The sequence below is a fragment of the Priestia sp. YIM B13489 genome (assembly GCF_042787645.1).
In the GTDB taxonomy this organism is placed as follows: domain Bacteria; phylum Bacillota; class Bacilli; order Bacillales; family Bacillaceae_H; genus Priestia; species Priestia megaterium.
The window spans coordinates 114,503-200,000 of record NZ_JBHZOQ010000036.1 but is presented as its reverse complement, the minus strand read 5'-3'; the positions used below and the strand labels follow the sequence as shown (position 1 = coordinate 200,000).

Sequence of the window (85,498 nt, the reverse complement as noted above, 5' to 3'; positions counted from 1 at the left end):
GTAAAAAGTTTTCCACCTGGTTATATCGAATTGCTACAAATCTTTGTATTGATCGAATTCGTAAAAAAAAGCCAGACTATTATTTAGATGCAGAAGTAGCCGGGACCGACGGGTTAAATATGTACTCTCAAATAGCTGCCGATCAGGCCTTACCAGAGGAAGAACTAGAGCAAGTAGAATTGCAAGAATTCATTCAGTCGGAAATATTAAAGCTACCTGAGAAATATCGAACTGTCATTGTCCTAAAATATATAGATGAGCTGTCGTTAAAAGAAATCAGCGATATTTTAGACCTGCCTCTTGGTACGGTAAAGACTAGAATTCACAGAGGACGTGAAGCTTTAAGAAATCGACTTCGCCACTTGTAAGGAGTGAACTAAGAATGAAATGTCCAAAAATGTATGTAAATCTCATTCATGAGCATTTAGATGGAGATATTACAAAAGAAAATGAACTGTTATTAAAAGAGCATTTGCATCAATGCAAAGATTGTCAGCAGCATATGCATCAGTTAAAAAGAACCATTGCATTTGTGCAAAGCACTTCTCATATAGAATTACCTATGAACTTTACAGCAGGTGTTATGGCTGGGTTACCACGTGAGAAGAATCGAATTCGAATGAATAGATGGTTTACAAACCACCCGATTCTTAGTGCAGCTGCTGTATTTGTGCTGTTAATGTCAGGCACCGTGTTTTCAGCTTGGGAAACGGATGAAGACTTTTCTGTTTCAAAGCAGCCGAACTTGGTCATTCACGATAAAACAGTCGTTGTACCAAAAGGTGAGACCGTCAAAGGTGATATTACTGTGAGAAATGGCGATATTAAAATTGAAGGAAAAGTAGATGGAAACGTTACTGTTATACATGGTGATAAGTATCTAGCATCTGCAGGAGAAGTGACAGGCAATATTGAAGAGTTAGACAAGATTTTTGACTGGGTATGGTATAACGTCAAAACTCATGCCAAACAAGCTGTTGACTTTTAATAGTTGAAACATAAAACCGTCCGCTTATCTTGTTAGAGAGGAACAGTGGACGGTTTTATTTATATAAAAAGAAGGCTACATTATATAGGAACAAGGATTTAAAAATAAGATGTAATTTACAGTGTAATTTTGTTTTATGGTATAATAAAACGGTTATGTTATCTTTATTACATATATAGAGGAAGTGAGAAGATGCCTATTGGAGACCTGCCAATCCTCTCATATTTAGGAAAAATTGTTGATGTTCTCCTGGTATGGTTCGTCATATATAAATTAATTATGGTCATAAGAGGTACAAAAGCAGTACAGCTTTTAAAAGGAATCACGGTGATTTTAGTTGTTCGCTTTATAAGTAACTTCCTTGGACTAAATACGCTGCAATGGTTAATGGACCAAGCGTTAACGTATGGGTTTTTAGCTATCATTATTATCTTCCAGCCAGAGCTGCGCCGAGCGCTTGAACAGCTTGGGAGAGGACGTTTGTTTTCACGCAGTAATTTGCCTGAAGAAGATGAACGTACCGTTACGATTGAGGCGATTATAAAAGCAACGCATTATATGGCTAAAAGACGCATAGGTGCATTGATCTCAATCGAAAGAGAGACGGGTATGGGTGATTATATTGAAACAGGTATACCGCTCAACTCTAATATTTCTTCTGAATTATTAATCAACTTATTTATACCAAATACACCACTTCATGATGGAGCGGTTATTTTACAGCGGGATCAAGTAGCCGCTGCAGCATGTTACTTACCTTTATCTGAAAGTCCTTTTATTTCAAAAGAATTAGGTACTCGCCATCGTGCTGCTGTAGGAATAAGTGAAGTAACAGATAGTGTGACTGTCATTGTATCTGAAGAAACTGGAGGCATTTCCGTTACCAAAAATGGTGAATTGTATCGTGAATTGACAATTGATACATTGAGAGAAATGCTAGAAAAAGAATTAGTCACAACTTCTAAAGCAACTTCTTCCACTCGTTGGCAATGGAGGTTGAAGAAGAATGGATAAATTGATGAATCGATCGTGGGTTATGAAAATTATCGCGTTGCTGTTAGCCTTCATGTTATATTTATCTGTTAATTTAGATGATGGTGCCAGTTCATCAAATAAGATTCTGAACCGAAGCAGTTCTGCCAACACTGGAGTAGAAACATTAACAGATGTTCCGGTTCAAGTATCCTATAATGAGAAGAACAGAATTGTAAGAGGTGTTCCGGATACGGTTATTATGACACTGGAAGGTCCTAAAAATATTTTGGCTCAAACAAAGCTACAAAAAGATTATCAAGCTTATATTGACCTTGATAATTTAAGCTTAGGGCAGCATAGAGTCAAGGTTCAGTATCGAAATATCTCTGATAATTTAAACGTAGTGGTTAAGCCTGATATTGTAAACGTAACAATTGAAGAACGCGATTCAAAACAGTTTTCAGTAGAGGCAAGCTATGATAAAAACAAGGTCAAGAATGGATATGAAGCAGGGGAAGCAACCGTTAGTCCAAGAGCCGTCACGGTAACGGGCGCATCAAGTCAATTGGATCAAGTTGCTTATGTGAAAGCTATTATTGATTTAGATAATGCTTCAAAAACAGTGACGAAACAAGCAACTGTTGTCGCACTAGACAAGAATTTAAATAAATTGAACGTAACAGTTCAACCAGAAACGGTCAATGTAACAATCCCAGTGAGAAATATTAGTAAAAAAGTGCCGATCGATGTGGTTCAAGAAGGCACGCCAGGCGACGGTGTCAACATTACGAAGCTAGAGCCTAAAACAGATACAGTAAAAATTATCGGTCCATCTGATTCTTTAGAAAAAATCGATAAAATTGATAATATTCCAGTCGATGTTACCGGTATTACGAAATCTAAAGATATTAAGGTGAACGTCCCTGTTCCAGACGGAATAGATAGTGTAAGTCCTAAACAAATTACCGTTCATGTGGAAGTAGACAAACAAGGTGATGAGAAAGACGCAGAAGAAACGGATGCAAGTGCAGCTGAGACTAAGTCATTTAAGAATTTACCGGTTTCTTTAACTGGTCAATCCTCAAAGTACACATATGAACTGCTTTCTCCTACTTCAGTAGATGCAGATGTAAAAGGACCAAAATCTGATTTAGATAAGTTGACGAAAAGCGGCATTAGCTTGTCAGCGAATGTAGGGAATTTATCTGCCGGGGAGCACACGGTTCCTATTATGATAAATAGTCCCGACTCTGTTACATCAGCTCTATCGATTAAACAGGCAAAAGTTCGTGTAACAGCGAAAAAACAATCAGGGACAAATGATGAGCAAACAGATAAAGAAACAAGTGGAAGTACGAGCGATAAAGAAACAAAGCCAGACACGGGAACTGGATCAGGAACAAATCCTGGGACGGGAAATTCAGGTGATTCAGCTGATAAACCAAGCGAAGAGACTGATACACCTGAAGACAATACAGATACACCAACAGATAGTACAGAAACTGGTGACGACAGTAGTAATAATCAAAGTGATGAAAATTCTACACCCGTAGATGGACAGACAGATAATACAGCAGGAAACTAAATGTTTTGACATGAAGGAGAGAAAATTAATGGGTAAGTATTTTGGAACAGACGGAGTACGAGGAGTTGCCAATAGTGAATTAACTCCTGAGCTTGCTTTTAAAATTGGACGCTTAGGTGGTTACGTTCTAACAAAAGATTCAGAGCGACCAAAAGTATTAATCGGACGCGATACACGCGTTTCTGGTCATATGTTAGAAGGAGCGCTTGTTGCAGGATTGCTTTCAATTGGAGCAGAAGTTATGCGACTAGGTGTTATTTCAACTCCAGGGGTAGCGTACTTAACAAAAGCACTTGGCGCACAAGCAGGAGTCATGATCTCTGCTTCGCACAACCCAGTTCAAGATAACGGAATTAAATTCTTTGGTCCAGATGGATTTAAACTTTCAGATGCCCAAGAGAATGAAATTGAAGCGTTAATGGATAGTGACACAGATCAATTACCAAGACCTGTTGGGGGAGATTTAGGTCAGGTAAATGACTACTTCGAAGGTGGACAAAAATATCTTCAATACTTAAAACAAACGGTTGATGAAGACTTCTCAGGTATTCATGTGGCATTAGACTGTGCGCACGGGGCAACGTCATCTTTAGCAGCACATTTATTTGCAGATTTAGATGCAGATATCTCTACAATGGGTGCATCTCCAAACGGATTAAACATCAATGACGGTGTAGGATCTACACATCCGGAAGCATTAAGTGCCTTCTTAAAAGAAAAAGGAGCGGATGTTGGGTTAGCATTTGATGGAGACGGAGATCGTTTAATCGCAATCGATGAAAAAGGCGAGATTGTAGACGGTGATCAAATCATGTTCATTTGTGCAAAATACTTGTATGAACAAGGGCGTTTAAAGAAAAACACGCTTGTTTCTACCGTTATGAGTAACTTAGGTTTCTATAAAGCACTAGAAGCTAGCGGGATTGAAAGTGCACAAACTGGTGTAGGCGACCGTTATGTAGTGGAAGAAATGAAAGCTAATCAATATAACCTAGGTGGAGAACAGTCAGGTCATATTATTTTCTTAGATTACAACACAACAGGTGACGGTATGCTTTCAGCTATTCAGCTTGTAAATATTATGCAAGCAACGAAAAAGCCTTTATCAGAATTAGCAGCCGAAATGAAGAAATATCCTCAGCTTCTTGTAAATGTAAAAGTAACAGATAAGCATCATGTTACAGATAACGAGAAGGTAAAAGTGGTTATTGAAGAAGTGGAAAAAGAAATGAACGGTAATGGCCGAGTACTTGTACGCCCTTCAGGAACAGAGCCGTTAGTACGTGTGATGGTTGAAGCACAAACACAAGAAGAATGTGAAACTTATGTAACGCGTATCGTAGAAGTAGTAAAAGAAGAAATGGGCTTAGAGTAATTCATTAATTATATGCATAAGCGGTGACGTTTCAAGCCGTTTATGCATATTTTTATATTGTTGAGAAAAATTCTTGGAAATTATCTGATGCTAAAGGCTGTTTTTACAGATAGTAAAGAAGATAATTGACGTTTTCTCACTTCTTATTGTAATATTAAATCTGTTCGTCTCTTAATTTATGTAAAGGAGTGAACAATCTAGTTTAAAAGTGAATACAAAGCGCCTGAACTAAGTAAAGGGACGGAAACGACTTAGTTGACGAGGAGGAGGTTTATCGAAGTATCGGCGGATGCCTCCCGGTTGTTGATTATCACGGCCGAAAACTTGATGTGAAAAACAATGAGGTGACTTATTGGACAAAAGCATTGAGATGATAATCATTGATGATGAAAAGAGACTCTCTTTTCATACATGAAGGAGGATTTTATCTATGTGCGGAATTGTAGGATATATTGGAACAGAAGATTCGAAAGAAATTTTATTACGTGGTCTTGAAAAGTTAGAATATCGTGGCTATGACTCAGCAGGTATTGCAGTTGTTAACAATGAAGGCGTACACGTATTCAAAGAAAAAGGCCGTATTGCAGAATTGCGTCAGGCAGTAGATAACAGTGTTGTAGCACCAGCAGGTATCGGTCATACGCGTTGGGCAACTCATGGTGTACCAAGCCAAGAAAATGCTCATCCGCATCAAAGTACATCTGGACGCTTCACACTTGTGCATAACGGTGTAATTGAAAACTATGCTATTTTGAAACGTGAATATTTACAAGATGTAACGTTCAAAAGCGAAACGGATACAGAAGTAATCGTTCAGTTAATTGAAAAAATCGCAGCAGAAGGCTTAGATGTAGAAGAAGCGTTCCGTAAGACAGTGAGCTTGCTTCACGGTTCTTATGCACTAGCTCTTGTTGATAACGAAGATAAAAATACAATCTACGTAGCTAAAAATAAAAGCCCGCTTCTTGTAGGTGTTGGCAAAGGATTTAACGTTGTAGCGAGCGATGCTATGGCAATGCTTCAAGTAACAGATCAGTACGTAGAATTAATGGATAAAGAAACAGTAATTGTTACAAAAGAAGGCGTAACAATTAAAACGCTTGATGGTGAAGTGGTAGAAAGAGCACCTTATACAGCAGAGCTTGATGCAAGTGATATTGAAAAAGGTACGTACCCTCACTATATGTTAAAAGAAATTGATGAGCAGCCTTTAGTTGTTCGTAAAATCATTCAAGAGTATCAAAATGAGAACAATGAACTGCACATTGATGCAGACATTTTAGGAGCAATGGATGAAGCAGACCGCATCTATATCGTAGCATGTGGAACAAGCTATCATGCAGGCCTAGTAGGTAAACAATTCATTGAAACGTGGGCGAAGGTTCCAGTAGAAGTGCACGTAGCAAGTGAATTCTCTTATAACATGCCGCTTTTATCTGAAAAGCCATTGTTTATCTTTATTTCTCAAAGTGGAGAAACAGCTGACAGCCGTGCAGTATTAGTTCAAATTAAAGAACTAGGTTACAAAGCGTTAACAATCACAAACGTTCCGGGATCAACATTATCTCGTGAATCTGATTATACGTTATTACTTCATGCAGGTCCGGAAATTGCTGTAGCATCAACAAAAGCTTATACAGCTCAATTAGCAGTGCTATCAATTCTAGCGGCTGTAACAGCAAAAACACGCGGCATTGAATTAGAATTTGATTTAGTTCAAGAGTTAGCAATCGTAGCAAACACAATGGAAGTACTTTGCGACGACAAAGAAGAAATGGAAAGCATTGCTCTTCAATTCTTAGCAACAACTCGCAACGCATTCTTTATTGGACGTTCTGTCGATTATTATGTAGGTTTAGAAGGTGCGTTAAAACTAAAAGAAATCTCTTACATCCAAGCAGAAGGGTTTGCTGGAGGAGAGCTTAAGCACGGAACAATCGCTTTAATTGAAAACAATACGCCAATTATTGCATTAGCAACACAAGAGCATGTAAACTTAAGCATCCGTGGTAACGTAAAAGAAGTAGTAGCACGTGGAGCTAATCCTTGTATCATTTCAATGAAAGGATTAGAAACAGAAGAAGATCGCTACGTGATTCCGAAAGTTCACGAAACACTTTCACCACTAGCAGCGGTTATTCCTTTACAATTAATCTCTTACTACGCTGCATTGCACCGCGATTGCGATGTAGATAAACCACGTAACTTAGCAAAATCAGTTACTGTCGAATAATAAGGTTCTAGACACCCTTCTATTATAGAAGGGTGTTTTTGTATATAATTCTCATTGAGCTAAAAAATATATTTGCTTGCTCAATTTATTTTATATAATAGAGTAGGTAAATGAACGAAACTCACTTATAAAAAAGGAAGTGAAAAGTATTAGTGGAGTAGCTCAAAGTATAAAGTACGTGTTGCGAGGCATTTTTTTTGTCTTGTATTTTCCCTTTTATTTTGTATTTCAAATTTTGTGTAAGCTATGGATATATTTTATCGCTAAGCCCCTCATATGGATAGGAACAAGAATTATTCAACCTGTCATTGATTTCATTTGGAGATACATTATACGTTTCTTGTTCGTTTATCCTATTTCTTGGCTATGGAGTGTCCTCATCTATCCTTTTATTTTCTTCGTTTGGAAACGATGTTTTTTGCCTATAACTAGATTTATATGGAAGTACGTTTTATACCCTGTGTTGTATCTAGTTTGTTACCCTTGTTATCTTTTCTGGAAATATGTTGTGCTGCCATTTTATAATGAAATTGTTATCCCTGTGGTTTCATTTTGTCAGCGTATATTTCTCTGTTTCTGGAAAGGAGTTAAGTGGATCGTAATTCATATGATCTACTATCCTTTACGGTGGATTTGGATGAGATGTATATACAAACCGCTTAAAAATGTATATACAAAAATCATTCAGCCGGTTATCAAATGGTTTTCTCATTTATTTAGTTAATGAAATATACCAAAAGATTGCTTGTCTTTTTTAGGTATTAAACTCGAAAGATAAGAGGGAATTGATGTATAATAAAGACGGATATATCATTGCCTATTTATTTTATTAGATTCAATTTTGAAAGAGAGTGAAACAATATGGGCCGTAAGTGGAACAATATTAAAGAAAAGAAAGCGTCAAAAGATGCTAATACAAGTCGTATATATGCCAAGTTTGGCCGTGAGATTTATGTGGCTGCGAAACAAGGCGAGCCAGATCCAGAATCAAACCAAGCGTTAAAAGTTGTATTAGAACGCGCGAAAACATACAATGTGCCAAAAGCAATTATTGACCGTGCGATTGAAAAAGCAAAAGGCGGATCAGAAGAAAATTACGATAATCTTCGTTACGAAGGTTTTGGACCAAATGGCTCAATGGTTATCGTAGATGCTCTTACGAATAACGTAAACAGAACAGCTTCAGACGTGCGTGCTGCTTTTGGTAAAAACGGTGGTAATATGGGAGTAAGCGGATCAGTAGCGTACATGTTTGATCCAACAGCTGTTATTGGGGTAGAAGGTAAGGATGAAGAAGAGACGCTAGAACTGTTAATGGAAGCAGATGTAGACGTGCGTGACATTTTAGAAGAAGAAGATTCTGTAATTGTTTATGCTGATCCGGATCAATTCCATGCGGTACAAAAAGCGTTCAACGATGCTGGTATTACGGAATTTACAGTAGCTGAGCAAACGATGCTTGCTCAAAATGATGTAACTCTTCCTGAAGATGCACAAGCTCAGTTTGAAAAAATGATTGATGCATTAGAGGACCTAGAAGATGTGCAGCAAGTATATCACAACGTTGATTTAGGATAATAGTGAAAGAGGCAGACCTATCAAAGAGGTCTGTCTTTTTTTATAGGCCGTGTGAAAAGCATCTATTGACCCTTTCCCTTCTTTTGGAATATGGTAAGATAATGAATTAAGAATAGAAAATAGTAGAATTTTATAAGAGATAAATGGAGGGAAAGCAGTTGAAAAAATTAATGGTGGGGATGGCGTTAACAGCTACACTTGCAACGGCTGTAACGCCTGGCTTTGGCTCAATCGGAGGAAATCAAGAAAAGGCATATGCAGCGACAGTTACATATAAAGTAACGGCAAGCAAGCTAAATGTGAGAAGCGGAGCGGGAACGACTTACGGGATTATCGGCAGCGTAGTGAAAGATCAAACGCTATCTGTGGTGAGTAAAAGCGGAAGCTGGTACAAAATCAACTATAACGGCCGCACGGGCTATGTAAGCAGCGATTATGTACAAGCATCCGGAACAACAACGGCCCCAACAACGCCGCCAGCAGAAAGCACAGCGTACACAGTAACGGCAAGCACGCTGAATGTAAGAAGCGGAGCGGGCACTAGCTATGCATCCATAGGAAGTGTGACAAAAGGCCAGAAGCTGTCCGTGGTGAGCAAAAGCGGAAGCTGGTACAAAATTAACTATAACGGCCGCACAGGCTATGTAAGCAGTGACTATGTACAGGCTTCAGCTACAGCGTCTCCAAAACTCGTAGTCGATTCTTTTAAAACGTTAGGTAACGCTCAGCAAGTCATCTTAGTTACAGCAGATAACTACGATACGAAGTCTGCTAAAATTCAAACGTTTGAAAAAGTTGATGGGAAATGGAAGCAAGTTTTAACTGCGAACGGTGTACTTGGACAAAAAGGATTCGCTTTATCGAAAAAAGAAGGAGATATGGAATCTCCGACAGGGAAATATACAATTGGCACAGCATTCGGACGCTATGCAAACCCTGGAACTAAGCTTCCATATCGAAAGATTACAGCAAATGATGTGTGGGTAGACGATTCAAAAAGCTCTCTATATAATACGTGGCAGCAAAAGCCGGCTAATGGCCGCTGGACGAGCGCTGAGAACATGGACATCCCCGCTTACGACTATGGGTTCGTCATTAATTATAACGAATCTAGAACGCCAGGAAAGGGAAGTGCAATCTTCTTCCATGTAGGAACAAATTATACCGCAGGATGTACGGCTACTTCTAAAGAACAAGTTGTCTCTATTTTAAAATGGTTAAACCCAGAGAAAAATCCGGTTATTATTCAATCTCCTGTAAGTGAATTAGATAAATATTAAGTTAGAAAGCAGCTGAACTTTGACAGTTCAGCTGCTTTTTTATGTAATTAAAAGCTTTGTCTGTCTGTGGTACGACAAAGTTAGTTTTCCTATTCATTGAATGAAAGCGTTTAATCTCTTACGATTAAAGTATCATCACGTAGAGAAAGGAAGAGAGCAAATGGCTCAATCTAATATAAAAGTAGCTGTACAAAAGTTTGGGAACTTTCTAAGTTCAATGGTTATGCCAAATATCGGAGCATTTATTGCATGGGGACTTATTACTGCTTTATTTATTCCAACAGGCTTTTTTCCAAATGAAAGCCTTGCCAAACTAGTGGATCCAATGGTCAAGTATTTGCTTCCGCTGCTAATCGGCTACACAGGAGGAAAGCTTGTCCACGATCAGCGCGGAGGCGTTGTAGGTGCTATCGCGACCATGGGCGTCATCGTTGGATCTGATATTCCGATGTTTCTAGGCGCTATGATTATGGGACCGCTTGGCGGTTATATCATCAAGAAGTTTGATCAGTTTATTGAAGGTAAAGTCAAAACAGGATTCGAGATGTTAATTAATAATTTCTCAGCAGGTATTCTTGGAGGAATTCTAGCAATTCTAGCCTTTTTAGGAGTTAGTCCAGCCGTGGACGGATTTACAGGCGCGCTTGTAGTGGGTGTAGATTGGATGGTTGCACATGGCCTTCTTCCACTTACAAGTATTCTAATTGAACCAGCTAAAATTTTATTCTTAAACAATGCTATTAATCACGGTATCTTATCTCCGATCGGAGCAGAACAAATTCGAACAAACGGACAGTCAATTCTATTGTTATTAGAAACAAATCCTGGTCCGGGATTAGGAATTTTGTTAGCGTATTGCTTCTTTGGAAAAGGAACAGCAAAACAGTCAGCGCCGGGAGCAGCCATCATTCATTTTATTGGCGGAATTCACGAAATTTACTTCCCTTACGTTTTAATGCGTCCGCTTCTAATCATTGCGGCTATTTTAGGCGGAATGAGCGGCGTATTTACATTTGTTCTTTTAGGCGGAGGCTTACAAGCGGTTGCTTCACCGGGAAGTATTTTGGCTATTTTAGCTGCTACACCAGGTAATGCAGGCAGCTATGTTGCAAATATCTCCGGTGTTCTCGTTGCAGCCATCGTATCGTTTATTGTAGGTTCGTTAATTTTAAAAACGGGCAAGCAAACAGAAGATTTGGATGAAGCAGCTCGCAAAATGCAAGAGATGAAAGGCAAGAAGAGCTCTGTAGCAGGAAGCTTTACAAAACAGCAAGGAGAAGTACCAGCAAGCGTTCAGAAAATTGTTTTTGCCTGTGACGCAGGTATGGGATCGAGTGCGATGGGCGCCTCTCTTCTTCGCAAGAAAGTTAAACAAGCAGATTTAAATATTTCGGTAACGAATACAGCCATCAGTAATATTCCAAGTGATGCTCAAATCGTTATTACACAGGAAGAGCTAACGCCAAGAGCTCAAAACAAAGTTCCAGATGCGTATCATATCTCGGTTGATAATTTTCTATCTAGTCCGGAATATGACAAACTAATTGATCAACTAAAAAATGATCATACTACTTCTAAAGCGGAAGAAGAAAAAAGAGTATCTGCAGAAAATAATACAGATAGTAATGATGGTTTATTAAAAGAAGAAAACGTTTTCGTAAATCAGCACTTTTCTTCTAAGGAAGAAGCAATTCGATTTGCAGGGAGCGTGTTAGTAAAAGGCGGATATGTAGAAGAAAACTACGTTGAAGCGATGATTGAGCGCGACAATATGACTTCTACTTATATGGGAAATGACGTAGCGATTCCGCACGGTACGGAAGAAGCGAAAAAGAACGTTTTAAGGTCGGGTTTTACAGTGATTCAAGTGCCAGAAGGCGTTGATTTTGATGGTGAGAAAGTTCGTTTGATTTTTGGAATTGCCGGAAAAGACGGCACTCATTTAGAAATTTTATCTGGTATCGCGATTACATGTTCTGATATGGACAATATTGAAAAGATGGTTCATGCCAAATCAGCTAAAGAATTAATGGCTATTATTCAAAGTAACTAACGGGATAGAAAGGCATGGAAATGCCTTTTTATCCTTTGTTTATAAATAAGAAAAGAGTTGATGTTCTTGTTTATTACTTCAAGAGAAAAATCAATCATTGAGTTAATTATTAAAACGGCAGGAAAACATACAGCCCTTACACTTGCTACTTTTTTGAATGTAAGTGTAAGAACCGTTCACCGAGATTTGAAGGCAATTGAATCAATACTTGAAAAATTTGATTTGAAGCTGATTCGTACGCAAGATGAAGGACTAATGATTGAAGGTAAAAATGAACAAATTTTTCGCCTTATCCAAGAGCTGATGAAGATTAAAACGACGGATCAGTCTCCACAGGAAAGAAAACTAATTCTTTTAATTCTTCTTCTAGAAGAAGGAGATTCATTTAAATTACAAACGCTGGCTAAAGATTTAGAAGTAAGTATTACTACACTCACTGCTTATTTAGATGAATTAACAGAGTGGTTAACCACATTTGACGTTTTCCTTCAACGAAAGAGAGGGGTGGGAGTAGAGGTTCAAGCTACTGAAGCCAATAAACGAAAAGCATTAGCTAATTATTTTCTTGTTTACTTTAATGAAGAGTTAATTGAGTGCATGTTTTTAGCAGAAAACCAGCAGCATACGGATGAAACGATTTTGCACTATTTTTATCCGGATTATTTGGCAGAAGTAGACAGAATTGTACATCAAGCGATTAATCAGCATCATTCTAAGCTGGCTGACAGCGATTATATAGGGCTCATTGTTCATATTTGCATTATGATACAGCGAACGAAAAAGCAAATGTATCTAGAAGACGACGGCGGCCAAACGGAAGAACTGGCGAGTGAAATGTTTTTAATGAAGGATATTTGCCGCGAAATTGAACGGGTATTTTCTCTTTCTTTTACAGAAAAAGATATTCATTTCTTAGCAGTGCGGCTGCGTGCAGCAAAGTTCCAAACTACTAGAGACGTATATTACGACAGCGTAGTGGTTGGGCAGATTATTAAGAATATGATTGCTCACGTTTCTGTTCAGCTTAACACCGACTTAACCGGTGATTTTTCCCTTTACCAGGGGCTGCTCGCTCATATGGAACCGGCAATTTTTCGTCTTAAGCAAAAAATGGAGCTTTTTAATCCATTAACAGAAGAGATTAAGAAAAAGTACCCGGTTTTATTTATGGCTGTGAGAAACAGTATAGATCAAGAGCTGCCGCATTTAGTTTTTCCAGATGATGAAGTAGCATATCTTGTTTTGCATTTCGGTTCAACGCTAGTGCTAAAAGAAGAAGTTATGGAAATTCAGGCACTAATCGTCTGTCCAACTGGAATTGGCACCTCGAAAATGTTAGCTAGCCGTATTCGTAAAGAGATTCCGGAGATTAATTCAGTTGCCATTAAATCGGTAAAAGAAATCAAAGAAGCCGCGCTTGAAGGGTATGACGTAGTGATTTCAACAGTAAGACTGCCTTTTTTAAATGTCGATTACATTTTAGTCAATCCACTCTTAACCGAAGAGGATATTCAATCCGTCCAGAATTTTTTACAGAAAAACATTCAAAAGTTAACCAAAGATAAGGACTATCGCTCGTTCCAATATAAAAATAAAACTGTTTCTAAAGAAAAACCGTCTTTTGAGGAAACGATGAAGCAAATTAAAGATGTGCATGGAAGTATCGAATCAATTCTTCAAAACCTTAGAATGTATCGATTTTCGGGTGAAGTGAGTCACGATCAAGTGATTTCGCACGTAGTAAAAGCTGCTGAAAAAGAACGTTTAATAACCAATGCCAGCTGCGTTATTCATCAGCTTAAGGAACGAGAAAACAAAGGCGGTTTAGGCATTCCGCAAACGAGTATGGCACTGTTCCATTGCCGTGAACATCACGTGAACGAGCTGATTTTTCAAGTTTCACATTTAGAACAGCCTTGCACAGTTAAAGGCATGGACGGAACAAACATGCAGGCGCGTAACCTTCTATTAATGCTCGCACCTGAAGAGTTAAGTGAAGCACAGCAAGAAATTTTAAGTTTAATTAGTACCAGTTTAATTGAAGACCATGAAGCAATGATGATTTTTTCGTCTTCGAACGAAGAGATAATTCGCAAAAAGCTAGAGGATACGTTTCATGAGTACCTTCGAAATAATTTGATAAAGGAATGATTTTTGTGAAACAAGCAGTTCATTTTGGAGCAGGCAATATCGGTCGAGGATTCATTGGGGCATTGTTTTCTCAAAGCAACTATCATGTCACATTCGTAGATATTGCTGAAAAGATTATTAATCAGTTAAACATAGATGAAGGGTATAACGTAATAACAGCCGCAGAGCATCCCGAGACATTAGCTGTTCAAAACGTATCTGGTTTAAATAATCTGACACAAGAACAAGCGGTCATTAAAGCGATTAAAGAAGCAACGTACATTACGACGGCCATCGGACCGAACGTTCTGCCTCGCATTGCTCCTTTAATTGCTAAAGGTTTGGCTGAACGTGTAAAAGCAAGCGACGAAAATGTATATGTGATTGCATGTGAAAATCAAATCTCTGCGACAGATTTATTAAAAGGCTATATTTTTGACGCGCTGGATGAAGAGACAAAAGCTCATATGATAAATAAGGTCTTTTTCTTCAATTCAGCTGTAGATCGTATCGTGCCTATTCAACATGATCAAGGTTCGCTTGATGTTTTAGTAGAATCCTATTATGAATGGGTAGTAGAGGCACCTGAAGATATTCCTTTTGTAGAAGGAATGACGATTGTGCCTGACCTTGCTCCTTTTATTGAAAGAAAGTTATTTACAGTGAATACGGGACACGCGGTGATTGCATATTTTGGTTATTTAAAAGGAAAAGAAACAATTGATCAAACGTTAAGAGATTCAGATATTTATGAACAAGTACAGCAAACGCTACAAGAAACAGGAAACTATCTAATTAAAAGATATGACTTAGATAAAGAGGAACACAAAGCCTATATTACTAAAATCATTGAACGCTTTAAAAATCCTCATTTAAATGATTCAGTTAAAAGAGTAGGAAGAGCACCAATTCGCAAGCTTGGACCTCAGGATCGTTTGATTCGTCCAGCGCTAGAAGCAAAAAAATCGGGCCTTTCTTATACCTATTTAGCAAAGGCTATTGCCGCTGCGCTTTTATTTGATCCGCAAGAAGATAAAGAGGCTATGAAGCTTCAAGCGAATATTCATGAGTATGGTATTGAGTATGTATTAAAAGAGATTAGTGGGTTAGAGGCAAGTAATGATTTAACAAAAGAAATCATTGCTCAATATAATGCTTTAAAATCGTGAATGAATTTAGTATGTGTAAACAGTCCATTTTAAATGGGCTGTTTTTCTTTTAGCAGAAAGGGAATGTTTGTGTATAGGAGGGTGATAAAATGGTAGCTATTACGCACGTTGGATTAGCTGTACCTGATGTAGAAGAAGCCGTGCAGTGGTATGGAAAAGTTTTAGGTTTTAAGCTGATTGCCGGTCCTTATATGTTTAATGCGGAGGAAGAAAAAGCTGAAAATATGACTCAAGATTTACTGGGGTCTCATATCAAAAAAATGAAAAATGCTCACATGACAGCTGACAACCAGGTAGGCATTGAACTGTTTGAATTTAATAAGCCGCAAATGCCTCTTGTATTAAAAGACAGCGATGAGCAGTATCAAAGTTATTTTCACATGTGTTTAGTAGCCGATGACGTGGAAAAGTTAGCGGATAAAATCGAAAAATCAGGCGGTAAAAAGCGAAGCCAAGTATGGAATACAAGACCAGGAAAACCTTATTACTTGGTTTATTGTGAAGATCCGTTTGGGAATATTATTGAGCTATATTCACACAGTACGGAGCTCATGTATGGGAATAGAGAAGAATAAAAGCTTATCCATATTTCTTGGATAAGCTTTTATTTTTTCATAGCTGTCCGTAGCCGTATACTTTTGCCAGCTCTTCAAAGGTTTTTGATGAATACGTAATAGTTACAGATGTTCCTACTGCCACTTTATTGAATAATTCTTCGAAATCCGTATTATGCATTCGTACGCAGCCGTGGCTTACATATTTGCCGATGCTATCTTCTGAGTTATTCCCATGAATAGCGTATGTGTCGCCGGTTGTTCCGTTTGCATTAAGCCCTAGCCAGCGAGAGCCAAGATGATTATTAGAAGCGCCTCCTGCAATATGCCCTGTATAGTAAGGACGATTTTTAATTTTGTTAACAATCTTGAAAAAGCCTACCGGCGTATCGCTCCATGTTTTTCCCGTAGCTACTGAATACGTCTTTTCTAACTTTCCATTATGAAAATAAGCAAGCTGATTTGTTTTTTTATTAATAATAATTAAATCTCCACTTGCTGCGTTTTCACTTGCATTCGCCGCACTTGCTGTATAAGAAATGCTGATAATAGCTACGAGGCATAAAGCAGCTGCTCGCAGTATAATTTTTCTCACGTTCTAGCCATCTCCTCTATTGTTCATTTACATATTTGGTGAATTACATGCTATTAGTGTATAAAAGGAAAATGGACTGAATATGAATCTTTCCTGAATGAAAACTGAAAGTGCATTTTATTTATAAGCGAATATAAAGTAAAAATCTGGGCAGAAATACAACTAAAGGTCTGGTACATATCTCATGAAAAAGAGAAAAGTGAAAATGCACCTTGTATGTTTAATTTAGGATGTATTATCATGAAAGTTTGAAATGAAGGGCAGGAGGTGGAAGAAACAGATGCTTAAAGAATTTAAAGAGTTTGCTTTGCGTGGAAATGTATTGGATTTAGCTGTCGGTGTTATTATTGGAGCGGCATTTGGAAAAATTGTAACGTCTCTTGTAAATGATATTATTATGCCGCTGATTGGTTTGTTGTTAGCAGGGATAGACTTTAAAGATTTATCCTTCACGGTTGGAGATGCTACGGTATTATATGGATCTTTTATTCAAACAATTGTTGATTTCTTAATTGTCGCATTCTCGATTTTCTTATTTATTCGTTTCTTTAATCGTTTTAAGAGAAAAGAAGAAGAGAAAGTAGAGGAAGAAGTGGCTGTTCTGTCAAAAGAAGAAGAGATCTTAACAGAAATTCGCGATCTGCTAAAAGCAGAAGCGTTGAAAGAACGTTCATAACAGCAATTTTTACATACGTATAAAACGGCTAAGAGGCCCGTCTTTTCATAAGAAAAGCGGGCTTTTTTCGTGTGAAATTTCTCGGGAAATGTTAGTGGTATGATCATGGGGAAATTAGGCGTGAAAGCGCGAGAGATAGGAATGTTAAAATCATATTAAAAGTGTTAAGATATTGTAAATAGGAGGCTTAAGGTTATGTTTAAACATTTGTATCGTTCTTTGCCAATGCTGGCAGCGTATGGGCTGCTTAGCGTTTTTTTATACAGTGTTGTTATGTTTAATGTATCAAATGACACAAAGATATTGTTTGACTGGGCCCAAATCCATACAGCTGGGTTCGTAGTATTAATAGGGGGATGCTCCCTTGTTTTATGGGCGCTCACTTTCTATTTGCTACTTCGGTTTAATCAGATAGAGAGAATACAAGCTTCGCAGTGGTATGCCATTTTTACGGCAATTGTGTTTTCAATTGCAGTAGCAGCTGTTTCTGCCATGGTTTTTGTTGTCTATCATATTGATATACATAACCCAGGCAAAACAATAGAGTGGATGCAGGCGTACCCTCAACGCTATCTCTTTACGGTATTTTTGCTTTCGCTGTTAACACTAGCGATCATTATGCTAGTAGGGGAAGCTTATTTAGGGGCTGGGATTGCCTTTGTTCTGTATTTTATTTTAGCTCTCGTAAACTATTACAAAAAAATCTTTCGAAATGAACCATTGTTCCCAAACGATTTTATTCAGGCCAGTCAGTTAAAAGAAGTTATTCCGATGATTAAAGATTCGATTTCAATTCCTATTGTAATAGGAGTTATTGGATCTATTATCGTACTGATTACTCTTTGGTTTTTCTTGCCGAAAATTAAAATTCGATGGTTTCTTCGAATTATTATGATTCTGCCGCTCATCTTTTTAATGAAATCATTTTTATTCTTTGAACACTCGTTTGCTCAAAAATATTATGATCAATATGCTGCGCTGATGCCTTGGAATCAGCAAAATAATTATTACTATAATGGACCTGTTATTGGCATGATTTCAAATGTTAAAACAGATGTGCTGCAAGAGCCGGATGACTACTCAGAAGAAGCTATGGCAAAAGTGACAAAGCGCATTCAGTCAAAGGAAGAGAAAACACAAGAAAGCAAGACTGAAGTCAAACCAAACGTTGTGTTTGTGATGAACGAAACATTTTGGGACCCAACAAAGCTTAACGTGACGTTCTCTGAAGATCCAATGAAAAATACAAGAGAACTTCAAAAGAAATATCCTTCCGGATGGTCTTTAAGTCCTTCGTTTGGCGGGGAAACAGCTAATGTGGAGTTCGAAGCGCTGACGAGCTACTCTTTGTCTTTCTTTAACCCTGGAGGCCTTCCTTATCAGCATGTATTGAGTAAAAAAGAATATCCGTCTTTTGTTTCTTATTTAGAAAAGCAAGGCTATGCTACAACAGCTATGCATCCAAACAGCGGCATGCTTTATATGAGACAAAATGTATATCCAAACTTGGGATTTGATCAAGTGAAGTTTATTGATGAAATGAAGCATACGCAAAAAGATAACAAAGAGTTTGTTTCCGATGAAGCGGTAGTTGATGAAGTACTCGATACGCTTCGTCAGTCGAAAAAGCCTGCATTTGTGCATGCTGTAACGATTGCAAATCATCTTCCTTATTCGGCGGATAAGTATAATGGTCAGGAAACCATTAAGGTAACCGGTAAAGGGTTATCACCGGAAATGGAAAAGGAAATTGAAATTTATGCTGAAGGAATTAAACGTTCAGATGCTGCTTTAAAACGATTGAACGATGAAATTCAAAAGCTGGACGAGCCGACCATTGTAGTATTTTGGGGAGATCATTTGCCGGCGCTTGGCCAAAACCTTCAAGCTTACAAAGAAACGGGTTTTGGAAACGAGAAAACGCAGCAAACATCTCAAAAATTTTATGAAACGCCGCTCTTATTTTTATCTAATTACGATACGAAAATAGATAAAAATCTCGGTACGATGAGTCCTATTTATATTGCTCCGACGCTTGCTCAATCTCTTGGTTACAAAAGTAATCTGTTCTACGATCAGTTGAATCAAATGAAAACAGAAGTGCCGGCTTTTCGTTCAAATATGTATATAGATTCGAAAGGAAAGCTAGTCGATGATCCGGCGGCGCTATCTAAAAAAGCTGCAAAAGAACTTCAAGATTACCATGAAGTTGAGTTTGATACATTATCCGGGAAACAGTACGAAACGCATAAGTTGTATAAATAAAAATAAAAACTCCTTTTAATATAAAAGGAGTTTTTATTTTTTAAGTGTTTAAGGTTGTACTAAAAAATAATTCATGTATAATATTTTAAGGTTAAAAGTAAACTTTAAGTTAAGTAAAACAAAACTTGAGTTTGGAACAGCATGAACAATCATTCATGCTGTTTGCTAATTTTAAATACAGTTGAGGATCGAGAGTATGGAAATAGGAAAGAAAATTAAAAATTTACGATTAAAAAAAGGTTTAACACAAGAAGAGCTAGGAGAACGTACTGATTTAAGTAAAGGCTATATTTCCCAGCTAGAGCGCGATTTAAGTTCACCGTCTTTAGAAACATTTTTTAGTATTTTGGAAGTGCTAGGGTGCGAACCGAAAGAATTCTTCGAAATTGATACGCATGTTCAAAAGGTTGTATACAGAGAGGAAGACTACACGAGTTATTGCGAAGATGAAAAAGGTTACCATATTCAGTGGCTTGTGCATGAATCAAATGAAAAAGAAATGGAGCCGATTCGTCTTATTCTTCATGAAAAGGGTGCATTTAAGAGATTTGAGCCTTCCCTTTCAGAAACGTTTGGCTACATTTTGCGCGGGTGTGTGAAGGTAAAGCTTGGAGGCAGAATATATGAAGCCAAACAAGGAGAAACCATCTATTTTCAAGCTTCTGAAGAACATCAGATTTTAAATGCTCATGACGGAATAACAGAGTTAATTATCGTGGCGACAGAGTCTTATTTATAGAACAAAAGAGGTGAAGTGAAATGACATCTACGAATACAATTATTCAATTTGAAAATGTGACCAAGCAATATGATAATGATTCAGTTGTATTGGATCATGTAAGCTTTGAAATTGAAAAAGGGAAATTTTATACCCTCTTAGGTCCATCGGGATGTGGAAAGACAACGATTTTACGATTAATTGCAGGCTTTACGGAAGCCTCAAGCGGAACGATTTATTTTAATGGGAAAAGAATTAATGATGTCCCGGCTAACAAACGACAGGTTAATACGGTTTTTCAAGACTACGCGCTTTTCCCCCATTTGAATGTATTTGAAAATGTAGCATTTGGTCTTCGAATCAAGAAGATGAAAAATGCTGATATTGCAATAAAAGTTAAAGAAGCCCTTCGTTTTGTTAACTTAGAAGGATATGAAAACAGAGAAATAAAGGAAATGTCGGGCGGCCAAAGACAGCGTGTAGCAATTGCACGAGCAATTGTAAACCAGCCCGAAGTCATTTTGCTGGACGAGCCGCTTTCAGCTCTTGATCTAAAATTGCGTACAGAAATGCAATACGAGTTAAGAGAATTACAGCGTCGTCTAGGTATTACGTTCATTTTTGTTACGCACGATCAAGAAGAAGCGCTTGCGATGTCCGATGAAATCTTTGTTTTGAATAAAGGAAGAATTCAGCAGAGCGGGGAACCTACAGATATTTATGATGAGCCAATTAATCGTTTTGTTGCCGATTTTATTGGTGAATCAAATATTGTACCAGGTAAAATGATTGCGGACTTTTTAGTGGAGTTTGGCGGCCAGCAATTTGAATGTGTCGATCAAGGATTAAACCAAAATGAGCAGGTTGAAATTGTGATTCGCCCTGAAGATTTAGCCATTACAAGCTCCGATCAAGGAAAGCTGCAGGTTCGTGTAGATTCACAGCTGTTCAGAGGAGTCCATTATGAAATTTTAGGCTATGACCATGCAGGGAATGAGTGGCTCGTTCACTCTACGAAAAAGGCAACGGTTGGCGAAGAAATTGGTTTATATTTTGAACCTGAAGCTATTCATGTTATGCGATTTAATGAAACGGAAGAAGAATTCGATAAGCGACTCGAAGGTTATGAAGAGGATTACGATGCAAACTAAATCAAGAAATATTTACTTAGTCCCGTACGTGTTATGGATTTTGCTTTTTGTAGTTGCTCCCATTGTATTAGTTGTCTATTATTCTTTTTTCAACATCGATAATGAGCTGACGCTTGAAAACTATAAGAAATTTTTTACTCCAGTTTATTTACAGATGACGCTGAGTTCATTTTGGTATGCCTTTTTAATTACGTTATTTTCCTTGGTTTTTTCTTATCCTACAGCTTATTTACTAACGAAGCTTAGGCACAAGCAGCTTTGGCTTCTACTGATTATTTTACCGACGTGGATTAACCTATTATTAAAAGCTTATGCTTTTTTAGGTATATTTGGCACGTATGGTACGGTTAATAAGTTTACTAAATTTCTAGGACTTGGTACTCATCAAATTTTATTTACTGACTTTAGTTTTGTATTTGTATCGGTGTATATTTTTATCCCCTTTATGATTTTGCCGATCTTTAACTCTTTAGAAGAACTTAATCCCTCGCTTATCTACGCTTCGCGAGACTTGGGGGCATCTTCATGGGTGACATTTAAGCGCGTGGTATTTCCGCTAACGCTAGAAGGGGTTAAATCAGGTTGTCAGGCTGTTTTTATTCCAGCACTATCACTCTTTATGATTACGCGTTTAATTGCTGGAAACCGCGTCATTACACTGGGAACAGCGATTGAACAACATTTTTTAGTGACGCAGGATTGGGGCATGGGCGCCACAATAGCCGTCTTTTTAATTATTGCGATGGCCGTTATGATGCTCATAACAGGCACTGGAAAGAGAGGTGTGTAAAATGAAGAGAAAGTGGAAGTTCAGCCACCTTTATTTATTTTTTGTCTTTTTCATTTTATACGCGCCCATTTTTTATTTAATGTATTACTCTTTTAACAGCGGAGGAAACATGCGTGAATTTGAAGGGTTTACGTTAGATTGGTACAAAGAAGTGTTTCAAGACACGCGTTTGCTTATTATTGTCTTGAATACTCTTATTATTGCTCTACTGTCTTCCGGTATTTCAACTATTATTGGCGTGATAGGGGCACTTGCTATCGTATATGTGAAGCGCAGACGTGTTCAAAATACGCTGTTAACATTTAATAATGTGTTAATTGTGAGTCCAGATGTTATTATTGGCGCATCTTTTTTAATTCTATTTACCATTATCGGTGTAAAGCTCGGATTTATATCGGTATTGTTAGCGCATATTGCATTCAGTGTACCGATTGTGGTCATCATGGTTCTGCCTAAGCTGCAGGAAATGAGTCCGACACTGCTCGATGCAGCCCGTGATTTGGGAGCAAGCCGCTTTGAAGTACTTTCGAAAGTGGTATTGCCATTTATTCGTCCTGGTATCTTTGCAGGCTTTTTTATGGCTTTAACTTACTCTTTGGATGACTTTGCGGTTACTTTCTTTGTGACCGGGAACGGTTTTTCCACGCTTTCAGTAGAAATTTACTCGTTAGCAAGAAGAGGGGTCTCTCTGAAAATCAATGCTCTTTCTACTCTTATTTTCATGTTTACCGTGCTGATTGTGATTGGTTATTACTTTATCAGCCAGCGATATAGCAATAAAGTGAAAGGGGTGGCGACTGGAAAATGAAGCAATTAGCAAAGCCGTTTATCTTCATCGTCATCCTTTCTTTCGTTCTTATGTATGTGGTTCATCATTTGAACAATGCCGAAGGATACTCTGGAGGAGATACGCTGACTGTCTATAATTGGGGAGATTATATTGATCCTGATTTAGTGAATCAGTTTGAAAAAGAAACCGGAATTAAAGTCATTTATCAGACCTTTGATTCGAATGAAGCAATGATGACCAAAATTGAACAAGGCGGTACAACATTTGATATTGCTGTGCCTTCTGAGTACGCGATTAGCAAGATGCGGGAAGAAAATTTACTATTGCCAATTGATCATTCGAAGCTGCCTAATTTAAAATACATTAATCCGCGTTTTTTAGACTTATCCTTTGATCCTGGCAATAAGTACTCTATTCCTTATTTTTGGGGAACTGTGGGTATTGTGTATAACTCTGATATGATTCATGGCAAGAAGATAAAAAGTTGGAATGATTTATGGGATCCTAAGCTGAAAAATCAAATTTTACTTGCAGATGGCGCTAGAGAAGTGATGGGAATGGGGCTAAACAGCTTAAATTATTCATTAAATGATACGAATAAAGCCCATCTTCAAGAAGCAAAAAGAAAGCTTGATACATTAACACCAAATGTTAAAGCCATTGTAGGAGACGAGATTAAGATGCTCCTAGCAAATGAAGAAGCGGCAATTGGCGTTGTTTGGTCAGGCGATGCTTCTGAGATCATGAGTGAAAACGATAAGCTGAATTACGTTGTTCCAGAAGAAGGTTCGAATTTATGGTTTGATAACATGGTTATTCCAAAAACGGCTAAAAACGTAGAAGGCGCACATAAATTCATGAACTTTATGCTAGATCCTAAACATGCTGCTCAAAACGCGGAATATGTAGGGTATTCTACCCCTAATAAAAAAGCGTTAGATTATTTGCCGAAAGAAGTAGCGGAAGATGAACGTTTTTATCCAGAGGAAGAACTAACAAAAAAGCTTGAAGTATATAATAACTTAGGCAAACGAATGCTTGCTTATTACAATGAATTATTTTTAGAATTTAAAATGCACCGTAAATAAAAGGAACTTAATTAGGTATTTGTACTTAAGTTCTTTATTGTTTTTGTAAATTCAGTTGCGTGATAGCAAGAGGAAAGATAAAATACAAACGAGTAAAGCTAATAACATTTATTTTGTGTTATTAGCTTTTTTATTTGTAAAACGGGAAAGATAAGAAAAAATTGAATGTTCTATTATTCATCTAGAAGTTATATTTCACATTATGTAGGAGAGAAAAAGTGAAGCAAAAACAAAAGCAGCATATTCAATCCATTTATTTTTTACGATTATTCGCTATGATGATGGTTGTGCTCGTACATGTAACAGCAGCATATGCAACGGTACTGCCATTTGCAAGCGAAGCTTATCAGAAATATCATTTTCTTAACCGAATTGTTCGAATTGAAGCAGGAATCTTTATTGTGATCACAGGTTTGGTTTTCTTTTATAGTTATATTAACAAGTCTTTAACAAAGACTTTATGGAAAACGTATTATGCTCGAAGAGTGACATATATTTTGGTTCCCTATATTATTTGGGCACTTATTTATGAATTTTATTCGTACTATGTAGGAGCAACAGAATTAAATGCAGCTGATATTGTGAAACGTATTTTACGCGGAGAGTCCTACTATCAGCTTCATTTTATCTTTTTAATTGTACAAGTTTATCTCGTGCTGCCGGTTTTTGTATGGCTAGCACAAAAAGTAACCATTTTTAAAAAATACATGTGGCTGTTTGGCATCATCATTCAGCTTGGTTATTTAATGCTTAACAATACGTATCATATCACTTCATTTAATTTATTTTTAAATACAATGGCTACGTTTTTACTCGGCGGTTGGATTGGCATTTATTATCGCGAGCAAGTGGATAAAAAGTACAGTCGTTCGAATATTGTATTGTTTCTAGTGACGCTCGGATCGGGAATAGCTATTTCACTGTTGAATTATCACTTGTACACAATGAAGACAATCCACATTTCAGGCTTTACGTATGAGGCTGTTAATACGCTTTATTTGGTTGCTGGAAGTTATTTCTTCTTCCGAATTGCAGAGATATTAGCTGAAAAGCTTTCTGCAAAGTCCGTGACGGTTGTTAAAAATATTGCCATGTACTCGTTTGGCTTTTACTTGATTCACCCAATGGTTTTAAACTTTGTGGCAAAAGCAGTACCAATACAAGGCAACTACATGTTTCACGTTGAAATCTTGGCACGCTATATTCTAACATTAGCGGGCTGTTACCTCATCATTTGGGGATGTCATCGTCTTTTACCGTTTGCTAGCTTTTTGTTTGGTAAACTGCCAAAAGAAGCGGTGTTCATTTACCGACGTCCTGATCATAAATAGCGTTTAGTTAAAAGTTATGTCTGCTTGCAGACATAACTTTTTTTATAAAGTATAAGAGATGATAACACGTTAGTTTTAAAATATTTTTAAAAGTGACATGCTAAGATAATGCTTACTTAGGTACTCACAAAAGGGGGAATTTGATATGCGTGTACTTGTGGTAGAAGATGATGCTTCCTTATTACACGGTATCGTAGAAGGCTTAAAAGAAGAAGGATATGAAGTTGATTGTGCGTCTGAAGGAGATGAAGGTTTGTTTTTAGCAGAGCAGAATATTTATGATGCTTTGATTTTAGATATTATGCTGCCGGGTATAACAGGACTTGACATACTAAAAAAGCTAAGAAAACAAAAGGTGCTGACGAAAGTTATTTTTCTCACTGCAAAAGATAGTGTAGAAGATCGAGTGAAAGGACTCGATTATGGAGCTGATGATTATTTGGTTAAGCCTTTTGCCATGGCTGAACTTTTTGCGAGGTTAAGGGTGATGCTCAGAGACTTGCAGGCAGAAGAAGGCATGATTTCATATGGTCCCATTTCTATACGAGAAGCCAATCATGAAGTTATGATAAATGGGAGTGCCCTAACGTTAACGATTAAAGAATTTCAGCTTTTGGAATACTTTATTCGAAATAAAGAACAAATCCTTATTCGAGATCAAATTTTTAATCGCGTATGGGGATTTACATCTGACGTAGGAGTGGGTGTAGTAGACGTCTATGTTCACCATTTAAGAAAGAAGCTTCAGCCTTTTAATTGTGACGGTTATGTACGTACAGTGAGAGGCGTAGGCTTTATGTTAAAAGGGGAAGAGCATGTTTAAAAAGACGAGAATCAGGCTTGTGTTATTTAACACAATCGTGCTGATGGTTATTTTGAGCATTTTTAGTTTAGTTTTATATTTTTATATGCAGCATGTTATTTTTTTAAATCCAGACAATCGGTTAAGTGAGATGAGCGAGCAAGTTAAAAAAAGAAACTTACATGAGATTCAGGAAAACAATGAGAGAGAAACAGAAAGGCGGGTTGCGTTTTTACTTTGGAGCAGTGATAAAAAACTAATCAAAATCACACCTAAAAAAGGGTTATATACAAACGATATTGACGACTTTAAGCCTGCGCTCTCAGAAGGGAAAGCCCAAACGTCGCAAGAGGTAAACGGTCATGCTTATCGAGTGATGAATGTGAAAAACGAAGGGTATATAAAAGATCAAGACGTTTCAACGATTCAACTTGTCTTAAACGTAGATCCAGAAACTCAAACCTTAGAGCACCTTGCTTTTCTTCTTATCATTTCAGCGTTTATTGGACTGCTTCTTTCGCTTGTGGCTGGCTTGTTTTTAGCTAATCGAGCGCTTGTACCTATACAAAAGTCGTGGAACAAACAGGTCGAATTTATTGCAGATGCTTCCCATGAGTTAAGAACGCCTCTTTCCGTGATGCAAACGCATCTCGAGCTATTGTTTAGACGGCCAAATCATACGATCGAGCAAGAAAGCGAAAATATTTATCAAAGCTTAAACGAAGTGAAGCGGATGACGAAGCTGGTGGGTAACTTACTAACACTGGCTAGATCTGATTCAAGTGCGCAGCTGCTAAACAAAACGGTCTTTAATATGGGCGAGCTGGTTGATAAAGTAGCTAATCAATTTGAGCCCATATTTGAACTGAAGGAGCTGCACTTCACCAGGGAAATTGAATCGTTAATGTGCGGAGGAGATCAAGAACGACTTCATCAGCTATGTATGATTTTATTAGATAACGCTTTTAAATACACTCCATCTGGAGAAAGCATTCACATCAGTCTAAAGAAACATCATCACTCTATGACGTTAATCGTTAGAGACACAGGCATTGGAATTGAAGCGAAAGACCTTCCATATGTGTTTGATCGCTTTTATCGAAGTGATAAGAGCCGAGCACGTGCCGAAGGAGGGTCAGGTTTAGGTCTCGCGATTGCCAAATGGATTGTACAAGCTCACGACGGAGAAATTAAGGTTTTTAGCCAGAAAAACGTGGGTACGGAATTTTATGTGAAAATTCCGCTATGAAAAAAGCTGCCTATCATCAGGCAGCTTTTTTCATCACTTTTTTAGTGGCGGTCTTCCACGCTTTCCATGCATTAGCAAGTAACAGGCCAATTAATAAATAGGCAAGGCCGCCAAAAACTAAGTAATCTATAGCGCTAATCGCCCCCGCAAGCAGCCCGAATTTTATTTGGTCTTTATACTTGGCAGGAGAAGTTGGCGGATCCGTCACCATGAAGAAGGCTAAAAATAAAGCGGAATTAACAAAAGGAGCTCGTAAAGCATCTGCTACATCGCCTACTCCTATTAATGACATAATCGTGAAAATAGCAAAATACACGCCCAAAAACGCAAATACTTGAGGGAATTTATTTACCTTACTCGTCACAAGGTAACCCGTCACAAACACGGATACAATGAGCCATACGGGTAGTAAAGATAAGCTTCCCCACCAGCTTTGGCCGCTTGAAAAGACAATAAGTGAAAAGAGAAGACCAAAAGCAGCAGGGTTAAAAATAGGCTTCTTTTTTACTTTTACGAAGTGCTTCGATAAAATCGCAACAGCTACAGTGCAAAATGTGACCCAAGCAGGTGTAGAGGTGCTGAGTACTAAGGCAATAATTAATCCAGTAATAATTCCGCCGTCAGGAAGCTGAATTTTCTTTTTATAAGCAAAAGAAAATCCTAAATCTAAGGCAGCCGCCGAGCATACGGCAAGCAGTAGGTGTCCTAATCCTTGAAAGGCAGAAGAGTTGAATTCACCTAATAAAGTTAAAAGCAGAAGCATAGCGATTACATATCTTTTAGGGGTTTTAACTAGCTGCACCCAAAGACTTATTTCTTTTGGTTTGTTTTCATCTACAGTAATATAACCTTTTGGTGTACTGATATATTTAACACCGCTTCTTCGTTCAGAACGTGTGGTCATAATTTATTAATTCCTCCATATCTGATGTAAAAAAAGGAGTGAAACTAGAGTCGAAGAGCACGCCGCGTATGTCGGCATCATTCAATAAATTTACTCCTTTTTCCGCTCCTAAAATAAAAGCTGACGTAGATAATGCATCGGCCAGCATGGCAGAAGGAGCAATAGCTGTGCAACTCAACAGACTGCTTCGAGTGGATGGAGATAAGGGATTAACCAAATGATGCGTTGATGGATGTGTCTTATTTTTTCTAGCATAATTTCCTGATGTGCAGACAGCCGTATCTGTTACACGTAAAGTCAGTAGTGACTGCGTTTGAATCACAGGGTGCTGAATCCCAACTTTCCACAACTCTCCGTGTTGATTGCGTCCTTTAACTAGGACGTCTCCTCCTGCATTAATCATAAAATGCTGATAAGGAAGGGAGCGGGCAGCTAAATCAATCGCCAACCCTTTGGCGACCGCTCCAAGATCTATAATCATCGGTTTTTGTAAACAAACCGTTTTTTTATGTGTATCCAATACGATGTCTTTATAACTTCCAGAATCGACTGCTTCGTTCACTTGTACGGGTTTTCCATATAAGTAATGTTCATTAAAACCGCGGTTTTCTAATTGCTTTCCTACCGTTGGGTCAAAGATTCCATGCGTTTCATTTGCTACTAAGACAGCGAAATGAAGGGCTTCAAATAATAGATGACTAACAGAAACAGGCTGTTTGACATGTCTAATTAGTTTCATAACTTCGCTCTTGGCATCAAATCGACTGCATGTCGTTTCAACGATTTTAAAAATAGTAAATGCCTTTGAGATATGGTGAAGGACATTTGCTTCTTCTGATTGGGGAGCAATTACTTGAATGGAGACGGTTGTTCCCATACATAATACGGAGCGGCTATATGTTTTTATGGACATCATTCGTTTCTCCTTTATGCATTCATTGCTTGCTGAAGTGCGTCGTCCACGGCATTTTGAAAATCTTCTGTACTAAGCGTTGCTCCGCTCACGACGTCGACATCTGAGCTTTGTCTTTGTACGACTTGAGCCGGAAGGCCCTCAATGTAACTTTGAGAATAGTGAGTATCTGCTTCTGTAATTTCAACTGTATCAATTCGGTCGTTTTTAATGGTCACGGATACGTAGACAGTTCCGATACGGTTGCTTCCTTGGCCAGAATACGTTCCATCTTTGTATTTCGTTTTAGGAGCAGAACTTTCGGCACTCGCTGATGAATGGTTCCGATTAGAAGAAGCTATATCTTCTCCCCAGCTGTCATTGACAATCGTTTGATTGTCTGTTTGATCCGTCGTTTTCTTCTGATGATGAGCCGGGGTGACTTGAACAGCTTGTGCATCAGATAGAGTGTTTATATAACCAGTTGCATAAATACTTCCAATGGCTACGCTGCATGCAGCAATCATCGTTTTTCCCATTTTACTCATGTTTGTTGAACCTCCTGATTTATACCAGAACTATAGTTTCGATTATTGATGGTGATCTTTAGCATAAATAAACTTTACAAATAAACTTTTAAAAAAGATTTAAAATCAAAAAAGTTTTTTCGAAAATAAATGATCCAAGCGAAAAGGTCATTTTAAATAATGAAAGGAGAAGCTGGAATTTCTTTCACAAGCCTAGCTATTTTGACATACGTAATAATAGTTAATATTTCTGTTTACTATCTAAACGTGCATGATAAAATAGAAAAGATGAATATGTGTTAGGAGGAACATCAGTGAAAATTAAGCTTGGCCTTTTATACGGAGGAAAATCCGCTGAACATAAAGTATCTTTACAAACAGCTCTAGCAGTTTCAAAAGCAATTAATCACGATAAATATGAAGTGCATCCAATTTACATTACAGAAACAGGAAAGTGGATTCGCGGCACACAGCTGACTGGTCCGCTTGAAACAGTTGCTCAATTAGAAATTCAAGATAACGGAACTGCTATTTCACCAGTTTCATTGAATACGGAAATGTTTGCATTAACAGATTCAAAAACAGATGATCAGCTAGATGTTATTTTCCCACTTCTTCATGGTCCAAATGGAGAAGATGGTACGGTACAAGGATTATTAGAATTATTGAATATTCCTTATGTTGGAAACGGTGTATTAGCTTCAGCAGCTGGTATGGATAAAGTTGTAATGAAGCAGCTGTTTGCACAGGCAGGTCTCCCTCAAGTAGAGTACGTATCATTTATCCGCCGCGAGTGGGAAGCAGATCGAACGGCTGCTTATGAAAAAGTAGAAACACTTGGATACCCTTGCTTTGTTAAACCAGCAAACTTAGGTTCAAGCGTTGGGATTAGCAAATGTGATAACCGTGAAGAGTTAGAAGCGGCATTTGTTGAAGCTTTCTTATTCGATCGGAAAATCATTGTAGAAGCAGCAGCAGTTGGTCGTGAAGTTGAAATTGGTGTGTTAGGTAATGATGAAGCAGCTTGTTCAGTAGTTGGAGAAATCTTACCTAAAAAAGCGTTTTACGATTACAAAGCCAAATATGAAGACGGCGATACAGGCCTTATTATTCCAGCTGAAATTACAGAAGAACAGCATCAAGAAATGTCAGCACTAGCAATCAAAGCATTTAAAGCAATTGATGGATCTGGTCTTGTACGTGCAGATTTCTTCTTAACATCAGAAGGTAAATTCATTATTAATGAAGTGAATACGATGCCTGGTTTTACACCTTTCAGTATGTTCCCGTTATTGTGGAAACACGCAGGTGTTGAATATCCAGATTTAATCGAAAAACTTGTATCACTAGCAATTGAACGTCATACCGAAAAGCAGCAAATTAAACACACAATGTAACTCACACAACACTATTCATCATGAATAGTGTTTCTGTGTTTAGTTTCAATTAATGTTATCCATAGTTAACTTTATATCGAGAGGAGCAAACCAACAATGATTAAACGTACGCTTACACAGCTAGCTACAATGATTCCAGGAAGTGTATTTCATAGCGGAAACGAAACAGCTGTAATTGAGGGAGCCTCAATTGATACGAGAACCATTCAGCAAGGTAATTTATATATCCCAATTAAAGGGGAACGTTTTAACGGGCATGCATTTGTTCATAAAGCAATTGAAAACGGAGCGGTCGCTACACTGTGGAACAAAGATGAAGAAAATCCACCGACAGACATTAGTGTTATTTTAGTCGATGATACGCTAGAAGCTCTTCAGCAATTAGCGAAATCCTATCGTCACGAGTTAGATATTAAAGTAGTGGGCATTACAGGAAGTAACGGAAAAACAACAGCAAAAGACATGGTAAAAGCTGTGCTCGATACAACTTACCGCGTTCTGAAAACAGATGGAAACTTTAATAATCATATTGGTATGCCGCTTACTATTTTGCGTTTAGATGAAACTCATGATATTGCAGTTTTAGAAATGGGCATGAGCAGCCGAGGGGAAATTGAGTTTCTTTCTAATTTAGCGGAGCCTGATGTAGCCATTATTACAAATATCGGAGAATCGCACCTTCAAGACTTAGGAAGCCGTGATGGAATTGCGGAGGCAAAATTAGAAATTACAAGCGGCTTAGCGCCAACAGGTCAGCTTGTCTATAATGGTGATGAGCCACTTTTAACGTCGCGCGTTGTTAATCCAGTATTTGAAACGGTGACATTTGGCAGCTCAGAACAAAACGATTTGTATCCAAGTGCTATTTCAGCTGAAGAGTTAGGCACAACATTCACTGTTTCACGTGAAACAACATATCCATTCTTTATCCCGGTATTAGGTAAACATAATGTTCACAATGCGCTTTCTGCTATTGCGGTAGGTCATTATTTTGGACTAGACAATGAAACAATCGCTAAGGGGTTAAAAGAATTAAAGCTAACCAATATGCGTATGGAGCTCGTGAAACGAACAGATGGCTTGACCTTCATTAATGACGCATATAACGCAAGCCCAACGTCCGTTAAAGCTGCTATCACGTTGATGCATGATTTAGAAGGCTATAAGCAAAAAATTCTTGTTCTCGGGGATATGCTTGAATTAGGCAATCAGGAAAAAGAGTTCCACAAAGAAGTGGGAGAGTTTATTCAAGCAGAAAAAATTGATTATGTTCTAACATACGGCCCCTTATCTGTTGAAATTGAGCAAGGAGCAAAAAATAATTTTGCAGAAGATAAGGTAATGCACTTTGAGGAGAAAGATGAGCTTGTTAAAAAATTAACAGCGATTACAACAAGAGAAGATGTGGTTTTAGTGAAAGCATCTCGAGGGATGAAGCTTGAGGAAGTTATCTCAAAAATGATGCATAAATTACCGTGATATTAAAAAGAGTATAAGTAAGCTCTATTGCAAACGGAAAGCCATAGTGTTATGATGTAGTCTGAGTGTCTTGAGGCGCTTATACTCTAAACGTTGAATTTATTGAAGTAGTCGTTTAGAGCATTTTCCGTTTCCTCGGAGAATGCTTTTTTTTGTAAAATATAGATAGTCTAAATATAAAAGGAGTTTGAAAAACTTGGCATTATTTCAAGATTTAGGATTAAGTCAACAGCTTAATAAAGCTGTGAGTAAAATGGGTTTTGAAGAAGCAACACCAATTCAATCAGAAACTATCCCATTAGCACTAGAAGGTCACGATTTGATCGGACAAGCACAAACAGGAACAGGGAAAACAGCGGCATTTGGTATTCCTCTTATTGAAAAAGTTGATGTAAACGTAGATGCAATTCAAGGGTTAATTATTGCTCCTACTCGTGAACTTGCTGTACAGGTATCTGAAGAACTTTACAAAATTGGTCAAACAAAGCGCGTACGCGTGCTATCAATTTACGGTGGTCAAGATATCAGTCGTCAAATTCGTGCATTGAAAAAGCACCCTCATATCATCGTAGGGACACCAGGGCGTATGCTAGATCATATTAATCGTCGTACACTTCGTCTACAAGATGTTCATACAGTTATTTTAGATGAAGCAGATGAAATGTTAAACATGGGATTCATCGAAGACATTGAAAAAATCTTATCAAACGTACCTGAGAACCACCAAACACTTTTATTCTCAGCAACAATGCCTACTCCAATCCGTCGCATTGCTGAAAAATTCATGAACGAACCAAAAGTGGTAAAAGTACAAGCAAAAGAAGTAACGATGCCAAACATTACGCAGTATTATTTAGAAGTACAAGAAAAGCGTAAATTTGATATCCTTACTCGTCTTTTAGATATGCAATCACCTGAATTAGCTATCATCTTTGGTCGTACAAAGCGCCGTGTTGATGAGTTATCAGAAGCATTAAATATGCGTGGTTATTCTGCACAAGGTATCCATGGTGACTTGACGCAATCGAAACGTCTATCTGTACTACGTCAATTTAAAGAAGGTTCTATTGATGTATTAGTTGCAACGGACGTAGCTGCACGCGGACTTGATATTTCTGGTGTTACTCATGTATACAACTTTGATATCCCTCAAGATCCAGAGAGCTATGTACACCGTATCGGACGTACAGGACGTGCTGGTAAAATGGGTGCTGCTATGACATTTGTAACGCCAAGAGAAACTGGACAGTTACACAATATTGAGCGTACAACAAAACGTAAAATGGAGCGTCTTACTCCTCCAACGCTTGATGAAGCAATGGAAGGTCAACAGCGTATTGCAGCTGACAAATTAACAGAATCTGTGACACAAGGCAACTTATCTTACTACAAACAGTTGGCAGAAGAGTTACTTGAAGAGCACGATTCAGTTTCATTAGTGGCAGCAGCGATCAAATTATTTACAAAAGAACCAAACGAATCACCAATTCAATTAACTGCTGAACCACCGGTAATTGCAAAAGGTGATAAAAACAAACGTGGAAATGGCGGAGGTCGTTCACGTTCTAACTCTAAAAACTACTCACAACAAAATCGTCGTGGAAACTCAAAACGTTTTGGTGACAAGCGTCGCGGTGGAAGCAACGGCAGTGATAATAGAAATCGTAATAGCAGCAGTAATCGTAAAGATTCTCGCAGCAAAGCGTAAAATAAAAACGAGCCTTAACAGGCTCGTTTTTTTTATGTGTTAATTGCTATTTTATTGGTGCACACTATGAGTAAAATAAAATGGGGTGTTCACTGATGTCGACCATTGTTCGGTTAGGTTATGTGGCGATGAGCGTTCATTTGGAAAATAGTTCTCCTTCTCAAACAATGACTTTTGCACAATTTCAGCGTGTGAAAGACCATGAAGCGGCCGTTCGCAAGCTCGAACGTATTGCAATATCCAACTTAGAAAACTGCTTACGTTTATTAAAACATAATGCATGGAGTGAAATTGAGTTTTTTCGATTCAGTTCTAAGTTAATTCCATTAGCTAACCATGAGGCGCTAAAAGAGTGGAACTACATAGCTCCTTTAAAGGATGCTCTTCAGCGTATTTCTGTATTTTTGAAGGAACATCCAATGCGAGTAGATTTTCACCCGGATCATTTTGTTGTTTTAAACTCAACGGATAAAGAGGTTTTTAAGCATTCTATCCAAACTCTTCGCATGCATCAAAAGTTGCTAAAAGGAATGGATATTCCGCTTCAAAATCGCTGTGTTTTACATGTCGGAGGGGCTTATAATGATAAAGAAAAAGCATTGGAGCAGTTTATTCATAATTGGGGGCTTGTACCTCAATCCCTTCAGCAAATGATTATGTTAGAAAACGACGATACAACCTTTCATATAAAGGACGTCTTGTATTTATGTGAAAAACTAAATGTCCCAATCATTTTTGATCTTCATCATCATCAGGCAAACAACGATGAAACTTCATGGCAAGAGCATTGGGACCGTATCACTAGAACGTGGGAACAGGAAACGCTTCCTCTAAAAATGCATATATCTAGTCCTAAAAGTGATAAAGAATTTAGAGCCCATGCAGATTATATCGATGTTCATGGGTTTTACAGCTTTTTAAAAGAAGTAAATGGAACGATACCGCAAATTGATTGCATGATTGAAGCTAAGAAAAAAGATGAAGCGCTCTTTCAGTTAGTAAGAGACTTGAAGTCTTATGAAGATGTGGAATTTATTAACTCATCCACTTTTTATATTAAATCTTAAACCAGGCCTCATATCTGTGGCTTGTTTTTCTGTTTGAACGCGAGAAAAGCGAGAAGAAATCCAGCAATACCTCCAACGAAATGAGCTGTGTTGTTGGTTCCTGGCGTTAGCAGACCTGAAAGTAATCCAATAATTAAGAAGACGATAATGATTTGCTGGTTACTTTGAGAAAGCATATGTTTTTGTTTTATTACAAGGTAGAGGTAAAACCCGAGCAGCCCGAAAATGGCACCGGATGCACCCACATGGCTGTAAAAAGAAGATTGGGTTAGGAATGTAACGATATTTCCAAGAAATCCACACGTAAGGTAGAATAGAAGAAACTTATAAGAAGAAAGAATACGCTCAGCACCTGGCCCTAACAAGAACAATGAAAATGAGTTAAAAAGAAGGTGTGAAAAGCTTAGATGCAAAAAGATAGGTGTGAAAAGTCGCCAGTAGTCTCCTTGAGAAATTAAGCTATTCACACCGATAAGCTGATGTATAAAAGATTCTGCAAGGTTTGAGGGAAGAGCGGCAATTAACCATAGCGCAATGTGAATGCAGATAAGCGTAAAGGTAACAGGGTAAAAACGTTTAAATTCAGCTGCATTTTCTGTGCGTACGAACATATTTGTCACTCCTTTTTATAAAGGCATTTTTATATACTATTCTGTAAGAGAGGATTAAATGAAAATGATTATAGGAACTGGAATTGATATTACAGAGTTAGAGCGGATTGAAAAAATGGTGCAGCGTCAAAGTGCTTTTGTTACTCGGATTTTAACAAAAAATGAAAAAGAACGCTATGAAAAGCTATCAAGCCGACGTAAGGTCGAATTTTTAGCAGGGAGATTTGCTGTGAAGGAAGCATATTCGAAAGCTCTTGGAACAGGAATAGGAAAAGATTTCAGCTTCCAAGATATCGAAATCGTGAATGATGAAAGAGGAAAGCCCCACATTGTTACAAAACAACCACTGGACGCGTCCATACACGTATCTATTTCCCACAGTGCGCACTATGCGATTGCTCAAGTAATTATTGAACGCTTGTCAAGCTAGTCTGCATATTCACTATTTCTTGTTCATATATTCATAGTGTGGATAGGGGAGACAAGATATGTTCTTGCTTCTCCGTTTAGCTGTGAATATACGAAATAAAGGAGTTGGGGAAATGCATAAAAAATGGATTGGCTTATTTGTTTGCGCCTTTTTTCTCTTAGCCTTATCAGCATGCGGTGAAAAAAGTCAGCAGGATGTAACAGATGCATTGGATGCCAAGGTACAAGAAATGGCGGGGTATAAATCAGATGCTAAGATGACATTGAATACAGGGAAAGATGCTCAAGTATACGATGTAGAGATTTGGCATAGTAAGCCTATGTATTATCGAGTGAATTTGAAAAATACAAAGAAAGATCAAAGCCAAATGATTTTGCGTAATGATGAAGGGGTTTTTGTTTTAACGCCCGCCTTAAATAAAAGCTTTCGTTTTCAAAGTGACTGGCCACAAAATAGCAGTCAAGCTTATTTGTATGAATCTCTTGTCCAAGATATTGTGAAGGATGAAAAGGCAAGTTTTAAATCAACAAATAAGCATTATATTTTTGAAACAAAAACCAACTATCAAAATAGCACGATGCTTCCTAAACAAGAAATTACGCTGAACAAAAGTGATTTAGCGCCTGTTTCGGTTAAAATTATGGATACGGATAACAAAGTGTTAATAAAAGTTGATTTCTCTAAGGTGAAATTCGATTCTAAGTTTGATAAAGGGGCTTTTGATACAAAAAGAAACATGACAAGTGCAAAGATTGACGTTCCGACATTAGCTCAGCAGAGATCATTTAGCGTCCTTTATCCTAAGGATGTTCCAAAAGGTACAAAGCTGTCCAAGGAAAAGAAAATTGAGACGGAAAATGGCGAGAGAGTCGTTTTAATGTACAAAGGAGAAAAGCCGTTTACGCTTGTACAAGAAAAAGCACAAGTAGCTAAAACAGCAACATCTACAGTTACTGCCGGAGAGCCATTTGATTTAGGTTTTACTGTGGGAGCTTTAACGGATAAAAGTCTATCTTGGACATATAATGGAGTAGACTTTATGCTGGCTTCTGATCAGCTAACACCAGATGAATTGAGTACAGTTGCTAGATCTGTGCAAAGTCAGATGGGAAAATAAGAGAAGCTTACAAGCCTGCATATATGTAGGCTTGTTCTTGCGTAATTTGAATAAAGATCGAGATGAAGTTTGACTATAGATGTATTATACTAACAGAGGAAAGTACGTTTAGAATGGTTCTGAAAAAAGGAAGTGTCGTAGTAATGGATGCATTTTATAGAGAAACATGGGCAGAAATTGATGTAGAAGCCATTTTTCAAAATGTGAATCATGTAAGAGAACTGATACCGGGGCATAAAACGTTAATGGCCGTAGTGAAGGCGAATGCGTACGGGCATGGAGATAAAGAAGTAGCAGAGATTGCGCTTCAAGCTGGTGCTGATATGCTAGCTGTAGCTTTTTTGGATGAAGCTATTGCTCTTCGGAAAAAAGGAATAAAGGAATCCATTTTAGTATTAGGCGCCGTGCCTACCCTACACATTCAAACTGCATTGGAGTGGGATGTAACGGTCACTGCTTATAGCAAAGCTTGGATTGAAGAAGCGGCTTCCATTCTAGGTGAAAACAGTCAGCTGCATATGCATTTAAAAATAGATACAGGCATGGGTCGCTTGGGAGTTAGAACAAAAGAAGAATTACACGAAACAATGAAGATCATCGCTTCTCATTCGGGATTCGTGCTGGATGGAGTGTTTACACACTTTGCAACAGCAGATGAGCTAAACTCGACTTATTTTGAAGAACAATACACATTCTTTGAAGAAATGGTTCGAATTGTGAAAGAATATAATTTTACACCTCCGATGATTCACTGTGCAAATAGCGCAGCCTTGCTTCGTCGTCCGAAAGATATCTTTAATGGCGTACGCTTAGGTATCTCTATGTATGGCTTGAGTCCTTCTGAGGAATTAAAAGAAGTCTTGCCAATTCCGTTAAAACAAGCTTTTTCGCTGCACAGCCGTATTGTGCATGTTAAAAAAGTCAAAAAAGGGAGTCATATCAGTTACGGAGCTACTTATGAAGCTAAAGAAGATGAATGGATTGCTACTATTCCAGCAGGATACGCAGACGGCTGGATTCGTAAATTAAGCAATTTTGAAGTATTAGTAGATGGAGTTAAAGTGCCAATTGTTGGTAGAATCTGCATGGATCAATTGATGATTAAATTACCTAAAATGTATAAAATGGGTACAAAAGTAACATTTATTGGAAAACAAAAAGGTGCTGAAATTACAATTGATGAAGTAGCGAAGCATCTTGAAACAATTAATTATGAAATCCCTTGCATGGTTGCAGCAAGGGTTCCGAGGGTTTATACAAGAGATTCGCAGCACATTGATGTTAATAATTATATCTTGCGCTGAATATACATCTTCCTGAGTCAACATAAAAAGTCTGCTAACACAAGACAATAAAATAATAACTTCCATGCATAAAAGAGGGTATCAATTGACGATAATAGTGTAGAAATTGACAGAATTAACTTTCCATTAAAGCTAATCAATGTTATGATAAGGAAAGATGAGACTATTGGTGTGTGTATTGATGTTGGAGGTGTATGTTTGTGTCTGAAGCGAGCGCAACTACAGAAATCCTAGTAAGATTACCGAAAAATTTAGTATCGGAGCTCGATCTTATGGTTAAACAAGAAAATGGCAACCGAAGTGATTTTATTCACCAAGCAACAAAATTGTACCTTCGTGAGCGAAAAAAACGCCATATTCGCGAATCAATGAGACGTGGATATATGGAGATGGCAAAGATAAACTTAAATATTGCTTCCGAGGCTTTTCTAGCAGAGTATGAAGCTGATCATACTGTGGATCGTTTAGTAAGCGGGGGGTAATGACTTGGTAGTCAAACGTGGCGACGTTTATTTTGCTGACCTATCTCCTGTTGTTGGCTCAGAACAAGGAGGCGTTCGCCCTGTACTTGTCATTCAAAATGATATAGGCAATCGTTTTAGCCCAACTGTTATTGTAGCTGCGATCACTGCTCAAATTCAAAAGGCAAAGTTACCTACGCATGTTGAAATTGATGCAAAGCGCTATGGATTTGAGCGAGATTCAGTTATTTTACTAGAACAAATTCGTACTATTGATAAACAGAGGCTAACAGACAAGATTACCCATTTAGATGATGAAATGATGGACAGAGTGGATGAAGCCTTGCAAATCAGTGTAGGACTTATCGACTTTTAGAATTATACTTCCATTTATGCTAAGTTGCTCCTTTATGAGCAACTTTTTTAATTTGACTAGGAATAATCAGTAAACGTATATTGTAATAAGAAACGTTTTAAAAATGATAATATATATATAGATATAAATGAGTGTATTGACTCACAAGGAGGACCTCATGAATCAAGATTTATTCAATTATATACAAAATCATAAATCAGAAATTTTTGATCGATGGCTAGTGTTAATGAATGATGTGGAAACAGAGCGCATTAAAAACATTGTATCCGAGCAAGTGTACGTAAATGTAAGCTCTGATTTTGTAAATTTACTTTTGGCAAAAGCATTCCGTGATCAGGAAAATTTTGCAGAGGAACTAGAGGAAGTAGTAGGACGAGTTGTGAGTTTAGGATGGCCTCTTGCTTATTTAACACAGGGTGTACGTAACTTGGGTCACGTAGTGGTCGAAGGGTATGTAAACAGTGAACATGTAAAGGCTGACCAAACTCATTCTGAATTATTCTATCGGTTTGACAAATGGTTAAGCCCTATTTATAACAAAATAGTAGAACAATACTCCAACTCGTGGGAAAATACAGTTATGTTGCAAAAAGTTGCACTTCAAGAATTGTCTGCTCCATTAATACCGGTATTTGATAAAATTACAGTAATGCCGCTTGTAGGAACAATTGACACTGATCGCGCAAAGAAAATTATGGAAAACTTACTGCAAGGTGTCGTAAAGCACCGATCAGAGGTCGTATTAATAGATATTACCGGAGTACCAGTAGTGGATACGATGGTTGCCCATCATATTATTCAAGCTGCTGAAGCCGTACGTTTGGTTGGAGCCAAGTGTTTGTTAGTAGGAATTCGTCCGGAAATTGCTCAGACTATTGTGAACTTAGGTATTAACTTAAACGAAATTATTACGAAAAATTCATTAAAAAAAGGCGTAGAGTTTGCGTTAGAAATGACTGAGCGGAAAATAGTTGATATAGAATCGGAGGAATAAACGTGAGAATACCCATTTTGAAATTGTACGACTATTTATTGGTATCCATTCAATGGGAGCTGGATGATCAAACGGCTATTCAATTCCAAGAAGATTTGCTAAGTAAAATTCATCAAACTGGAGCAAAAGGAGTGGTAATCGATTTAACTTCAATTGATATGATCGATTCATTCATCGCAAAAGTTTTAGGTGACGTGGTTAGCATGTCTAATTTGATGGGGGCTAGAGTAGTATTAACAGGTATCCAGCCTGCAGTAGCTATTACACTTGTTGAGTTAGGGATTGGCCTAAATGATGTTCTTACTGCACTCGATTTAGAAAAAGGTCTTGAGAAACTCCAATCGGAATTGGGGGATTAGTATATGGAATTCCAATCCAGCGTAAAAATCGTAACAGAATGGGACATCGTAGCGGCACGCCAATTAGGTAGAAATGTGTCGAAAGAGCTAGGGTTTGGAACAGTTGACCAAGCTCGTATTACAACCGCCATTTCTGAATTAGCTCGTAATATTTACCTATATGCGGGTAAGGGTCAAATCTATATTGAGAAATTAAATCGTGGAGGAAAAAACGGTCTTCTTGTCGTAGCAACAGATGAAGGGCCAGGTATCCCCGACGTTCGCAAAGTAATGGAAGATGGATACTCAACATCGGGTGGACTAGGAGCTGGGCTTCCTGGGGTAAAACGATTGATGGATGAGTTTGACATCGAAACAAATGTCGGAGAAGGTACTGAGATTAAAGCAGTTAAGTGGCTCCGGTAGGAGGAAATAGATAATGTCTTTTGATAAAGAGATGAGAGATTTATACAAAGATATTTTGGGGAACTATATCCAAACACAAAATGAACAAATTTTGTATCAAGGACAAAAACTAAGTAGAAAATCTTTAGAGAATGAAATATCGCCAGAAGATATTGTGAGCATTCATAAAGAAGTGATTGAAGAAATTTATTCTGATATTCCAGAAAAAGTGCTGCATTCTCTGGACTTTTTACTTGAGGTAATGATTAGCTACGGTCTTGCTCTTCGTGAGCATCAAACATTAAAAAATAAGCAGCGGGAACTTCGTTCTGAAATTGAAGTTGCCGCTAACGTCCAGCAGACGCTGTTGGGGACAAAGGTTCCGGCTAGTTCAACTTTAGAAATTGGTGCGATTAGCGTACCGGCTAAACAGATGAACGGAGATTATTTTCACTTTGTAGAAGAAGAGCACGGCGGGTTAAGTATTGCCATTGCCGATGTGATCGGAAAAGGAATTCCAGCTGCAATGTGTATGTCTATGATCAAGTATGCAATGGACAGCTTACCGGACTCAAGAAAAAATCCAAGTTATGTATTAGAGAACTTGAACAATATTGTAGAGCGAAACGTAGATCCAAGTATGTTTATTACGATGTTCTACGGAAGCTATAATCCCGAGACAAACTTATTTGATTATGCATCTGCAGGGCATGAACCAGGTTTTTATTATGATGCCAAAGCTGATTCATTTGAAGATTTGGAAGCAAAAGGACTCGTGCTAGGAGTCGATCGCCATGTGAAATATCTTCAGTACGAGCAGCAGCTTTCAAAAGGCGATATGATTGTTCTGTTAACAGATGGCGTAACAGAATGCAGAACTGAAGAAGGATTTATTGAAAGATTGGACATCATAAAATTAATTCGAAAATACATGCATTTGTCTCCTCAAGAAATTGTAGAATCTGTATATAAAGAGCTGGAAAAATTACAGCATTTTCAATTGAGGGATGACTTTACATTGATTATTTTGAAGAGTTTAGTTTAAGTATTCTAAATAAGGGTACAGAAAAGATAGCACAAAATTAGAGGGGGTCTACTAATACGATGAATTTAAAAATAGATATACAAAAGGACGGTCAAGCATATCGTATTAAGCTGGCTGGAGAGATTGACGCATATACAGCACCTAAGCTAAAAGAAAAGTTCATGGAAATTACTGAACATACCGAACCAGAAATTATAGTCGATTTAACCGATGTATCATACATGGATAGTACAGGACTAGGTGTATTTATTGCATTGTTAAAAGCCAATAAGAAAAATAACGGCTCTTTGAAATTTGTTGGTGTATCAGAGCGCATCAAGCGCTTATTTGATATTACGGGCCTCACAGACATTTTAAACGTGAATTCACAAGTAGAAGGTGGCGTAAAATGAAACAGCCTTATGACTTTGTTGAGATGAAGATTCCTGCTAAGCCAGACTACGTAGCGATTATTCGACTGACGCTGTCTGGTGTAGCGAACCGGATGGGTTTTTCTTATGATGAAATTGAAGATATGAAAATTGCTGTGAGTGAGGCATGTACAAATGCCGTACAGCATGCTTACAAGAATGAAGAAAATGGTGAAGTGAGAGTAGGTTTTGGTTTATTTGATGACCGTTTAGAAATCATGGTGGTCGATAAAGGTGAAAGCTTTAATTTTGAAGAGCTTAAGGAACATATAGGACCTTATGAAACATCAAAAGAAGTTGAATTTCTTCCTGAAGGTGGACTTGGTTTATATTTAATTGAAACACTAATGGACGAAGTGAAAATGGTCAATTCAAAAGGTGTAACGCTAATGATGACTAAGTATGTGCAAAGAGAGCAGGTGGAGAGTGATGAAAACACAGTCTCAACCTATGAAATTAACTAAAGAACAGGTTCAGGAACGAATTGAGCGCTTTCAAAAAACGCAGGATGAAGAAGCACAAAGTGATCTAGTAGTACATTACAAGAACCTTGTTGAATCTATTGCACGTCGCTATTCAAAAGGCAGAAGCTTACATGAAGATATTGTGCAGGTAGGGATGCTAGGACTGTTAGGAGCTATTAGAAGGTATGATGCTTCATTTGGAAGAAGCTTTGAATCGTTTGCTGTTCCTACAATCATTGGAGAGATTAAGCGATTTTTACGCGATAAAACGTGGAGTGTTCACGTACCGCGCCGCATCAAAGAATTAGGTCCTAAAATTAAAGCAGCTGTCGAAGAGCTAACAACCCGTTTACAGCGATCTCCTCAAGTGAAAGAAATTGCTGATCATATCGGAGTGACAGAGGAAGAAATTTTAGAAACAATGGAGATGGGGCAAAGTTATCAAGCGTTGTCTGTTGATCATTCCATTGAAGCAGACTCTGATGGAAGTACTGTTACAATCCTTGATTTAGTAGGTGAACAAGAGTCGGGTTATGAGAAAACTGATCAGCGCTTAGTGTTAGAAAAGATTCTTCATGTATTAAGCGATAGAGAAAAAGAAGTGATTCGCTATACATTTATTGAAAATCTGAGTCAAAAAGATGCCGGTGAGAAGTTAGGGATTTCTCAAATGCATGTATCTCGACTGCAAAGAAGAGCTCTTGATAAGCTAAGGACTGCAGCTCGCTCAGATTCTAACGATTCGGAGTATATGTCGTGATGACAGTAGACCCTAATACAAAGTTGATTCAAACTCATATATACCAAGAGCCAAAGCAAGGGAACGTATGTTGTGGAGATAGTTACTATGTCAAAGAAACGGATGACTATTTTCTATGTGCAGTGGCAGATGGATTAGGAAGCGGTGAACAAGCTAGAGCCGCTTCTGTAGCTGTTACGGATGTAGCGAAAGCTCATCATCATCTAGATGTGGATGAGATCATTTCTAAGTGTAACAAAGCTACTCGACATACAAGAGGTGCGGCAGTAGCTATTTTGAAAATTGATAAAAAACATAACGAATTTCATTATACAAATGTAGGTAATATCCGCTTTTATCTGTATTCTCCGGAGGGAAAATTAACGTACCCTCTACCAATTCAAGGTTTTTTATCAGGGAAAATTCAAAAGTTCCGCACACAAACCTTCCCATATGACTCCGGTTCTAAATTTTTGATTCATACAGATGGCTTAGAATTAAAAGAGATTAAATCTGTTTTTGCTAACTCGATGAATGTAGATCAATTGTCGACACGGCTACAGGCAGCAATTCGATCTCATAATGACGATATTACGTATATCGCTGGTCATCTTCCAACTGCATAGCCTTTCTTTTTAGCTCACATGTGTTATTGCATGTGAGTTTTGTTACAATAAAGACAAAGTTTCATTTAGCTAGGAGGATAAGCTGTGTCTGTTGCAACGAAATTAGATAATCAAATTGTTCAACGTGTAAGTAAAGAGGTGGAGATTTCACAAAAGCAAGTACAAAACGTAATTGCTTTAGTAGAAGACGGTAATACAGTTCCCTTTATTGCTCGATATAGAAAAGAACAAACTGGTGCTTTGGATGAAGTCCAAATCCGGAATATTTTAGATTCCTGGAACTACTTAATGAATTTAGAGGAGCGTAAAGAGGAAGTTCTTCGATTAATTGAAGAGCAAGGGAAATTAACTGAGGAACTGGCTGCTCAAATTCATCAAGCGAAGAAATTGCAGCAAGTAGAAGATTTATACCGCCCTTTTAAGCAAAAACGACGTACAAAAGCAACTGTAGCAAAAGAAAAAGGTCTTGAACCATTAGCACAGTGGTTACTAAGTTTTCCACGTTCCGACGTGAAGAACGAAGCGAAAACATACATAAATGAAGAAGCGGGAGTTCAATCTTCTGAAGAAGCTATTCAGGGAGCCCTAGACATTGTAGCGGAACAAATTTCTGACGAAGCATCTTACCGTCAATGGATTCGTACGACTACTGTAAAAGATGGCATAATTGTTACTTCAGTCAAAGATCCCGAAAAAGATGAAAAAAATATCTATGAAATGTACTATGAATATACAGAAGCGGTAAAGCGAATCGTTCCTCATCGTATCTTAGCCATGAATAGAGGAGAAAAAGACGGTATTTTAAAAGTGAGTATTGATGCGCCTACAGATCGTATTCTTTCATATTTACATAAACAAGTAATCAAAAAAAGGGATTCTTCAGCTCAAAGTTATATCATCTCAGCTATAGAAGATGCTTATAAACGCTTAATAGAACCATCTATTGAACGCGAAATCCGTAAAGAGCTATCAGAAAAAGCCGAAGAAAGAGCCATTCACATCTTTTCTGAAAACTTACGGAAACTTCTTCTCCAGCCTCCATTGAAAGGGAAAGTGGTATTAGGAGTAGATCCAGCTTTTCGAACAGGCTGCAAATTAGCTGTAGTAGATGAAACAGGCAAGGTATTAAAAATTGATGTTATTTATCCACATCCTCCTGTGAGAAAAGCAGCTGAAGCGCAAAATAAATTAAAGAAAATGTTCGCTGAATACCCTATTGAAGTAGTAGCCATTGGAAACGGAACGGCATCTCGCGAAACGGAGCAATTTGTAGCGGATGTTCTTAAAGAAATTGAAAACCCAGTTTATTATTTGATTGTGAATGAAGCGGGAGCAAGCGTATATTCGGCTTCTGATGTTGCTAGAGAGGAATTTCCTGATTTTCAAGTAGAAGAGCGAAGCGCTGTATCGATTGCCAGAAGGCTGCAAGATCCGCTGGCTGAACTTGTGAAAATCGATCCTAAGTCGGTAGGAGTAGGGCAGTATCAGCATGATGTGTCTCAAAAGCAATTAAATGATTCACTGACTTTTATTGTAGAGACAGTAGTAAATCAGGTAGGAGTAAATGCAAACACGGCTTCTGCTTCGCTTCTACAATACGTTGCTGGTCTAAATAAGACAGTTGCTCAAAACATTGTAAAATATCGGGATGAAAACGGAAAATTCTCTAACCGAAAACAGCTGAAGAAAATTCCGCGTTTAGGTGCTAAAACGTATGAGCAGTGTATTGGGTTTTTACGTATTATAGAAGGTGAAGAACCTTTAGACAGAACGGGTATCCATCCTGAAACATATGGAGACGTTAAAAAGCTTTTAAAGAAAGCTGAAGTGAAAGAGACTGAGCTTGGAACGGAGAAAGTAAAAGAAGCATTAAAACATATTTCTTTACCCGAAATATCAGAAGAACTAAGTATAGGGGAGCTTACTTTAAAAGACATTATAGAAGCGCTCGTAAGACCGGAAAGAGATCCTCGTGATGAACTGCCAAAACCTTTGCTCCGTCAGGATATTTTGAAGCTAGAGGATCTTGCCAAAGGTATTCAGCTTGAAGGTACTGTGCGAAACGTCGTAGACTTCGGAGCGTTCATCGATATAGGAGTTAAGCAAGACGGTCTAGTCCATATTTCTAAATTAACGAATCGGTACGTTAAGCACCCCCTCGATGTCGTTTCAGTAGGAGATTTGGTGAATGTGTGGGTAGAAGACGTAGATATGAAAAAAGGAAGAGTCGCATTGACGATGATTCCGCCCCATCAATAATAAAATTGCCTTTTCAGATTTTCTGAAAAGGCAATTTTATTTTTAAAAAGAAGTGATTAAGAAGCGGAGTTATTTTTTTGATAAAAAAACCAACATTGATTGAGCAATTTTATTTGTGCACGGTCTTTTTCAGAATAAGCGCGCCTCATTTGTTTTTGTAGCCACATTGGCATAAGGACAATCACTCCTTTTCATTTATGATAAGGTAAATAGTGAGTATGTAATGAAGTGTATGCCCAAAGAGCTAGTCAGGTGATTTCATACAGTAGAGGAGTATATAAGATGAATGATAAGGATTTACAAATACTTGTAGAAGAAATTTCATTGAAGCTGTTTCACAAACCATTTCGTCATGAAGCCACTTTTAATTCTCGTTTACGTACGACAGGTGGAAGGTATTTATTACGTACATCTAATATAGAAGTAAACTACAAATACTTTGAACAATATGGCACACAAGAAATAGTAGCAATCATTAAACATGAGCTCTGTCACTATCATTTACATATTGAGGGGAAAGGGTATAAGCATGGAGATCAAGACTTTAAAAGCCTAATGAAAGAAGTAGGGGCCCCCCGATTTTGTCAGGCATTGAAAAAAGAAAGTGATGGAAGGAAAAAAGAGCACATATATGTATGTATGCAGTGCGAGCAAAAATATGTTCGAAAAAGAAAAGTGAACACGGTTAAATATGTTTGTGGGAAGTGTAAAGGTAAATTAAAAAAAATGTAGAAGATGCTTGACTAAAATAGATTGATTATGATAAATTAATAAAGCCGTCTCAAATAAACGGCAAATAAATTACAAAAACTTATTGACATTACATATAATGTCGATTACAATGTAAGAAGTCTGATAAANTCTCAATATCAAAAAAAAAAAGGACATAGATTTTTATTAACAGGTTCTTTTTTGAGGTGCAAAATTTAATTTCATAATGCATTTTTAGCATGAAGTCACACATGAATTTACGTTTTTTATTTGCTTGGTATTACTTCTATATTTGCTATTCCCCCTCAAATTCAAGCAGGAATTCGCATAAAACTTCTCCACTATGGAATAATTATTTGAATTTAACCATGAATTATTTAGTGAGTTTTAAGGATATTATTTATTTTAAGTAGGTTCTGATATCTTTCGTTGTTGATTTTGGAAGCTTTGTTGAAAAATTTGTAAATTCAGCCTTCTAAAGTAAGAACATTTCTTTGTAGTGAGAAATGCTTTTTATTTTGTTTAAAATTAAAAGGATATTTCAATAACAACAATAATATAATAAAAAACGATAATATTTTATTGTAAAACGATAAATCGTGTGTTAAATTCATATTATTATTAAATAAGTGAGGTGTTTTTTATGAATGTTAAACGAGATTCTACCACTTTCTTAAAGGTAATAATTTTTCTGATTGGAATTGCAGTGCTTGCCGCATGCATATTGTTGTTGCCTGACGCAGCCAGAAGAGATGCTGTAGAGCGTCCTGGTGATTATTCGTTATATCCACTGTTGGTATGTACATATGGAATATGTATTACATTTTCTTTGGCGTGTTATCAAGCTGTTAAACTTTTAACCTATATCGAGAAGAATAACGCTTTCTCTGAGTTATCTCTTCAATCTTTAAAGGTAATAAAAAAATGCACTTTTACTGTCATTTTGTTTATTTTGTTAGCAATAGTTTATTTAAGGGTGCATGCTCAATTCACAGGTGATGATGCAGCAGGTCCAATATCTCTAGGTCTAATGAGTATCTTGGCAACAAGTATCATCGCAGCCATTGTGGACGTGTTTCAAAAACCTATAAAGAATCTCCTGGATTCACACAAAAAAAACAATTAATATTTCGAAATATAGAAGAGGTGTTTTTTATGAAGATAGCAACCACATTATTTTTAAAGATAGCAGTTATTCTCATTGGAATTTTGGTTCTTACTTTGTGCATATTTCTAGTTCCTGAACTGGCAGATGCGGTAGCGGAGTTCTTAGGTATTCATTCCATAAAATATATCATTTTCATCCTTTTATATGGAGGAACATTACCTTTTTACTTGGCCCTTTATCAAGCTGTTAAACTGTTGAGTTATATTGACAAGAACATTGCTTTCTCCGAATTGTCTGTTCGAATTTTAATGAGCATCAAATACTGCGCCATTTCCATCTGTAGTTTGCATGTCTTAGGTTTGCCCGTCTATTATCTCGTGGCAGATAAAGATGATGCCCCAGGTCTCATATTTGTTGGAATGGTCATTCCTTTTGCTTCGTTGGTTATCGCAGTTTTTGCTGCTGTTCTCCAAAGGCTTTTGCAAGAAGCGATTAACATAAAATCAGAAAATGATTTAACGGTCTGAGGTGGAGGATATGGCAATTATTATTAATATTGATGTGATGTTAGCAAAACGAAAAATGAGCGTAACGGAGCTTTCAGAGAGGGTTGGAATTACTATGGCGAATCTCTCCATCCTGAAAAATGGGAAAGCAAAAGCGGTTCGTTTTTCAACATTAGAAGCGATATGTAAGACTTTGGATTGTCAGCCAGGTGATATTTTGGAGTACAAAAGTGACGAAGACAATCAATAATAAAAGACATCAAATTTCTTCAACCATGATGATGAGGTAGTGAAATTAAAATGAAGGGGCAGCTTAATTGCTGTCCCTTCTCTGCTTTTATTGATTTATTTAATTAGAGCACTCGATTGAGAATTATATTAATATTGGTAACAAAAAGTGTGATGCAATTTGAAATATTTGCACTTCAAAAGGGAACACATTAGATTTTTCTACGTCCTCTTATTCATTTGGTACATAATCTAAAATGTCCCTTGGTTTAAAATCTAACACATAACTCATTCCAAATATTCTTCTGCTAGGGTTCGATTTAAATAACGAGCCATCCCGGTTTTCATTTTCCGAAATCCTGCTTTTCTATAAAACTCTTCATTACCTGCTGTAGAAACAAGATGAACGCAGGAAATATCGTCAAGCTGAGCAAGTAAGTTTTTTATAACTTTCTGTCCAATGCCTTTGTTTTGATACTGCTCGTCAACCACAACATCATAAATGGCAGCATTAAACACACCGTCTGAAAGAGCTCTCCCAAACCCTGCTATATTATCTTCATCATAAGCGATAGCTACTACGTTGCTTGATTGAAATACTTTTTTAATTTTTTCTTCATTATGGTTCGTCCATCCTACCGAGTGATAAATTTCTTTCATTCTCGACCACTCAACATTTTCTATAGAATTTGAAAGGGAAATCTTCATGGAACCTCCTCCTTTTATTTTTATATAAACTATTTCTTTTTTCAAAAACAAAAGTCCTTGGCAGATTATTACGAGTATGTGTATACGATAAAAAGTATCATACATGTTAGTAATGATTTATAAACGTCAACTGCTATATTCAAACGCAAAAAAGGTACAAATCGTCTACGATTTGTACCTACAATACCTACGTTCATTTACTTAATAATCATAACCGGACAGTGTACTCGTTTAGCTACTTTATGACTGACGCTGCCTAGCACCATTTCTTGAAGAGAATTTAAGCCGCGGCTTCCTATTACAACAAGATTAAAGTTGTTTTTATTGGCGTAGTCTACAATGGTTGGCCCAGGATCGCCGCGTTCTATTTTAAGCTGATACGCTATCTGCTTCTTTTCAAAGCAGCTCTTTATTTCTTCGAGCGCTTGCTGTCTTTTTTGTTTCAGCTCTCCATGTAAAATCTCGGTTTTCGCTTTTAATAAGTCAATAACCGAAATAATTTCTACTTGTGATTGCGGTATGAAAGAAGCAACTTGTATCGCATGCTCCGCGGCTCTTTTTGAATGTTCCGACCCATCTACAGCTAACAAGATTTTTTGATACATTCATTGTCCCCCTATCAATGAGCTGATGCTCTTGCGCTCGGCTTATTGTAAGTCGCTAACCTTTGAAGCAACTCTTCACTTACATCATTTAAACCTGTCAGCTTCACCTCAGCAGACGTTTGTTCTTTTAGCTTCAGTACGATTTTGTCGATAGCCGCTACGGCTGAGTCATCCCAAATATGCGCTTCTGAAAAATCAATTAAAATTTGATCTTGTTTTTCTGTAAACGCAAATGAGTTTACAAAGTCTTCTACAGAGGCAAAGAACAGCTGACCTTTTACTTTGTAAACCGTTCGGTGCTCCGATTCTTTTGCTGACACGTCTAGCTTTGAAATTTTAGCCGCAAAGAAAACTGCGCTTAAAATAACACCCGCAATAACTCCTTTTGATAAATCATGGGTTGCTACAACGGTAATCACGGTCACAAGCATCACGACTGTATCTGTTAAAGGGACTTTGGTTAGTGTACGAAGTGAAGACCAGTCAAATGTTCCGATTGATACCATAATCATGACCCCGGCTAGTGCAGCCATTGGAATTTTGACAACCCAGTCGCCGAGCACCAAAATGAGAAACATTAGAAATAGACCCGCTACAAACGTTGATAAACGACCGCGTCCTCCTGATTTTACATTAATAACGGTTTGACCAATCATCGCACAGCCGGCCATACCGCCAAAGAACCCAACGACGATATTCGCAATTCCTTGCCCTCTGCTTTCTTGATTTTTATTACTAGACGTATCTGTCATATCATCCACAATCGATGCTGTTAGCAGCGATTCTGTTAATCCAACAATAGACAGCCCTAGCGCTGTTGGAAAGATGATGGACAATGTTTCCATATTCCAAGGAACGTTAGGAATAGAAAAGATCGGCAGCGATTTTGTAATCTCTCCCAAGTCTCCTACTGTACGCAAATTGAATCCTCCGAAAATAGCTGCAATTGTCATAACGACAATCGCTACTAATGGAGAAGGCACCGCTTTTGTAAATCGGGGTAATACGTAAATAATGACAAGTGTTAGCGCAACAAACACATACGTCATTGTTGAAATTCCTACAAAGTGCGGAACTTGTGCCATAAAAATTAAAATAGCTAATGCGTTCACAAACCCAACCATCACGGAGCGAGGAATAAATTTCATAAAGCGAGCAATTTTAAAAATGCCAAACAGGAGTTGAATCACACCCGTTAAAATAGTCGTTGCCCATAAATACTCCATTCCATGTTCTTTTACTAGCGTCACCATCAGCAGAGCCATCGCACCGGTAGCTGCTGAAATCATGGCAGGACGCCCTCCTACAAAGGCCATCACAACTGCGATACAAAAAGATGCGTGTAAACCTACCATCGGATCTACTCCTGCAATAATGGAAAAAGCAATGGCTTCTGGAATGAGGGCAAGCGCTACGACAATACCTGAAAGGATATCTCCTTTTACGTTGCCAAACCACTCCATTTTTAATTTATTGAACATGATAACCAAAAACACCTTTCTTTCTATACTAAAAAGCATTTATAACAACTTTTCTAGCTTTCGAATAGCGGAAATGATAAAATAAAGAACCAAAATAGAACGTTTATGGTACTTAGGATATATAAAAATGCGTAAAGGCGGTTTGTTTATTTCTATTATGTTCCGCTTTACTGAAAAGTTGCATTCATATACAGTTCCACTACGTTTTTAACTAGAACATGATTAAGAAGAAATCAGCGCCTCTATTTTTTCCTCATTTAATCCAAACGCTTCTTTCACTTTATTCTCTAAGTCCTCTGTAATTCTTCTCTTCCCAACTTCCACTAACGCAATGAGTGAAAAGCTGCAGTTTACCATTTTAGCAAAATTTCGCTGATTTAAATTGTAGCTTATTCGAATCAGTTTAATGGTCTCTTTATCCATATTACACCTCGCTTTTCTTTTATAAGTGGCTTCCAACTCTCATAGAAGCCGAGACGTTGTTAACAACTAAAACTCTAGCAGACCTAATTCAAAATGTCTATCATTTTTTGTACCAAAAACGATCTTTTTCGGAACTACGCTCCTTTCTATACTGAAAAGAAATGTTATGGGTGGAAGGAATTTGGTACAATAGGTAAATATAAATAAACAATCCGTGCAGGAGATGGTGTAGTGATTATTGGTTATACCCGTCCATACAGCGAAGATGAAAATGTGGACAAACAGTTACAGGCATTGCAGCCTTTTAATTGCGATAAAATTTATCAAGAAAAAACAAACTCCATAAAGAAAAGAGTAGAATTTGATGAGATGGTAGCCTCGCTTCAGCCGGGCGATACAGTCGTTGTGTATAAATTTTACTGTATTGCAGACTCTACTCGGCACCTCATTGAATTAATTGAATATCTTTTTGACAATGGCGTTCACTTTGTATCCATTTTGGATGACGTTGATACGTCCACGCCACAAGGAAAAACCTTTTTCAGTACCATTAAACGTATTGGAGAATTTCAGCATGACGTCATCAGCGAGCGCACAAAAGCCGGTCTTCAAGAAGCAAAATCAAAAGGAAAAAGCGGCGGCCGTCCAAAAAAGCCTGACTATAACGTCCATCGAGCGCTTGACATGTACTGGAGTAAAAACTATACAATTGCTCAAATTACAGAAGCTACAGGTATAAGCAAGACGACTTTATACCGTTACTTAGATAACTGAAGCAGTAAAAACACATGCAAAAAAGACGGTCTTTTATCGGATAAAAGGCCGTCTTTTTTAGTGACTGTATCACTGAAGGTATTTAGGGTTTGGTTTAGAACCGTGATCAATTTCTTCAAATATATCTGAAGAAGGGTTAGACGACACTTTGTTATGTAAAGTTTGGGCAGGGACGCTGGTTTGAGAAAAGGATGGCATATATAATTCCATTAACTGTTTAAAATCACCTACAGTCAATGGTTTTGCATCTTCTTGAAGTTCGTACCCTAGCTGTCCATTTGGTTCAATTGTTGCGGTTTTAACATCTTTTATAGTTGATATGCCTGCATTTCGTAATCTCATTTCTAATTGATCGGCGGTTAAACGTAATTTTTTAAGCTGCTTAGTATCTAATTGACCATTATTTATAACGATTTTAGACTTACCTGTCAGAAATTTTTCAAACCCATTAAATTTTAATTGTAAATACTCTAAAACTAAAATAGCAAGAACAAAGATAGCTGCCCCGCCAATCGCTTTTAACATACTTTTTTCAACAATGGGTTGCACGATGATGGTACCTAGAGAAAGCATAACGACCGTTTGAGCGAGCGTCATTTGAGCAATCGATTTTCTCCCCGCTATTCTTAGTAATAATATTCCCGATAAAATTAAGATTGCAGATTGCCAGATAAAATTCATAATATCATCCTTTTTACTACAGTTTGCTTTTAGAGTAGGCAACTGAAAGCAAATTATTCATGTATTAAAAATTTCGTTTCCACTTCTCATATCTTAATAAGTTTAAAAAACAAAAAGATACCGTTGAGGTATCTTTTTGTTTTGATATTTTTTCTCTGAGTGACATTTACACCGATTGATCAATACAGCGGATTAACCTTGCTTCAATATCTTTTGCCAGTCGTTGAAGCTCTTCATTATGAAGCATATTAATCATCGCCGTAGGCCTAGGCATGCCAATCTTCGTTTCACTTCCATCTTGATATACAACCATTTTACAAGGCAGAAAGTATCCTACTAAGAGATTTTGCGATAGAACTCGCTGAGCTTCTTTCGGATTGCACACTTCTAATACTGTAAACGGTGTATGAAAGTCCTGCCCTTTTTCCTGTAGCTTTGCAGTTAAATCGAAATTCCACAACACACCGAACCCTTCGCTTTTTAAGTTTTCTTCTAGAGAACTAATCGCTTCTTCTAAGCTTTTCGGTGTTTTCACCGTGTAATCAAACATCAAATCTCCTCCTGTTAAATTAAAATGATTTCCTTTTTCACAGGAAACTGGGAGTTGATACTATTCTGCCCCATCCAGTAGCTTTAAACCTGATATCAACGGCAGCAGCCCCAAGTAAAATTACATCGCATGTTTTACACCTTTTTTAACAAGTACCCAGTTAGCTGGATAGCTTGTACAAAAGCCAATGATCATGGCGATTTGCATCATAAACCAAAAGACCGCGCTGTCTGGTTTGGGTGCCTGTGCAAAAAAGACATAATGTGATAGAGCCATCCAGCCGAACATCCCGATTTCAAAGGCAATAAGAGACCACGTATCCGCTTTTACCGCATTTTTCAACTCCTCTTTTGAGCTAGTATCTTTCATACTCATGCCGTAGTATTGAAAAGCAATTCCCGCTATATAAGCAAGAATAAATTCCGCTACGTAATCCGCAAAAAGTACGCTTCCAGCAATCGTCCATCCTGTTAAAAATACAATCGGTGCACCAATTAAATCTCCAATCGAGCACCCGCTGCTGCAGTGCGTAGTCGATACAAAAACACTTTGCCAAAAAGGCTTTTCACTATGATGGTGCTCATGATGATCTTCATGGTTACCGTGCATATGTTCAGAGGAATGATGAGCGTGATTCTGTTTTTTTCGATCTTTACGCCCTAATTTAAAGTAAAACCATATCCCGGCGACAGGAAAATAGAGACCCGTAATAGGCCACACAATATTCATCACAAACATCATCTGCGGATGCCTGATCACGTCGATTGTAATAACTAAAAATTGAATAATTCCAATTGCAATAGCTATATAAGAAAGTATTTCTAGCCAGCTCATGTACTACACTCCTTTAAGATTTATCTATCAACTACATACCCTCCACCCCTATATTTAAACATAAAAGACCACCTGCTCATTTTTATTATGTTTAATAAACCAAACGATAGTCTAATGTAATAGAGAGAAGAAAAAATAAGGAGGAATTTTACAATGTCTAACGAAAATTATCAAACTGTTATTCAAACGCTCCATGACTGTATGAGTGCCTGCAACCATTGTTTTGATGCTTGTCTAAAAGAAGAAAATGTGGGTATGATGGTGGACTGTATCCGTTTTGATCGAGAATGTGCAGATATTTGCGGATATTTAGAACAAGCTCTAGAAAGAGGAACTCCTTTCGTTGCTGAACTGGCTGGGGTTTGCGCCGAAATTTGCGAAAAATGTGGAAATGAGTGTAAGAAACACGATCATGACCACTGTCAAAAATGTGCGGAAGCTTGCTTGAAATGCGCGGATGAGTGTAGAAAATTAGCTGCATAATCTTTGGAACATAAGAAAGCTAGAACCCTTGAAGCGCATTTCAGGCATTAAGGGTTCTTTTTAATGTATTGGAAAAGAGAAGACATCACGCCACCTCAGGACAGAATCTATAGACTCCCTAAAAAATGAATAAACTTTTTAAGACTTTGAGAGCGCTGCTTCCCTTTCTTTACTACAAAATCAATATGAACGTCTTCTGAAAGCTCTTGATATTCAATGCTTTTCATATCACCACGAGAATTTACTACGCTAGCCGGGACTACACTCATGCCTATTCCATCACGAACGCCTTGTAAAATAGCTTCTAATGAATCAAATTCCATAATATTGGCTTTATGTATATGATGTTCTTTTGAAAACTCTAATAGTCTGTTTCTATAGATGCAGTTTACATCACTATTAATGAGTAACGTTAGTTGACCTGTTTCTACTCTCTCTGCGGATAGAGGTGAAATAAGCACCATTTTTTCTGCATAGTGATAAACCGTTTCAAACTGAGCCTCATTATAGATACCGCTAAGAAAAAGTCCGTCAATTTCTCCGTACGAGAGCATTTCTTGTAAGACTTGTTTTCTATCTGTTTTTATTTTAACTTCAATATTTTGTTGTTCTTTCAGAAAAGATGAGAATAAAGAAGGAATTTTAATAGCGGAAATCGTCTGCGAGGCACCAATAATCAAGGATCTTTTAAACTTATTCGGATTAACTTCTGCTTTAGCTTCCTCCATTAAACGTAAAATACGCTGTGCGTAGTCAAACAAAGCTTCCCCTTCGTTTGTTAACGTAACTCCTCGATTCGTACGTATCAATAATTTGGTGTCTAATTCTTCCTCTAGATTTTTAATCCGCTGGCTGATATGCGGCTGCACATATCCTAATACCTCCGCAGCTTTTGATAGTGACTTTGCTTCTGCTACACATTTGAACATTCGTAAGTCTTGGCTTTCCAATTTTAATTCCTCCGTTGCTATCATTTTAAATGATACCTCTCTTAGTATTACCTATTATATCCTTTTTTCCATCGAAGATATAATAAAAGATGTTAAGAGAAAGGAAGGTTTATAGAAATGATCGATTTTAAAAATAAAGTATTTATTATTACGGGCGGCGGCACTGGTATAGGCAAAGCAACGGCTTTAAAGTTAGCTGACATGGGCGCGAAACTTGTTATAAACTACAGCAACTCAGAAACAGAAGCGAAAAAAGGTGTAGAGGAGATTGCTGAAAAAGGAGGCATAGCGTTTGCTTTTAAAGCGAATGTAGCCAACGAGCAAGAAGTAAATGCAATGATTCATCAAACCATTACACAATTCGGACGGTTAGATGGATTAGTGAATAACGCTAGTATTACAGCTCAAATCCCCATGAATGACTTAGAGTCTGCAACGGATGACATATGGAACTCTTTATATGATGTAAACGTAAAAGGCATGTTTCACTGTGTAAAAGCAGCCGTTCCACATATGAAAAAGCAAAAGTCAGGGGCGATTGTTAATGTAGGAAGCGTTGCGGGTACAACTGGAACCGGCTCCTCTATTCCCTATGCAGCAACAAAAGCAGCGATTCATACGATGACTAAGTCGTTAGCGATTGCACTGGCACCAAATATTCGAGTAAACTGCATCTCTCCTGGTGCAGTCGACACAAGATGGTGGTCTGGCAACGAAGATAAAATGTATCAGCTTGCAGGAAATCTACCTCTTCAGCGCATTTCTTCTCCTGAAGATATCGCAGATGCTATTCTGTTTCAGTTAAAGCAAGAGTCCGTGACGGGCCAAGTATTTACGATTGATAACGGGCAAGCTCTTTAAGCATACGTGAATATTCCTAAAAAATAACCCCACTACTAGCAAGCAATAGTAGCGGGGTTCTAACAAGGCTACTGATTCAACCTCTATTTCCCCAGTGAAAACCCTTCAAACAGCCGGCCTCCATGTGGTGCTAACACTTTATCCACCAGTTGAATTACTTTATCTTTATTCCCTGTTTTATAAAAGGTATCAAATGCCTCTACAAATTCTTTACTAAAGCCTTCATTATAGTCATTCAAAGACCGAACAATCCATTTAGAATCCCCGATCCAATGACCGTTTGTTCTTAAAACAAATTCATGCGTTATGTAAGCGAGCGTATTGGCGATAAAAAGTGATTCACCTTTATTTGAAGAACCAATTAAATCATCTAAGGCATCACTTATAAAATATCTTTTTAATCTAATCGTCTCTTCCGGCCATTTTTCTGGGCCTTTTTCTAGTAATTGTGCAGCTTCTTTTTTTATAGCCTGCATCACTCCTTTATCCTCTAAAATAATTCCCTCGGAAATCATTCTTGGGAGTGAAGGTCTAGCCCTCTTACAATCGCTTTTAAAAAAGGCTTGGTATGAAGTCAGATTATGAGCAAAAACTTCAATTGCCCATCCAAACTCAATGAGGGACTCTCTAAAAGAAGAAGTAAAATTATCATCAAAAATAACAAGATCAAGGTCAGACGTGTGGGTAGCTTCTCCTCTCACCACGCTCCCGGCGAGTAATGCGCCTTGACAGTTAGGGTAATGTTTAAAAATGAATTGTGTAGCTGCTTGCAGCGGTTCTAACCTTTTTAGCTCTTTCATCGTATTCCTCCAGAAAAACAATATATATTGTTTTTCTGGTTAGAACGTGGAAATTCCTTTAAATTAAAAGCTAAGCGTTTGTTTTAATGCCTGAATAGAAGTTCGAACCCCTGCTTCAACTGACATTGTTAAATCTTCCATTTCTAAAGAAACTTCTTCATCATAGCCCATCATCTTAACAACAGAGAAAAACTCTTTCCACCACTGTAAATCTTGACCACAGCCTACGGCCACGTAATTCCAGGCTCTATTTGCTACATCCGTCACTTCTTTTGTTTCCATCACTCCGTTCACTCCTGATAGATGTCTCTCAAGGCGCACGTCTTTTCCATGAACATGGTGAATGGCTGCTCCTAATTCTCTAGCTGACAAAATAGGATCTGCGCCCATCCAGATTAAGTGGCTTGGATCTAAATTTAATCCTACGATAGGTCCTACCGCATTACGAAGTTTAAATAACGTTTCAGGGTTATAGACTAGTTGAGAGCTGAAGTTTTCAAGAGCGATTTTTTCAATATCGCAGGCTTCAGCTTTCTTAACGAGCTCTTTCCAGTAGGGGATGGCTACTTCATTCCACTGGTAATCTAAAATCTCTTTTAACACTGGAGGCCAGCTTACTGTATACGTAATCCAGTTTGGAATCTTGTCTTCAGGACTTCCGGCTGGTAATCCGCTCATCATGATCACTTTCTTTACACCTAATAACTTTGCCAGTTCAAACGTTTTATCCGTTACTTCCCGATGTTCTCTTCCCAGTTCACCTGGATCTAAAGGATTTCCAGAACAGTTTAACGCACAAAGCTTGATGTTACGCTTTTCTAATGCATGTAAAAATTCACTTCTCTTATCATCACTTTCTACTAATTCATTTAGTTTTAAATGAGGTGCCGGAGACCAACCCCCTGTGGTCATTTCGATTGTATTGATTCCCATCTCTGTGATTACATCTAACATTTCTTCAAAAGGCAAATGTCCTAAACTGTCTGTTACATAAGATAATTTCATTGTCTTCTCCTCCTAAAAATTTCGTCCGCAGCTTTTAATCTCAATAAGCTAAAAACACTGATTGTAAACGTTTTTATTTAATTTTAATAAAGTATAGCTATTATTATATAATTCCGAATCTTAATCGTCTTTGCTTTAAGAAGACTACTTTTTATCTTTTCAGGACATTTTTGAACCCTTATTAGTTTTATTCCATAAAAATAACTCTCCTCTGCTTGGGACACATGTAAGCAAAGAAGAGTTGGCTAATCTTTATATGCAGTTGTTTTTAATTTTGTATATAGGTTACGAAAACGTCCTGGTGAACTGCGCATTGAAGCTGTAAAAACCCGCGTAAAGTAGTGAACATCTGGAAATCCTGTTTCTTGAGCAATATCTCTAATCGATAAATCAGTTGTTTTGAGCAGTATCACAGCTCTTTTAATTTTTTCATTTTGTACATATTCCGAGTAGCTGACACCTAATTCAGTTTTAAAGAGACGAGACAGATGCCGGCTAGATAGGTGTAAATGAGTCGCTGTATCCGTAAGTTTAATAGAATTGGCTAGATTATCTTTAATGTATAATTTTGCAAGATTAAGGGTTAAAGAAGATGTCTTTTGAACAGCTTTCTGATAATGGTAATTTAAAGGAAAAACAAAAGTATTTATGAGCGAAAGAATAAGAGAATGAGCTAAATTTGTTAGTATTTCTTCAAAAAAGACATCTTCTCCTTTTGCGGCATGGTTCAAAAGAAACTTCCAAATGAACGGAGCCGTTCCATCTTCTTTTACATCTATTACTACTTTAGAACATCGTTTAGCTTCTTCTATTAGCTTGATGCACTTTTCAGTTGATTCTGATTCAACCAGTTCAAAGCCTACATACAAGAGAAAAAGACTCTTATCGCTTTTTATGTGGTGTAATACGCCGGGCTTTGAAAGAAATAGTGTATTTTCTTTTACCGGATAGGGACGCCCGTCGTCTATATAAATTCCTTTCCCTTCAAGCACGTAACACACCTCAAAGAAAGAGTGCTTATGAGGGACATTATCATAGTGCTTGGGCATAACTCCCCAATAGTGAACGTGAAAAGACGCTCCGTTTCCTTGTGTACGATGGACACGTTCATTTAAAGAAATTTTCCCCGCGATAAGATTAGCTGTCATATGCTTCACCCCCTTCTTATCTGAAGGAATCTGTAATTTATAAGAAATTTCAGAATTTAAATTCCGTTAAAATGTGAACATGATTGATGACGATGATTAGCCGTTTTATGTCTGACAGCTTAACTAGTTACAGAAGATGGTTTTATTTCTTTAATTGTTTTGACGATAAACACCGGAACAGGCAGCAGGCTGAGTTTTCCTAATGAAGTAATGATGCGAATATACTTCATTTCACCTTCCACATCAATTTCATCTCCGATACTCCAGCATTCCATTGATTTTTGGCTAAGAACAGGAAGAATTTTCAGTGCATCGCCATCAAAGGAGATGTTATCTTTCACCTCTAAAAAAGAAAGATGATCCATTCTTTTATAGTGATGCTTTGGATATGTTCTTTTTTTGAATACTGTTCCCTTAATCCTCACTAAAGTCACCTTCTCTTTTTTATCAGAGTATTCCTTCCGCTTTGCTGTAAACAAGAGAAGACAAAGATGATGGTCTCTCTTGTTTACTTCTTAGCAAAAAACATCATAGCATGTAAACAGCACTAGTTAATTTTCTTAGCTGAGCCTTCAAGCTGGATAAAATTTTTCACTGTAGCTTTACTTCCGCAAGACTCGCGTACGATTAGTTCATCTTTTAATACAAACTTTTTTTGTTCTAAGGCTTTTCCGCTCATTAATCCAAGCAGTAATTCCATCGCTTTTTTTCCAATTTCATATTTAGGCTGCTCAATTGTTGTAATATGCGGTTCAATGATATCCGACATTTTTGAGTTATCAAATCCTACTACAGCTATATCTTCAGGCACTTTTAACCCGCTGTCTTTTGCGGCTTTTATCGCTCCGATCGCCATTTCATCGTTAAAAACAAATACGGAAGTTGGCCGTTGTTCTAACGATAATAAGCGAATCATTTGATGATAACCGGACTCTAGGCTAAAATCTCCTTCTTGAATAAAAGCGGAATCCACAGATAAATCGTGGCTAATCATCGCTTGGCGGTATCCTTTTAATCGATCACGGCTTAAGATAACATTCATAGGACCAGTGATATGCGCAATTTTGGTATGCCCAAGGCTTATTAAATGCTCCGTTATTTTTCGCGCCCCGCTAATATTATCAATAGATACGGTAGAAATATCTAAGCCATCAATGTACTCACACGCAAGAACCGTAGGGAACTGTCTGGAGACTTGTTCAATTCTGTCTTTATCCATGCGGGCTGTTAGAAGGATCATGCCGTCCGCTTGCTTTTGGAATAATAAATCAACAAACTCTCCTTCTCGCTCAATGTCATTTTCTGTATCTCCTAAAATTACTCGGTAACCGCTGTTAATCGCCGTATGCTGAATTCCTTTAAGAACTTCAGAAAAAAACGGATGGGTAATATCAGGAACAACTACTAAAATGGTTTTTGTTTCTTTTTTTCTAAACTGTCTTGCGATGATATGGGGCTGATAATTTAATTCTTCAATGGCTTTTAAAACTTTTTCCTGCGTTTCTTTGCTTACTAGGTGGGGCTGACTAAGAACTCGCGAGACAGTAGCTGGAGCTACATTAGCTAGTTTGGCCACATCACTCATTTTAACTGACATACGTTCACTCACCTTTATCTGTAGTAATTAACATTTTATAATAAAAAGTTCTATCCGTTTTGCATCTATCTTTATTATACATTACTAGCATAATAAAGCCTCTCTTTATCATCATGATGGAGTCCGAATAGAACAATTAAGACTATTTTAAACTAGCTATGCCCACAAGTTCTGATCTTCTTTCAAGCATAAATCATGAAAAGTGATGCAAAACATATCTTGTTATGCTTCGCATCACTTCAGTCAATCACGTTAAATGTTTAGGCCTTCTTTAATATTTAATCCTTCTCTAATTGACTTTAACGTTACTTCGTTTGACCATTCCGGTCGATCAGGGTAAGCAAATACAGAGTTTGTTACGATGCCGTCAAATTTAATTTCTCTTAATTTGCGATACAGTGCGTCAAAATCAATTTCTCCTTCACCAGGATTTAAATGCTGGTGAATCGTTACTTTCGCATCAGGTGGATTTACAATATAGCGCAGTCCAAACGCTGCTTTATGGTTAAGAGTATCGGCAATCAGAACGTGTGCAAGCAAATCACCTGCTTCATCAATATGCTTTGCTACATCGCCAATGCCATCGTCATAAAAGAAAGCATGAGGGACAGAATAAACTAATTTAATCCAGTCTTTGTCCAGCGCACGAATCATTGCAATAGCTTCTGTGTTTAACTCAATAAAATCATTTGGATGCGATTGAAGGTTAAGCTTAATTCCTTCTTTTTCAAAAATCGGCATCAGCTCTTCCATCGATTTAACAAAAGCCGCTTCGCTTTCAACAGGGCGGCTCTTGTCGCCGCTGAACTCACTGTTCATTAAATCTACTTCCAGCTCAGAAGTAATTTCGATTGTACGCTTCCAGTTCCTTACTGCCGCTTCACGTTCCTGCTCATTTGGTGAAGACCACTGCTGTACCGGAAGCACAGACGAAATCTTTACCCCCGCATCGGCACAGTATCTTTTTAAGTCTTTTATACGCTGTCTATCAACTTTTGGATATTCATAAAACCAAATAAAATCTTTGCGCGGAGATAACTCTACGTATTCATAGCCTAATCTTGCCACTGTATCAATCGTATCTTTTAAACTTGTATTGTCACGGTAATGTGACGGATCATATGCTAAACGCAATGTAAGGCTCCCCTTTCTTTTATGCACACCAGACGTGTCCATCCCCTAATTTTTAATTAAGCTGTTTTGTAAGCAAACCGTTTTTACAATTACAGTTTGCCTGCTGCAGCTAACGTTTTATGGTAGAAATCAGGACGTTCACCTAACGAAATAGGAACAATGTTTCCTGATTTTTTCGCTTCTAAGCAAGCATCTGAAGTAACGGCCGCAACGTAACCGTCCCAAGCAGTTGGTCCATTCACTTCGCCTTTAAGCGTTGAGTTAATCCAGTCTTGCAGCTCTGTATCATAAGAGTCAATGAATCGATCTTTCCAATCTACTAAAATTTCAGTAGATTTTTTTGCTTCACTGCGCAACACGACGCTTGAAGGCTCAGGTAAATTAGCGATTCCTGTTTCTCCTACTACTTGACATTGAATATCATAGCCGTACTGGCAGTTGACAAAAACCTCAGCATCGATTCGAACGCCTTGCTTTGTTTCAAGCAGCACCATAATTGGATCTTGCAGATGTTCAAGTGCCTTGCTCGTTTTTCGCGGTGCCACGATTTGAACAGATACATAATCGTCATTTAATAACCAGCGCAAAACGTCAATTTCGTGGATGAATGTATCAACGATTGACATATCACCCGTGTATGTATCAGGTACCGTAGGATTTCTGTGTGCGCAGTGAACCATTAATGCTTCACCAATTTGCCCGCTTTCAATCACTTTCTTTAAAGCGCGATACCCTGTATCGTAGCGGCGCATATAACCAACTTGCACCAACGGCTTGCCGTGTGTAATTTCAGCGTCAACGATTCTTTTACAGCCTTCTGCCGTTGTAGCAAGCGGCTTTTCGCAAAATACAGGTTTTCCAGCTTGAATCGCTGCCAGCACAAACTCCTCGTGCGTCGGCCCCCAAGAAGTCACAACAACTGCATCTACTTCTTCTGATTTAATTAACTCATGTCCATCATCGTAAATAACGGCATCCAAGTTTTGATTTTTTACAACAGCTTTTGCTTGTTCTTGATTTACATCCGTAACCGCAACAATTTTTCCGCCTGATAACGTATTTGTAATTCTTCTAATATGATCTTGTCCGATTGCTCCTGTTCCAATAACACCAATTTTCAACACCATAATCTATGGCCTCCTTTAATATGTGAGCTTTAAAAATAGAAATAAATGCTTGGTTCCACGTTTTATTTTGCTTTAAAAACTTTATATGACGCTTCTTTCTTATCCCATGCCGCTGCAAAAGCAGTAGCGGTTAACCCTAAGGCTGCTGCAAAAAAGAAGCCTGCTTTAAGTCCCGTCCAAGAATTTAATATTCCTGCAGCAAAAGGACCTCCGAATATTCCTAACGCATACAGCGCTTGGTAGCCTCCCATCGCCGTAGCTCTCTTTTCTGCAGCTATTCTTTCAATAGACATTCCTAGCATAAGAGGAAACACTAATCCTAATGAAAACCCGTTCACGCTTTGAATGATACAAAGCAAAAGTTTATTTTCCGTCATAGGAATCATACAGGTAAAGAATGCAGCCAGAAAAAAGGCGGCCTTCAAGATGCTCCATTTTCCGAAGCGCCAAACAAATAGCTTTTCCATAATAAGAGGAGCAGCCGCATGAGGGATCATAAAGGAAAAGACAATCAAACTCAGCTCGCTCTCTTTAAATCCTGCGCTTAATGCGTACGCAGGAGTAAAACCAAACATGGTCGTGAAAATAATGCTGTGTGCTAGAATAGATAGAAGCGAAATTTTTAATAGCGACGGCTCTTTTATTACGCTCATTAATTCTTTAAGCTTTATAGGCGATCTCTTTACGTTCTCTTTGGGCTCGTAAATGAAAAGAGAAAGAATAGCGCCTATTACACTCAAGATTGTTCCTATCCAAAACGGAGCATGCCATCCCCACTCATTTATAATGTAACCGCTTAAACTCATACCCAAAAGCTGAGCCAAAACCACTATAAACGAAATGATATTCATAGCACGAGTAGTTTTTTCACGTTCAAAGTAGCTTGAATATAAAATCGTAAAGGCAACCCACGTTGCTGCTGCCAATCCAGCCAAGCAGCGTGATATAAACACGCCTATTAAGCTATCGGTCAACGAAAATAGCAGGCAGCTTGACATGCTGGCTATCATGCCGAAGATAACAAACGGTTTTCTCACTTTCACAAAGTCTGAAAAGATCCCGAGCGGCAAGCGACATAATAGCTGCATGAGTCCATAGCTGCTTAACACTACACCAATAAAGGCATACTTGCCTCCCAGCCCTTCCATATAAGGAGACAAAATAGGTACGTAAATAAACTGCGAGAACCAAAAGATAAATGAAACGGCTGCAAAAAGATACTTATCTTTGACGGTACTTATAGCACTCAACTAATCACTTCCATTTTGTTGCGACGAAAAAACCGACTTTTATTTTTTTATACGATTGTACTACAGGGTACTAGCAAATGTCGCTAGTATCCCATCGTACGATAAGTAAATTCTTAGTAGCGTGCCGTAACCATTTTCTTTCTTGTATAAAACTCTACGCCGTCCGTACCGTTGGCATGAAGATCGCCGTAGAAAGAGTCTTTCCAGCCTGAGAATGGGAAGAACGCCATAGGTGCCGGCACCCCTACGTTCACTCCTAGCATGCCTGAATCAATATTTTCACGGAACTCACGTACGCTTGCGCCGCTGTCTGTATAGATACAAGCTCCGTTTGCGAATCGAGAATTATTAGCAATGTCAATTGCTTCTCCTAATGTTTTTACACGCACGATAGAAAGCACCGGTGCAAAGATTTCGTCTTGCCAGATTTTCATTTCTTGTGTAACGTTATCAAAAATAGTGGGTCCAACAAAATAGCCGTTCTCTTTTACCGCGTGATCTTCTCGGCCGTCACGAACTAAGCGAGCTCCTTCTTCTACGCCAGCTTCAATATAGCTAAGCGTACGTTCTTTATGGTTTTCACGAATAACCGGCCCTAAGAAAACATCTTTTTCTAATCCGTTTCCAATGACAATATTGTTTGATTCTTGAACAAGTCGTGAGATTAATTCATCTGCCACGTCTTCTTGCACCGTCACGACAGATGCTGCCATGCAGCGTTCACCTGCTGAACCGAAAGCAGCTCCGATAATTTGTTTTGTTGCTACGTTTAAATCTGCATCGTTTAATACGATTGAGTGGTTTTTAGCACCCGCTAATGCTTGAACACGCTTTAAGTTTTCTGTACCTTTTTTATACACATATTCAGCTACTGGCTGTGAACCTACAAACGAAATTGCTTTCACTAATTTATGTTCAAGAAGGCCGTTTACCACATCATGCGCGCCGTTGACAATGTTTAATACGCCTTTTGGCAATCCAGCTTCTTCAAATAATTCTACTAATCTTGCTGCTAAAAGCGGCGTGCGCTCAGACGGCTTTAATACAAATGTATTACCGCAAGCAATTGCAAGAGGGAACATCCAGCAAGGAACCATCATCGGGAAGTTGAACGGCGTGATCCCGCCAATAACACCGATTGGATAGCGATACATGCCAGACTCAATGCCCGTTGCAATATCAGGAAGCTGTTTTCCCATCATTAACGTAGGAGCACCCGCTGCGAATTCTACACATTCAATTCCGCGTTGTACTTCTCCGCGCGCTTCATTAAAGCTCTTTCCGTTTTCAAGCGTCACAAGCTTCGCTAACTCGTCCCAGTTATCTACTAATAGCTGCTGATATTTAAATAGAATACGCGCACGTTTTGGCACCGCAGTTTTTGCCCATCCTTTGAAGGCTTCATTTGCAGCTTGCACCGCTTGATCTACATCTGCTTTTGTGGAAAGAGGTACCTCTGCAATGACTTCACCCGTTGCAGGATTATAAACTGGTTCTGTCAGACTTGTAGATGAATCCACCCATTCGCCGCCAATATAGTTTTTTACTGTTTTTACTGTTGTTTGTGTCATGTTCATTCTCCTCTCAATTTTTGATTACGCTTGTTGCAGAACTTCTTCGGCTGTATCCATAAACTGCTTAATTTCTTCTACAGTTGGCATTGCATCTGAAGAACTGTGTTTTGAAATAACGATGGAAGCAGAAGCACCGCCAAATCTCATCGCTTCAGGAATTGTAAACCCTTGCATTAACCCGTAGATAAAAGCAGATGCGTAAGAGTCGCCAGCTCCAAATGTTTTAAGCACTTTCGTTTTAAAGATGCCGCCTCGATGAGACTGGCCGTCTTTTGTATAAGCAATCGACCCTTCTCCTCCATGCTTGATTACGACAATCTTAGCATGATGGGAAAACCATCGTTCAGCTGTAACTTGATCATTTGATTCTTCATAATTTAAAAGCTTTTCCATCATATCGAATTCTTCTCGCGTACCGATAATTACGTCTGATTTTTCTGCCGCTAAATTATAGTAGACGGCAGTCTCAGCTTCTGATTCCCACGTATACGGCCGGTAGTCGACATCAAAGAATACGACTACGCTATGTTTTCTCGCATATTCAAGAGCAAGAAACACGGCTTCTCTTGAAGGACTTTTAGCAAGAGCTGTTCCAGAGATAAGCAGCGCTTTTGATTGCTTAATATACTCTTCAGAAACTTCTGTTGGATGGAGCTTTAAGTCTGCCACGTTATCACGGTACATCAGGATGCTGCACTCTTCAGGACTTTTAATTTCAGTAAAGGCCAGTCCCGTTACAGCTCCTGTTTGATCAACTACAATGCCTTCCGTGTTAATGTTATTTTGATTTAAATATCTAGTGCTGAAGCGGCCCATTTGATCATTTGACACTTTTCCAATAAAGCCTGTCTTCATTCCAAGCCTTGAAAGACCAATAGCGATGTTAGCAGGAGATCCTCCTACGTATTTTGTAAACGTCATCGTTTCTTCCATCGGGCGATTAAATTCATTTGCATTCAAGTCGATGCAAAGCCTTCCTACTGCAAGAAGGTCAAATCGCTTTTGTGAATCAAATGTTAAATAACTCATAGTCACGTCGTCTCCTTACTTTAATGCTAATTTTTCTTCCATAATCCATTCATGGTCTTTGCTATTATTAAATTTCCATGTTCGCACAGGACCAGCCATGACGTTTAAATAATAAACTTCATAACCTGGAGGAGCAGATACCGGATGATACCCTTTAGGAACCAAGACTGCATCTCCATCTTTAAGGACCATTGTTTCATCTAGAGATTGATCGTCCGTATATACTCGTTGAATCGCAAATCCATGTCCTGGGTTGACTTTATGATAATACGTTTCCTCTAAATACGATTCATGCGGCAAGTTGTCTTGATCGTGCTTATGAGGAGGATAGCTTGACCAGTTTCCTTCCGGCGTAAACACTTCCACTACCAGCAGACTATCGGCCGGCTTTTGTTCAGGAAGAATATTATGGACTTGTCTCGCGATATTTCCTGCTCCGCGATGCTCTACGCCTACATCTTGCGGCGTAATTAAACGAGCAGGGTATGTACCTTTTCCAGGTGCTGCGCAAACCGCAATTTCCAAGTCGGTTACAGCTTCTACTTCATAGTGATCATCATTCGATACATATACGGAGTACGGAGGGATTTTTTCAAAGATATTCATTCGCTGTCCGATGTTTTCCCATTTCTCTTCTTTTGTAGAAATGTTGGACTTACCGGTTAAAATCACAATACAAATCTCTTGATTTTCCGTATTTTTTTTAAGCTTTTGGCCTTTTTTTAATGAGTAAACGTCAAAGCCAATGTACTCCCATCCTGCAGATTGTGGGGTGATGCTTAGTACGTTTCCATCACTGTCAGCTGTTTGTGTTGGTACGATTAAATCAGCCATTCCTTTCCACACCTTTCTATTTCTTATTTTTTAACGTGTTTATGCTAGGGACACTCTTTAATCAAGCAAACTGGATATTCTAGCTTTTTAAAAGATTAATATTTTCTTGCCTTTTGTAACTGGCTTTCTTTGCCTTCAAACGCCGTTTGAACGTTTGAGCTTTCAGATACGGCTGCTACTCCTACATGCCACCAAGAATCGTAGCCGTCCGTCATTGTTTTTGGAAGAACTTTAATGTCAATCAGTGTACTAACACTTTGTTTTTTTGAATCTTCAATGGCATATTCAAGTTCTTCCATCGTATACACTTCGTATGTTTTGGCTCCGTACGCAGCTCCAGATTGAGCAAAGTTGATGCGCATAATATCTCCATCAAGCTGCCCCGTCCGCGGGTTACGAACGCGGAACTCTGTGCCGAAGCTTTCAATTCCATTATCCATCTGCAAGTTGTTGATGCAGCCAAAGCCGGAATTATCAAAAAGAACAATATTTATTTTAATTCCTTCTTGAATGCTCGTTACCAGCTCACTATGAAGCATTAAGTAGCTTCCGTCTCCTACCATTGCATACACTTCTTTATCCGGCTCAGCCATCTTAGCGCCTAAGGCAGAAGCAATTTCATAGCCCATACATGAATATCCGTATTCAAGGTGATACGTATTACGTTCATTTGAGATCCACATACGCTGAAGGTCACCTGGGAGGCTTCCCGCTGCACATGTAATAATAGAATCAGGTGCAATTAGTTCGTTTACTTTGCCAAGCACAGTCGTTTGGACAAGTTCGGTGCTTAGGCTATCTTTATACTCCGACAGGCTGTGATCAAAATGCCCTTTAATTTCCGGAATAAATTCTTTGCCTGTGTATGCAATATTTTTTAAACGAGTCAGCTCTTGATTCCACTTTAATTTGGCTTCTTCAATTTCAGTTTCATAGCCTGATTTATAACCTTCTAATGCAGACGAAAGAGCTTCAAGACCCACTTTGGCATCCGCGACAATTTTAGTAGCCTCCAATTTTGATGCGTGAAATTCAGAAATGTTAATGGTTAATACATCCGTCTCAGCGTAAAACAGCTTTGAAGAAGTTGTGAAATCTGTAAAACGTGTCCCCACGCCAATAATTAAATCCGCAGATTGCGCTATTTTATTAGCAGCGCTGTTACCTGTTACGCCAACTCCTCCTAGATTTAAAGGATGATTGCTTTCAAGCCCGCTTTTTCCAGCTTGCGTTTCGCTAAATGGAATATGAAACTTTTCAGCAAATGCAGCAAATGCATTCGCAGCCTCTGAATAACGAACGCCGCCGCCTAAAATAAGAAGAGGCTTTTTCTTTGATTTAATCAGCTCCACTGCATTTCTGATACTTTCTTGCGAAGGCTCGCGGCGTTCGATCAGGTGGGTACGCTCACGGAAGAAACTTTCTGGAAAATCCCACGCTTCCCCTTGTACATCCTGCGGCAGCGCAATTGTAACGGCTCCTGTATCTGCCGGATCTGTTAATACACGCATCGCATTGATCATAGCCGACATCAGCTGTTCTGGACGGCTTACTCGATCCCAGTACTTGCTGACGGACCGGAAAGCATCATTTGTAGAAAGAGATAAATCATGCGTCTGTTCAATTTGTTGAAGAACCGGGTCCGGCTGGCGAGTGGCAAACACATCGCTTGGCAAAAGCAGCACCGGAATATTGTTTGCAGTAGCTGTCGCAGCCGATGTAACCATATTCGCTGAACCTGGACCAACGGAAGAAGAGCAGGCCATGATTTGCTTTCGATGTTTTTGTTTGGCAAAGGCTACTGCAGCATGAGCCATTCCCTGCTCGTTTCTGCCTTGATATACTTCAAGGTCGCCTGGGTTTTCCTGCAGCGCTTGCCCGATCCCCACTACATTTCCATGTCCAAAAATGGTGAATACTCCTTTGATAAAACGCTCTTTTTTTCCATCAAACTCTACATATTGCTGATTTAGAAATTTCACTAAAGCTTGACTCGTTGTTAATCTTATCGTTTTCATATACCTTCCTACCTTATCTTCTGAAATTGATCACCATCAGATTGATTTTTCTACCCTTTTTTCACATTTTTAAATGAAATCGATTTCATTTAATGCAATAAATGAGGTTCTACCCTTTTACTTCCTAGCTCTTTCCTTTGTTTCAGCTACTATTTAGCGATGAGACAAACACTTTCATCCCCTGTACTTTTTAACGCTTGAAGATGGAGAAAAGCTCGAAAATTCATCATAAATTCCACTTTCAAATGAAATCGATTTCATTTGGTGTTAAAAAAATATTTTCCAAACTCCATCCTTAACTTCCCCATCATTTTTCTATGCTTTGTCTTACCTGGAAAACCAATCTTATTGTACATGTAGCCCCGTTCAATGAAATCGATTTCATCTAGTTTTAGAAACGCTTTCTTATCTATGAACCTAGTTTATAATATTCAGTTTACTTTGTAAATACTTTTTTAAAAATTTTGTTAGTTTATCTTTTTATTCACTGTAATCGCTTTCTAAAGAAGCTCAATGTGAAGAAAAAAGAAAAGGCATACTTCTTTAGTATGCCTACGGGCTCTAAGTCTAAGCATATGTATAATCACTCAAAAACACTTATTCTTCTGCAAGGACAAACGTAATCTCATTTTCTTTTGCATAGTGCTGATAGCTGACGTCCACTTTATCTGTAATTAAATAATCCACTTCATGCAGCTGACAATACGTAATCATTGCATACTTATCAAATTTTGTATGATCTGCTAATAAAAACACTTTTGTGCTTCTTTTTATGACCGTTTCTTTGATTTCACTTTCAACGGGCGATGAATTGGTAACGCCATTTGATATGGAAATACCCGTAGAAGCCATAAATACTTTATCAAAGTTGTAATTCTTTACAGGATTGGCATGGTTAAAGCTTGAAAATGATTGAGTTTCACGCTCAAGATAGCCGCCCGTAGAAATTACTTTTAACGCATCAAAAGGCAAGGCTTTTACTATAACATCTAAACTATTTGTAACAATCGTTATTGATTTGTTCTTTAGAAATTCAATCATTTCTAACGTGGTAGTTCCTGAATCAATAAAGATGACGTCTCCGTCTTCTACGTACTGAGCTGCCGTTTTGGCAATTAAACGCTTTTGAAACTGATTTCTTGTTTGTCTTTCATTAAATGATTCAAGCTTCACATGATTAACGGCTACTCCGCCGTATACTTTTTTAATATGCCCTTCATCCACTAACTTTTGAACGTCGCGTCGAATCGTGTTTTTGGAGACTTCAAACACCGAAACCAAATCATCTAATGAGACAGATTCATGTTCAAAAACATACTCTTGAATTTGTTGAATCCGCTTCGTTTTTAACATTTCTACCTCTCCCGTTTATCTTTCTTTTCGCTTTTTTATTACTTACTATTATAACCTTTACAAAAGGCATTTTCTAGAAGAGTAACTGCTAAAACAAAGAGAGATTGAGACATAACTCCATTATTTCCAGCTAAAGACAAACAAGTTAGATACATAACATAAGCTAGAAGCAACTCAATCGATTAAAATCCTACCAAAGAAAAAATCCGAACGAGCTGGATTTTCTATCAAGAATCTCCATTCATCGTTCGGATCTTGCTTCAACTGTAATTCTTTTGTCTCAGCCTCTTTTTTATTAAGCTTTATGACTTGTATGAAACTCTCTCATTTTCTCTTTTACAGTCGCCATCACCGCTTCTTTTCCCGGTGCAAGAATGGTTCGCGGATCATACACGTCACTGTCACTTTCCAACGTGTGACGGACAGCACGCGTCCAAGCCTGAAGGCACTCGGTGTTCACATTAATCTTTGCATGTCCAAGAGCTATTGCTTTTTGAATTTGGTAGTTTGGTATACCAGAACCTCCGTGTAACACCAGCGGCACATCTGTTAAGTCAGCTATTTCTTTCATTTCGTCAAAGCCCAGCTGAGGTTCGCCTTGGTACTGTCCGTGAACGGAACCTAAAGCAGCTGCCAACGCATCGACTCCCGTTTCTTTTACAAGACGCAGACATTCAGCGGGATCAGCGTACACGATGTTGCCAACAAGCCCGTCTTCCATTCCTCCGACTGTTCCGACTTCAGCTTCAACTGAGACATATTGAGCACCAGCATAGTCTACTACTTGCTTAGTCATGGCAATATTTTCATCAATTGAGTAATGAGAACCGTCAAACATGACCGAGCTAAACCCAGCGTCGATAGCTTTTTTACATCTTTCTACACTCATACCGTGATCTAAGTGAAGCGCGACAGGAACAGTAATATTCATTTCTTCTAACAAACCTTCAATCATGCCTACAATGGTTTTAAATCCGCCTAAATAGTCCACAAGCCTGTCTGAAACGGCTGCAATGACAGGCGCTTTTTCCTCTTCGGCAGCTTGTAAAATAGCCTGTGCCCACTGCAGGCTGTTAATATTATACTGACCAACCGCATAGTTTCCTTTTTTAGCGGCATGAAGCATATCTTTCATTGATACTAGTTTTGAAGATACTAACGTCACTGACTGACACTCCTTATCATGAATATGATTTTGTTGTTTGAAAGCTGTAGTATTCCGAGATAGCCTTAACGGTTGTCTCTTTAGCCGTCTTAATTGCTTCTTCCGCGTTTAATTGATAATATTCAGGTCGGAATAGCTCTACAGATACCGCGTCATTATAGCCTTTTTCTTTTAATGTTGAGAAAATAGCATCTAAATCAATTGCTCCTAGACCTGGCCATACTCGGTCTTCATCTGTTAAGAAGCCAATAGGAAAATCTTCCGTGTCATCAATATGAACGATAAATATTTTAGAAATATCCGCTTGTTTTAAGTCTTCCAACTTTGATCCCATCGCATGGAAGTGGAAGCAGTCAAGTACTAATCCTACGTTATCTCGGTTCACCGTTTGCACAATGTCATACGCTTGATCAAACGTATTAACCGTACACTGAGGGTGTCCTACAAACTCAACGGCGATTTTAACTCCGTAAGGTTCAGCCAATTCCGATAATTCATTCAGCACTTGTACGCAGCTATTTTTAATCTCTGCTTTTACGATTTTTTGTTCCGTTACTAAAGGAACGGCTACGATATAGGGAGCACCTATCTTTTGAGCGGTTTCTAGCATACTCTTAAACTCTTCTATCACTTCCTGGTACTCTTTTTCACTGCGGTTATTAAAGAAAACTAAAGCGTTCAGCGCTAGCGGTTTAATATGATTTGTATTAAAAAACTGCGCTAAATCATCCATTGAGTGACTTTCTAAATACTCAGGGAGTTTATCCATCGTGCGAATTTCGATATAATCATATCCGTGCTTGCTGCAATATTCAAGGTCCTTTACAAGATTTGAATTTTCTAATGTTGTTGCTTCGTTAAAACATAGTTTCATAATGATTCTCTCCATTCTTTACTTAAATAATTTTATTGTCATTCATGACGTCAGCGTCTTCATTATCATAGCTGCGGAACCTTTGCTCCAGTTCTTCAAGCGTAAGCCCTTTTGTTTCCGGTAAAAACTTTTTAACAAATAAAATCGCTCCGATTCCGAATACAACAAAGACAAAAAACGTAGTGGATAAGCCAATGCTGGCCAGTAAAACAGGAAACGTTAAACCTACAAGGAAGTTAATTCCCCACAGACAAAATACGGTAACACCCATCCCTAAGCCTCTTAATCGTAAAGGGAAAATTTCTGAAAGCATTAGCCACGTTACCGGAGATATAGCTCCTTGCTGAAATGCGAGGAACGTAATTGTTAGTGCTAATACGATATATGGAAGTGCCGCGGACCCTTCAAATACAAGAGAAAATATACCAATCAGCAGCAGGGCAGTAGTCGTTCCTACCAATCCTGTTATAAGCATTGGTCTGCGTCCAACTTTACCTAGCAGCCAAATGCCTACAAACGTGGCTAAAACGGAGATGACCCCATTTCCGATATTTCCAATAAGGGCAGCTTCTGTTTGAAAACCTGCGTCTTTTAAAATTTCAGTGCCGTAATACATGATGGAGTTTACGCCGGTAATTTGCTGTACGACAGCAATTCCAATACCAAGGAAAACGACTCTTCGAACCCACGGAGTTGTTAAGTCTTTAAACGTTGCTTTTTCCATTTTTGCTTCTTGTTCGTAAGCGCTCTCAATCTCCTGCAGCTCTGATTTGGCTCTTTTACTTTCCCGTATCTTTTGAAGAACCGTTAGCGCTTCGTTATTTTTCCCTTTTGACACAAGCCAGCGCGGACTTTCTGGTACTCTAAGCATACCAAAGAATAAAAAGACAGCTGGAATGGCAGCGATTGGCAGCATGTATCGCCAAACGTGAGGGTTTTCTCCTAGCATATTTCCGATAATCGCGTTAAACGTAAAGGCAAGAAGTTGACCAGTAACAATCATAAGTTCATTTTGAGTTACCATTTTCCCCCGGCTTTCAGCTGGTGACATTTCTGCTAAATATGTCGGTACGGTAACAGATGCGCCCCCTACAGCAAGTCCTAATAGGAAACGGCAAAGGATCATAACAGCTGCGTTTGGCGAAATTGTACATCCAATTGTGGAAACAAAAAATAGAATGGCGAGATACAGAATCGTTTTACGCCGCCCGTTATAATCTGCTAGTCTGCCGCCTACTACCGCACCAAATGCAGCACCAAATAACAGAGCACTCGTCACAAGACCTTGAGTAAAAGAGTTGAGATTCAATTGATCAGATTCAGACATATAAGGCAATGCCCCGTTGATAACTCCCGTGTCATATCCAAAAAGCAGTCCACCAAACGTAGAAACTAAAATGATCGTACGTAAAAATGAATATTGATTTCCCTGTTTACCCATGCTAATTCCCCCGTCTTATTTTAAGAATGAATAACTAACTTTTCGTTAATGTACTTTCGGGCCATTAAAGCATATTCCAATGGATGCGCAATAGAAGGGTCTTGTTCCGCCTCCACTACAATCCATCCTTTGTAATTGTAATCAACTAACGCTTTATACACGTTTGTAAAATCTACACATCCATCACCAGGAACGGTAAACATACCGGCTAGAAACGACTGCAAAAATGACTTTCCTTCTTTTTTGCACTGCTCCAGCACGTTTCTTCTTGCATCCTTAAAATGAACGTGTTTAATACGATCTATATGTTTATGTAATAGCTCCATATAGTCTCCGTCAGAAACGTAAATATGTCCCGTATCATATAAAAGATGAACATGATTTGCGTCGGTTCCTTCCATTAATCGATCAATTTCAGCTAATGTCTGTACACCTGTCCCCATATGGTGATGATAGACAAGGCGTAAACCATATTCTGCTGCGATTTTTCCCAGCTCATTTAATCCTGCACATAATGCTTCCCATTCTTGATCACTGAAATAAGGTTTTTCAGCAAAAACATTTCTTTCAATCCCTTGAACACTATAAGTTTGCTCAGATACGACCGCCACATCAGCATGCACTTCCTGCAGATACTGACAATGTTTGTGAAATAAATTTGACGTCTCCTCTATCCCATCACGAATGATAAAACTGCTAAACCATTGACCTGCAATTTTTAAGTTTCGAAGCTCAAGCTCTTTGTTTAATATGCTTGGTTCAGGAAAAAAACCTCCCACTTCCGTTCCTTGAAAGCCCGCTACGACGATATCGCTTAACAGATGCTGCAGTGTGTTTTCTGCACCAATTTCAGGAATATCGTCATTTCTCCAGCCGATTGGAGCAATTCCCCACAGAATATTTTCGTTTCCCATTTTGATTCCTCTTTTCCCCTTATTGTTTAATGCTGCCTCACTAACAATAGATAGTGATAAAACTTACCAATCTTATAACTCTACAAATGAAATCGATTTCATTTGTAGATAAAAAAACTCATTTGTTATGTGTTGGTTAAATATTGGTTAAGTTTGAATTAATATTAATATTAAAAACGCTTTCAGTCAATAATAAAATTTCAGAATTTTTTATACACTGCAATTGCCTAAAATCCTATGACTTCTAAAAATGCTAGTTATAAAAGATATCGTATCCACTTATATAACCACATAAAAAAGCTTTATCTACTGTTATTTCAACAATAGATAAAGCTTTTATGAGAAAAGTTATATTTCTTATTTTAATAGTATGATTATTTAGTATGAATTTATGGAATGGATTTATGAAAAAATGACCTGCACCTTTTTATAATCAGTTTCCTTTTACTTTTATAATAGCTTCTCCGTAGCTTGTCATTGACGTTTTAAATTCAGTTATGAACTTCTCTACTTTTGAAATAGATTTTTTCATTTCATCGTCTCCTTTGCCTCTTATATAGCTCTATTATCAACAATTGTCTACTGTTTGACAAAGTCAGTGGAAACGGAAACATTCCGCATGAAAACGTAGACATATCTGTTAAAAGAGGAGAATCTTCTCATTTGCTTAGTATTTCATCATTTTCCTTTCTTTTTTAGGGTCTCTTCTTACGTGTTTTGGTCATCCACTAAAAGAATTTATGAGAACTTTCTTTTATAATCGGCTTTACACTTCGTTTACATTCCCTCGTACTAACAGCAGGATCACTATGTGCATTAACATTAGCCTTACCTTTTGTTCCCTTTCCATTTTTTATCCAAATTACCTCTTGCCTTAAAGTTAACTTTAACGTTTAAGCTAGTTTTACAGTTTTTAAAATACAAAAAAGGGGAAATACAATGCTGATTAAAAGAATAACGGTGCAGCTTTCTGAAGGACTTCAAGCTAGACATACAGCTTTATTTGCACGTGAAGCTTGTTCGTTTCAAAGTGACATTTTTATTTCGAAAGATGGAAAGTGTGTAAGTGGAAAAAGCATCATGAAGGTCATGGCTTTAGCTGTTAAAAAAGGAGATGAAATAACGTTACTGACAAATGGAGCGGATGAACACGCCGCCGCTCGCACCCTTGAAGAATTTCTTTTGACTAAATAGAGATAAAAAGCTGCTACACTATTCCTTACTCTCCTTTTTTCATAAAATCATAGAAAGCAAATTTTTTTAAAAAAACTCTTGCTTTAAAGTCGACTTTAACGTTTAAGCTAGTGTTGTAGCTTTTAAATACATCAAATGACGAAAGGATTGTGTTTTTACTTATGTGTAATCAACATACAACAACATCACGTGTTTTAAGTGCGCCGCATGCAAAGGCAAAATTCGAGAACACGACAATCGAACGCAGAGAACTGCGAGCAGACGACGTTTTAATTGATATTAAGTTTAGCGGTATCTGTCACTCTGATATTCATAGTGCATTTAATGAGTGGGGCGGCGGAATATTCCCAATGGTTCCTGGTCACGAAATCGCGGGAGTAGTTGAAGCGGTTGGAGAAAGCGTAACAAAATACAAGGTTGGCGATCGCGTTGGCGTGGGATGTTTCGTTGACTCTTGCGGAGAGTGCGAGTACTGTGTGAACGGTGACGAGCAATACTGTACAAAAGGCGTTGTTCAAACGTATAATTCGTTGGATTATGACGGAAATCCTACATACGGCGGCTACAGCCAAAAAATCGTCGTAAAAGAAGGATTCGTTGTTCGTATTCCTGATAAGTTAAGTATGGATGCAGCAAGTCCCCTTCTATGTGCAGGTATTACAACATTTTCTCCGTTAAAGCACTGGAATGCTGGCCCTGGCAAAAAAGTGGCGATCGTGGGAATGGGCGGTCTTGGACATGTAGCGATTCAATTTGCACATGCAATGGGTGCTGAAGTGACGGTATTGAGCCGTTCTAACAATAAAAAAGAAGAAGCTCTAAGCTTTGGCGCAGATCACTATTTTGCAACAAGTGATGAGACAACATTCACTGAATTAGCGGGTCGCTTTGACCTTATCTTAAACACAGTATCGGCTAACCTGAATGTGGATCAATATTTATCATTACTTCGCGTAGATGGAACGCTTGTTAACGTTGGCGCACCGGCTAACCCAGATCAGTACAGCGTATTCTCACTTATCACGGGACGTCGCAGCATTGCTGGTTCACTTGTAGGCGGCATTCGTGAAACACAAGAAATGCTTGATTTTGCGGCTGAACACGGCGTTGCTCCTATGATTGAAGTTATCGATGCTAAGCAAGTAGATGAAGCGTACGAGCGCGTTCTTCGCAGCGATGTTCGCTATCGATTTGTTATTGACATTTCTACACTGTAAATTTAGAAAAAAGCGGGCAGCTAATTGGATGAGCTGCCCGCTTTTTATTTCTTTATAAAATACGAAAAACAACCGATAAATTAGGCTTTAGATGAAAGCTCTTCCTGATACTTTTGTTCTAATTTATCATAGTAATCAATTTTCGTTTCCACTTTTCTAAAAGCTGCGTCCAGCTCTCTTTGTTTTTCCATCATTTTCTCTCTATGCTTTTCAAATATCTGCTTGCGCAAACCGATTGTATCATCGCCTTCTTGTGTTAATTCAACAATTTTACGTAATTCTAAAAGGGCAATATCCGTTTTCCGTAAGCAAATAATAAATTCTAACCACTCGATATCGGACTCGCTAAAAATACGATTTCCGTTCTCATCTCTTTTTATAAAAGGTAAAAGCCCTTGCTGTTCGTAGTATCGAAGCGTATGCGTAGGCAGCCCTACCTTTGCAGCGGCCTCTTTAATATGATATTCCATTCCACTATACCCTCCATCGCCATTCTTAGTGCGGCGTTTGCTTTATGTACCTAAGCTTCCCTTTTTACGGGTGCTTTCAACTCTTTTTCTAGGTTTCTACTATACAATATATATAAGAGATTCCGCTATTTTCTTTACTATGAGGTAACTGTATAAATAGTATCATAAACATTAAAGTAAACGTTAAGGCAACTTATAAAGAGCTGCCGTGAAGTCAGCAGCTCTTTTCATTTTTATATAAAATACGATTAATCTGCGGCCATCACTTTACTTAGTTCATTTAATAAATAATCAAGGGTTTGACTGATTCGAACTGTATTACGACTTGTAAGACCTTCTGTAAGTCCTAACATAACCATGTGCTCTCTTGCTGTTTCGATTTCTGTCATTAAGACTTGCATGACAACTCCTTTATACCACTTCACAGCTCATCACCCCTTTTTACTATACATATATCTCATATGCGGTAATCTTAAACCTATCATACAGGTTTTTGGGGGTGAATAGCGAGTTTTATAGCTTCAACAGTTGTATTTTTTATGAAGTAAATATACTAATATATTTATTGAAATAGAAAGTATCACTCCACTTTCTGTTAGAAGTTAAAAAAAGGCCTCCTAATGGAGGCCTTTTCTTATTTCTTATAAAACAGTCTAATACAAAGCCTTAGCCTCTAAAATATTCTCTATAATACGAACCTTTCTCACACTCTATCTCATAGCGCAGCCTAGTTTGCTTTCTGTAAAGCTCTTCGGACAGCTCATTAAATTCACCTTCTGTGATAGATCCATGAATTAAATTGTTGAATAAATTATTAAGATGTTCAGTTAATTCTTGAAGTTTTTTTTCTTTCAATGAACGTCACCCTTTAAAATAATTTTCATCTTCTAAAATTATATCAAATAAAACGTTTTCATACGATATATTTTTTACTGAATTATCGTATTAAAGTGATGAAAGTATTTTTTAACGACCGAAAAAACAGACAAAGAGCTCAGATAAATCATTAATCACATGATTTTAGTAAAAAATAAGTAGATAAAGACCGCGGACAAAAAAGCAAATGGTATCAACCGTTTTGACAAAAGCATAGGATGAAAAGAAAAATTAAACGAGAAAAGGAGAATGAGTATGCACTATACACCTTATTATCATCAGTGGCAGACTCCAGTGTATTACGGGTGGCAGCCATATAGTTATTATGTGCCGAATCACTATCACACCAGCGAACAGTTTCAGCAAAGAAACGGTAAATTAAAGGACTACGGACCAAGGCCGTTTGTTATTAACATTAATGAAGCATCAAAGCAAAACAATACGTACCGCACTGCTTTATGGACGGGAACACATTTACAAGTGACGCTAATGAGTCTTAAGCCCGGTGAAGATATCGGCTTAGAAATCCACCCTAACGTTGATCAATTCCTGCGCATTGAACAAGGGCAAGGCGTTGTTCAAATGGGCAAAAGTAAAAACAATCTAACCTTTAAACGAAAAGTCTACGATGACGATGCGATATTTATCCCTGCCGGAACGTGGCATGATGTCACCAATACGGGTACCACTCCGCTAAAGCTTTACTCCATATACGCTCCCCCAAACCACCCATTTGGTACGGTTCATGTGACAAAAGCAAACGCTCTGGCTGAAGAACATTAAAAATGAGCAGAACGTTATGCAGGATTGGAACGCTTGTTCAGGATTAATACTAAGTGAATAGATGAATGTCGACTAAAGAAGCCCGCTAGAAAATCGGTGTATGACCTTTTCTAGCGGGCTTTTTTTAAACTTGCTATACATACAGGATTTTATAGCCAAGGAAAGAATTATAGAATAAACTAATCTTTTTAAACCGCTTAAAATAACTGAAAGGCAAACAGGCGATGAAAATTTTTTATAAAATTCCCAAATCAAACGTACATCCTTCTCTTAAACTAGCAAGAAAAATTCTATATATATCTGTAGAAGCAGTCATTATGACCATGCTTGTGATTAAATCTTTTACTGTGGCCTATGAAAACGATACAAATTTAATTCTCAGGCAGCTAAATGAACTAAAAGCTTCCATTGGCGGATTTGGCATAAACGAATCACTATTTTGGTTTATGATAAAGTGCAGTATTTGTACCATCGCTACATTTGATATGTGCTTATACTTTCGAAAAAAGCTAAAAAGAAACAAAAGAGTTTTATGATTTATACGCTAAAGCTTTTACATTGGACCGCTGTTAATTTCCGTGCAAGGCTTCGCTTTCCGCGGGCGGTCGATGAGCCTCCTCGTCGTTTGCGCTCCTGCGGGGTCTCACCTGTTCCGCTTTTCCCGCAGGAGTCTTCGCCTTGCCCTCCAATCAACAGCTAGAAGCATTTAAACACATGAAACCTACATTCAGCATACCAATAAAAAGCCGAACAAGTTGGATTCACAATCAAGAATCAAACTCGTTCGGACCTTCCTTCACCTAAAACACTTTTGTTCCGTCCTCATGTTTAATAGAAAAATAATAAAAGTAGAGGCATATTACACCTCTACTTTCTGTTTAGAAATCTACATCGATATCTTCTTGAATGGTTCCGGTCACTTTTTCACTTTTAATTAATTGACCTTCTTTAAATGTTTCTTCTTCCTCATTTTCAACGGGTTTCAGCTGCTTATAGGAAGGAGCTGACGCAGAGCCCAGCTCTTTTTTAAGCAAATGAATTTCGCCTAACAGCTCGGCTCTCAATGAATGAATTAACGATTGAAAATCTTCTTCCCGGCTGTCTTTCTGCCCGTTTTGTTCCACAAGCTTCGCTACATAATCCTGAAGTTCCTTTGCCTGCGAGGCCTCATACTCCTCACGATTTGCAGCAAGACGTGAATTCATTTCTTTTTTTAGTAAGTCAATTTCGCCCAACAGCTCTTTTCGAAGTGAATAAACTAACGTCTCCACTTCATTTTCTTTGCTCATTTTTTGCAAGTCTTGCTGGATGAGTCTTACTACATAGTCCTGCAGCTCGTTTGCCTGCTGTTTTTCTTTCAGAAATGAAGACACTTCTGACGGAATGTCAGCAGTGTCGATTGTGAAATTTGCACCTTCATCTCTATTACTTACGGTCTTTTCCCTTGCTCCCATCATATCTGCTGATAGATTGCCAGCTGTCAGAAACGCATTTGATAGTAAGTAAAACGGTGCAGCCATTTGGGAGCTTAGCTGACCGTACCAATCATCTAGTGCTTCCTTAAGGCGAGTGTTTTGATGACTCATATATGCTCCCCCTTTTTAAACGTGAACTGCGTTTGTTTCATGTCTGCTTAAAATTTCAAGACCGTATAAATTTAATTTGCGCGTCTCCGGCAAGAAAAGATGATTTTCTTCTCTGATTTCTTCCCCGTACATGTTATCAATCTGCTCTGCAATAAACTGTTGAAGGATAGGAGCCAGTCCTCCAATATAAATATATTTATAGACTTTATCTTTTGGCGATGGAAATAGATTTTCAATTTTCGTTAATAAAATTTGCGTGTATTCTCTAAGCGAAGCGTGAATAGGCTCCGTGAGATCTACTTTTTTCCCGCTATTGCCGTCTCTTTGCTCCATTTTTGCTTTATGGATATTAGCAATAATAAACTCTTCTAATGAACGAACATCATCAAAATACTCAAGCAGTTTTTCATTTCTTAGCTTTTCAATATGCTTCAAATATGAAATATCCGTAAGACACTTCAGCGAATTTCTGCTTTTAGGAGCTTGAAGTCCTGCAGGAAGAAGCGCAAGGTCAACCGTGCCTCCGCCCAAATCTACAATTAGCGTTTCAAAATGTTTGAATGCATTTGCTTCTTCTCTATCTTGTAATTCAAAATCTTTTTTGATCGCCCAGCGAGCAACTTCACTTTCAATACGGCATTTGCTCGTTTCAATGTTCACAGTGAGCGTTTTTTCTAATCCAGGAGTCAATACCGTAACCGTGTGCTCTCCTTGAAAACGTTCGGCCATCTTCTGCTGCATTTCACTGAATTTATTTGTTTTCTTAAGCAGCCAAATCGGAAGCATAGTCGAGAAATAATTAATCGTCACATGATTATCCTCTTTGTCTTTTCCTTTAAGTATGTTGTAATAAGCAACTGAAGCTAAAAACATCACATAAGGAATATCGGATTCAGTTTTATTATGTAACTTATTAATATGGATATTGCCTAGCACGTGTTTCTCTGCTGCGTCTCCTACTAAATAATACTTTTCTACTCCTTCGATTGTTGTAGAAATCAGTAAATTTTGAAGAAGTAATTCCGGTTCATTTACACTTGAAGGAAAATGACCCTCTGCCTGATTTTTTGTGATTTCTACTACGTTTGTAGGAATTTCATAGTAATAACCATCCACTAGCGTTTGAAAAATTGAGTTACCAAAATCAACGTTTTGACGTTTGATATCCATCCTTGTTTCTCCCCTTTATCTTTTCGTGACAACACTAATAAGTATATATTTTCCTCATTTGTTTGTCTAAGTATTTAAATAATTTATGTTATTCGAAATTGACAATTAATTAATTTTAGACGGCTAATATAATTGAAAAGCACTTGGAATGCTTCTTTTTACCAGTACCCCTTTTTACAAGGAATGTAACATGTGACGCTGTGACTTTCCCTTATTTTTTTGCAATATAAGCCCTTCAATCACCAGCTAGAAGCAGCCACATACATGAAACCTATGTTCACCCTAACAACAAAAAAACCCGAACCATCACTCAGATTAATAGTTCGGATTTAACGTTAACTAAAATATTTTTGTCTCAGCCTCTGGGCTTTTTTATTTATTAATAACGCCATTTGTCTTTTTTTCTTTGCGGATTTTCTGGCAGTTTACTAAAGCCTATTTCTTCAAGACCTTTTTCTAACGTCGCTCTTGTTTTGATTGTTCCAAAATCCACGCCTAAATCCACAACGGTTTGCGCGATTTCCGGACGTATTCCGGTAATCATCGTTTTAGTGCCGATAAGCTGTAAGGCTTTTACAATTTGAAAAATATTGTCCGCTACCATCGTATCGACGATAAGAACACCTGAAATATCAAATATTAAATAACTCAGCTGCAGCTGAGCGCTTTTTTCTAAAGCCGTTTCCATAATAAGCTGCGAACGATGCGTATCAATTTGTCCAACGATTGGCATCACAGCGATTCCTTCAGAAAGAGGAACGATGGGAACTGATAATTCTTCTAGCGCTGCATAAGCGCGTTTTATGGTCTCCGTATTATGTTCTTCATAGATTTCGACAAATATATGATTAAGCTGATCAAGCATCGGATCAATTTTTTTACTTACATCAAGCATCGTAATAGGAGCAAACTGCTTCTGCTGCAGCTCTTCTGTAAAAACACCCCATATCACTGTTCGAAACAGCGCAAGTGATTTTAACGTTTGACTCAAAGAAAGTCCGTTTTCCACAGCCACTTTTCCTATATCTGTACCCCACTGAACGATTTTCTTTAAAACGACCGAGCGCTCCTCGAATAACGACTCGCCTAAATACTCAATGAGTTCTGC

General features: G+C 38.0%; 89 protein-coding genes (2 of these 89 cut by a window edge). 51 read left to right on the top strand and 38 right to left on the bottom strand.

The annotated features are described in order from the left end of the window. The 12 genes from sigW to ACFX4W_RS02840 form a co-directional block, all read left to right on the top strand. Positions 1–368: the 3' portion of an RNA polymerase sigma factor SigW gene (sigW, locus tag ACFX4W_RS02895; protein WP_013054969.1), read on the top strand. 196 nt of this gene lie to the left of the window's left edge; only the last 368 of its 564 coding nucleotides appear in the window; its start codon lies beyond the left edge, outside the window; its stop codon occupies positions 366–368. A 14-nt stretch (positions 369–382) separates the two neighbouring features. Beyond that, positions 383–988 carry an anti-sigma factor family protein gene (locus tag ACFX4W_RS02890; RefSeq protein WP_043977769.1) on the top strand — a complete coding sequence of 202 codons (606 nt, stop codon included), beginning with the start codon at positions 383–385 and terminating at the stop codon, positions 986–988. A gap of 192 nt (positions 989–1,180) precedes the next feature. Further along, entirely contained in the window at positions 1,181–2,002 is an 822-nt protein-coding gene (gene cdaA, locus ACFX4W_RS02885) for a diadenylate cyclase CdaA (RefSeq protein WP_013054971.1), read from the top strand. After that, the gene (locus ACFX4W_RS02880) at positions 1,995–3,548 is read left to right on the top strand and encodes a CdaR family protein (protein ID WP_280560691.1); all 1,554 of its coding nucleotides are present in this window, start codon (positions 1,995–1,997) and stop codon (positions 3,546–3,548) included. The genes cdaA and ACFX4W_RS02880 overlap by 8 nt, the downstream gene beginning before the upstream one ends. A 28-nt stretch (positions 3,549–3,576) precedes the next feature. Beyond that, positions 3,577–4,923 carry a phosphoglucosamine mutase gene (glmM, locus tag ACFX4W_RS02875; RefSeq protein ID WP_013054973.1) on the top strand — a complete coding sequence of 449 codons (1,347 nt, stop codon included), beginning with the start codon at positions 3,577–3,579 and terminating at the stop codon, positions 4,921–4,923. A gap of 430 nt (positions 4,924–5,353) precedes the next feature. Next, a complete protein-coding gene (glmS, locus tag ACFX4W_RS02870) occupies positions 5,354–7,156 on the top strand; it encodes a glutamine--fructose-6-phosphate transaminase (isomerizing) (RefSeq protein ID WP_043977775.1) in 1,803 nt (600 codons plus the stop codon). Positions 7,157–8,017: 861 nt separating this feature from the next. Further along, positions 8,018–8,734 (top strand): YebC/PmpR family DNA-binding transcriptional regulator, encoded by a 717-nt coding sequence (locus tag ACFX4W_RS02865; RefSeq protein WP_013054976.1) that lies wholly within the window; start codon positions 8,018–8,020, stop codon positions 8,732–8,734. 143 nt (positions 8,735–8,877) lie between these two features. Then, positions 8,878–10,014, top strand: a complete 1,137-nt coding sequence (locus tag ACFX4W_RS02860) for an SH3 domain-containing protein (protein WP_483879984.1) — start codon at positions 8,878–8,880, stop codon at positions 10,012–10,014. Between the two features lie 160 nt (positions 10,015–10,174). Then, the gene (locus ACFX4W_RS02855; protein ID WP_280560694.1) at positions 10,175–12,067 is read left to right on the top strand and encodes a PTS mannitol transporter subunit IICBA; all 1,893 of its coding nucleotides are present in this window, start codon (positions 10,175–10,177) and stop codon (positions 12,065–12,067) included. Between the two features lie 60 nt (positions 12,068–12,127). After that, positions 12,128–14,218 carry a BglG family transcription antiterminator gene (locus tag ACFX4W_RS02850; RefSeq protein ID WP_280560696.1) on the top strand — a complete coding sequence of 697 codons (2,091 nt, stop codon included), beginning with the start codon at positions 12,128–12,130 and terminating at the stop codon, positions 14,216–14,218. 5 nt (positions 14,219–14,223) lie between these two features. Then, the gene (locus ACFX4W_RS02845) at positions 14,224–15,366 is read left to right on the top strand and encodes a mannitol-1-phosphate 5-dehydrogenase (protein ID WP_043977785.1); all 1,143 of its coding nucleotides are present in this window, start codon (positions 14,224–14,226) and stop codon (positions 15,364–15,366) included. 89 nt (positions 15,367–15,455) lie between these two features. Continuing rightward, positions 15,456–15,941, top strand: a complete 486-nt coding sequence (locus tag ACFX4W_RS02840) for a VOC family protein (protein ID WP_043977788.1) — start codon at positions 15,456–15,458, stop codon at positions 15,939–15,941. Between the two features lie 37 nt (positions 15,942–15,978). Here ACFX4W_RS02840 and ACFX4W_RS02835 read toward each other — a convergent pair whose 3' ends face one another. Further along, complete coding sequence (locus tag ACFX4W_RS02835) at positions 15,979–16,515, bottom strand: L,D-transpeptidase (protein WP_280560697.1); 537 nt, start codon at positions 16,513–16,515, stop codon at positions 15,979–15,981. A 280-nt stretch (positions 16,516–16,795) separates the two neighbouring features. On the opposite strand from ACFX4W_RS02835, the gene mscL reads away from it, so the two are divergent. The 10 genes from mscL (at position 16,796) to ACFX4W_RS02785 (ending at position 27,375) form a co-directional block, all read left to right on the top strand. Continuing rightward, complete coding sequence (mscL, locus tag ACFX4W_RS02830; protein WP_043977792.1) at positions 16,796–17,191, top strand: large conductance mechanosensitive channel protein MscL; 396 nt, start codon at positions 16,796–16,798, stop codon at positions 17,189–17,191. A 195-nt stretch (positions 17,192–17,386) separates the two neighbouring features. Then, the gene (locus tag ACFX4W_RS02825; protein WP_237075558.1) at positions 17,387–19,456 is read left to right on the top strand and encodes an LTA synthase family protein; all 2,070 of its coding nucleotides are present in this window, start codon (positions 17,387–17,389) and stop codon (positions 19,454–19,456) included. A gap of 196 nt (positions 19,457–19,652) precedes the next feature. Beyond that, entirely contained in the window at positions 19,653–20,195 is a 543-nt protein-coding gene (locus tag ACFX4W_RS02820) for a helix-turn-helix domain-containing protein (protein WP_013054985.1), read from the top strand. A gap of 20 nt (positions 20,196–20,215) precedes the next feature. After that, the gene (locus ACFX4W_RS02815) at positions 20,216–21,325 is read left to right on the top strand and encodes an ABC transporter ATP-binding protein (RefSeq protein WP_028410433.1); all 1,110 of its coding nucleotides are present in this window, start codon (positions 20,216–20,218) and stop codon (positions 21,323–21,325) included. Then, positions 21,315–22,115: an ABC transporter permease gene (locus tag ACFX4W_RS02810; RefSeq protein ID WP_043977797.1), complete on the top strand. Its 801-nt coding sequence runs from the start codon at positions 21,315–21,317 to the stop codon at positions 22,113–22,115. Before ACFX4W_RS02815 ends, ACFX4W_RS02810 begins: the two co-directional genes overlap by 11 nt. Position 22,116: 1 nt before the next feature. Continuing rightward, positions 22,117–22,923 carry an ABC transporter permease gene (locus ACFX4W_RS02805; protein WP_043977800.1) on the top strand — a complete coding sequence of 269 codons (807 nt, stop codon included), beginning with the start codon at positions 22,117–22,119 and terminating at the stop codon, positions 22,921–22,923. Then, a complete protein-coding gene (locus tag ACFX4W_RS02800) occupies positions 22,920–23,993 on the top strand; it encodes an ABC transporter substrate-binding protein (protein ID WP_042992389.1) in 1,074 nt (357 codons plus the stop codon). Before ACFX4W_RS02805 ends, ACFX4W_RS02800 begins: the two co-directional genes overlap by 4 nt. A gap of 218 nt (positions 23,994–24,211) precedes the next feature. Further along, complete coding sequence (locus ACFX4W_RS02795; protein ID WP_237075557.1) at positions 24,212–25,324, top strand: acyltransferase; 1,113 nt, start codon at positions 24,212–24,214, stop codon at positions 25,322–25,324. Positions 25,325–25,469: 145 nt separating this feature from the next. Beyond that, positions 25,470–26,147: a response regulator transcription factor gene (locus tag ACFX4W_RS02790; protein WP_162215154.1), complete on the top strand. Its 678-nt coding sequence runs from the start codon at positions 25,470–25,472 to the stop codon at positions 26,145–26,147. After that, the gene (locus ACFX4W_RS02785) at positions 26,140–27,375 is read left to right on the top strand and encodes a sensor histidine kinase (protein ID WP_280560701.1); all 1,236 of its coding nucleotides are present in this window, start codon (positions 26,140–26,142) and stop codon (positions 27,373–27,375) included. Before ACFX4W_RS02790 ends, ACFX4W_RS02785 begins: the two co-directional genes overlap by 8 nt. 16 nt (positions 27,376–27,391) lie before the next feature. Here ACFX4W_RS02785 and ACFX4W_RS02780 read toward each other — a convergent pair whose 3' ends face one another. The 3 genes from ACFX4W_RS02780 to ACFX4W_RS02770 are packed head-to-tail and all read right to left on the bottom strand — an operon-like array spanning position 27,392 to position 29,719. Further along, positions 27,392–28,279 carry an RnfABCDGE type electron transport complex subunit D gene (locus ACFX4W_RS02780; RefSeq protein ID WP_043977811.1) on the bottom strand — a complete coding sequence of 296 codons (888 nt, stop codon included), beginning with the start codon at positions 28,277–28,279 and terminating at the stop codon, positions 27,392–27,394. Further along, positions 28,263–29,192 (bottom strand): FAD:protein FMN transferase, encoded by a 930-nt coding sequence (locus ACFX4W_RS02775; protein WP_377559226.1) that lies wholly within the window; start codon positions 29,190–29,192, stop codon positions 28,263–28,265. Before ACFX4W_RS02775 ends, ACFX4W_RS02780 begins: the two co-directional genes overlap by 17 nt. 14 nt (positions 29,193–29,206) lie before the next feature. Then, positions 29,207–29,719, bottom strand: coding sequence for an FMN-binding protein (locus tag ACFX4W_RS02770; protein WP_043977815.1), 513 nt, complete (start codon positions 29,717–29,719; stop codon positions 29,207–29,209). 293 nt (positions 29,720–30,012) lie between these two features. On the opposite strand from ACFX4W_RS02770, the gene ACFX4W_RS02765 reads away from it, so the two are divergent. The 4 genes from ACFX4W_RS02765 to uvsE all read left to right on the top strand — a co-directional run bounded on the left by ACFX4W_RS02765 (position 30,013) and on the right by uvsE (position 35,349). Then, positions 30,013–31,095 carry a D-alanine--D-alanine ligase gene (locus ACFX4W_RS02765; protein WP_013054995.1) on the top strand — a complete coding sequence of 361 codons (1,083 nt, stop codon included), beginning with the start codon at positions 30,013–30,015 and terminating at the stop codon, positions 31,093–31,095. Between the two features lie 96 nt (positions 31,096–31,191). Further along, on the top strand, positions 31,192–32,574 hold the full coding sequence (locus tag ACFX4W_RS02760) for a UDP-N-acetylmuramoyl-tripeptide--D-alanyl-D-alanine ligase (RefSeq protein ID WP_377559225.1): 1,383 nt from the start codon (positions 31,192–31,194) through the stop codon (positions 32,572–32,574). 196 nt (positions 32,575–32,770) lie between these two features. After that, complete coding sequence (gene cshA / locus ACFX4W_RS02755; protein ID WP_016762753.1) at positions 32,771–34,282, top strand: degradosome RNA helicase CshA; 1,512 nt, start codon at positions 32,771–32,773, stop codon at positions 34,280–34,282. 95 nt (positions 34,283–34,377) lie between these two features. Beyond that, the gene (gene uvsE, locus ACFX4W_RS02750; RefSeq protein ID WP_280560705.1) at positions 34,378–35,349 is read left to right on the top strand and encodes a UV DNA damage repair endonuclease UvsE; all 972 of its coding nucleotides are present in this window, start codon (positions 34,378–34,380) and stop codon (positions 35,347–35,349) included. A gap of 8 nt (positions 35,350–35,357) precedes the next feature. Here the strand turns inward: uvsE and ACFX4W_RS02745 are convergent, their stop codons facing one another. Further along, the gene (locus ACFX4W_RS02745; RefSeq protein WP_043977820.1) at positions 35,358–35,960 is read right to left on the bottom strand and encodes a rhomboid family intramembrane serine protease; all 603 of its coding nucleotides are present in this window, start codon (positions 35,958–35,960) and stop codon (positions 35,358–35,360) included. A gap of 64 nt (positions 35,961–36,024) precedes the next feature. Between ACFX4W_RS02745 and acpS the strand changes: the two genes are divergently transcribed. The 14 genes from acpS to ACFX4W_RS02675 all read left to right on the top strand — a co-directional run bounded on the left by acpS (position 36,025) and on the right by ACFX4W_RS02675 (position 46,928). Continuing rightward, the gene (gene acpS, locus ACFX4W_RS02740) at positions 36,025–36,390 is read left to right on the top strand and encodes a holo-ACP synthase (RefSeq protein WP_043977839.1); all 366 of its coding nucleotides are present in this window, start codon (positions 36,025–36,027) and stop codon (positions 36,388–36,390) included. A gap of 58 nt (positions 36,391–36,448) precedes the next feature. Next, positions 36,449–37,507: a LolA family protein gene (locus ACFX4W_RS02735; protein WP_043977822.1), complete on the top strand. Its 1,059-nt coding sequence runs from the start codon at positions 36,449–36,451 to the stop codon at positions 37,505–37,507. A 62-nt stretch (positions 37,508–37,569) separates the two neighbouring features. After that, complete coding sequence (alr, locus tag ACFX4W_RS02730) at positions 37,570–38,811, top strand: alanine racemase (protein ID WP_483879983.1); 1,242 nt, start codon at positions 37,570–37,572, stop codon at positions 38,809–38,811. Positions 38,812–39,011: 200 nt separating this feature from the next. After that, a complete protein-coding gene (locus ACFX4W_RS02725; protein WP_013055003.1) occupies positions 39,012–39,293 on the top strand; it encodes a CopG family ribbon-helix-helix protein in 282 nt (93 codons plus the stop codon). Positions 39,294–39,297: 4 nt separating this feature from the next. Then, on the top strand, positions 39,298–39,648 hold the full coding sequence (gene ndoA / locus ACFX4W_RS02720; protein ID WP_013055004.1) for a type II toxin-antitoxin system endoribonuclease NdoA: 351 nt from the start codon (positions 39,298–39,300) through the stop codon (positions 39,646–39,648). Positions 39,649–39,805: 157 nt separating this feature from the next. Further along, the gene (locus ACFX4W_RS02715) at positions 39,806–40,642 is read left to right on the top strand and encodes an RsbT co-antagonist protein RsbRA (RefSeq protein WP_013055005.1); all 837 of its coding nucleotides are present in this window, start codon (positions 39,806–39,808) and stop codon (positions 40,640–40,642) included. A gap of 2 nt (positions 40,643–40,644) precedes the next feature. After that, positions 40,645–41,001 carry an STAS domain-containing protein gene (locus ACFX4W_RS02710; RefSeq protein WP_013055006.1) on the top strand — a complete coding sequence of 119 codons (357 nt, stop codon included), beginning with the start codon at positions 40,645–40,647 and terminating at the stop codon, positions 40,999–41,001. Positions 41,002–41,004: 3 nt separating this feature from the next. After that, positions 41,005–41,406: an anti-sigma regulatory factor gene (locus ACFX4W_RS02705; RefSeq protein ID WP_013055007.1), complete on the top strand. Its 402-nt coding sequence runs from the start codon at positions 41,005–41,007 to the stop codon at positions 41,404–41,406. A 13-nt stretch (positions 41,407–41,419) separates the two neighbouring features. Continuing rightward, positions 41,420–42,430 carry a PP2C family protein-serine/threonine phosphatase gene (locus ACFX4W_RS02700; RefSeq protein WP_013055008.1) on the top strand — a complete coding sequence of 337 codons (1,011 nt, stop codon included), beginning with the start codon at positions 41,420–41,422 and terminating at the stop codon, positions 42,428–42,430. 59 nt (positions 42,431–42,489) lie between these two features. Further along, positions 42,490–42,822: an anti-sigma factor antagonist gene (locus ACFX4W_RS02695; RefSeq protein ID WP_013055009.1), complete on the top strand. Its 333-nt coding sequence runs from the start codon at positions 42,490–42,492 to the stop codon at positions 42,820–42,822. Continuing rightward, positions 42,819–43,304, top strand: a complete 486-nt coding sequence (gene rsbW, locus ACFX4W_RS02690) for an anti-sigma B factor RsbW (protein WP_013055010.1) — start codon at positions 42,819–42,821, stop codon at positions 43,302–43,304. The genes ACFX4W_RS02695 and rsbW overlap by 4 nt, the downstream gene beginning before the upstream one ends. Next, positions 43,270–44,064 (top strand): RNA polymerase sigma factor SigB, encoded by a 795-nt coding sequence (gene sigB, locus ACFX4W_RS02685; RefSeq protein ID WP_013055011.1) that lies wholly within the window; start codon positions 43,270–43,272, stop codon positions 44,062–44,064. The genes rsbW and sigB overlap by 35 nt, the downstream gene beginning before the upstream one ends. Beyond that, a complete protein-coding gene (locus ACFX4W_RS02680; RefSeq protein ID WP_013081423.1) occupies positions 44,064–44,669 on the top strand; it encodes a PP2C family serine/threonine-protein phosphatase in 606 nt (201 codons plus the stop codon). The genes sigB and ACFX4W_RS02680 overlap by 1 nt, the downstream gene beginning before the upstream one ends. Before the next feature lie 84 nt (positions 44,670–44,753). Further along, entirely contained in the window at positions 44,754–46,928 is a 2,175-nt protein-coding gene (locus ACFX4W_RS02675; protein WP_043977829.1) for a Tex family protein, read from the top strand. A gap of 56 nt (positions 46,929–46,984) precedes the next feature. Here ACFX4W_RS02675 and cmpA read toward each other — a convergent pair whose 3' ends face one another. Continuing rightward, positions 46,985–47,101, bottom strand: coding sequence for a cortex morphogenetic protein CmpA (cmpA, locus tag ACFX4W_RS02670; protein ID WP_013055014.1), 117 nt, complete (start codon positions 47,099–47,101; stop codon positions 46,985–46,987). A gap of 109 nt (positions 47,102–47,210) precedes the next feature. Between cmpA and ACFX4W_RS02665 the strand changes: the two genes are divergently transcribed. The 4 genes from ACFX4W_RS02665 to ACFX4W_RS02650 all read left to right on the top strand — a co-directional run bounded on the left by ACFX4W_RS02665 (position 47,211) and on the right by ACFX4W_RS02650 (position 49,503). Continuing rightward, the gene (locus ACFX4W_RS02665; RefSeq protein WP_280560708.1) at positions 47,211–47,660 is read left to right on the top strand and encodes a SprT family protein; all 450 of its coding nucleotides are present in this window, start codon (positions 47,211–47,213) and stop codon (positions 47,658–47,660) included. Between the two features lie 622 nt (positions 47,661–48,282). Beyond that, positions 48,283–48,765: a DUF2975 domain-containing protein gene (locus ACFX4W_RS02660; RefSeq protein WP_043981229.1), complete on the top strand. Its 483-nt coding sequence runs from the start codon at positions 48,283–48,285 to the stop codon at positions 48,763–48,765. Between the two features lie 29 nt (positions 48,766–48,794). After that, a complete protein-coding gene (locus tag ACFX4W_RS02655) occupies positions 48,795–49,274 on the top strand; it encodes a DUF2975 domain-containing protein (RefSeq protein ID WP_043981227.1) in 480 nt (159 codons plus the stop codon). Between the two features lie 10 nt (positions 49,275–49,284). Continuing rightward, on the top strand, positions 49,285–49,503 hold the full coding sequence (locus ACFX4W_RS02650) for a helix-turn-helix domain-containing protein (RefSeq protein ID WP_013058154.1): 219 nt from the start codon (positions 49,285–49,287) through the stop codon (positions 49,501–49,503). Between the two features lie 266 nt (positions 49,504–49,769). On the opposite strand, the gene ACFX4W_RS02645 is transcribed toward ACFX4W_RS02650, so the two are convergent. From ACFX4W_RS02645 to ACFX4W_RS02630, 4 genes are all read right to left on the bottom strand, one after another. Next, the gene (locus ACFX4W_RS02645) at positions 49,770–50,189 is read right to left on the bottom strand and encodes a GNAT family N-acetyltransferase (protein WP_043981225.1); all 420 of its coding nucleotides are present in this window, start codon (positions 50,187–50,189) and stop codon (positions 49,770–49,772) included. Positions 50,190–50,386: 197 nt separating this feature from the next. Then, on the bottom strand, positions 50,387–50,794 hold the full coding sequence (locus ACFX4W_RS02640; protein WP_237074322.1) for a universal stress protein: 408 nt from the start codon (positions 50,792–50,794) through the stop codon (positions 50,387–50,389). 14 nt (positions 50,795–50,808) lie between these two features. After that, on the bottom strand, positions 50,809–52,275 hold the full coding sequence (locus tag ACFX4W_RS02635; protein ID WP_043981220.1) for a SulP family inorganic anion transporter: 1,467 nt from the start codon (positions 52,273–52,275) through the stop codon (positions 50,809–50,811). Between the two features lie 222 nt (positions 52,276–52,497). Beyond that, positions 52,498–52,698 carry a helix-turn-helix domain-containing protein gene (locus ACFX4W_RS02630; RefSeq protein ID WP_043981218.1) on the bottom strand — a complete coding sequence of 67 codons (201 nt, stop codon included), beginning with the start codon at positions 52,696–52,698 and terminating at the stop codon, positions 52,498–52,500. 231 nt (positions 52,699–52,929) lie between these two features. Between ACFX4W_RS02630 and ACFX4W_RS02625 the strand changes: the two genes are divergently transcribed. Further along, the gene (locus ACFX4W_RS02625; protein ID WP_097822914.1) at positions 52,930–53,472 is read left to right on the top strand and encodes a recombinase family protein; all 543 of its coding nucleotides are present in this window, start codon (positions 52,930–52,932) and stop codon (positions 53,470–53,472) included. A gap of 69 nt (positions 53,473–53,541) precedes the next feature. Here the strand turns inward: ACFX4W_RS02625 and ACFX4W_RS02620 are convergent, their stop codons facing one another. From ACFX4W_RS02620 to ACFX4W_RS02610, 3 genes are all read right to left on the bottom strand, one after another. Next, positions 53,542–54,153, bottom strand: a complete 612-nt coding sequence (locus tag ACFX4W_RS02620; RefSeq protein ID WP_280560027.1) for a DUF421 domain-containing protein — start codon at positions 54,151–54,153, stop codon at positions 53,542–53,544. A gap of 166 nt (positions 54,154–54,319) precedes the next feature. Continuing rightward, the gene (locus ACFX4W_RS02615; protein ID WP_165574871.1) at positions 54,320–54,703 is read right to left on the bottom strand and encodes a DUF302 domain-containing protein; all 384 of its coding nucleotides are present in this window, start codon (positions 54,701–54,703) and stop codon (positions 54,320–54,322) included. 120 nt (positions 54,704–54,823) lie between these two features. Then, the gene (locus ACFX4W_RS02610; RefSeq protein ID WP_043981210.1) at positions 54,824–55,537 is read right to left on the bottom strand and encodes a DUF4396 domain-containing protein; all 714 of its coding nucleotides are present in this window, start codon (positions 55,535–55,537) and stop codon (positions 54,824–54,826) included. Positions 55,538–55,690: 153 nt separating this feature from the next. Between ACFX4W_RS02610 and ACFX4W_RS02605 the strand changes: the two genes are divergently transcribed. Then, positions 55,691–56,020: a four-helix bundle copper-binding protein gene (locus ACFX4W_RS02605; RefSeq protein WP_028409479.1), complete on the top strand. Its 330-nt coding sequence runs from the start codon at positions 55,691–55,693 to the stop codon at positions 56,018–56,020. Between the two features lie 107 nt (positions 56,021–56,127). Here ACFX4W_RS02605 and ACFX4W_RS02600 read toward each other — a convergent pair whose 3' ends face one another. Then, positions 56,128–56,970, bottom strand: a complete 843-nt coding sequence (locus ACFX4W_RS02600; protein ID WP_280560028.1) for a LysR family transcriptional regulator — start codon at positions 56,968–56,970, stop codon at positions 56,128–56,130. A gap of 117 nt (positions 56,971–57,087) precedes the next feature. Between ACFX4W_RS02600 and ACFX4W_RS02595 the strand changes: the two genes are divergently transcribed. Beyond that, positions 57,088–57,831, top strand: a complete 744-nt coding sequence (locus tag ACFX4W_RS02595) for an SDR family NAD(P)-dependent oxidoreductase (protein WP_280560030.1) — start codon at positions 57,088–57,090, stop codon at positions 57,829–57,831. An 83-nt stretch (positions 57,832–57,914) separates the two neighbouring features. Here the strand turns inward: ACFX4W_RS02595 and ACFX4W_RS02590 are convergent, their stop codons facing one another. The 17 genes from ACFX4W_RS02590 to iolE form a co-directional block, all read right to left on the bottom strand. After that, positions 57,915–58,631 (bottom strand): nucleotidyltransferase domain-containing protein, encoded by a 717-nt coding sequence (locus ACFX4W_RS02590; RefSeq protein ID WP_280560031.1) that lies wholly within the window; start codon positions 58,629–58,631, stop codon positions 57,915–57,917. Positions 58,632–58,694: 63 nt separating this feature from the next. Then, entirely contained in the window at positions 58,695–59,636 is a 942-nt protein-coding gene (locus ACFX4W_RS02585) for a sugar phosphate isomerase/epimerase family protein (RefSeq protein ID WP_098965374.1), read from the bottom strand. Positions 59,637–59,881: 245 nt separating this feature from the next. After that, complete coding sequence (locus ACFX4W_RS02580) at positions 59,882–60,784, bottom strand: AraC family transcriptional regulator (RefSeq protein ID WP_280560032.1); 903 nt, start codon at positions 60,782–60,784, stop codon at positions 59,882–59,884. A 119-nt stretch (positions 60,785–60,903) separates the two neighbouring features. Further along, positions 60,904–61,209 (bottom strand): hypothetical protein, encoded by a 306-nt coding sequence (locus ACFX4W_RS02575; RefSeq protein WP_043981198.1) that lies wholly within the window; start codon positions 61,207–61,209, stop codon positions 60,904–60,906. A gap of 122 nt (positions 61,210–61,331) precedes the next feature. Continuing rightward, the gene (locus ACFX4W_RS02570) at positions 61,332–62,381 is read right to left on the bottom strand and encodes a LacI family DNA-binding transcriptional regulator (protein WP_043981196.1); all 1,050 of its coding nucleotides are present in this window, start codon (positions 62,379–62,381) and stop codon (positions 61,332–61,334) included. 252 nt (positions 62,382–62,633) lie between these two features. Next, positions 62,634–63,515, bottom strand: a complete 882-nt coding sequence (locus ACFX4W_RS02565; protein ID WP_043981194.1) for a sugar phosphate isomerase/epimerase family protein — start codon at positions 63,513–63,515, stop codon at positions 62,634–62,636. Positions 63,516–63,604: 89 nt separating this feature from the next. Beyond that, complete coding sequence (gene iolG / locus ACFX4W_RS02560) at positions 63,605–64,642, bottom strand: bifunctional inositol 2-dehydrogenase/D-chiro-inositol 1-dehydrogenase (protein WP_280560033.1); 1,038 nt, start codon at positions 64,640–64,642, stop codon at positions 63,605–63,607. A gap of 62 nt (positions 64,643–64,704) precedes the next feature. Further along, positions 64,705–65,892, bottom strand: a complete 1,188-nt coding sequence (locus tag ACFX4W_RS02555) for an MFS transporter (RefSeq protein WP_377559224.1) — start codon at positions 65,890–65,892, stop codon at positions 64,705–64,707. Between the two features lie 113 nt (positions 65,893–66,005). Continuing rightward, positions 66,006–67,463 carry a CoA-acylating methylmalonate-semialdehyde dehydrogenase gene (locus ACFX4W_RS02550; RefSeq protein ID WP_043981187.1) on the bottom strand — a complete coding sequence of 486 codons (1,458 nt, stop codon included), beginning with the start codon at positions 67,461–67,463 and terminating at the stop codon, positions 66,006–66,008. 24 nt (positions 67,464–67,487) lie between these two features. Next, on the bottom strand, positions 67,488–68,495 hold the full coding sequence (iolC, locus tag ACFX4W_RS02545; protein ID WP_280560035.1) for a 5-dehydro-2-deoxygluconokinase: 1,008 nt from the start codon (positions 68,493–68,495) through the stop codon (positions 67,488–67,490). A 15-nt stretch (positions 68,496–68,510) separates the two neighbouring features. Beyond that, complete coding sequence (gene iolB / locus ACFX4W_RS02540) at positions 68,511–69,329, bottom strand: 5-deoxy-glucuronate isomerase (RefSeq protein ID WP_165574867.1); 819 nt, start codon at positions 69,327–69,329, stop codon at positions 68,511–68,513. Positions 69,330–69,424: 95 nt separating this feature from the next. Next, positions 69,425–71,347, bottom strand: a complete 1,923-nt coding sequence (gene iolD / locus ACFX4W_RS02535; RefSeq protein ID WP_162214673.1) for a 3D-(3,5/4)-trihydroxycyclohexane-1,2-dione acylhydrolase (decyclizing) — start codon at positions 71,345–71,347, stop codon at positions 69,425–69,427. 597 nt (positions 71,348–71,944) lie between these two features. Beyond that, positions 71,945–72,700, bottom strand: coding sequence for a DeoR/GlpR family DNA-binding transcription regulator (locus tag ACFX4W_RS02530; protein ID WP_230183273.1), 756 nt, complete (start codon positions 72,698–72,700; stop codon positions 71,945–71,947). 295 nt (positions 72,701–72,995) lie between these two features. Continuing rightward, a complete protein-coding gene (fba, locus tag ACFX4W_RS02525) occupies positions 72,996–73,835 on the bottom strand; it encodes a class II fructose-1,6-bisphosphate aldolase (protein WP_280560730.1) in 840 nt (279 codons plus the stop codon). A 46-nt stretch (positions 73,836–73,881) separates the two neighbouring features. Further along, positions 73,882–74,739: a 2-keto-myo-inositol isomerase gene (gene iolI / locus ACFX4W_RS02520; RefSeq protein WP_043981178.1), complete on the bottom strand. Its 858-nt coding sequence runs from the start codon at positions 74,737–74,739 to the stop codon at positions 73,882–73,884. A gap of 22 nt (positions 74,740–74,761) precedes the next feature. Next, on the bottom strand, positions 74,762–76,180 hold the full coding sequence (locus ACFX4W_RS02515) for a sugar porter family MFS transporter (RefSeq protein ID WP_043981176.1): 1,419 nt from the start codon (positions 76,178–76,180) through the stop codon (positions 74,762–74,764). A 20-nt stretch (positions 76,181–76,200) separates the two neighbouring features. Then, positions 76,201–77,094 (bottom strand): myo-inosose-2 dehydratase, encoded by an 894-nt coding sequence (gene iolE, locus ACFX4W_RS02510; protein ID WP_043981174.1) that lies wholly within the window; start codon positions 77,092–77,094, stop codon positions 76,201–76,203. Positions 77,095–78,033: 939 nt separating this feature from the next. Here iolE and ACFX4W_RS02505 point away from each other — a divergent pair. Both ACFX4W_RS02505 and ACFX4W_RS02500 read left to right on the top strand, forming a co-directional pair. Continuing rightward, the gene (locus ACFX4W_RS02505) at positions 78,034–78,288 is read left to right on the top strand and encodes an HPr family phosphocarrier protein (protein WP_043981172.1); all 255 of its coding nucleotides are present in this window, start codon (positions 78,034–78,036) and stop codon (positions 78,286–78,288) included. 161 nt (positions 78,289–78,449) lie between these two features. After that, entirely contained in the window at positions 78,450–79,505 is a 1,056-nt protein-coding gene (locus tag ACFX4W_RS02500) for an NAD(P)-dependent alcohol dehydrogenase (protein WP_043981170.1), read from the top strand. A gap of 80 nt (positions 79,506–79,585) precedes the next feature. On the opposite strand, the gene ACFX4W_RS02495 is transcribed toward ACFX4W_RS02500, so the two are convergent. The 3 genes from ACFX4W_RS02495 to ACFX4W_RS02485 all read right to left on the bottom strand — a co-directional run bounded on the left by ACFX4W_RS02495 (position 79,586) and on the right by ACFX4W_RS02485 (position 80,830). Next, positions 79,586–79,975, bottom strand: a complete 390-nt coding sequence (locus tag ACFX4W_RS02495; RefSeq protein ID WP_025750854.1) for a MerR family transcriptional regulator — start codon at positions 79,973–79,975, stop codon at positions 79,586–79,588. 248 nt (positions 79,976–80,223) lie between these two features. Beyond that, a complete protein-coding gene (locus ACFX4W_RS02490) occupies positions 80,224–80,400 on the bottom strand; it encodes an aspartyl-phosphate phosphatase Spo0E family protein (RefSeq protein ID WP_223260221.1) in 177 nt (58 codons plus the stop codon). 241 nt (positions 80,401–80,641) lie between these two features. Next, on the bottom strand, positions 80,642–80,830 hold the full coding sequence (locus ACFX4W_RS02485) for a hypothetical protein (RefSeq protein ID WP_013058178.1): 189 nt from the start codon (positions 80,828–80,830) through the stop codon (positions 80,642–80,644). 276 nt (positions 80,831–81,106) lie between these two features. On the opposite strand from ACFX4W_RS02485, the gene ACFX4W_RS02480 reads away from it, so the two are divergent. Next, positions 81,107–81,634, top strand: coding sequence for a cupin domain-containing protein (locus tag ACFX4W_RS02480; protein WP_016764982.1), 528 nt, complete (start codon positions 81,107–81,109; stop codon positions 81,632–81,634). A gap of 224 nt (positions 81,635–81,858) precedes the next feature. Beyond that, positions 81,859–82,170, top strand: a complete 312-nt coding sequence (locus tag ACFX4W_RS02475; RefSeq protein ID WP_043981166.1) for a hypothetical protein — start codon at positions 81,859–81,861, stop codon at positions 82,168–82,170. Between the two features lies 1 nt (position 82,171). Here the strand turns inward: ACFX4W_RS02475 and ACFX4W_RS02470 are convergent, their stop codons facing one another. The 4 genes from ACFX4W_RS02470 to ACFX4W_RS02455 all read right to left on the bottom strand — a co-directional run. Then, positions 82,172–82,327 carry a hypothetical protein gene (locus ACFX4W_RS02470; protein ID WP_162488940.1) on the bottom strand — a complete coding sequence of 52 codons (156 nt, stop codon included), beginning with the start codon at positions 82,325–82,327 and terminating at the stop codon, positions 82,172–82,174. Positions 82,328–82,512: 185 nt separating this feature from the next. After that, entirely contained in the window at positions 82,513–83,220 is a 708-nt protein-coding gene (locus tag ACFX4W_RS02465; protein WP_043981164.1) for a hypothetical protein, read from the bottom strand. A gap of 15 nt (positions 83,221–83,235) precedes the next feature. Continuing rightward, positions 83,236–84,390 carry a ParM/StbA family protein gene (locus tag ACFX4W_RS02460; RefSeq protein WP_043981162.1) on the bottom strand — a complete coding sequence of 385 codons (1,155 nt, stop codon included), beginning with the start codon at positions 84,388–84,390 and terminating at the stop codon, positions 83,236–83,238. 379 nt (positions 84,391–84,769) lie between these two features. Then, positions 84,770–85,498: the 3' portion of an STAS domain-containing protein gene (locus ACFX4W_RS02455; RefSeq protein ID WP_013058183.1), read on the bottom strand. The gene runs 141 nt beyond the window's last position; only the last 729 of its 870 coding nucleotides appear in the window; its start codon lies beyond the right edge, outside the window — the gene reads right to left on this strand; its stop codon occupies positions 84,770–84,772.

Bases quoted from the DNA above. Each gene is read 5' to 3' on its own strand.
- ACFX4W_RS02890 (WP_043977769.1), top strand. From the start codon at position 383: ATGAAATGTCCAAAAATGTATGTAAATCTCATTCATGAGCATTTAGAT.
- cdaA (WP_013054971.1), top strand. From the start codon at position 1,181: ATGCCTATTGGAGACCTGCCAATCCTCTCATATTTAGGAAAAATTGTT.
- ACFX4W_RS02880 (WP_280560691.1), top strand. From the start codon at position 1,995: ATGGATAAATTGATGAATCGATCGTGGGTTATGAAAATTATCGCGTTG.
- glmM (WP_013054973.1), top strand. From the start codon at position 3,577: ATGGGTAAGTATTTTGGAACAGACGGAGTACGAGGAGTTGCCAATAGT.
- glmS (WP_043977775.1), top strand. From the start codon at position 5,354: ATGTGCGGAATTGTAGGATATATTGGAACAGAAGATTCGAAAGAAATT.
- ACFX4W_RS02865 (WP_013054976.1), top strand. From the start codon at position 8,018: ATGGGCCGTAAGTGGAACAATATTAAAGAAAAGAAAGCGTCAAAAGAT.
- ACFX4W_RS02860 (WP_483879984.1), top strand. From the start codon at position 8,878: ATGGAGGGAAAGCAGTTGAAAAAATTAATGGTGGGGATGGCGTTAACA.
- ACFX4W_RS02855 (WP_280560694.1), top strand. From the start codon at position 10,175: ATGGCTCAATCTAATATAAAAGTAGCTGTACAAAAGTTTGGGAACTTT.
- ACFX4W_RS02850 (WP_280560696.1), top strand. From the start codon at position 12,128: ATGTTCTTGTTTATTACTTCAAGAGAAAAATCAATCATTGAGTTAATT.
- ACFX4W_RS02840 (WP_043977788.1), top strand. From the start codon at position 15,456: ATGGTAGCTATTACGCACGTTGGATTAGCTGTACCTGATGTAGAAGAA.
- mscL (WP_043977792.1), top strand. From the start codon at position 16,796: ATGCTTAAAGAATTTAAAGAGTTTGCTTTGCGTGGAAATGTATTGGAT.
- ACFX4W_RS02825 (WP_237075558.1), top strand. From the start codon at position 17,387: ATGTTTAAACATTTGTATCGTTCTTTGCCAATGCTGGCAGCGTATGGG.
- ACFX4W_RS02820 (WP_013054985.1), top strand. From the start codon at position 19,653: ATGGAAATAGGAAAGAAAATTAAAAATTTACGATTAAAAAAAGGTTTA.
- ACFX4W_RS02815 (WP_028410433.1), top strand. From the start codon at position 20,216: ATGACATCTACGAATACAATTATTCAATTTGAAAATGTGACCAAGCAA.
- ACFX4W_RS02810 (WP_043977797.1), top strand. From the start codon at position 21,315: ATGCAAACTAAATCAAGAAATATTTACTTAGTCCCGTACGTGTTATGG.
- ACFX4W_RS02805 (WP_043977800.1), top strand. From the start codon at position 22,117: ATGAAGAGAAAGTGGAAGTTCAGCCACCTTTATTTATTTTTTGTCTTT.
- ACFX4W_RS02800 (WP_042992389.1), top strand. From the start codon at position 22,920: ATGAAGCAATTAGCAAAGCCGTTTATCTTCATCGTCATCCTTTCTTTC.
- ACFX4W_RS02790 (WP_162215154.1), top strand. From the start codon at position 25,470: ATGCGTGTACTTGTGGTAGAAGATGATGCTTCCTTATTACACGGTATC.
- ACFX4W_RS02785 (WP_280560701.1), top strand. From the start codon at position 26,140: ATGTTTAAAAAGACGAGAATCAGGCTTGTGTTATTTAACACAATCGTG.
- ACFX4W_RS02780 (WP_043977811.1), bottom strand. From the start codon at position 28,279: ATGACCACACGTTCTGAACGAAGAAGCGGTGTTAAATATATCAGTACA.
- ACFX4W_RS02775 (WP_377559226.1), bottom strand. From the start codon at position 29,192: ATGTCCATAAAAACATATAGCCGCTCCGTATTATGTATGGGAACAACC.
- ACFX4W_RS02770 (WP_043977815.1), bottom strand. From the start codon at position 29,719: ATGAGTAAAATGGGAAAAACGATGATTGCTGCATGCAGCGTAGCCATT.
- ACFX4W_RS02760 (WP_377559225.1), top strand. From the start codon at position 31,192: ATGATTAAACGTACGCTTACACAGCTAGCTACAATGATTCCAGGAAGT.
- uvsE (WP_280560705.1), top strand. From the start codon at position 34,378: ATGTCGACCATTGTTCGGTTAGGTTATGTGGCGATGAGCGTTCATTTG.
- ACFX4W_RS02745 (WP_043977820.1), bottom strand. From the start codon at position 35,960: ATGTTCGTACGCACAGAAAATGCAGCTGAATTTAAACGTTTTTACCCT.
- acpS (WP_043977839.1), top strand. From the start codon at position 36,025: ATGATTATAGGAACTGGAATTGATATTACAGAGTTAGAGCGGATTGAA.
- ACFX4W_RS02735 (WP_043977822.1), top strand. From the start codon at position 36,449: ATGTTCTTGCTTCTCCGTTTAGCTGTGAATATACGAAATAAAGGAGTT.
- alr (WP_483879983.1), top strand. From the start codon at position 37,570: ATGAAGTTTGACTATAGATGTATTATACTAACAGAGGAAAGTACGTTT.
- ACFX4W_RS02715 (WP_013055005.1), top strand. From the start codon at position 39,806: ATGAATCAAGATTTATTCAATTATATACAAAATCATAAATCAGAAATT.
- ACFX4W_RS02705 (WP_013055007.1), top strand. From the start codon at position 41,005: ATGGAATTCCAATCCAGCGTAAAAATCGTAACAGAATGGGACATCGTA.
- ACFX4W_RS02700 (WP_013055008.1), top strand. From the start codon at position 41,420: ATGTCTTTTGATAAAGAGATGAGAGATTTATACAAAGATATTTTGGGG.
- ACFX4W_RS02695 (WP_013055009.1), top strand. From the start codon at position 42,490: ATGAATTTAAAAATAGATATACAAAAGGACGGTCAAGCATATCGTATT.
- rsbW (WP_013055010.1), top strand. From the start codon at position 42,819: ATGAAACAGCCTTATGACTTTGTTGAGATGAAGATTCCTGCTAAGCCA.
- sigB (WP_013055011.1), top strand. From the start codon at position 43,270: ATGAAAACACAGTCTCAACCTATGAAATTAACTAAAGAACAGGTTCAG.
- ACFX4W_RS02680 (WP_013081423.1), top strand. From the start codon at position 44,064: ATGACAGTAGACCCTAATACAAAGTTGATTCAAACTCATATATACCAA.
- cmpA (WP_013055014.1), bottom strand. From the start codon at position 47,101: ATGCCAATGTGGCTACAAAAACAAATGAGGCGCGCTTATTCTGAAAAA.
- ACFX4W_RS02665 (WP_280560708.1), top strand. From the start codon at position 47,211: ATGAATGATAAGGATTTACAAATACTTGTAGAAGAAATTTCATTGAAG.
- ACFX4W_RS02660 (WP_043981229.1), top strand. From the start codon at position 48,283: ATGAATGTTAAACGAGATTCTACCACTTTCTTAAAGGTAATAATTTTT.
- ACFX4W_RS02655 (WP_043981227.1), top strand. From the start codon at position 48,795: ATGAAGATAGCAACCACATTATTTTTAAAGATAGCAGTTATTCTCATT.
- ACFX4W_RS02650 (WP_013058154.1), top strand. From the start codon at position 49,285: ATGGCAATTATTATTAATATTGATGTGATGTTAGCAAAACGAAAAATG.
- ACFX4W_RS02645 (WP_043981225.1), bottom strand. From the start codon at position 50,189: ATGAAGATTTCCCTTTCAAATTCTATAGAAAATGTTGAGTGGTCGAGA.
- ACFX4W_RS02640 (WP_237074322.1), bottom strand. From the start codon at position 50,794: ATGTATCAAAAAATCTTGTTAGCTGTAGATGGGTCGGAACATTCAAAA.
- ACFX4W_RS02635 (WP_043981220.1), bottom strand. From the start codon at position 52,275: ATGTTCAATAAATTAAAAATGGAGTGGTTTGGCAACGTAAAAGGAGAT.
- ACFX4W_RS02630 (WP_043981218.1), bottom strand. From the start codon at position 52,698: ATGGATAAAGAGACCATTAAACTGATTCGAATAAGCTACAATTTAAAT.
- ACFX4W_RS02620 (WP_280560027.1), bottom strand. From the start codon at position 54,153: ATGAATTTTATCTGGCAATCTGCAATCTTAATTTTATCGGGAATATTA.
- ACFX4W_RS02615 (WP_165574871.1), bottom strand. From the start codon at position 54,703: ATGTTTGATTACACGGTGAAAACACCGAAAAGCTTAGAAGAAGCGATT.
- ACFX4W_RS02610 (WP_043981210.1), bottom strand. From the start codon at position 55,537: ATGAGCTGGCTAGAAATACTTTCTTATATAGCTATTGCAATTGGAATT.
- ACFX4W_RS02605 (WP_028409479.1), top strand. From the start codon at position 55,691: ATGTCTAACGAAAATTATCAAACTGTTATTCAAACGCTCCATGACTGT.
- ACFX4W_RS02595 (WP_280560030.1), top strand. From the start codon at position 57,088: ATGATCGATTTTAAAAATAAAGTATTTATTATTACGGGCGGCGGCACT.
- ACFX4W_RS02590 (WP_280560031.1), bottom strand. From the start codon at position 58,631: ATGAAAGAGCTAAAAAGGTTAGAACCGCTGCAAGCAGCTACACAATTC.
- ACFX4W_RS02585 (WP_098965374.1), bottom strand. From the start codon at position 59,636: ATGAAATTATCTTATGTAACAGACAGTTTAGGACATTTGCCTTTTGAA.
- ACFX4W_RS02580 (WP_280560032.1), bottom strand. From the start codon at position 60,784: ATGACAGCTAATCTTATCGCGGGGAAAATTTCTTTAAATGAACGTGTC.
- ACFX4W_RS02570 (WP_043981196.1), bottom strand. From the start codon at position 62,381: ATGTCAGTTAAAATGAGTGATGTGGCCAAACTAGCTAATGTAGCTCCA.
- iolG (WP_280560033.1), bottom strand. From the start codon at position 64,642: ATGGTGTTGAAAATTGGTGTTATTGGAACAGGAGCAATCGGACAAGAT.
- ACFX4W_RS02550 (WP_043981187.1), bottom strand. From the start codon at position 67,463: ATGACACAAACAACAGTAAAAACAGTAAAAAACTATATTGGCGGCGAA.
- iolC (WP_280560035.1), bottom strand. From the start codon at position 68,495: ATGAGTTATTTAACATTTGATTCACAAAAGCGATTTGACCTTCTTGCA.
- iolB (WP_165574867.1), bottom strand. From the start codon at position 69,329: ATGGCTGATTTAATCGTACCAACACAAACAGCTGACAGTGATGGAAAC.
- iolD (WP_162214673.1), bottom strand. From the start codon at position 71,347: ATGAAAACGATAAGATTAACAACGAGTCAAGCTTTAGTGAAATTTCTA.
- ACFX4W_RS02530 (WP_230183273.1), bottom strand. From the start codon at position 72,700: ATGTTAAAAACGAAGCGGATTCAACAAATTCAAGAGTATGTTTTTGAA.
- fba (WP_280560730.1), bottom strand. From the start codon at position 73,835: ATGAAAGATATGCTTCATGCCGCTAAAAAAGGAAACTATGCGGTTGGT.
- iolI (WP_043981178.1), bottom strand. From the start codon at position 74,739: ATGAAACTATGTTTTAACGAAGCAACAACATTAGAAAATTCAAATCTT.
- ACFX4W_RS02515 (WP_043981176.1), bottom strand. From the start codon at position 76,180: ATGGGTAAACAGGGAAATCAATATTCATTTTTACGTACGATCATTTTA.
- iolE (WP_043981174.1), bottom strand. From the start codon at position 77,094: ATGGGAAACGAAAATATTCTGTGGGGAATTGCTCCAATCGGCTGGAGA.
- ACFX4W_RS02505 (WP_043981172.1), top strand. From the start codon at position 78,034: ATGCTGATTAAAAGAATAACGGTGCAGCTTTCTGAAGGACTTCAAGCT.
- ACFX4W_RS02500 (WP_043981170.1), top strand. From the start codon at position 78,450: ATGTGTAATCAACATACAACAACATCACGTGTTTTAAGTGCGCCGCAT.
- ACFX4W_RS02495 (WP_025750854.1), bottom strand. From the start codon at position 79,975: ATGGAATATCATATTAAAGAGGCCGCTGCAAAGGTAGGGCTGCCTACG.
- ACFX4W_RS02480 (WP_016764982.1), top strand. From the start codon at position 81,107: ATGCACTATACACCTTATTATCATCAGTGGCAGACTCCAGTGTATTAC.
- ACFX4W_RS02475 (WP_043981166.1), top strand. From the start codon at position 81,859: ATGAAAATTTTTTATAAAATTCCCAAATCAAACGTACATCCTTCTCTT.
- ACFX4W_RS02465 (WP_043981164.1), bottom strand. From the start codon at position 83,220: ATGAGTCATCAAAACACTCGCCTTAAGGAAGCACTAGATGATTGGTAC.
- ACFX4W_RS02460 (WP_043981162.1), bottom strand. From the start codon at position 84,390: ATGGATATCAAACGTCAAAACGTTGATTTTGGTAACTCAATTTTTCAA.